The sequence below is a fragment of the Leeia oryzae DSM 17879 genome (assembly GCF_000376945.1).
Lineage (GTDB): Bacteria > Pseudomonadota > Gammaproteobacteria > Burkholderiales > Leeiaceae > Leeia > Leeia oryzae.
The window spans coordinates 860,436-964,035 of record NZ_AQXU01000025.1 but is presented as its reverse complement, the minus strand read 5'-3'; the positions used below and the strand labels follow the sequence as shown (position 1 = coordinate 964,035).

The window sequence follows — 103,600 nt, the reverse complement described above, 5'->3', positions numbered from 1 at the left end:
TTCAATCTTTAAAACTGGCTTACGTACACTCAAAAAAATTTCTTTTCTTGACTGTGTAAGCACTTATTTCTTTGCAGACCCGAAGGTCTTTGTCCGAAACAAGCACTCACACTTATCGGTTGTTCGTTTGTTAAAGAGCAGTTGCAACCAACTTCAAACTTTCGTAAACTCAGCGATTAATCGCTTCGTTTCGTCGTCTGCGTCAGCAGCAGAGGTACGAACTATACGCACTTCAGCCAGCATCGTCAACACCTCTCTGCAAGTTTTCTCTCCAACAACGCAGCCAAACCAACAAAAATACTGGCAAGTCTTTGTTTTTAAATAAAAACAGTGGTTTTGATAAAAATGCGACGATTCCGCATATTAGAATCCGCCACCCCAACACCATCCCGCCAGTCCTTTATTCCTATACCAATATGCGCGCATATTGTGTGACGTGCGTGAAGCATTACACCACCCAGAGAGGCTCCCCCGCTCGGAATTAGCGTTAGCCGACAAGGGAATCAGGGCCCAGCAATTGCAAAAGCCCCCCATCATAGCTTCCATAGCAATTTGAGACCCAACCCCGGACGCCATTGTCAGCAGGGATATTTATCGCCACCAAACAGCATTCGCCCAGCATTCCGAACTCACGCCGGCAATACTGACAACGCCAACCCAGAAATATACATATATATGGCAAACATCCCGTACTGCATTCAGGTCGACGCGGCGGGCCTCAAGCTTTTGCAATGACCGCCTCAGATAGATTTGGCCATATGAATACGGACGGCAATAGCAAAACATTCAGACGGGCATGGCATGATCACCACCCGTGAAGTCACACAGCAACAGCGGCGCATAGCAAAACAACAGCTTAGCTAGCACGCCGCCGTTCAGCGCACATCACCACAGCCAAACATGCAAACCACCATCCGTAGGGCATTGCGAATCCAAAATGCCGGGACATATAAGCAAAAAAAAGGAATAAGAGAACAACAAAACAGAAGGGGTAGAAACACGAAACCCCTTGTTGATTTTTCAATCAAACAAGGGGCTGTATGTGGTTGCGGGGACAGGATTTGAACCTGTGACCTTCGGGTTATGAGCCCGACGAGCTGCCAGACTGCTCCACCCCGCGTCAGAGAAAAGAGATTATATCTGGTTTGCAGAATTATGCAAGGGGTTTGGGTAATTATTTCACTTTAACTGACGACGCATGGTGATATGGGGAATGCCATCTTCTATATAAGCATCACCTTCAGCCACAAATCCGAGGGATGCATAGAATTTTTGCAGATACACCTGTGCACCGATTACGACGTCTGTTGACGGCCAAAAGGCATATAACTCTTCCAGGCCACGTTGCACGAGTTGCTGTGCAAGCCCTTGCCCCCGAAAGGCCGGATCGACCACAACGCGGCCGAGGCTGGGTTCGTCATAGGTACTACGGGGTGGAAGCACGCGTAGATAGCCGGCAAGCTGCCCGTTTTGCCAGGCGCACAGATGGCGGGTGTCTGGCAATCCGTCAAAATGATCCGGGTCTTGATAGATACACTGCTGTTCAATCACGAAGACTTTACTGCGCAGTTCCAGAATCTCCAGCATTTGCAAACCGTTGAGCTGCTGGATGGTACTGCAGGTGAATGTTGTTTCTGTTGTCATGCATGTATTCCGGTATATGGCCATGAACAAGAATCTGCCATTCACACATCTGCAATCTTTATATATATACATATATATACAGCGTGGGGAATGAAGGCAAACCCGTGCAAGGTTAACTGTCAGCTTTGCAAGGCCTTGTCGATTTCCTGGCGCAGGGCGGCAAAGTCTGGTGTGCCGACATAACTCTTGATGAGGCGTCCGTCTTTGCCGACCAGAAAGGTGGTTGGAACCGCAATGATGTCGCCAAACTTCTCGCCAAATGCTTTTGCCAGGCTGCCATCTTTGTCCATGGTCACGGTAAACGGCAGTTTGCGCGTGACGGCGAAGTTCTGGACATAGGCAGGCGGGTCATAGGCCATGGCGATGGCGACCATCTCATAGCCTCGGGCATGGAACTGTTCATAGGTTTTGGCCATTTGCCCCATTTCCTCGACACAACCGGTGCAGCTGGTGGCCCAGAAATCGACCAGTACCACTTTTCCTTGTAGCTGCTTCATGCCGGAAACTTCGTTCTTGAGCGTGGTAAATGAAACATCCGGTGCCTGGGGCTGGGTAGAACAACCCGCCAATGATGCGGCGACCAGCAGGAGCAATGCGCGAGCCCACTTCATGATTCACACCTTTTCTATCAAGTTGCTTGTTCAGTTGCGGGTCATTTTACCTGATTGCAGGATTTCCCCAACCATCCAAATCAAGTGGGACCGAAAATTCGTTTGCAAGTTCGCTATTTATTTGATCAAACCCATCGACAATACCCCCAGATCTGTCATGGGGATGCTACTATTAAATTAAGTATATTTACGGTCATTTATCTATTGAATGCCGTTGAATTACGGTTTCAAGCGCACTGGCCAGATCCCCTACTGGCTTTTCATGCACTCGTTATACAAAGGTCCCCCTATGATTGCCATCAAAGACTGGAGCTTGCGCAGCAAGGTACTGATTGCCGCAAGTGTTGCCATTGCAAGCGGCTTTGCCGTGACCTTGGTGCTGATTGGTAGCAATGTCTATCAATCCGCCAGAGAAACCGGGCTGCAGCGCGCCAAAGACCAGGCGGATGCTTATGCCCAGCAAGTGGAAGGTGTTCTGAAGAACGGCTTTCTGATCGCCCATGATCTGGTCAATACCGCCCAAGGCCTGCAAGCAAATAATGCGGCTGACCGTAAAACCATGGATCAGATCATTCTGCAGAAACTGAATGCGTTCCGCGACGGGATTGGTTTGTGGATGCTGTGGGAACCGAATGCGTTTGATGGCAAGGATGACGAGTTCCGTCTGGATTGGCCGATCTACGACCCGACCGGCCGGTATATGCCTTATATGACCCGAGCCGGTGAAACGGCCAAACAGGACACGATGAACGGCCCGGACCAGCAGGCCAAGTTTGAGGCTTTCCGGGATCACCCGCAGGATTATAAACCGCCTTATGAATTTGAACCGGGATGGGGTGACTTTTACATTGTGCCGAAAAAGCGCGGGAAAGACACGATTACCGATCCGTTCCCTTACGATGTTCAGGGGAAAACCGTGATCGAATCTTCCTTTGCCGTACCAATCCGTAACAAGGAAGGCAAGTTCCAGGGGGTTGGCGCCGTAGACATGTCTCTGGAACAGTTGCAAAAACTGGTAGGTTCTTACCACCCGATGGGTACCGGCTTTGTGACACTGGTGTCACAAGGTGGTTTTTATGCTGTCTCCCCGGATGCCAAGGAACTTGGGAAGGCAGTTGCCAAAGGTGCGTTGCCAGCCGGCACCATGGACGCGATAGCCAATAGTAAAGGGCTGGAAGCCGAAATCAACGACCAACTGCATGTGTGGCGCCCGGTCAGGGCAGGGGAAAGTGGTCAGAACTGGGCACTCGGGGTGCATATCCCGATGAGTACCATCCTGGAAAATGCACGCAGCACACGCAATCAGGCCATCCTGGTTGGCAGCCTGGCGGGCTTGGCCATTTTGGCTGTTCTGGCGGTGCTGCTCAGTCGGCTGACGCGTCCGCTAACGGTACTTGCCAATGCCATGGAAGGGTTGACCGAGGGGCATGGCGACCTGACGCGCCGGCTGAAGATTGAGTCTGGCGACGAAATTGGCCGCACGGCCAAAGCGTTCAACAAGCTGATGGACAGCCTGCATGGCATGTTTGTGGATGTGCGCCAGCAAAGCCAGTCGGTCGGCGAGGCCGCAGCCAGATTGCACCAGTCGGCCCAGATGGTGCGTTCTGCCTCGACCCATCAGGCAGAGGCCGCGACAGCTACCGCCGCCAGTGTCGAAGAAGTTACCGTCAGCATCCAGTACATTGCCGATACGGTCCGCGATTTTGAAGCCTCTGCGGCAGAAACCGGCAAGGCGACGTCCGCCGGGGAAGGTTTGGTGCGGGAGATGGCCCACGAAATCAGCCAGATCAACAACAGCATCAACGCCATGGCGGATACCATGAGCAAGCTGGGCGTGCAGTCGCAGCAGGTCGATACCATTGTGCAGGTGATCAAGGATATTGCCGAACAGACCAACCTGCTGGCACTGAATGCAGCCATTGAGGCGGCCAGGGCCGGCGAGATGGGACGCGGCTTTGCCGTGGTGGCCGATGAAGTGCGCAAGCTGGCCGCCCGGACGGCGCAGGCCACCATCGAGATCGGCACCATTGTGTCTGGCATTCGTACCGAAATCGAAGCCGCCAGCACCAGCATGGGCAATACCCGCCAGCAGGTCAATCAGGGGGTGACGCTCTCTGACAAGGCCGCAGATGCCATCAGTCAGGTGCACGGTGAAACCGGACGCCTGATCAGCGGGGTGTCGGACATTGCCAACGCCACCAAAGAGCAGGCGGCGGCCAGTACCGATATTGCACAAAATATCGAGCGCATCAGCAGCATGGTACAAAACAACAGTGCAACGGTAGACGATGTGGCCAACTCGGTAGAGCAACTGGAAGCGCTGTCGGCTTCGCTGCAAGCGATTATCGGACGCTTCAAGCTGTAATTTACTCTGCTAGGATGACGGGGCCATGCAGGGATGCATGGCCCCGTTTGCTTTTATCCTCGGGCATGCAGGAACTCTGTGGCAAAATACGACTTTGTCCTGTGCCGGAATCCGTATCATGAAAATTGCCACCTGGAACGTGAACTCGCTGAATGTTCGCCTGCCGCATGTCTTAAGCTGGCTGGAGACTGCCGCGCCTGACGTACTGTGCCTGCAGGAGCTGAAACTGGAGGACAGCAAGTTCCCGAAGGCCGAGATTGAGGCAGCGGGTTATCAGGTTGCCTACATGGGTCAAAAGACCTATAACGGGGTGGCCATCCTGTCCCGGCATCCGCTGGAAGACATTACGTATAATCTGCCGAATCTGGAAGATGAGCAAAAGCGCCTGATTGCAGCCACCATCAATGGCATTCGGATTATCTGTGGCTACTTTCCGAATGGCCAGAGTCTCGATTCGGAAAAATATCCGTACAAGTTGTCCTGGCTGGCCGCGCTGACGGAATGGCTAAAAGGTGAACTAGCCCGGCACGACAAGCTGGCCTTGCTGGGTGACTACAACATTGCCCCGACTGATGCTGATGTGCATGACCCGAAAGCCTGGGAAGGCCAGGTACTGGTCAGCCCGCCAGAACGCGAAGCGTTTTTCAACCTGATCGGCATGGGACTGACGGATGCATTTCGCAGCAAGCATCCGGATGCGGAAAAAGCCTTTAGCTGGTGGGATTACCGCATGCAGGGTTTCAGGCGAAATCTGGGGCTGCGCATTGACCACATCTTGCTGACCCAGCCGCTGGCTGCAGTACTGGAAGATTGCCAGATCGACAAGGAACCGCGCAAGTGGGAACGCCCGAGTGACCATGCCCCTGTATGGGCCATCGTGTAAACAGCCTTACTGAGCTGATTCTTTTAAACGCCCGGCAACCGGGCGTTTTCTTTTTGCAGGTAATCCGTCAGTGTTTTACCGGTTTCCAGCGGGTACTCGGCCTCCAGCACCTGCATCTGCTGGATCCGGTCGATGCGAAAATGCCGGAAGTCGCTTCGCTGTTCACACCAGGCCACCAGCGTCCAGCGGTCGCCCCAGAAAAACAGCCCCAGCGGCCAGACCAAGCGTTGCTGGCTGGCGTACCCGTCTTCGCGCACATAATCCATCTGCAGCTTGTGACGGGTCATGATAGCGTCGCGGAGCGGCCCCAGCAAATCGACCGGGTAGGGATGATGAGAGGGCACGTAGAGCGGTTGCTCTTGCAGCGTAGCCGCCACCGCAGGGGGCAGGGCGGCTTCAAGCTTGGTCAGGGCCGACTGTGCCGCTTGCCGGCTGCCGGCATCCGCCCAGGAAAAAACCATGCGCGCACCCAGCTGCAATGCCTGGACTTCAGCCTTGTTAAACAGCAACGGGGGTAATTCAAACCCTTTGCGCAGCCGATAGCCGACCCCCGCCTCGCCGTCAATGGGCGTTCCGGTTGCGATCAGGTCACGGATATCCCGATAAACCGTACGCTCGGACACTTCCAGCCATTCGGCCAGTTGGGTAGCAGTAGTACAGCGACGGCCCCGCAACAGCAGCATGATTTGCAGCAGTCGGTCTGCGCGTCTCATTTTGGCACCATCATGGGGAAAACCTGTATCGGGGTATATGCAAGGCCATGCATGAGGCGACTGACCCGTAAAGCACAAGACCGTATCGTGACACGATCTGGCACTGGAATAACGGCGGTATCGTGAGCACCCTGAAGGGACTCAGCCGAAGGAGAATGCCAGTACAACCGGACCTCTGTTGCACTGGCATCTGGGGTTACACAATGTCCAGATGATCCAGACCCGACATCATGTCGCGGTTTTGAGCATCCTGACCGTGCAGTTTGATACGCAAGCGCAAGTCGTTGACCGAATCGGCATTGCGCAGAGCATCTTCGTAAGTAATGTAACCGGCTTCAAACAGGTCAAACAGCGCCTGGTCAAACGTCTGCATGCCCAGTTCACGACTCTTGGACATCAGTTCCTTGATTTCATGTACTTCGCCCTTGAAGATCAGATCGGCGATCAGCGGAGAATTCAGCATCACTTCTACCGCCGGTACCCGGCCCTTGGCCCCCTTGATCGGCAGCAGACGCTGGGAGATGAAGGCCTTAAGGTTCAACGACAAATCCATCAGCAATTGCTGGCGGCGGTCTTCCGGGAAGAAGTTGATGATACGGTCCAGCGCCTGGTTGGACGAGTTGGCGTGCAGCGTGGCCATGCACAAGTGACCGGTTTCCGCAAAGGCAATTGCGTAATCCATGGTTTCCCGGTCGCGGATCTCACCAATCAGGATCACATCCGGCGCCTGGCGCAGGGTGTTCTTCAGCGCGGCCCCCCAGTCGAAGGTGTCCACCCCGACTTCCCGCTGGGTCACGATACAGTTGCGGTGCTCGTGCACGAATTCGATCGGGTCTTCGATGGTGATGATGTGTCCGTTGGAGTTTTCATTACGGAACCCCACCATGCCGGCCAAAGACGTCGACTTGCCCGAACCGGTACCGCCACAAAAAATCACCAGGCCGCGCTTGGTCAGCGCCACGTCCTTCAATACGGGCGGCAGGTTCAGTTCATCCATCGACGGGATTTTGGTAGTGATGGTCCGGAAAACCAGCCCTACTTTACTTTGTTGCACAAAGGCATTCACCCGGAAGCGGCCGATCTGCGGCGGGCTGATGGCGAAATTGCATTCGTTGGTCGCTTCGAACTGCTCTGCCTGCCGGTCGTTCATGACGGCACGCGCCAGTTCTTTGGTATGTTGCTGGCTCAGCACCTGGCTGGAAACCGGCATGACTTTACCGTCGATTTTCAGGGCAGGGGGGAATTCAGCCGTAATGAACAGGTCGGATGCATTTTTTGAAATCATCAATTTCAAAAGGTCATTCATAAACTTGGTTGCCTGGTCGCGTTCCATGCGCTTCTCCTGTTTCTTACAGGCTGCATGCCGGGGTTGGCCGGCATGCCCTGTTGCTTGCCACGGCCGGTCCGCAAGACCGGCGACTGCATGATGTTAATTGAACAGATCCTTGTTCATCGCACGTGATTTGGCCTCGTGCGGAGAAACAATGTTCCGGCGAACCAGATCCTGCAGGCACTGATCCAGTGTCTGCATGCCAAGGCCCTGACCGGTCTGGATGGCTGAATACATCTGCGCCACCTTGTTTTCACGGATCAGGTTACGGATCGCTGGGGTGCCGATCATGATTTCATGGGCAGCTACCCGGCTATTGCCATCCTTGGTTTTCAGCAGGGTTTGTGAAATGACCGCGCGCAGGGATTCTGACAACATCGAGCGCACCATGTCTTTTTCTGCTGCCGGGAACACGTCGACAATCCGGTCGATAGTTTTGGCGGCTGAACTGGTGTGCAGGGTACCGAAGACCAGGTGACCGGTTTCAGCGGCCGTCAGCGCCAGGCGGATGGTCTCCAGATCCCGCATCTCGCCGATCAGGATCACGTCCGGATCTTCCCGCAGGGCCGAGCGCAAAGCGTTATTGAAAGACAGGGTATGCGGGCCGACTTCGCGCTGGTTGATCAGGCATTTCTTGGATTCATGCACGAATTCGATTGGGTCTTCTACCGTCAGGATGTGACCGTATTCGCTTTCGTTCACGTGGTTGATCATGCCGGCCAGCGTGGTGGATTTGCCGGAGCCGGTAGGCCCGGTCACCAGCACGATACCGCGCGGCTGATCGGCAATCTCTTTGAAAATCTTGGGCGCGTTCAGTTCTTCCAGCGTCAGGACCTTGGACGGAATGGTACGGAATACTGCACCGGCACCGCGGTTTTGCACAAACGCGTTGACCCGGAAACGGGCCAGGTTGGGAATCTCGAACGAGAAGTCACACTCCAGGTGCTCTTCATAGACTTTGCGCTGGCCGTCATTCATGATGTCGTACACCATGTTGTGTACGTCTTTATGGTCCAGTGCGGGCAGGTTGATGCGGCGTACATCGCCGTGTACCCGGATCATGGGTGGCAGGCCAGCTGAAAGGTGTAAATCCGATGCCTTGTTTTTCACCGAAAACGCTAAGAGTTCAGCGATTTCCATTTATAATCTCCCTTACAAATCCGTATTTGTGATAAAACAAGGCTTCAAGCGCCTTACAAAGCGATATCTACCCATTATGAATGCAATCCGCGACGCCTTGCAAGGCGTAAGAAATCACATCATATCAGTTGCAGAAGCCTGCGGCAGAAACCCGGCCGAGATTCAGCTGCTGGCCGTGAGCAAAACCTTCCCGGCGGATGCCATTCGCGATGCCTGGGCCGCCGGGCAGCGTGCATTTGGCGAGAACTATGTCCAGGAGCTGGCCAGCAAATGCGAGACCCTGCAGGACCTACCTGTAGAATGGCACTTTATTGGCCCATTGCAAAGTAACAAAACACGAATTATTGCCGAACATGCGCACTGGATTCACAGCGTAGACCGGCTAAAAATTGCAGAGCGCCTGTCTGCACAGCGCCCGGACAACATGCCGCCGCTGAATGTCTGCCTACAGGTCAATATCAGCCAGGAAGACAGTAAGAGCGGCGTTAATGTGGCGGATGTTGCGCCGCTGGCGCATGCCATCGCCCGCCTGCCCAAGCTGACCTTGCGTGGCTTGATGTGCATACCAGCCCCCTGCAATGACCTCGCCCAGCAACGGGCACCGTTTGCCGCCCTCAAGCAATTGCTGCAACAGCTGCAGTCCGAAGGACTGGCAGTGGATACCTTGTCCATGGGGATGTCGTCGGACATGCCGGCAGCCATCCAGGAAGGCGCCACCATCGTGCGCGTCGGTACGGCCATTTTTGGCGCAAGACACTACCCGGGAGGTGCTGCATGAACACTACCGCAAGAACGACCCTGGCGCGCGGGGCAATCGTCCTGTGCATTGGCATGGTACTGTCCGGCTGCGGCATGCTCAAACAAGGCGGCAGCGGTGCACCGGTTGCGGGTAGCGGCACAGCCTCTTCTGGCCCCCTGAAACTGGATACCAGCAAGCCGCAGACGCTGTTTACTGGTACTCCGGTCAAAACCATTTTTGACCGGCTGGTTGAGGTACGCAGCAAAAAGAACATGAAAGTAAAAACCCGCAGTAAAAGCCAGCTGACCATGGCCCTGAAACTGCCAGCCCAGACAGGCAAGCCAGCCGAGGAAGTTCGCATCATCTACACGGCACAAACCAGTGGTCCGGAAACCCTGATCACGGCCAAAGCGGTCCGGGCCATCAACCCGGATACCTTTGAAGAAAAGCTGGTAGATATTACCCGGGACCTGGCGGACAAACTGCAGGGCGAGCTCAACGACGTACAATCAAACTTGCGGTAAAATCAATCCGGCCCTGGTGGGAGACGCTACTGCGTTACCCCTTAAATGGTGACACCATGCCGGTCGTGGTTGATTTTTTGGCGCACAACCCTCACCTTGGACTAACAGCCAGCTACCTCGGGTAACTGGCCCTCGGACGGTGCTTTCAATCCTTACAAAGGCAAACAGATGCGTATCACATTTATCGGTGGCGGCAACATGGCAAGTGCCATCATTGCGGGTCTTTCCACGCTGGGTCGTCAGGACCTGCAGCTGCACGTGGTTGACCGGAATCCGGACAAATGCGAACGCATGAAAGCTGCCTACGGCATTACATATAGCAATCAGCTATCCGCAGCAGATATCGATGCCGATGTGGTGGTACTGGCCATCAAGCCCCAGCAGCTCAAGGCGCTGGGCGAACAGATTCGTCCCTGGATGCGCCAGCAGCTGATTGTCTCGGTTGCGGCCGGCATCCGGACCGCTACCCTTGCCGAATGGCTGGGCGGTTACGCCCGTATCGTGCGCGTCATGCCCAATACCCCGGCCCAGGTGCAGCTCGGGGTTAGCGGGCTCTTTGCCACAGAGGCAGTCCGTGATGCCGAAAAGCAAACCGTCACCTCGATCTTCGAGGCGGTTGGCAAAACCGTCTGGCTGCAGCACGAGGCCGAGATCGACAAGATCACCGCCATCTCCGGCAGTGGTCCTGCGTACGTGTTTTACATGATCGAATCGCTGGCGTCTGCTGCCAGAACACTTGGCTTTGCGCCAGAGCTGGCTGACCTGCTGGCCAAGGAAACCTTCAAAGGGGCCATCGCCCTGCTGGATGCCAGCGGCGAGCCGCCAGCCACCCTGCGGGCCAACGTGACCTCGAAAAAAGGGACCACCGAGCAGGGCATCATGAGCCTGCAAGATGACGGACTGGAAGCCATCGTCACGCGTGCGGCACAGCGGGCAGAAGCCAGGTCCATCGAGCTGGGCGACCAGCTGTCTGCCGCGGAGTAAGCCTCATGTCCCATACTACCGACAATCTGTGGCAAGCCATCCGTGATGAAGTGACCACGGCGGCGGCCAGCGAACCGATGCTGGCCTCGTTCTTGCACATGACCGTACTGCGCCATAAATCCTTTGACGACGTACTGGCGTTCCACTTGTCCAGCAAGCTGGCCAGCGCGACCATGGATGCGCGTGCCCTGATGGAACTGATCAGCGAAGCGCTACAGGCTGATCCGCTGATTGCGGCTGCAGCCCGGGCCGACATCCAGGCCGTACGGGATCGCGACCCGGCCTGCAAGGCATTTTCTACTCCCTTGCTCTTCTTCAAGGGTTACCAGGCACTACAGTGCTACCGTGTGGCTCACTGGTTGTGGCGCGAAGGCCGGGAAGCACTGGCGCTGCACCTGCAAAACCGGATTTCCGAAGTCTTTGCGGTCGATATTCATCCGGCCGCCCGTATCGGCAAAGGGATTCTGCTCGACCACGGCACCGGGTTTGTGGTGGGCGAGACTGTCGTCATCGACGACAATGTTTCCATCCTGCAGGAAGTCACGCTGGGGGGGACAGGCAAGGAAAGCGGGGACCGTCACCCGAAAATCCGTACCGGGGTCCTGATTGGCGCAGGCGCCAAGATTCTGGGCAATATCGAAATTGGTACCGGCGCCAAGGTCGGGGCGGGCAGTGTGGTACTGGAACCCGTACCGCCGCATGTGACGGTGGTGGGCGTACCCGCACATATCGTGGGCAACTGTGATGAAGCCCAGCCAGCCCAGGCAATGGATCACCGGATCATTGAAGACCAGTAATGCTGGCAAACGGAGTTGACACCCATGGTTAGTGCCTTGAATTTCATTCTGGACAGCGTTGGCGGTTTTTTCCTGCTGGCCCTGCTGATGCGGTTTATCCTGCAGGTGGTGCGAGCCCCTTTCAGTAACCCGCTGGCCCAGTTTACCGTCAAGCTCACCAACTGGGCGGTATTGCCCGCCCGCAAGCTGATCCCCGGCTTCAAGGGATACGATGTGGCCACCCTGGTGCTGGTCTGGTTTGGCAGCTGGTTCATCAAGGCGCTGGAAATGTCGCTCAGCCTGCTGCTGTCGGGCAATATGGGCTGGTTTGGCGGGTTGATCCTGCCGATTTCCCTGCTGAACGGGCTGGTATTTGCGCTGCAGCTGTTGCTGTACCTGTGGATTGGCTGCACCTTCATGATTGCCATCCTGTCCTGGACCCAACCCGGCCATCCGCTGTCGTCGATCCTGTACGCGATCGTACGGCCACTGCTGGCACCGCTGCAGCGGCTGATCCCGCCGGTGAGCGGCTTTGATCTGTCGCCGCTGGTGCTGATCCTGATCCTGCAGGTAGTACTGTACTTCATGATTCCGTCGCTGGAAGCGGGGCTGCGGCACCTGTTGCTGCCTGGCTTGTGGTAACCGACTGGTGCCGGCCCCACCCGAAAGGCGGGGTGAGCCTGACGCTTTATATCCAGCCTGGCGCCAAAAAGTCCGGCATTGTGGGTCTGCACGGAGAAGCGCTCAAGATACGTCTGGCCGCCCCGCCGGTAGAAGGCAAGGCCAATCAGGCCCTGATTCAATTTTTGTCCAGCATACTGGACATCCCCAAACAGTCGGTCGAACTGGTGACCGGTGAAACCAACCGCAACAAGCGGGTGGTCATCCACACCCTCACCACACCGGACATTGCCGCCCGGCTGCTCGCTTGTGTAGACCAGTGATGTTGCAGATTACCGGGGTGGCAGACGCTCGCGGTTTTCATCTACCCGCTGGAATTCGCCATCCATCACGTGCGGGTCTTCCTGAGTCGAAAATGGTGAAGAGGCATCCGGAAACCCCATCGGTTTGGGCATCCAGCTGGCTGGCCATGGCAGCAACAGCAAGATGGCCAGCACATCGGTAAACAGGCCGGGAATCAGAAACAGCATGCCCGCAATGGCTTGCCTGGCCGTATAGAAGAGGGCGCCAATGGGTGAAGCGCCACTCTGGGCCGATTGCAGCATCCCCAGCATGACGGTAAGACGCAGGCTTTTCAGCAAGCCAATCCCGATCAGCGTCGTACACAGCAGGTACAGCCAGGTCCAGGCGCCAATCTGGTGAGCAAGCCAGAACAGGCTGGCCAGTTCTGCAACGGGGATCAACAACAGCAGCAACAAAAGGACTCTTAGCATGGCAAACTCATCGACCGTATTCATGGTATGGACCAACTGGCCCGAAGACCATGATCTTACCAGTGTCACCGATACCTTACTAAAAGAAAAACTGGTCGCCTGCATCAACCGGTTTCCGGTGGTGGTGTCATCGTATATCTGGAACGGCCAGCCAGAAACCTCGCGCGAAATCCCCGTGCTGCTTAAAACCACTGCCGACCGCTACCCAGCACTGGAACAGCGGTTAAAAGCGTTGCATCCGTATGAACTTCCGGAAATTATCGCGGTCAGTGTAGAACAAGGCTTGCCTGCTTATCTGCAGTGGGTAGAAAATGCGACTTCGGTTTGAAAACAAACTTAACCTGCTTCCACAAGAATTGACCATCATGCTGCAACGCTTTACACACTGGTGCTGGCTGGCTTGCCTGTTATGTCTGGGGCTGCTCGGCAACCCGGCACAGGCAGAGACCCTGATCCGGGCGCGCGAGGCATTCATCCCAGTGGCCAGGCTGGTTGCCCCCGGCAGCCTGATGGTGCACTACGAAGTCACGCCGGGTTATTACCTGTACAAAGAGCGCTTCCAGTTCTTGCTGGATGGCAAACCGCTGGCGTCCAGCGTTAGCCTGCCGCAAGGCGACCTCAAGAATGACCCGCAGTTTGGCAAGGTCACGGTCTACCACCAGTCGTTTGACTTTACGCTGCCGGTAGCATCCCCTGGCAAACCATCGTCGCTCACTATCCAGTCCCAGGGCTGCTCCGAGAAATTCCGGGTCTGCTTCCCGCCTGAACAGCACATTTTCCAGATCAAGGCCGATGGCAGCATCATCAATCCGCCGCCCCCTAAAGCCAGTGAACGCAAAGGCTGGCAAAGCCTGTTTTCCACCGATGACGCCGCCGGTTCCGCGGCGTTTTCAACTTCTGCAACGCACCTTGGCCTGACCCTGCTCGGTTTCTTTGGCGCAGGCCTGTTGATGGCCGGCACCATGTGCATGTACCCGCTGATTCCGATTGTCTCGGCGCTGATTGCAGGCGACCCAAAAGCCCAGCAAGGGCATCGGGGCCGCAGTTTCTGGCTGAGCATGAGTTATGTGCAAGGTCTGGCCCTCAGTTATACCGCCGCCGGGCTGATAGCAGCGTCGCTTGGCCTGCAATTGTCGCTCTGGCTGCAGAACCCCTGGGTGATCGGCGGATTTGCGGTGATGATGCTGCTGTTTGCGGCCTCGATGTTCGGCCTGTTCGAATTGCAACTGCCAAGCACGCTGCAAACCCGGTTTACGCAGCTGGCCAACCGCCTGCCGGGCGGACACTTCACCAGCGTATTTGTCATGGGCATGCTGTCTGCCCTGATCATCGGCCCTTGCGCCACACCGGCCCTGGCTGCGGCCCTGCTGTATATCGCCAAGACCGGCGACCAGTTGCAAGGAGGTCTGGCCCTGTATGCCATGGCGCTAGGTGTGGGCCTGCCCTTGCTGCTGATCGGTCTGGCCGGACAGCATATCCTGCCCAAAGCCGGCGCATGGATGACCCATGTGCGGCAGGTATTCGGTGTCGTTCTGGTGCTGGTCGCGTTGTGGATGGCGTCCCCCTTGTTGCTGATTGCAGTAAAAATGGGGCTACTGGGTGCGATTCTGGTGATCAGCGCCATTTATCTGTCGGCACTGGATGCCTTGCCCTCCCGCGCCAGTGGCTGGCAAAAACTCTGGAAGGGCTTGGGTGTCATCCTGCTGGTGACCGGCGCGGCGTTCCTGGCAGGCGCGTTTGCGGGTAGCAAAGATTTTAGCCGCCCGCTGGCTGGCCTGTCTGCACAGGCAGACACCCGCCCTGTCACCGCAGGCAGCACCCCACGCTTCCAGGTCATTCACTCGCCACAGGCGCTGGATCAGATCTTGGCCAGCGCGAACGGCAAACCGGTGTTGCTGGATTTTTATGCCGACTGGTGCGTGAGCTGTGTGGAAATGGAAAAAGACACCTTCTCGGTGCCGATGGTGCAACAGGCACTGTCCGGCATGATTCTGCTGCGGGCCGATGTCACCGCCAACCAGCCTGGCGACCGGGCGCTGTTAGCCCGCTTTAACCTGTTTGGCCCGCCGGGCATCATCCTGTTTGACGGACAGGGACGGGCCGTCGGGGAACCCATCATCGGGTTTATCGAGGCCAAACCGTTTACCGACCGCTTGCAGCAAGTGAACCGAACATGAAAACACCCGCCGCAAAATCACTGACCGGCATGTTCATCCTCATGCTGATCATGCTGGCGCTGTTCGCTGGTGTGTGGGTACGCCAGCATCGCGACAGCACACCGGAGAATCCGCAAGGCGTAGCCGCCGATATGCTCTGGAAAACCAGCCTGCCGGATTTGAAGCAACAGCCTCAGCCATTCTCGCAATGGCGTGGCAAGGTTGTGATCGTCAATTTTTGGGCCAGCTGGTGCCCGCCTTGCCGGGAAGAAACGCCAGAATTCGTCCAGTTGCAAAAGGAGTTTGGTGCCCAAGGGGTGCAGTTTGTCGGGATTGCACTGGATACGGCCGCCAACGCACAGGCTTTTGCTACCCAGGTCGGTATCAATTATCCGGTGTTGTTGGGCGAGTCTGCCGGTGATCAATTGATGGCGCAACTCGGAAATACCGCCAACGCGCTGCCATATACCCTGATTCTGGATCGAAACGGCATGATCCGGCATGTCCAGTTGGGGCAACTGTCCGCAAAACAGCTCCGCCCCTTGCTTCCGTCGCTGATCAAGTCCTGATAATGCGGGAAATTTATGCAATGCAACATGTCATGATCAAAGAAAATCTCAGAAATTTGGCTGAAAAACTGGACAATTTCGGTCATCTTGCGGCAAACTTGCGCCCATGCAAAACCTGAACCGTCCCGCAGATGGCAGCGAAACGCCTGCCAAGACCCGTAAAATACTGGTACTGCACGGCCCAAACCTCAATCTGCTAGGCACGCGTGAACCCGAACATTACGGGCGATTGACGCTGGCCGATATCAATGCACGTCTGCAGGAACATGCAGAGCAGCAAGGCGCCATTCTGGAAAACTGCCAGAGCAACGCCGAGCACGTGCTGATAGAACGCATTCATGCCGCCAGAACCGACGGCACAGGTTTCATCATCATCAATCCGGCTGCTTTTACCCATACCAGCGTCGCACTTCGCGATGCCCTATCAGCAGTCGACATCCCTTTTATTGAAGTTCATCTGTCCAACGTTCATGCCCGTGAACCGTTCCGCCACCATTCGTATTTCTCGGATAAGGCGGTCGGGGTCATTTGCGGACTGGGCGCGGATGGCTACCTTTACGCGCTGGAACACGCGCTGGCCAAACTGGCCGGATAATTCCTCGCACTCAAGGAGACCCACATGGATTTGCGCAAGCTAAAGAAGCTTATTGATTTGGTACAAGAGTCCGGCATTGCCGAACTGGAAGTGACTGAAGGCGAAGAAAAAGTACGTATCACCAGTACCGTAGCCCATACACATACCTACGCAGCGCCAATGCAGCACATGGTGCCAGCTGCCGCTGCGCCCGTTGCAGCCGCCCCGGTTGCCGCTGCCGAGCCAGCCGCTGAAGCCGGCTATGCCGATGCAAGCCTGGTCAAATCTCCGATGGTGGGTACTTTCTACCGTGCTGGCGCTCCGGGTGCCAAACCGTTTGTAGAAGTTGGTCAGAGCGTCAGCGTGGGCGATCGCCTGTGCATCATCGAAGCCATGAAGCTGATGAACGAAATCGAATCTGATCGCGCCGGTGTCGTTAAAGCCGTGCTGATCGAAAATGGCCAGCCAGTTGAATATGGCGAACCACTGTTTGTCATCGAGTAATTCCTGAGTAAGAGAAGGCGGGTAGCGACCAGCCCCGCCGCTGTTAGTCTTCTTCCTCACGGAGAACCGTACAATGTTTGAAAAAATCCTGATCGCCAATCGTGGCGAAATTGCCCTGCGGATTCAGCGTGCCTGCCGCGAAATGGGCATCAAAACCGTGGTCGTCCATTCCGAAGTCGATCGCGATGCCAAGTATGTGAAACTGGCCGATGAGTCTGTCTGTATTGGCCCGGCACCCAGCAACCTAAGTTACCTGAACGTGCCAGCCATCATTTCTGCCGCAGAAGTGACCGATGCACAGGCCATTCACCCTGGTTATGGTTTCCTTTCCGAGAACGCAGACTTTGCCGAACGTGTCGAGCAAAGCGGTTTTGTTTTTATTGGCCCGCGCCCTGACACCATCCGTCTGATGGGTGACAAGGTATCTGCCAAGCAAGCCATGATCGAAGCCGGTGTGCCTTGCGTCCCGGGTTCGGGTGGCGCATTGCCGGATGATCCGAAAGAAATCGCCAAGATTGCCAAAGAGATCGGCTATCCGGTCATCATCAAGGCAGCTGGCGGTGGTGGCGGCCGCGGGATGCGTGTCGTGCACTCCGAAGGCTCCCTGATCAACTCGGTGCAAATGACCCGTACCGAAGCCGGCGCAGCCTTTGGCAACCCGACCGTGTACATGGAAAAGTTCCTGGAAAACCCGCGCCATGTGGAAATCCAGGTACTGGCCGACGAATATGGCAATGCCGTGTATCTGGGCGAGCGCGATTGCTCGATGCAACGTCGTCACCAGAAGGTCATCGAAGAAGCGCCGGCCCCAGGCATTACGGCTGCCCAGCGCAAGCGGGTAGGCGAGGCCTGCGCGGCGGCATGTCGCCGTATTGGCTATCGCGGTGCCGGTACGTTTGAGTTCCTGTTCGAAAACGGCGAATTCTACTTTATTGAAATGAACACCCGCGTGCAGGTGGAGCATCCGGTCACCGAGATGATTACCGGTATCGATATCGTGCAGGAACAGATCCGCATTGCCGCGGGCGAGAAACTGCGCTTTAGCCAGAAAGACGTCACGCTGACAGGTCACGCCATCGAGTGCCGGATTAACGCGGAAGATCCTTTCACGTTTATCCCGTCACCGGGTCTGGTGACCACCTACCATGCACCTGGTGGCCCAGGCATCCGGGTTGACTCCCATATCTATCAGGGCTATCGCGTACCGTCCAATTATGACTCGATGGTGGCCAAGCTGATTTCCTATGGCAAGACACGGGAACAGGCCATGGCCAAGATGCGCATTGCACTGTCAGAAATGATGGTCGGCGGTATCAAAACCAACATCCAGCTGCATCAGGAACTGATGCTGGATGGCGCCTTCATCAAGGGCGGTACCAGCATCCATTATCTGGAACACCGTCTGGAGGCCTTGAAAAAAGGCGAATAAACCGCTTTTTTCTGCGCCTGCAAAAGCCAAAAACCTTCTCCGGTTTTTGGCTTTTTTGCTTTTGGGGCCCCCTATACAGAGGCCATGCAAAGCTAGGCAGGGCCTCAGGGCATCAGACAGAGGCAAATTGGCGGTTTTACTTGGGGTTTAACAGGGGATTCCGGCTTTTTCAATTGAACTGCCATGTTGCATGCGGCCGATAGCCGATAAAATGCTTGCTCGGCCTCTATTTTGCCCGCCTGAAACATGAGACACTGCTGAAAATGAATACAATCTCCAAACCTGCTGCTTCTGTCTTTACATTCCCGGTGATAGCCTGCCTGATCGGGGTTTACCTGATCTGGGGATCGACCTATCTGGGCATTTCATGGGCCATCCGCGGCATTCCGCCTTTTCTGATGGCAGGCACCCGCTTTGTGATTGCCAGCATGCTGATTGGCACATGGTGCCTGTACAAGAAGCATCCGCTACCCAGCAAAGCGCAATGGAAGAACGCGTGTATCATGGGCTTATTGATGATGGTGGGCGGCAACGGACTGGTCACGGTGGCCGAGCAATGGATGCCAACCGGGGTAGCCGCCGTGATGATTGCCACGGTGCCGCTGTTTGCGCTGGTGTTTAGTCACTTGCACCACCGTCAAAAGGCACATCCGCTGGAGTGGGCCGGCATACTGACCGGATTTGCCGGCATTGTACTGCTCAATAGCGATCATGCCTTGATGGCGAAACCGCTGGGCATCCTGATGCTGTTGGCGGCCGCCGCCAGCTGGGCATGGGGCTCGGTGTGGAGCAAGAATCAAGACCTGCTGAAAGGCATGATGGGCAGTGCCGCCCAGATGCTGGCGGGCGGCGTGATGATGCTGGTGTTGGGATTACTGCGCGGCGAACGGCTGACGAGCGTACCGGATCAGCATGCCTTGCTGGCGCTGGGCTATCTGGTGCTGTTCGGCTCGATTCTAGGCTATACCTCGTTTGTTTACCTGATGAACCATGTACGGCCGGCCCTGGCAACCAGTTATGCCTACGTGAACCCGGTTGTGGCCGTGTCTTTAGGCGTGTTGCTGAACAACGAGCAGGTGACCCTCAAGATCATGCTCGCCATGGGGGTGATCCTGTGTTCCATCTTTCTGGTGATGCTGGCCCAGAAACGCCAGCAGGCCACTGACACGCACTGATCAGGGCAGCAGGCAACGAAACGCCGCGCCACCCAGCCGGGTCGACGCGGTCAGCTGAACCTCCCCCCAACGGCCGGAGACATCATCATGATGGCTCCGGAGCAATTTGTCCGCCAGCTTGACCCCCAGACCGGTCGCCACCGGGCGGGCCAGTTTTTCTGGCGGCGCCTTGCCAAAATACAGCCCGTCATCTTCCACACTAATGCAGAGACGTTCGCCATCCAGACTGCAGATGACCTGGAGCTGGCTTTGGGCAAACTCAATGGCATTCTCGATGCCGTTCCGCAGAGCCAGCATGACGAGACCGGCATCAAATATCCAGTAGGCGGGCAGGCTGTCATCCATCAGCACCTGAACCGACAGCGCCCGTCCCCTGAGCATATCCACAGTTTCATCCAGCACTTCCTGCATGAAATCCTTCAGGGTTACCGTATTGTAATTCACCTTCAGCCCGTCACCGTCCTGCCCACGGTTATAGATGGCAAGCACCTCGAGCGAGCCGTCCACCAGCCGTTTGGCCAACCGGCGCAGGGCGATAATTTCATCTTGCAGTCCGGCAGCCTCGGGATGTTCTGCCAGCGCATCAATGGCCCCCAGCACCTCTTGCATGAGGTTTTTGTTCTCGTGCACGGCAGCGGCCAGGAGGGTATGCATCAGTTGCGCCATAATTGCCCTTGCTGCTTCAGGATCTGGTTCAGTTTGTGTTTGATGACCTGGACCTGCTGGCGGATTTCCGTGTCTTGTACGGTGGCCAGCCTGGCCAGAATTTCTTCTGCCTGGGCCGCATACTGGGCGGCAAAACCTTCCCGTTCCAGAGAGGCAATCAGGATCTTGCACAGGTTGACCCCCACCCGCATATTGCCTGGCATCCTGGAATACGCATCGGTCAGCAAGCCCACCGCCGTAATGAAATCTCCACGGCTGGCTGCCTGCACCCCGTTGTTGTTGATCTGGGTCACGGCCTTCAGCGCTTCTTCCGAGGCGCTGGCAAAGGCATGGGTTTTGCCATGACGGGCAAACAGGTTTTCGATGATGGCGCGCAGCGCATCGTCGCTATGCTGCTCCAGAATCATCTGCGCCAGGCTCATGGTTTGCGGGTGGTCGAGGATCAGGCAGGCCTTGATCACTTCAGGTGCCAGCTCGCTGCTGATGGACATGGTCTCGTTCTGGATTTGTTCCAGCGCCTGATCAAGCATCTTGCGCGCGTGTTCGTGGTTACCCTTCTCGGCATAAATCCGCGCCTCGACGACCGTCGCCGTCAACCCCATGCTGGCGCCGGGCATGGCCCGCTTGCCTTGCACCAGCACCGAGAGCGCTTCTTCATCCTTGCCCATTTCGGATTTGACCGACGCCAGATCCAGCACATGGGAGGGTTTGACGATTTCGGAAATACCGGCCCGGCTGAGCGCCTTGGTCAGCATGATTTCGGCCGTGACCAGGTCACCGTTCTGTTTGGCCAGTTCGCCGATTTCCAGTACCCGGGCAATGCTGTTGGAACGGTCGGCCGCTTTTTGCAGGGTTTGCTGGGCCTCGGTGAAATTGCCCTGTTCGCGCTGGACTTTGGCCAGGGAATCATAGGCCCGCAAGAACAGCGGGTTTTCGGCAATCAGCTCTTTCAGTTCGGCCTCTGCCTGTTCTAGCTGCTCGGTACTTTTCAATACCTGGGCCATGCCAAACCGGGCCCATGGCACAGCTTTGTGCTTGAGAATGTCTTCATAGATCATTTGCGCATCATCGTTGCGCTCTTGCTGCAAGAACACTTCGGCCTTGATGCGCAGGTAATCAACCACAAAACGCGGGTTCTGCTTCATGCCGCTGTCACATGCGCCGACCGCGGCATCCAGGTCTCGCTTGCCGATACACTTGTTGACCTCGGCCAGCGATTGCTTGCGCTCGATGGCACGCAGCAGACGCATGCGCAAGACATCAGGGGAAAAAGGCTTGATGATGTAGTCGTCCGGGCCATACTCGGCGGCGGCCACGACTTTTTCGTAGACGCGCTCGGCCGTCGTCATGATGAAGATGGTTTCTGGCGGGAGGACTTTGGTCAGACGGGCTTCTTCCAGCAACTCCTGGCCAGTCATGCCGTCCATGTCGAGCATGTAATCACACAGCACCAGATCAAACTGCCGGGTGGCAATTTTCTTGCGGGCTTCAGCCGCGCGCTGGGCAATCTCGATTTTGGTGATGCCAAAGCCGTTGAGCATGGCCTTGATGGTGCCGCGCATACCCATATTGTCCTCGACCATCAAGACAGACATGTTCTCGAAAGTCTGGACACTCGATGTAGGGGTCAGCGGCTGTAACGCCATGCAGTGCGCTCCGGTTATATCAACTACAGCGGAAAAAGACATCCGGCAATATCAAGTGCGCCGGACATCGTGTTTTGCTTGTAATGCCCAACAGATGCGTTCACTCCCATTCTACTATGTTGCCCTTAAATGAAAAGTTTATTTCATAAGACAAAGGCAAAGCGGGCGGTTAGAATCAAGCCCTTGAAAAAAAGCTGGGTTTTAGATCATGGACTGGATGTTTGCAGGGGTCGCCGCCTTTCTGGCGGGATTGATGGATGCAGCAGTAGGGGGTGGCGGCTTGATCCAGATCCCGGCCCTGTTTGGCCTGTTTCCGGCGGCGGCACCTGCCAGCCTGCTTGGCACCAACAAGCTGGCATCGGCGGTGGGGGTCAGCATGGCCTCTGCACGCTACGCCCGCAAGGTCACCATGCCGTGGGCCATTACCCTTACCGCCATGCTGGCGGCGTTTGTGTTTGCCATGGGCGGCGCGGCACTCGCCCAGTACCTGCCGGCCCACTACATGCGTCCGCTGGTAGTCACCCTGTTACTGGTCGTGGTGGTACAAACGCTGCTGCAACCCCAATTAGGGACACACCATGCCCCGCACCTGGAAACCCGGCAAGCCATCATCCGGGCCGCCATCACGGGGGCCGTCATCGGCGGCTACGATGGCTTTTTCGGGCCGGGCACTGGCACCTTCCTGATGTTTGCCTTTGTGCGCTTTTTCGGCTTTGACTTTCTGCATGCCTCCGCCAATGCCAAGATGGTGAATCTGGCCTCCAATGTTGCAGCGGTCCTCCTGTTTGGTTTCACCGGCCATATCCTGTGGGCCATTGCCATCCCGATGGCCGTCTGCAATCTGTGCGGCGCCTTTGTTGGCAGCCATCTGGCCATCCGGTATGGCAGCCGACTGATCCGTAAGCTGTTCCTGATCCTGGTGCTGGTACTGATTGGCAAACTGCTGTTCGACATGCTGCATTAGGTCCGGATTGCCCACCATATCGATTCTTGATGACGCCGTTTTGCATCTATTTGATTTTATGGAACAAATCAAATCTGCGTTTCACGTGAAACCAGGCCATATCACATAAATTTCACAGCGTTTATTCTGTTCCATCCGGGTGAAATGCCGTAAAATACAACGTTCGAATGAATTTTCCGGATGGTTCAGATGCTGTATCCAAAGCGCTTTGATGTGATTGTCGTCGGTGGTGGCCATGCTGGCACCGAGGCGGCGCTTGCGGCAGCCCGCATGGGTCGCCAGACCTTGCTGCTGACGCATAACATCGAGACCCTGGGGCAGATGTCCTGCAACCCGTCGATTGGCGGTATTGGCAAGGGCCATCTGGTCAAGGAAGTCGACGCACTGGGCGGTGCCATGGCGCTGGCCACCGACGAAGGCGGCATCCAGTTCCGTACCCTGAATTCGTCCAAAGGACCTGCCGTTCGCGCCACGCGCGCGCAGGCTGACCGGATTCTCTACAAAGCGGCCATCCGCCGCATGCTGGAAAACCAGCCCAACCTGACATTGTTCCAGCAAGCCGTCGACGATATCAGCATGCAAGGGGATCAAGTCACCGGGGTCATCACCCAGGTCGGTATCCGCTTTATGGCCGATACGGTAGTCCTGACCGCAGGCACGTTCCTGAACGGTCTGGTGCATGTGGGCATGTCCAATTATGTGGCCGGCCGGGCGGGGGACCCAGCGTCCATTACGCTTTCGCACAAGCTGCGCGAGCTGGAGCTGCCGGTAGGGCGACTGAAAACCGGCACCCCGCCGCGGATTGACGGCAAGACCATTGACTTCAGCCGCCTGCAAGAGCAGCCCGGCGATACCCCGGAACCCGTGTTTTCCTACATGGGCCATCAGGGCATGCACCCAAAGCAGCTGCCTTGCTGGATTACCCACACCAACACCAAGACGCACGACATCATCCGTGCCAACCTGGATCGCAGCCCGATGTATGCCGGCGTGATCGAGGGCATCGGGCCGCGCTATTGTCCATCCATCGAAGACAAGATTACCCGCTTTGCCGACAAGGACAGCCATCAGGTGTTTCTGGAGCCGGAAGGCCTGACCACACACGAAATCTACCCTAACGGGGTATCGACCAGCCTGCCGTTTGATGTGCAGCTGGCCATCATCCACAGCCTGCCCGGACTGGAAAAAGCGCATATCCTGCGTCCCGGCTATGCCATTGAATACGATTATTTCGACCCGCGCGGCCTGAAAGACACACTGGAAACCAAAGCGATTAACGGCCTGTTCTTTGCTGGCCAGATCAACGGCACCACCGGTTACGAAGAAGCCGCCGCGCAAGGGCTGCTGGCCGGCATCAATGCGGCCTTGATGTCGCAACAGCAAGACGGCTGGTGCCCGCGGCGTGACGAAGCGTACCTGGGCGTACTGGTGGACGACCTGATCACCCGCGGCGTGACAGAACCCTACCGCATGTTTACCAGCCGTGCCGAATTCCGCCTGCAATTGCGCGAAGACAACGCCGACATGCGTCTGACGGAAGCCGGTCGCAAGCTCGGGCTGGTCGACGATGCCCGCTGGGAAGCCTTTAGCCGCAAGCGGGATGCCGTGGCTGCCGATATCGAACGCCTGAAGAGCACCTGGGTTAACCCGCGCGTCCTGTCGGTCGAGGCCGCCACACCGGTGCTTGGCATGGGGATCGAACGCGAATACACGCTGGCGGACCTGCTGCGCCGTCCGAATGTCAGTTACGACACCTTGCACAGCTTGCAGGTGGACGGCTTGCCCTCGCTGGCTGACAGCGCGGTGACCGACCCGGTCGTGAAAGAGCAGATCGAGATCCAGATCAAGTACCAGGGCTATATCGAACGGCAGCAAGCCGATGTGGCGCGTGTCGAAGGCCTGGAAGCCGTGGCCCTGCCCACCGATCTGGACTACGTCGAGGTGCGAGGATTATCCAAAGAAGTACAACAGAAGCTGAACCAGCACAAACCCCAAACCCTGGGGCAGGCATCGCGGATTTCCGGCATTACCCCTGCCGCGATTTCGATCCTGCTGGTTCACCTGAAAAAACAAAACCAAAGCCGCAAAGCGAGCTAGCCGATGCCCGAGACCAACCGGTACCCTTGCGGGTAAGGGTTGATCCGGACATCATGAACAGGGTATCCCCCCTACATTGATACGGGCTGCGCCCGGGAAACTTGAAAACGCATGAATCAGGAAGAACTGAAAAACCAACTGGCCCGTGGCATCGACGCACTCGGCCTGTCTCTGGACAAAACCCGCCAGCTGCTGCTGCTGGAATACCTGCAACTGCTGGTCAAATGGAACAAAGTCCATAACCTGACCGCGGTACGCGACCCGGAACAAATGGTGACCCATCACCTGCTGGATGCGCTGAGCGTGTTGCCGCACCTGACCGAGACCAAACGCCTGCTGGACGTTGGCAGCGGTGGCGGCATTCCGGGCCTGCTGCTGGCCATTGCCCGTCCGGACTGGGAAGTACACCTGATCGACAGCAACCACAAGAAAACCGCATTCCTGCAGCAGGTGGCCATCGAGCTGCAACTGGCCAATGTCACCGTGCATACCGGCCGCATTGAAGCGCTACAGGATGTCCCGCCGTTTGATACCGTGATTTCACGCGCGTTCTCCGAGCTGGCGGACTTCGTTAAACTGGCCAAGAACATGGTGGCAGAAGGCGGTTACTTCCAGGCCATGAAAGGCGTATACCCGTTCGAAGAGATTGCCCACCTGCCCGCCGGTTTCAAGGTGGAAGAAGTCATCCCGCTGAACGTACCGGAACTGAACGCCGAGCGTCATCTGGTCAAGATCAGTAAAACCGCTGCCTAACCCGCTAAGGAACACGCCATGGCGTTGACGCTTGCAATTACCAACCAGAAGGGTGGGGTCGGAAAAACCACCACGGCCGTCAATCTGGCCGCCGGACTGGCCATGCGCGGCTTACGCGTACTGCTGGTCGATCTGGACCCGCAAGCCAACGCCACCATGGGCTGCGGGCTGGACAAGCAGCATCTGCCCAAGACCGTGTACCACCTGTTATTAGAAACCGCGACCCTGACCGACGTTAGACAAACGGCCGATGCCGGGTTTGATATCCTGCCCGCCAACCGGGATCTGGCAGGCGCCGAAGTCGAGATGGTGACCTTGCTGGCCCGTGAACAGCGGCTGAAAGGCGCGCTGGCAGACGTAGACGACGACTACGACGTCATCCTGCTGGATTGCCCGCCCGCCCTCAATTTGCTGACGCTCAACGGGCTGGTGGCTGCCGACGCGGTCCTCATCCCGATGCAGTGCGAATACTACGCACTGGAAGGGTTGTCTGATCTGGTCAATACCATCCGCATGGTGAAAAAGCACCTGAATAACCGCATCGATATCCTGGGCCTGCTGCGCACCATGGTGGATAACCGCAGCACGCTTAGCCAGCAAGTGGCCGAGCAGCTGCAAAAGCACTTTGGCAACAAAGTGTTTGATACGGTCATTCCGCGCAATGTGCGTCTGGCAGAAGCGCCCAGCCATGGCATCCCCGGCTTGCTGTACGACAAGACCTCCCGCGGCGCCCAGGCCTATGCGGCCTTTACCGATGAACTGATCGAACGCTGCAAGTTGCCGGTGGTCGATGACAGCGCAGTACCCGCTTAACCTTATCTTACGGAATCCCGATGGCAAAACTCAAAGGATTGGGCCGCGGCCTGGACGCCTTGCTGGCAGATAGCCTGGGCAGCCCTCAAGACACCTTATCCATGGTGCCGGTCAGCTTTTTGCAACCCGGCAAATACCAGCCTCGCAGTCACATGGACAGCGAAGCCCTGGCGGAACTGGCGGATTCGATCAAGGCTCAGGGCCTGATCCAGCCGATTCTGGTGCGTCCGCTGGAAGACAATGGCGAGCGTTACGAAATCATCGCCGGCGAACGTCGCTGGCGTGCCGCCCAGCTGGCCGGCCTGACCGAAGTCCCGGTACTGATCCGTGAAGTGGCAGACGAAGCCGCCCTGGCCATTGCCCTGATCGAAAACATCCAGCGCCAGGAACTGAACGCACTGGAAGAAGCACAAGGGTTGCAGCGCCTGATCGACGAATTCGGCATGACCCATGACTCGGCCGCAGGGGCCGTCGGCCGTTCTCGCAGTGCCGTCAGCAACTTGCTGCGTTTGCTCCAATTGCCCAAGCCGGTTCAGCAGATGCTCAACAACCGGGAACTGGACATGGGCCACGCCAGGGCACTGCTGTCGCTACCGGCGCTACAGCAGGTAACCGCAGCGCAAGCCGTGCAAAGCAAACAGCTGTCTGTCCGGCAAACCGAGGCACTGGTCAAAGCCTGGCTCAATCCCAAACCACTCGCCACGCCCAAGCCGGTCAATCCGGATGTGGCACGCCTGTCAGAGAGCCTGTCTGACCGACTGGGCGCCAAGGTAGAAATCAAGGGAAACAATAAGGGAAAAGGCAAGATCGTGATCGATTACGACAGCCTGGACCAGCTGGAAGGTTTGCTGCGAATTTTTGAAGCATAACGTTTGGCTGGCTGATAAGTCCTCATCAGCCAGCTTAGTCATTTCACTACATTATTTGCCGTCACCGGACTTACTGTCCGTATTAGCAATCGGTGGTTCAACACCAAATGCAAGTTTGCGGTCTGCCACGTAATCGTCGTGGTTATGAGATTCCCGCTGATGCGGAGCTGGTGCGCAAGCACAACCTGCGATGGTTTCTGGAAGCGGTAGGGGTAATGTGTCAGCACCAGAGGTAAATGAATACCCGAGAGCAATGACAGATAGTACTAAAAAAAGTTTGGTTGTCATGATTTTCTCTTTCTCTGGCTCAGTTTGCCAGCCCTTTCAAGACTAGGGTGAATGTACTACCTTGGCAAGTGCATTTGACATTTCTTCATCATGTCACGGCTATCGTTTCCGGCACCAAAACCTCTGTGCATTCTTTGAACGATTGAAAGTATCCGCCTGCATCAGAAGCACGTAGGGCTTTACTACAACTAACGCATGCCTCCCAGCTACCCATCTTGGGTCATACAAAAAGCCACACCACCATGACCCCTGAGGAGAGCAGGGAACATGGTGGTGTGGCTTGTGTCCAACCCGATCCGTCTGGTGACGTATCAGGCAATACGATGATCAGCGACCAAACGCCTGGATATGGTCACGAACGTAGTCATCGTGGTTGTGGTTTTCTGCAGAAGCCGTCCCGGCTGCGGCCAGGGTCATCAGGGCAACAAATGAAGCGATCAGGGTTTTCATGGTCAGTCCTTTATCAATACGTTTAAATGATGTTTGCAGTCTTAGCGGCCAAATGCCTGGATGTGGTCACGCACATAATCATCGTGGTTGTGATTTTCGGCAGAAGCCGTACCGGCAGCAGCCAGCGTCATCAGGGCAACGAGGGAAGCAATCAAAGTTTTCATGGTTCGGTCTTTCGTATGAGTTGAAATAGCGCAGCAGTTAGTACCGCTGTGAATCGTTAGCAGACTTTTATTTAGTGCACTAACGGTATGGATGCATTATTCCATCCATTGAAGTGATAAAAAAGCGTAAAATACTGGTCAATTTAATCCAAAAAGTTGATCAATCATGCCGTTAAGACTTCCCAAAACCAGTGCAGAGCAATGGCGTGTCTTGCAAGCCGTGGTAGAAACCGGTGGCTTTGCCCAGGCGGCTGAACATTTGCACCGCAGTCAGTCCGCCATCAGTTACACCATCGCCAAGCTGCAGGAGCAGATCGGTGTCCCTTTGCTGGCACAGGAAGGGCGGCGGATGATGCTCACGGAAACCGGGGCCACCTTGCTACGGCATGCCAAGCCGCTGGTGGACGGGCTGGCCAGGCTGGAACAACATGCTGCCTTGCTGGCACAGGGTTGGGAGGCCGAATTGCATATAGCGGTGGAGGCGTTGTTCCCGAGCACGATTCTGTTTTCTGCGTTGTCCAATTTTGCCCGCGAATGTCCGAACACTTTGTTGCAAGTGCATGAAGTGGTGATGTCCGGGGCGGATGAAGCCATTACCACCGGTCAGGCCGATATCGTGATTGCTACCAATATCCCCACCGGCTATCTGGGAGAAAAACTGCTGGATGCCACTTTGGTAGCCTCCGCAGCGCCAGCACACCCCTTGCATCATCTGGGACGAGCCCTCACCAGCGATGACCTGCTGGAACATACCCAGTCCGTGGTGCGGGATTCTGGTACGCAAAATCCCCGCGACTCTGGCTGGCTGGGAGCCAAGCAGCGCTGGACGGTCAGTTACCCGCAAACCTCCATCGACATGGTAAAGGCTGGGCTGGCGTTTGCCTGGCTGCCCAAACATCTGATCGTTGAAGACTTTTTGCAGGGTAGGCTCAAGCCGCTGCCGCTACGGCATGGTCGTGAACGCACCATTTCGCTGTACCTGATTGCCTCTGCCAAGCAGGCCACTGGCCCCGCAGCCCGTATGCTGAGCAAACTGCTTATTGACGATGCCAGAAACTGGAAGGACTTTGACTGCAGCGGACTTTGCGATGTCCAATATTAGACAATAACTGCATATATATACATAAAATAGACACTTATTCATATAATTTATTAAATTACATTTGAATTAATGTCTAATATTGATTAGGATTTGCACACACCCACCAAAACAATGGACCAAAAGTCCAAAAAGGAGTTGTGATGCACGATCCAGCATTCAAATATCAGCCTGCCCAGCCCATTCCCATGTCCGACCGGCAATGGCCGGGCAGGACCATCACCCACTCACCCCTCTGGTGCAGCACCGATCTGCGGGATGGCAACCAGGCATTGGCCAACCCGATGGATATCCCCACCAAACGGGCCTTTTTCGAGCTATTGGTTAAAACCGGGTTCAAGCAGATCGAAGTCGCCTTCCCCAGCGCCTCACAAACCGATTTTGACTTTGTACGCCAGCTGATCACCGGCCAGGCCATCCCGGAAGACGTCACCATTGAAGTCATCACCCAGGCGCGCGAGCACCTGATTCGCCGTACCTTTGAAGCACTGCAGGGTGCCAGGCGGGCGATTATCCATCTGTATAACCCGACAGCCCCAGTCTGGCGGGCATTGGTGTATCAGAAATCCCGCGCGGAAATGATCCGCATGGCGGTCGAAGCAACCCGTCTGTGCCGGGCCTGCGCGCAGCAACAACCCGAAACCGAATGGGTCTTCCAGTATTCGCCGGAGACATTCTCTGCGACCGAGCTGGATTTCTCGCTGGATATCTGCCACGCCGTGATGGAAGCCTGGCAACCGACACCCGGCCAGCAGATGATTCTCAACCTGCCGGCCACGGTTGAGCTCAGCACGCCCAACCGCTATGCCGACCAGATTGAATGGATGCACCGCCACTTGAGAGAGCGCGAGTCCATCATCCTCTCTGTGCACCCGCACAACGATCGTGGTACCGGTGTCGCCGCAGCTGAACTCGCCTTGCTGGCCGGGGCTGAGCGGGTCGAAGGCTGTCTGTTTGGCAACGGCGAACGTACCGGCAATGTGGATCTGGTCACCCTGGCGCTCAACCTGTACACCCAGGGCATTGCACCGGGACTGGATTTTTCAGACATCGACCGCGTGCGCGATGCGGTCGAACGCTTTACCCGGCTGCCGGTGCATCCCCGCCATCCCTACGCGGGTGAACTGGTCTATACCGCGTTTTCCGGTTCGCATCAGGACGCCATCAAAAAGGGCTTTGCCGCACAGACTGCCGATACGTTCTGGCAGGTGCCCTATTTGCCGCTGGATCCAAAAGACGTGGGTCGCTCCTACGAGGCCGTGATTGTCGTCAACAGCCAGTCCGGCAAAGGGGGCATCGCCTGGGTACTGGAACAGCAATACGGCTATCAGTTACCACGTGATCTACAAATGGATTTTGCCGGCAAGGTACAAACCGTGACCGATGACACCGGCCAAGCCCAAACGGCGGACGAGATCCTCCGACTGTTCGAGTCGAGTTATCTGTCAGCACACCCGGATATGACGCTGGCTGAAGGGGCGCCAAGCTGGTTTGAATCTGGCGAGTTACGCATTTGCCTGCAGATTGCCGGGCAGCCGCAGCAGCTGACCGGGCAGGGCGATGGTCCGTTGCATGCACTCATGGATGCGCTCAATCGCCACTTTGGCACGCAGGTACATATCCGCAATTATCATGAGCATGCGCTGACCACCGGCGAAGATGCAGAAGCCGTGGCGTATATCACCGTCAGCGGCAATTGCCAGCGACCCAGCTTTGGCGTGGGACGACATCGCGATATCGTAACCGCCTCATGGCAGGCTGTCCTGAAGGCATTTGCCGGTCTGGTACTGCCAAAAATGATCGAAACCATCTAAATTAGACATTTAGGGGAATGTATGTCGCCATACGTTGGTTGTTTTTGTGAGTTCATCGCTAAAATTATTTGACGTGATGTCTAATTTCCCCTACTATCTGTCTAACGATTCAACAAGGAACCTCCATGCAATTGGACATCGAACGTCTAATCCGTGACTTCGGCGGCCCTAGTGCCCTCGCGGAAGCCTTTATCAAAGCCTTCCCGGATGATCCCGTCACGCGTTCCGCCATCTACAAATGGCGTGAACGTGGCAGCATACCTTTGGCGCATGTCAACAAACTTGGCATGCTGGCGACCAGCATGGGCAGAGCCTTTAATATTCATCACTATTTCATTAGTGCGACATCAGAGACCAGCGACACCCAACAGAAAGTCCAGACCATGAGCAACCGTTTGTATATCTTCGATACCACCTTGCGTGACGGCGAACAAAGCCCAGGCGCTTCCATGACCAAAGAAGAGAAGATCCGCATTGCGCGTCAGCTGGAAAAACTGGGCGTCGACATTATTGAAGCCGGTTTTGCCGCAGCCAGCCCGGGTGACTTTGAGTCCATCAAGGCGATTGCCGAAACCGTGAAAAACTCGACAGTCTGCTCGCTGGCCCGTGCCAATGAGCGCGATGTACGCACCGCCGGCGAGGCCATCAAGCCAGCCGCCAGAGGCCGTATCCATACCTTCATTGCGACCAGCCCGATCCATATGGAGAAAAAGCTGCGCATGACGCCGGAACAGGTCGTGGAAGCCGCCGTCAAGGCCGTGAAGATTGCCCGCGAATATACCGATGATGTCGAATTCTCGGCGGAAGATGCCTTGCGTTCTGACATTGATTTTCTGGCCCACGTGTTTGGTGCCGTGATCGAAGCTGGCGCCACCACCCTGAACGTACCGGACACTGTCGGCTACGCCGTGCCGCAGAAAACCGAGGCGTTTTTCCGTGAGCTGATCGCCAAAACCAAAGGCGGCGACAAGGTGATCTGGTCTGCCCACTGCCATAACGATCTGGGCATGGCCGTGGCCAACTCCCTGTCTGCCGTGCTGGGTGGTGCCCGTCAGGTGGAATGTACCATCAACGGTCTGGGAGAACGTGCCGGTAACGCCAGTCTGGAAGAAATCGTCATGGCCGTCCGCACCCGTCACGACATTTTTGCGGTAGAGACCCAGGTGGATGCTACCCAGATTGTGCCAACCTCCAAGCTGGTGTCTACCATTACCGGTTACCCGGTACAGCCGAACAAAGCCATTGTCGGTGCCAATGCCTTTGCGCACGAATCCGGCATCCACCAGGATGGCGTACTGAAGCACCGCGAGACCTATGAAATCATGTCTGCCGAGTCCGTCGGCTGGTCTGCCAACCGCTTGACCCTGGGCAAATTGTCCGGTCGCAATGCCTTTAAGACCAAACTGCACGACCTCGGCATTGTGCTGGAGAGTGAAGAAGCCCTGAATACTGCCTTTGCCCGCTTCAAAGAGCTGGCCGACAAAAAACGGGAAATCTTCGACGAAGACTTGCACGCCCTGATGTCTAACGAAGCGCACCATCAGGAACCCGACACCTACAAACTGGTGTCCTTGAGCGTGCATTCCGAAACCGGCGAAATCCCGCATGCCAGCGTGGTCATCAGCAGCCCGGCAGGCGAGCAGCGCTCCGAGAGCCATGGCTCCGGCCCTGTCGATGCCTCCTTCAAGGCCATCGAAGCCATCGTTCAGTCTGGCAGTGAACTGCAACTGTACTCGGTCAACGCCATTACCAGCGGCACAGACAGCCAAGGGGAAGTGACCGTACGCCTGAACAAGGAAGGCCGCGTGGTCAACGGGCAGGGCGCAGATACCGATATTGTGGTTGCCAGTGCCAAGGCGTATTTGGCTGCGTTGTCCCGCCTGAGCCAGTCCAGCAAGATCAATGCACAAACGGCAGAGATCTAATCCTTTTTCGCGAACCGTCGGCTGGCCATAAGCCAGTTGCGGCCCTGGGCCACCGGTTATCCCCGGTGGCCCAACTTCAAGCAAGATCTCCTCTCCCTGCAAGTCCTCCATACTCACCTCAACGGCGAATACGTTTCACGTGAAACATCACCAATTTTTCTGACCATCCGCCAAAAATCGACCCGTCAAAACACGCTATATTGCATTTTTTCTGCAACACCAAGACCGAGATACCAAAAAAGTCAAAAATGCCTTGTGTGCGCTTTTAAGTGCATTCACGGACATGTCGTGAAATCAGCATCCAAAAGAATACTATCCATCACATGCACAGCAGGTAGCGCAAACGAACCATTGCACAGTCACTTACTTTGCTAGGCATGCCATGACGTCACCGGCGCAACCAGTACATCCCTTAATTTGTCATTCTGAAAACATTCAGCATGATCCGCCAGCAGCCGTTACAAACGCTGACAGTGTGAACACCTAAAAATCTGGAAAAACTTCATTGCGTAAAGAAGAGGGATGACCGAAGAAAATTGACTTCAGGCGACCGCAAAGGCGATTGAGGTCACATTAACGGGAACATCATCAGGCAGGGTGGCTACCTGAGAGGGTGGAGAAGCAGTGAATACCCCCGTAATATGTGGAGCAAATTCATCGGCACCCAGTGGGCGGGCGGCGATATTTAGTTAGCGTGCATGCCCATCGCGCCAATGACGCACAGGCAGAAACCAATGGCTCACCACCTGTGCGCAAAGAAGGGCTTATTTTCCAATACAGAAACGGCTGAAGATTTCACCCAGCAGATCATCCGCGGTGAACTCGCCGGTGATGCTGGATAAATGCTGTTGTGCCAGTCGCAGCTCTTCGGCCAAAAACTCGATCTGATGTCCGGCCTGGCTAGCCAGCTGCAAATGCAAGGCTGCTTCCTTGATGGCCAGCAGATGCCGCTCCCGTGCCATGAAGACGCCTTCGTTTGCCTGCCAGCCAGCCATGTGCAGCAAGCGCTGCTTCAGCAAGTTAATGCCTTCCCCTTGCTTGGCAGACAGCTTCACATGCCAGTCATCCCCAATCCGGGTTTCACCTGCCGATTCACCGCACAGGTCGATCTTGTTGTGAACCGTCAGCTTGGGGACTGCAGGCAGACGGTGCAGAATGGCGTCGTCGTCGGCCGTCATACCGGTTCTGGCATCGACCAGCAGCAGGATCAGATCTGCCTTATTAACCGCCGCCCAGGTACGTTCAATGCCGATTTTCTCCACCGTATCGACGGTATCACGCAAGCCGGCGGTATCAATCAGGTGCAGCGGAATGCCATCCAGGTGGATCAGCTCGCGCAGGGTATCGCGGGTGGTACCAGCCACGTCGGTCACGATGGCAATTTCATCACCTGCCAGCTGGTTCATCAGGCTGGATTTGCCCACGTTGGGCTGGCCGACCAGCACCACATTCATGCCATCGCGTAGCAGTTTACCCTGGCCTGCCGCCTGCTGCAGTTGCAGCAGTTGCTGTTGCAGGGTTCGCAATTTGCCGGCCGCATCTGCCGCTTCCAGAAAATCGATGTCTTCTTCGGGGAAGTCCAGCGTCGCTTCAACCAGCATGCGCAGATTGATCAGGCCTTCCACCAGGCCATTCACCTGACTGGAGAATGCCCCGGACAGCGAGCGCATGGCGCTGCGTGCCGCTTCTTCCGAGCTGGCCTCAATCAGGTCCGCCACGCTTTCTGCCTGCGCCAGATCCAGCTTTTCGTTCAGGAATGCACGTTTGGTAAATTCTCCCGGCTCCGCCAGACGTGCACCCAGCTCAACACAACGCTTGAGCAAGCGCTGTAGCACTGCCGGACCACCATGGCCTTGCAATTCGATGACATCTTCGCCAGTGAAAGAATGCGGCCCGGGGAAGTACAGCACCAGACCGCTGTCGATCAATTCGCCTTGTGCATCCTTGAAACCGGCCAGCGTGGCCAGCCGCGGAGCGGGCTGTTTGCCGCAAATGTGCTGGGCAAACGCCAATAATCCGTGCCCGGAAATGCGGATAACACCAACCCCGCCACGCCCCGGGGCTGTCGCAATGGCAGCAATTGTATCGGTCTGCACCATGCAAACTCCATCTCTACTCGTCATGACCCGTAGCATTCGGCAACAGGCCGTTCATCAATTATCAATCCGGCTCGCCCATGCCCAGCCAATTTGCATGGGGATTCATCTCATCACCGGCTCTGCATCCCCGCTGTGCACAATGCGCTTTTAGTGCATGATGGCAGCGGTGACAGGTGGCAACGGCTGCTACCAAACTCCATCATGTACACGGCGACTGGCATGCCTTCACCACAGTCGGCAGACTGCATCCTGCAATTTACATGCAGGCATCTTAGCATGTTCTAGTCACCACCCGGTCAGGCAAGCTGCGGACGATGCATAACAAAACGGCCACTTGCGTGGCCGTTTTGAGGGAACACCTACCGGGCTTACTTCTTGCCGATGGTCTTGTAAATGACTTTCTGTTGAATGATCGACAGAATGTTGTTCACCAGCCAGTACACAACCAAACCGCTTGGCGAGAAGAAGAAGAACACACTGAACATCAGCGGCATGATCTTCATCATTTTCGCCTGCATCGGGTCAGCCGGTGCAGGGTTCAGGGTAGTCTGATACCACATGGACACAGCCATGATCAGCGGCAGAATGTAGAACGGATCCGGATGGGACAAGTCATGAATCCAGAACATCCATGGTGCCTGGCGCAGTTCTACTGCGCCCAGCAAACACCAGTACAAGCCCATGAACACCGGGATCTGGATCAGCATCGGCAGACAACCACCCAGCGGATTGATCTTCTCGGTCTTGTACAGTTCCATCATGGCCTGATGCTGCTTCTGACGGTCATCACCAAACTTCTCTTTGATGCTCTGCAGACGCGGGGCAATTTCACGCATTTTGGCCATGGACCGGTAGCTGGCCGCAGACGGGTAATAGAACACCGACTTGATCAGTACCGTCAGCAAGATGATGGCCCAGCCCCAGTTACCGACCAGCGCATGCAGTTTCACCAGCAGCCAGAACAGTGGCGCAGCGACGATGGTAAAAATACCATAGTCTTTGGTCAGGCTCAGGCTCGGTGCCACTTTTTCCATGGCCGAGGTATCTTCCGGGCCGCTATACAGCGGTACGGTGTAAGACAAGCTAGCGCCTGGCGCAACGGCTGGCAAGGTGACCAGCGTCCCCATGGAGAACAGGCCGTTAGACTGCTTCTTCAGTTCGAAAGTACGGTTGGCATTCTTGTCGCAATCTTCCGGATTGGCGCCATTGGCAGCAGGCGGCAACCACACGCTGATGAAGTAATGCTGCACCATGCCGACCCAGCCGTTGCTGCAACGGGTGACATAGTTGTCTTTGTTCTTCTCGATGTCCGCGAAGGTTACCTTCTGGTATTTCTTCTGCTCGGTGTAAACAGCAGCACCGTGGAAAGTCGAGGAGAACTTGGTTTGCGAAGCCGGGTCAGACCCGTCGCGCAGAATGCGGTAGTAGGCATTTGGCGTGAAGACTTTGCCTGAACCGTTCTTGATCTGGTAGGTCACGTCTACCACGTAGCTGTTGCGATGGAAGGTCAGCAGCTTGCTGATTTCCACGCCATCTACAGCTGGCGCATCCAGTTTCACCACCAGTTGCTCTTGGCCATCGGCCAGTTTCAGGTCTGCAGCAGGCGCATTGAAACGGGTTTTGTGGGTTGGCAAGCCTGGGTTGGTGAACCCGGTTTGCGCCACATAGGTATGGTCTTTGTCAGACTGCAACAGCACAAACGGACGCTTGCTGCCGTCATCTGCCAGATGCTTGAAAAGCTCCAGATGGCGGATATCGCCACCCACGGTGTCAATCTCGGCCGCGAACAGGTCAGTCTTGACCTTGATGCGGTTACCGGATTCCAGCGCAGCAGCTTCATTGACACTGGCTGAAGCGGTAGTGGCCGGTGCAGCTGCTTTGTCTGCGACTGTTGCAGAAGCCGCAGACGCGGTTTTCTCGGTCAGCAGTTCCGGATGACGGGATACCTGCCACTGCTGCCAAAGGAACAGCGTAGCAAACGAAATGGCGATAAAAATGATTAGACGGCGAAATTCCATGGTCGAACCTATAAGTGGGCTGACAGATCAAGGGACAGGGTCGTGCCCCCCGGCAGAAAATGGGTGGCAACGAAGGATACGTTTGATGGCTAGCCAGCTGCCTTTGAACGCACCATACCGGCGCAACGCCTGTTGTGCGTATGATGAACAACTGGGGTAGAAACGACAAGTTGCCGGCCGCCATGAGCTGACCAGCAACTGATATGCACGAATCAAAAGCAACAGCAAACGCGTCATACTGGGTTTAACCTTCGCGACAAGTTCATAAGTTCTTGTCTGGCTTTCGTACCATCGGCACGTTCAAGCTGCCGTTTGACACGTATGATCACATCAAAACCTGCGAAATGTGACCGGTGCAGTCTGAAGAACTCCCGGCACACCCGCTTGGCATAATTTCTTTTGTTCGCCGCTTTGGAAATTTTCTTGCTGACCACCACACCCAGTCTTGGCTCTGCAAGCGTCGACTGTTTATAGAGTAGCTGAAAATAATGACCGTGGTGTGAACGCCGCAAACCAAAAACGGATGAAAATTCATCCGTTTTGGTTAGTCGGTAGCACCGCGGAAAGCGGTTGTGCAAGCCGTCAGGCTTATACACCTAGGCGGCTGCGACCTTTAGAGCGACGTGCAGCAATCACGGCACGACCACCCTTGGTACGCATGCGAACCAAGAAACCGTGCGTACGCTTGCGACGAATAACCGACGGTTGGTAGGTACGTTTCATTACGGTATTCCTTATATTTCTAAACTAAGCAAATATTCAATACTGCACCCTAAGCACCTGTTTTGTCAAGGTCTATTTTTAGAACAAACGGTGGATAAGGATACCCAAACGGGCTACAATGCCGTGTTGCACTACCCTATCCATAACCTGTTTCATAACCTTGTGTAGAACCGTCTGCTGATCATACATGTCTGATGCCGCTGTTTTCTGGTCTTCTTGTCTGGCTGTTTTCGAGTCAGAGCTGACAGCCCAACAATTTAATACATGGATCAAGCCGCTCTCGATTGAAGAAGCGGAGGATGGCCTGCGCCTGCTGGTGCCTAACAAGTTTGTGATGCAATGGGTAAAGGACAAGTTCCTGAGCCGGATTCACCTGCTGGCCGAAGAATACTTCGAAGAAGTGCGTGAAATCCAGCTGGTCGTCGCAGCGGCCAAAAAAACCGCGGCTAAAACAGCGGAACCCAAACCTGAAAAAACCGGCGCCAAGGCGCCCGCAGATGCGCCGGTACTGGAGCCGGCCGTGGCACCAAGCAGCCCTGGCAAGGGCCGGTCGATGGTGGATGAATATTCACGGCTGAACCCCAATTTTACCTTTGACACCTTTGTGAACGGTAAGGCCAACCAGCTGGCACGCGCTGCCGCGATGCAGGTGGCCGAGAACCCGGGGGTGGCATACAACCCGCTGTTTGTGTACGGTGGCGTGGGTCTGGGTAAGACTCACCTGGTGCAAGCCATTGGCAACCATGTGCACCAGCACAACAAACAGGCCAAGATTCGCTACATCCACGCCGAAAAGTACGTGGGTGACGTAGTAAAAGCTTATCAGCACAAGGCGTTTGACGAATTCAAGCGCTATTACCATTCGCTGGACGTGCTGCTGATTGACGATATCCAGTTTTTCTCTGGCAAGAACCGCACCCAGGAAGAATTCTTTTACGCGTTTAACGCGCTGATCGAAGCGCACAAGCAGGTGATCATTACCTGCGATACCTTCCCGCGTGAAATCGAAAACATGGAAGACCGGCTGATCTCCCGCTTTGGCTGGGGTCTGACGGTGGCGATCGAACCGCCAGAGCTGGAAATGCGCGTGGCGATTCTGCTGAAAAAGGCAGAGAGCGAGCGGGTACTGCTGGACGAGAACACCGCGTTCTTCATTGCCAAGCATATCCGCTCTAACGTCCGCGAGCTGGAAGGCGCCTTGAAGCGGGTACTGGCGTATTCACGCTTTACCGGGCAGAAAGTGTCGCTGGAACTGGCCAAGGAAGCGTTGAAAGACCTGCTGGCGGTACAGAACCGCCAGATCAGCATCGACAACATCCAGAAGACGGTGGCCGACTTCTACAAAATTAAAGTGGCGGACATGCATTCCAGCCGGCGCACGCGTAACGTCGCGCGTCCGCGGCAGATTGCCATGGCACTGGCCAAGGAACTGACGCAGCTGTCTTTGCCGGATATTGGCGAAGCGTTTGGCGGCAGGGACCATACCACGGTATTGCATGCATGCCGCAAGATTACCGAGCTGCGTGGCAGCGAAGCGGATATTGCGCACGAGTTTAACGTGCTGCTGCAGATACTGAAGAATTGAAGGTAAGGCTGGCAGCTGGTCTGGCACCGGCTACCGGCAGCAATTGCATGACCAGACTTTGCGGAAGCACCCCGCCGCAGGAAACCAGAGGGTGAGTCGTTGTACACAGTGACTGTAAACCTTGGGTGATTGACTGCCGACAAGCAGATGAACTTGCCGGAAAGCAGAAAACCAAGGCGCCAGATAGCGATTATCAGGTGTAAAAACAGGCGCAAACAACGATTGGCGAGCGTGTATAAATTGCGGCACAGTTTGTGCATAACCCGAGGATAAACGGGAAGTGAAAAAACGGTCACAAATTATCCACAGGTTGGAAACATAGCCCAGGCAAAGTTTGAAGTACTGATAAGTGTTTGAAATATAAAGTTTAAAATGGGTTATCCACAGACAGGCTCTACCCTTATTAATCATTATCAAATCTTTTAAAGAAGGTTATTTGATATGGCAATTATCGAGGCAAGCAAAGACGCACTGATCAAACCGTTAGCAACCGTTACCGGTATTGTAGAAAAACGGCATACCATGCCGATTCTTTCTAACGTCTTGATCGAGAAGCAAGGTAGCAATTTACGCATGCTGGGAACGGATCTGGAAATCCAGATTCAGACCACCGACACCCTGGACAACCAGAGTGACGATGTACGCTTTACCACCAGCGCCAAAAAGCTACTGGACATCTTGCGTGCATTGCCTGATAGCCAACCGGTAAAACTGGAAACCGACAACAACAAGCTGACCATTCGCAGTGGCAAAAGCCGTTTTAACCTGCACACCTTGCCGGCAGAAGATTTGCCACAAGTGCAGATGAACAGCGACGTGCTGACGACACTGGAAATTGCCCAAAGCACGCTGAAAAGCCTGCTGCAAAAAGTGCAATACGCCATGGCCAACCAGGATATCCGTTACTACCTGAATGGTTTGTATCTGGTCAGCGAAAGCGGCATGATCAAACTGGTAGCCACAGACGGACACCGTCTGGCGTTTGTAGAAGCTGAAACCGGTAACCAGAGCCCACGCTCTGAAGCCATCATTCCACGTAAAACCGTACTGGAACTGGTGAAACAGCTGAACGACGTGGATGACCCGGTCAAGATTGAAATTTGTTCTAACCAGATCCGTTTCAGCTTTGGCAAGATCGAACTGCTGTCGAAAGTGATTGAAGGCAAGTTCCCGGATTACAACCGCGTGATTCCGCTACACAACAACAAGATCTTCCGTATTGAACGGCTGGTCTTGCTGCAAGCGCTGCAGCGGGTAGCGATTCTGTCTAACGAGAAGTTCCGTGGCGTACGGGTGATGCTGTCTGACAACACCCTGCGCATCCAGTCTGCCAACAACGAGCAGGAAGAAGCCCAGGAAGAACTGGACATCGAATACGGTTATGACGCTCTGGATATTGGTTTTAACATCAACTACCTGCTGGATGCACTAAACCACAGCAGCAGTGACGTGATGCAACTGGCGCTGGCGGACAGCAACGGCAGTGCACTGGTGACCGAACCGGAAAACCAGAACTTCCGTTATGTGGTAATGCCAATGCGCATCTAGTGAGGTCTTGAAGTGGGTTTGTTGGAATTACTCACTTCAAAACTACGCTAAGTATTTGTATTTTAAAGCTTTTGTTTTAAAAACAGGCTGAAAACGATTAATTTGCACTAACATTGGTTTCACGTGAAACCGGAATCGAAAACTGCCCCATGAGTGATCAGAATCTGCAACAAGACAACAGTGGTTATGACGAAGACAGCATCCAGCAGCTAGAAGGCCTGGAAGCAGTACGTAAACGCCCCGGCATGTACATTGGTGACACCTCTGACGGAAGTGGCCTGCACCACATGGTGTTTGAAGTCGTGGATAACGCGATTGACGAAGCCCTGGCTGGCCATTGCGATGACATCAAGGTCATCATTCATCCGGATAACTCGATTTCTGTTTCTGATAACGGCCGTGGTATTCCGACCGGTATCAAATTTGACGACAAACACGAGCCTAAGCGTTCTGCTGCCGAAATCGTGATGACGGTATTGCACGCAGGCGGCAAGTTCAACCAGAACAGCTACAAAGTCTCTGGTGGCCTGCACGGCGTGGGTGTGTCTTGCGTGAACGCGCTATCGAAGTGGCTAAAACTGATCATCCGCCGTGACGGCAAGAAATACCTTCTGGAATTCAACCGCGGGCATGTACCCAACCGGGAACTGGAAATCGTCAATGGCGTGGAAGTATCGCCACTGAAAGTTATCGGTGAAACCCAGAACCGCGGTACGGAAGTGCATTTTCTGGCCGACGAAGAAATCTTTGGCAAGGTGGAATTCCACTACGAAGTGCTGGCCAAACGTCTGCGTGAACTGTCTTTCCTGAACAACGGCGTCAAGGTTGAGCTGATTGACAAACGGGATGGCCGCAGCGAGAACTTTGCCCACTCTGGTGGTGTAAAAGGCTTTGTGGAGTACATGAACCGCTCCAAATCAGTATTGCACCCACGGATTTTCCATTCTTCTGGCGAGAAGGACGGCATTACCGTTGAAGTGGCGATGCAATGGAACGACAGCTACAGCGAACTGGTACAGTGTTTTACCAACAACATCCCGCAGCGGGATGGTGGTACTCACCTGACCGGCTTGCGCACCGCCATGACGCGGATTCTGAACAAGTACATCGAAGAAAACGAGATTGCCAAGAAAGCCAAGGTAGAAACCTCTGGCGACGACATGCGCGAAGGTTTGTGCTGCGTGCTGTCTGTGAAAGTGCCGGAGCCCAAGTTCTCTAGCCAGACCAAAGACAAGCTGGTATCCAGCGAAGTGCAGCCAGTGGTGCAAGAAGTGGTCGCCGCCAAGCTGGCCGAATACCTGCTGGAAAACCCGATTGATGCCAAGACCATTACCGGCAAGATTGTGGAAGCTGCCCGCGCACGCGATGCCGCACGTAAAGCCCGCGAACTGACCCGCCGTAAAGGCGTGCTGGACGGCGTAGGCCTGCCCGGCAAGCTGGCGGACTGCCAGGAGAAAGACCCGGCGCTGTGCGAACTGTACCTGGTGGAGGGTGACTCTGCCGGCGGGTCTGCCAAGCAAGGCCGTGACCGCAAGTTCCAGGCTATTTTGCCGCTGAAGGGTAAAATCCTGAACGTGGAAAAAGCGCGTTTTGACAAGCTGATTGCCTCGCAAGAAATTGCTACGCTGATTACTGCACTCGGCTGCGGCATTGGCAAGGACGAATACAACCCGGAAAAACTGCGCTACCACCGCATCATCATCATGACCGATGCCGACGTGGACGGTGCGCACATCCGTACCCTCCTGCTGACGCTGTTCTACCGCCAGATGCCGGAGCTGGTAGAACGTGGCCACATCTACATTGCCCAGCCACCGCTGTACAAGGTGAAGCAAGGCAAGGAAGAGCGTTACCTGAAAGACGAACAAGAGCGTAAACGCTTCTTGCTGGCCAACTGCCTGAAAGAAGCCCGCCTGTATACCAGCCGTGATGCCGACCCGATTACCGGCGAAGCCCTGGAAAGCATTGCCAACGACTACCTGCTGGCCGAAGCGGTAATTGACCGCCAGAGCCGCGTGATTGACCAGACCGTGCTGCACAACCTGCTGCACAACATCGAGCTGAAGCTGGATAACGAAGCCAATTGCCATGCTACCGCTGCAGAGCTGGAAGCGCTGGTGAACGACAAGGAAATCAAGATCGAGGCTGAGCTGGACGCGGTAGACAACAACTGGTACCTGAAGATTACCCGCCACGTACACGGCAACTACAACATCACCTACCTGGGTCAGGATTTTGTGGACAGTGGCGATTACCAGCAACTGCGCAAAACCAGCCTGGTGCTGGCCGGTCTGCTGAAAGAAGATGCGGTAATCAAGCGTGGCGACAACGAGAAGAAAATCGCCACCTTTGCCGACGCACTGGAATGGCTGCAAGCAGAAGCCAGCAAGGGCATGAGCTTCCAGCGTTACAAAGGCTTGGGCGAGATGAACCCGGAACAGCTGTGGGAAACCACCATGGACATCACCGTGCGCCGCCTGCTGCGCGTGCAGATTGAAGACGCCATGGGTGCGGACGAAATCTTCACCAAGCTGATGGGCGATGATGTCGAGCCACGCCGTGCATTCATCGAAAATAACGCCCTAAGGGCCGGGAACATTGATATTTGATGATGTAGGATCTCGTCTAACTCTAGATTTTTCTCACTTTCTAGATTTTTGAGATTCTACCGTCAGTAGTTCGAGTAGCAAATAGCCTCCATAATTGGAGGCTATTTTATTTGCGAGATAAAAAAACCTTCTTTTTAGCCAGAGCGGATAGGCGCTGGAAAGTGTCTAAGTCTGATCTTTTACCCTTTAGATATTCTAAAAATTGGTTAGTGATGAGATGTAAAGCCTGATCTAGGCGCCCAACAGACCAAGATGTTTTAACATGATCATATCTTTAGAAAATATCGACGATTATTCATCCTGCTTGGTATATGTTTGTACCTCAGTAAATAACTGATTAATCATGTCGCATACAATTTCAAAGGTGAACAATACAGTCGGATCCAGTGTGCTTGAGCCATGTGCATAGCCGTTACGAATTTTTGGGATCAACGCTATAAGATGATTCAGCCAATCAAATTCGAGTTCCTCGGGAGTCAAGATTACCTCTTCCTCCGGATAAGAAATGAAATCCAGACCTGAACTAATCATTTGATCGATTTTCTGATGTGTTATACGTCCTTTGGCTCGCGTCAGCGCCCATTGTCGCCGGTGGGTGAAGCTTTCATTACGGATCAACTGACGGGAGGCAGCTTCTTTCAACAAATCAGAAAGTCCTCTTGTGGCTTTTTTGCCATTCTCGACATGGAGAAGCATTAGACGTTCTTTTAAGGCAAACTCCAGTGACACTAAGGCATGATGTTCAGCAATGGGATGAAAGCGATACACAAACCAGGCATATAGATACAGGTTTTTCGCGGTTTCGAAATGCACACGAATATCGAGAGGAACGGCATTATCAAGTTTGAAACCAGCAACGGTCTGTTGACGAACAGCCAATGAAACATACTTATGCTTCGGTCTACTTGAAGCAAAAAATGCATTTCTCTCATCGGGCTCCCAGACGGAATCTGCACTCCGCAGCGCATCACACGCATCGATCTCAGAATCATCAAAAGACTCGCTCATCTAGTCATCTTCCACCAAGTGCTACGAAATATTAAATATCTACCCAGCATACTACAATCCTGTAATCTGTAGAGTGCAACCACGGAAGGAAGCCGCGACATAAATGAAGACTTATCACAAAGGCTTGTACCACCCCGCCAATACGCTTTGAAAACAGCCAATCCTGGTTATTAATCTTGATACGACTTCAATACTCGCCAGCCCTACACCTTGGAGTGCAATGAATCTTGCCCGACCAAGGTTATTTGATATTGCTCCACCCTACCTCCTGAATCACCGGTGCCCGCTGACCAAGTTATTTTGAAGACTGCTGCTGACAGGCTTGCAGTTCACTCACCACTTGCTGTATAAACTGTTCGAAAATAATCCAGTTGCGATATCTACCCTCCCAGTGTCCCCTGCCCCGGCAAATCGGTTCGACAACTTTTCTCACATCTTCATTAAAGCGATGTTTCACTTTGTAGTTATAAGGGAGTTTATCGACCCAAACGCTTGCGCCGCAAATCGTAAAAGTCAAAGGCTGCCAAGCGGGTGCTGTGATTTGGGGCGTGGGTACTGATGGCTCCGCTTCCTGTTCAACCCAATATCGGCGATTCACGTCCATTAAAACGGCCTCTTCGAGATCTGACCAAGTCCAGGGAAGGCTCACCATATCTTTCAGATCAATTTCGAGAGTTCGGATACTTAAATGCTTTAGTTTGTCTGTTTTGATTTCATCAACCTTGTGATGAACAGCAATTTCTATGGCAATAGGCTCACCCTCTGCGATGGCAAAGCAGTCAACGATTACTTCCCCGAGGACAGAGGTCATCCGATGTTCCAGTATTACCTTTGAGAAGTGCATGTTGCCGGTTGGCTGCTGATGTGTACTATCTTCAGGAGCAGCTAACCACTTGTAATCTTGCACGACTTGTTTTGCAGCCTGATGCAGTGCTGTTTCTGCACACTTTTCAGCGTGTGATCCCGTTTCATGCGCAAAATGATGGGCTTTTTCTCGCCCGGCATTCTTTGCGATCAATCTGTGTTTACAGCCAGGGCAAACACACCTGCAATCAATACCCGTTGGCACATCTTCCACGTGCACCATTCTTCCATCTTCGGCTAATGCAAAAGTAATCATTGGGTTACTGATGTCCATGTCACAACTCCTCTTGGGTTAACTTAGGAGTTAGCGTATGCATGAATATGCGATTAGAATAGTCCGAAACCCTCATACAACTGTTCGAGACTGATATGCAAGATATTGATCTTATTATGGAAAATGATAAAAACCAGGAAAACAGCATGGGCAACGGATATCTTGAAGGTCTCGAAACCTTGCTGGAATTTGTAGACTATCTAGGACTTCCAACTAAACCTTATCAGGTACTTCAACAGTGGTTACGGGTGGAAATCCAGCGGATTAAGGACGGGAAAGCACAATCCAGATATGAAGCCGAACAATTACAGTTGTATGCAGATGGAAAAGTGTCGGGGAAAGAACCTTCTCGCTGGATGAGTCCGATCTGGGATAAGTTAAAAGACTTTGAAAATCAGCATGCAGAAGGCATGCAGAAAAGGGCACGGGGTCAAGGACGGAAGTGGTACTGCCTTCCAAGAAAGCAAACCAGTCCAGGCGGCCAAGGGCATACGTCAAAGTATTACTTTGAATGTTTCGAGGTGAATCAACAGGGTGCTGAGGATACGGCAAGCCATCAGCGAACGAAAGATGAGATCGTCTATATCCTAGATACTCAGGTGATCCCGGCTTGGTGGGCCAGAAAATTATTCAAGACCAGTTACAAACTTGCCGGCTGGCGGAAGTGGCTGTTCCTAGGGTATTACTTCTTAAATTTGATCATCATTGCACTTACCTTGGCATCTGCTTATTTCAGTTCAATGTATCTGAGCCATAACGCGCTTGAAATTATCAAATGGCTACTTCCCACCTCTGTCATTGCATTTTTTGGGTGGTGGACGATCAAACCGATCATTCAGTTGGCTGATTGGCGAATCATCATGGCACCAAGTACCTTTTTTGCGCTTAAAGAAGATAACGCCCAGTTAGAACTCGCTACAGCGTCAGATCATCACAGTTCTGCAAAAAAAGAAATTCGTCTTGTCCGTTATAGCGCACAATGCCCCAAGTGTACTGGTAAAATTCTACTCCGTGATGGAGGGAAACAGTTTCCAAATCGCTTGGTGGGTCGTTGCGAAGAAAGTCCGTCAGAGCATGTATATAGCTTTGATCGAATCTTGCAAAGAGGGAAAGCTTTAGTCTGAATAAACATCGAGTGACGCACATGATGACCCCCATTTATGAGTGACACTTTGCGTTCGAGTCTGAAGTTTTTTCGTTTGTCTTTGCACGACTTTTACAGCTTAGCGGGTAATAGCAATGCAAAGATTTTCAAGTGCTTCTGTTTCATCCATTGCAGTGAGACACTGGTTGGTGATGTTGTCCACACGCACTAAATCAAATTTCTCTGCCAGTCGGTTGATAATGGCAAACACGTGATCCCCATCATCAATTCCCTGTGGATAGTCCTCACATAGGGTGGTATCTGTCAGCATCAATCCATAGTGGGTTTTGAGCAGGTATGCGGCCAACAGCTGGAATTGTTGCGCTTGCATGACTTGGCTTTCACATATCGTAAACGATGAGTTTAGCCTGGTTCATTAAGCAGATAGCGTCAAGGTGATTAAGATAGCGTCAAGGTGATTATTCACTTTGCCGAAACACATGTTCTTGGTGATAGGCCAAGAAATCCCGATGGGGTGCGAACTTGCTCGGCATGGTGATTTTTTGACCATGCAAACCCAGTAGGTAATCTTTGGCGATACCGTTTTGGGCTTGGCTGCGTAAGGCTGGTGATACTTGGATGAGATAGTCTGGGGTGACGGTGATTAAGCCGATATCAAAGGCTTTGTCGTGCAGGGCGGATAGGCAGAGGCCATTGGCGGGGTTGAGGCGCTGTTTAGGGTTGTCTTTCCATGGGACGATGTGGCTGGCGATGAGTAAGCGGGGTTCGGAAATACCGGTCATGCAGCATTGGTTGTTGTAGCTGCTGAGAATACTTTTGCGGAAAAAGGATTGCCGCACCCGAACTTGCACGGTGGTGCTGATGGTGTCTGCGCTGTAGTCGGTGGTGTGTTCGTCTTCTGTTGCTACTTCGGTGATGTCGCTGCTCTGCCCTGTGAGTTGATCTACCAGTAGTTGACTTTCATAGCCGATGGCGTCTGGGTTTGCTATGAATTCTTCCCAAGTGGTTTTGTCGAGTTTGGAGGCACCTTCTAGCCCTTTGCGGCCAGTGCTGGTGATGACGGGGTCTAGGCTGGCGAGGTTACAGAGTTTCATGGCCAATGAAGACGGGGTTCTGCCCAGTAGCGGTGCGATTTTCTTGATGGTGCTGTTGCCTTGGGTGAATTGCCCAAAGGGGAGTTGGCAGTACAGGTTAATGGCGATGAGAACTTCTGCTCTGGTCCATGGTTTGTTGGCCATACATGATCTTAGCGTACATTGAGATGTGCTTACTTTAAGCGTCCTGCTGGCGAATGACAAATAAATGCATTAAACATGAATGACATTCAGTTTGAACTTTGCCGCTTTGCTGGTGCTTTGGTAGGCGAACCAACGCGTGAATCACCAAGCCACGGCCAGCCATGCTAAACCGGCAGGCTGTGGTTGGATGGATGAACACACCGGTGCACATATCTGTTTGGACATACAGACGCGGCGGTGGTTAGGCTATTGCCATACGGCTGTGTGCTCCGAAACAAAGGCCTGGAAGCTGCGGGCTGGCTGCTGAATCAGCCGGGATAGATCGTCACTCACGGCGGCGGCGTAGCCTGCGGTGATAATCTGGTTCAGGCTGGTCATGATCTCGATGCTCCATGTATCCATGCCTATGTCGCGCATCGCGCTTTCGGCTGCATTGTCCGAGACGGCCACATACTGGATGGACTTACCGGTTGCGGCACCCACTTGCGCTGCAACTTCTGTGTTCGTGAGCGCTTGTGCGCCGGTGAGCGTGTAGTGCTTACCAGCATGACTGGCGGGATCGAGCAAGATTGCTGCGTTTGCGGCGGCGATGTCCCGGGCGTCAATCAGTGAGATGGCGCCATCACCCTGAGCAAGATACAGCGCGCCACTGCGTAACATGCCACCGTAAAAATTCACATAGTTTTGCATAAAATTGTTGGGGCGCGTCAGCGTGTATGCGATGCCTGAGTTGATGACCAATTGGTCGATCTCGCCTTGCACCTTTGCAATAGCAAATGGGCTGGATGGGTCGGCCCCTGCGCCAGACGAGCGGACGATATGCCGCACACCTGCAGCCTTGGCGGCAGTCACCGCGTTCCGCGCGAGTTCCAGCATGTTGGACTGCAACGGCAAGAGTAAAAACAGGGTATCAATGCCCTGGAAGGCTTGTATCAAACCGTCTGGATCGCTGAAATCGGTCCGGCGAGTCTCGAGCCCCGCGACGGTTTTTCCTGATGATGAGCCGATCACCAGTTGGACATGTCTGGCTTTGAGGACGGTTGTCAGTTCGCGGCCAATGGTACCGCTGGCACCGGTAATGAGAATGGTATTGGACATGTTGTTCTCCTAAGGGTAGATGCTGATTACAGTGAGCTTAGCCGGGCATGGTAAGCCGTTAACACGTGATCGATTCCTGCCGGGTCAAGCTGTCTTACGCCACTTGCGGAAAAAATGGGTAGATAGTTCATGCCGGCGAGATTGGCGGTTGCCTGCAGCGGTCTTAACAGTTCGCTTAAGGTAAATTGGTTGTAACCGCCTGCCTGATAGGCATCGGCGGGTCCACCGGTTGTCGTGGCGATCATCAGGCGCTTGCCACGCAGTTTGTCCCCGCCTGAGCCATAGGCAAAGCCGTAGCTCAATACGGCATCCAGCCATTCTTTGAGAATGGCCGGTGTGCTGTACCAATAAAATGGAAACTGCAGCACGATGACATCGTGGTTCAGCAGTAACTGCTGTTCTTGGGCTACGTCGATTTGATAGTCCGGGTAACGCGACATCAGATCATGCACGGTTACGTTACTCAGTTGATTGGCCACCCCAAGCAGCGCTTTGTTGATGACCGAGGATGCTGGATGGCGGTGTGCATACACGAGCAGAATTCGATTTGGGTTCACGACAGTTTCCAGAAAAGTGTTGATATGGCTACCATTCTAGGTACTTTTATTCGATCTGATTAGTCTGTAATCTGGTGAATATATTTCAACGAATTGGAATGAATTTCATGAACGATCTGCGCAGCCTGGAAAGTTTTCTCAAGACAGTGGAAATGGGGAGTTTCTCGTCTGCGGCGAATTTGCTGGGACTAACGCCTGCTGCTGTCAGCAAGCATGTGGCCAAGCTCGAGCGAGATCTGGGGACGAGGCTGTTTCAGCGCAGTACGCGCCATCTGACGCTGACGGAGGCTGGCGAGCGTTTGTATATGGAAACCTCTGCCCCGGCCCGTCAGTTGGCACAGGCGCTGGTGTCGCTCACAGAACGGGATGCTCAGCCCGCCGGCACGTTGCGAGTGAGTGTTGCGCCAGGTTTTGCACGCCAGTATATCTTGCCGTTACTACCGGCGTTTTTAGCGCGCTATCCAAGTATCCGGCTGGACTGGAGCTTTGAGAACCGCTACGTAGACCTAGTGCGGGAAAATTATGATGCCGCGATTGGGGCTGGTGTCACGGAGGACGCCAATGTGGTCGCGCGGCAATTGGTGCCCCTCAAACTGCTGACCGTCGCGGCGCCGTCGTATTTGGCGCGACATGGCCAGCCAGAGACGATAGAAGATTTGGCACGGCATGATTGCATTCGCTTGCGATCAGCCACTACAGGACGCTTAAGAAGCTGGGATTTTCGTGTAGGCGGGGAAACCGTGACGGCGCCAGTCGATGGCCGCTTGATATTGTCTGACCTCGATGCCGTTCTGGATGCAGCACTTGCTGGCATGGGGCTGGCCAGGCTAGGCGCGCATCATGTCCTGCCGCATCTGGATGCGGGCCGGTTGGTGCAGGTGCTACCCGACTTGCCTAGCCCGGTAGGCGCCATTCATGTTTACTATGCACACACAAGACTGACCCCGCCCAAAGTGCGTGCGTTTGTCGATTTTCTCACGGAGGCACTCCGTCAAACTGAATGGCAGGAAAGAATCAGGAAGCTGCCTTAGGTGGCATCACCGTATCTTGACCACGATCCTTGTGTAAAACCAAAAAACTGCCAGTCGGGTTAAAGCAACTGGCAGCGGATAATGGTGCAGACTCGCCGGGATTAAACAGCCGGCCGGGCATGCTTATTCTGCGGTGATCGGGTCAATAATGGTGGTGACTTTTGAGATCTTGTTGACGGGGAAGCCGCCCATTTCGGCGTGCTTCCTCACGGCTTCTTCATCTGGCGCAATGTAGACGCAGTAGACTTTGTCATCAGTCACGTAGCTGTGCTGCCACTGGATTTGCGGGCCCATGCTGCTGAGGACGCCGCAGGATTTTTGCGAGATGCCTTTGAGGTCTGCGGCGGAGAGTTTGCCGGCCCCGGGGATGTCGCGTTCGATAACGTATTTGGGCATTTGTGATCCTCCTTGTCTGTCGTTTGGGGTGACGCCATGAGGTGGTCATGCACGTGGTGAGTCAGGCGTCTGTGGTGAAACAGCGGGCAGACACGGTGCAACGCCGGATGTGGTCATGCGGTGGCCGGGCTGGTGGGGGACGGTCGCGGATGGCGGGTGATCCGGCAATGGCAGGTGCTGCCGCTTGCCGAGCATTTTTAATGATGCGCCTGATAGTGAATGATTACCATATCCATTTGTCGGTTATGGCGGGGTGGGCCGGCGGGTACCGGCCGTGAGCCTGCTTTGAGCCTGCTCTGAGCTGAAATGGCTAAGCGTTATCGTTGGTGCCAAAGACGGTTCTGCCGGCAAACCACGCCAAGGCGATGTTGCTAAAGGCGGTGGTGATGGCGGTTTCGGGCCGGGTGCCATCGCGCGAGAGCAAGATGCGCTGCATGGGGATGGGGTCGGCAATGGGGCGGATTGCGACGCGGCTGCCGTCGTAGCAGTGGTCGCCCACCGGGCGGGTGTAGGCAATGGCCACGCCAAGGCCGTTGGCGACCATGCCGCGTTGCAGCTCGAAGGAGTGGGTGCGGTAGAGCTGCTGCGGTTGCAGCTGGTAGAAGCGGAACAGGTCCAGCACGTGTTGCCAGCTGTAGCTCTGGTTGGTGAGGATGAGCGGGTGGGCGGCGAGCTCTGCCAGCGATACGGCGGGCTGATGGGTCAGCGGGTGGTCTGGCGGCAGCATGGCGTAGGCGGGCAGCTCGCAGCAGATGGTGTTGTGCATGCCGGGTGGCAGGCCCAGGTCGTAACTGAGGGCCAGGTCCATGCCGCCGTTGGCCAGCTGGCGGGCGATATCGTCAAAGCCGGCTTCCTGGATGATGACGCGGATATGCGGGTGGCTGACGTGCAGACGCTTGAGCAGCTGCGGCAGGCAGTAGGGGGCCAGGTCTACAAAGCAGCCGAGTACCAGTTCGCCTTGCAGGTGGGTGACATCGTTGCCGAGGTTTTCCAGCTCGTTGGCGTCTCGCAGTATCTGGCTGGCCTTTTGCATGACGCGCTTGCCAAACGGGGTGAGCGTCATGCCGGTACCGCGCTGGCGGATGAACAGCGCCTGGCCGTACAGGGCTTCTAGCTCGTTGATGGCGGTGGAGATGGCCGGTTGCGAGACAAACAGGCTGTCTGCGGCCTGGGTCATGTTGCCGAGCCGGGCGGTGGCCAGTGCGTAGCGGAGTTGTCGCAGGTGTATCTTCATCAGAAAATCCGGTGAGCCATATCGGTTCTTATTATTTAATCTTTTGAAGTGCCGATGCAATAATTGATTTGTCACCGGCCCGTTGACGGGTGCCGGTCTAATCAAGCACTGAACCAGTGGGGGATGTATGGCAGCGTGGATGACGGAAGAAGAGATAGCGGCTTTTCAGCGTGATGGTGCCGTGTGCTTGCGCGGGGTGTTCAAGGACTGGGTAGAGACCATGACGGCGGGCATTGAGCGGAACTTGCGCGAACGCGGGCCGTATGCGGCGGATAACTTGTTGTCTGACGAGCCGGGGCGGTTTTTTGATGATTACTGCAACTGGGAGCGCATCCCCGAGTTCCGCAAGGTGATTTTTGAATCGCCCGCGGCGGAGATTGCGGCAACGGCGATGCAGTCGCAAAAGGCGCAGTTCTTCCACGACCATGTGCTGGTGAAAGAGCCTGGCACACAGCGGCCCACGCCGTGGCATCAGGATATTCCGTATTACTTTACCGAGGGCCAGCAGACGGTGAGTTTCTGGATACCGGTAGACCCGGTGAAGGAAGCGACGCTGCGGATGATTGCCGGCTCCCACCGCTGGGAGAAAATGGTGCTGCCGGTACGCTGGAAGGATAACTCGGACTTTTTTGCCACCGCAGACCAGTATCTGCCGGTGCCGGACCCGGACAACGACCCGAGCATGCAGGTGCTGGAGTGGGCGATGGAACCGGGCGACGCGGTGCTGTTTAATTTTGCGACTGTGCACGGTGCGCGCGGCAACCCGACCGCAGCCAGACGCCGGGCGCTGTCTTTACGCTGGGTGGGGGATGACGTGCGTTATGTGGAGCGCCCGGGCAGAACCTCGCCGCCATACCCGGGGCACAATATGCAACCGGGGGATGTCTTGCGCGAGGACTGGTTTCCGGTGGTGCGGGAGGGGTAAGCGGTGCGCTCCGCCCGTGCGTGCTGCGCGGGCGGGTAATATGGGTTGGCCGGTAGACAGCTGGTGTGTCGCCGGCCTAATCTGGATCAAAGAAACCCCGCGCACGGGGTGGTAGCATTACGTTACCGGCTGGCAGACCGCAGGCACCTTTGCCTGTCTGCCCAGCTTCCCTGTCTGTTGATGATGGCGGAACGACGATCATGGCCAAAAAATTCCCGATTCACCCTGCGCACCCGGAGCGTATCTGCTGGGGGTGCGACAAGTATTGCCCGGTGGATGCGTTAGCCTGCGGCAACGGTTCTACCCGGACCCAGCACCCGATGGAGATTTTCGGGGACGACTGGTATGAATGGGGGCTGGAAGCCCAGACCCCGGAGGCAACACCCGAGGGCGAGACGCCGCCTGCCCCGCCCAAGTTTGCCAACCGCAGCTGAACTGATCCCCTTTCTGTTGTAACCCCAAATCTGCCCGTGCTGTGGTACCGCCTGATCTCAGGCGTTGCTGCCAGCCAGCCGGGTCAGCTTGAAGTGCCCCACCTGTTTCAACAACTCTGACGACGCACACTGGATGGTCTCGGACCGGCCTTTCATCTCGCGGATGGTACTCATGTTGTCGTCGATGCCCGACAGGATGCTGCCGATATGCTGCATGACGTCGGTGGTGGCGTCGTGCTGGTCTTTGGTGGCCAGCGCGATGTCGTTTGACAGCCGGGTGACCTCGTTGACGTGCTCGGACACCGTGGTAAGGGTACTTTGCCCCTGGGCCATGGCCTGATCGGTACTGGTGACGTGGCTGCCGGCCTGCGCCATCTCGTGGGTGACAATCTGGGTAATGCGCTGGATTTCCTGAATGGTGTCGGTGATGACACGGGTCTGGGTGGCGGAGTTTTCGGCCAGTTTGCGCACTTCGTCTGCCACCACGGAAAAGCCGCGTCCGGCTTCACCCGCGCGGGCGGCCTCGATGGCCGCGTTCAGCGCCAGCAGGTTGGTTTGCTCCGACATGCCCTTAATAGAATCGGTGAGGGTGCCGATGGCCTGGATGGACTCGAACAGGCTGGCCATGCTGGTGCTGGCCTGGGTCACGGTGGTGACCACCTGGCGGGAGGCATCGCGGCTGAGATCCATCTGCCGGTTGGCGTGCGTGACGTGGGCGCGGGTATTGGAGACGGTATTGGCGGTGAGGTGCGCGCCGTCGGCCACATCGGCAATGGTGGACTTGATGCGGTCGATGTCCTGCGCGATTTTGGCGACCGAAGCGGATTGCTCGGACGACGACAGGTGGGTTTTGTGCGAGCAGGCCACCAGTTCTTCGCTGCTCTGGGTGAGCGAGGCCACGGCGCCGGCGATATTGGAGATCAGGATCTTCAGGTGGGTCTGCATGGTGACCAGGGCATCCAGCTGCTGGCCCAGTTCGTCGTGCCGGTTGAGCGGGATGGTATCGGTCAGGTTACCGGTGGCGATGTTGTTCAGCAGCCGGGTGATGAAGCGGGTATTGCGGAAGATGCTGCGCTTGAGCAGGATCAGGCCGGCGGCGGACAAGATACCCAGACCGGAGCAGAACAGGTTGATCAGGTAGAAGTGGCGGGCGATCCAGGCGATTTCCGGCAGGAACCGTTCCGGAAACGCAGCACCGACCAACGCGAGGCTGATGGTGATCAGCAGCAGGTTGAACCAGGTATTGAGCGGGACGCGATGCAGCAGCGGGATGCCCGGCAGGCGGGCCTGTTTGGCGTTGATTGCGCGGTAGAGGGCATCGGCCGCTGCTACTTGCGCTTCCGTCGGTTGCTGCCGTACCGACATGTAGCCGGTGACCTGATCGCCTTCCAGAATCGGGACCACCAGCGCATCGACCCAGTAGTAGTCGCCATTGGCGCAGCGGTTTTTGACCACGCCGTGCCACGGTTTGCCTTGCTTGAGGGTGTCCCACAGATCCTGGAACGCTGCCGGCGGCATGTCCGGGTGGCGGATGAGGTTATGGTTTTTGCCAATCAGTTCTGCTTCGGTAAAACCGCACACCTGCATGAATTCATCGTTCACCGAGGTGATGATGCCTTTGAGGTTGGTGGTGGATACCAGGTATTTACCTTCCGGCACGGGCCGGCGGATGTCTGTAACGGGCAGATTCTTCTTCATGGTCGCTTCATGGTCGGGTAAGGGTTGAGGGGCAAGGTGCCATGCCCCCTGACGGTGTGTAAAAGCATGTCAGCGTTAAATATAAATCGCGTTAAGAGCCTGATCTGAAACTGAAAACAGGGCTCACCCGGTTGCGAATTGCAACAGATGAGACACAATACATGTTCTGGTGAACACCTGTGCAATTCTTTGACCTAGGTCAAATTTTTTAAGACATTGGGATGGAAAACGTGATTTTGATCAAAAATGGCCGTGTTTAGCTGACTGGGCAGATGGCAGACACGCAGTCCCTGTAAACGGCAGACAAAAAAAGCCCCGCCCGGGTTGCGGACGGGGCTGAATCTCCTTGAGGGAGAGAGCCACCAAAGTCGCCCGGCTGTACAAGACAGCCGGACGAAAGGGTTAGAAGCGCAGGGACATGCAGGTCAGACCGCCGTCCATCTTGCGGATTTCGCTGGTATCGGTTTCGATGATGGGCAGGCCGAGGGTTTTCAGTTTAGCCAGCGTGTCCGGATAGCCACTCGGGGTGATCAGGGTATCGTTAATCCACAGGGTATTGCCGGCGTATTCTTCTTCCTTGGCCAGAATCAGCTGGTTATAGCCATCAAAAGCCGGGTGACCGGCGTAGTCTTGCGACAGGATCAGGGTGTTTTTGCCGACATAGTTGACGATGGATTTCAGGTGCAGGCCATCGGTAACCTCGACCACGGTCAGCTTGTAGCCGTGAGGGCGGATGGCCGCAGCAAATTCATCGACGCCGGCCTGATTGGTACGGCTGGTGAGGCCGACAAAGAAGTGCTTGTCGATCATCAGTACGTCGCCACCGTCCATGTTGGCGCTGGCCGACATGGTGACAATGGGGCGGAAGCGTGACACCAGCGGGGCGATGGTATCGACCTCGCCCTGGCGGGACGGGGCGCCCGGATGGGTGATGACGGCCAGTTCCGGCATCATCACCGCGGTATCTTCGACAAAGTGGGCATCCGGGTAGGCCGGTGCCGGTGGCAGGGTGGTAACGGTCAGACCCAGGCGGTGCAGGATGTCGACATAGTCGCGGAATTGCGCGCGGGTTTTTTGCGGGTCTGGCTGGCCGATGTTGGCGGTGGTCAGGCCGCTGGCCACCGTGTCGGCCGGAATGCGGGTAATGGCATGGGTAAAATGCATGATGCGTAGCCTCGTCTGGGTGAAAACAACAATCGTGCTGCGATGGTCGGGACGCGGCGGGTGCTGCGGGTGGCCGCGTCCGGTTGCGGGTTAGTCGATGATTTCCAGCAGCACCGGGTGGCCGCTGGCCATCAGGGTGTCCAGCTGGTGCTGTAGTGGCACCGTCGGGTCGCGCTTGTCGGCCGTCCAGCCGTAGGCGCGGGCGATGCCGACAAAGTCTGGCGTGTGCAGGTCGACCCCGACGGGCGGGACGTCTGCCGCCTGCATGGCCGACTTGATCTCGCCGTAGCCGTGGTTGTTCAGCAGCAGTACCACCAGCCGGGCACCGGTTTCGACCGCCGTGCCGAGTTCGGCCAGCGTGAACTGGAAGCCGCCATCGCCGGCCAGGCAGATAACCGGCCGTTCTGCCAGCGCAATGCCGGCACCGATGGCGGCCGGCAAGCCGTAGCCCAGCGCACCAAAGCCGACAGAGGCGTTAAACCAGCTGGCCGGGGCAAAGGCAGAAAAACCGAGGTTGCCGGCGTACACCATGCGGGTGGAATCCCCCACCCACACGGCGTTGGGAATGCAGTCGCGTACCTGGTTGAGAAAGGCGAGGTCGGTCCGGGTTTGCGCGTCCAGCTCGCCTCGGCAGATTTCGCTGGCGGCTGCCGCGCGTTCTGCCCCCTGGCCTGGCTGGGGGTGTTCACCGCGTTGTTGGCCAAGTTGCCGCTGCAGCTGCTGCACGGTTTCTACCGCGTCGCCCAACAGCGGTACATCGGCTGCCCGGTTGCGGAACAGCTGTTCCGGATCGATGTCGATGCGGATCAGCGTCCCTGGCAGGTTAAACTGGCCGTCCACGTACATGTCGTAATCGGTAGGGCCGATTTCGGTGCCGATGGCCAGTACCACGTCGCTGTCTGCCACCAGCTGGCGGATGGCCGGCAAGGAGGCACTGTAGGAGACGCCCAGCGGGTGATGGTCCGGCAGCATGCCGCGGGCGTTGATGGTCATCACCGTAGGGGCGTCCAGGGTTTCGGCCAGCTGCTCGATGTGCTGGGCGGCCGGAATGGCTCCCCCGCCCGCCAGGATCAGCGGTTTTTTGGCCTGCACCAGCAGGCTGGCGGCGTGCTCGATCAGCGACTGGTTGGCGGCGCCTTTCCGGATCCGGACCGGCTGCGTCGGAATCGCCGGCAGGCTATCAGCCGGGGCCGACATCAGGTCCATGGGGATTTCGATATGTACCGGTCTTGGCCGTGCGCCGTCAAAGATGGCAAAAGCACGGGCCAGTACTTGCGGCAGCTCGGCCGGGTGGGTAATGCTATGGCTGAAGGCAGAGACTTCTTTGGCCAGCGCATGCTGGTCTGGCAGCTCGTGCAGGCAACCGTTGCCGGAGCCCAGTTTGCCGCGGGCGTTGACGCCCGAGATGACCAACATCGGGATGGAGTCTGCATACGCCTGCCCCATGGCGGTGGCGATATTGGTGAGACCCGGGCCGGTAATCACAAAACACACCCCGGGCTTGCCGCTGACGCGGGCGTAACCGTCGGCCATGAAGCCAAGGCTTTGTTCGTGGCGCGCCGTGACATGGCGGATCTTGCTGTCGGCCAGGCTGCGGTACAGTTCGATGGTGTGCACCCCGGGGATGCCGAACACGGTATCGACGTCATAAGCGGCCAGGTATTCGGTCAGGTACATGCCCAGGGTTTTCATACAGGGGCTTCCTCTGGTGTGCGTTGGCTGACGTGCAGGCCCAGGCTATCAACGTAGCGGGCAATCCGGCGGCAGGCATCCGCCAGTCGCGCTTCGCTGACCACAAAGCCAAGGCGCAGGAAGCCGGCGGCCGACGGGCCGAAGGCTTGTGCATCCAGCACCGAGACGCCGGTCTGGCGGAACAGGCCCCAGGCAAATTCGTCGGCGGTCAGCCCGGTCTGGCGGATGTCGATCATCATGAACATGCCGGCTTCCGGTAGGCTGCAGCGCAGCCCGGGGATATCTTTGAGCAAACTGTGGGTGATATCGCGGCGGCGGCGGTAGGTGTCCTTCATTTGCCCGGCAAACTCGGCATAGCGGGCCACGGCCACCCGGGCGGCTTGCTGGATGAAACCGGGCAGGCCGTACAGCGTGCACAGGGCCAGGTTGCCCATGTGGGTCATCAGGGCCGCCGGGCCTACCACCCAGCCCAGCCGCCAGCCGGCCATGGCGTGGGATTTGGACAGGCTGTTAATCGTCACGGTGCGTTCTGCCATGCCGGGCAAGGCGCCAATGCTGACGTGGGCAGATTCAAAGGTAATGCCGCTATAGACTTCGTCCGACACCACCCACAGGTCGTGCTGGCGTGCCAGCCGGGCGATGCTGTCCAGCTCGTCACGGGTCATGACCGTGCCGGTCGGGTTGCAGGGTGTAGCCAGAAAGATGGCCTTGGTGCGCGGGGTGATGGCGGCGCTGAGGCGGCCCAGATCCAGATGGAAGCCGTTGTCCACGTCGACCGGTACCGGCACCAGCGTAGCGCCGCTGGCACGGATACTGGCTTCATAGGTCAGGTACATCGGCTCTGGCACCAGCACTTCATCCCCCGGCTGGCACAGGCACATGGCGACCGAGAACAGGCCGTTTTGTGCGCCGGCCACGATCACCACGTTATCGCCGGTGACGGCTTGCCCGCTCTGGGCGGTGTGCAGGGCGGCGATTTCCTGCCGCAGGTCCTTGCGGCCGATGACGGCGCTGTAATGGGTGTCGCCATCTTGCAAGGCTTGTACGGCGGCCTCGGTAATCTCGGCGGGGGTGGCAAAATCCGGATCGCCCACGCTCAGGATAATGACATCTTCACCCCGGTCTGCGGCTTCCAGCGCGGCAGAATGGATTTTCCAGGCATCGACCCGCTCACCGGCAATGCGATCAACCAGATTTGAAAACTGCATGCTAATTCTCCAGAGGGTCAAATGGCACTTCGGACAGGGATGCGACGTTCCAGCTTGCGGAACACGCGTTCGATCAACCAGGCCAGTACCAGATAGATCAGGGCGACCGACAACAAGGGTTCGTAGGTGCGCAGGGTTTGCGCCCGCACCAGATTGGCAGCACCCAGTACGTCCATGACGGCCACGGTGGATGCCAGCGCGGTGGATTTCAGCAGCAGCACCGATTCACCGGCCAACGACGGCAGCAGAATCTGGATGGCGCGCGGCAGCCAGATGCGGCGTACGGTCATGAAGGGCGGCATGCCCAGGGCACGTGCGGCTTCCAGCTCGCCTTTGGGGACGGCACGCAGCCCGCCCTTGATGACTTCGCCCACGTAGCCGCCGACGCTGAGCGCCAGCGCCACCACCACGTACCAGAAGCCGTCACGCAGGTAGGGCCACAGAAAACTGTCCCGCACCGCCGGGAAGCTGACAAACAGGCTGCCGACGCCGTAATACAGCACGTAAATCTGTACCAGCAGCGGCGTGCCGCGGATCAGGTTGGTAAACGACAGGCTCAGCCAGGCAATGAAGGGCTGGCGGGACAGGCGGCCGAAACCGACCGCCAGGGCCAGCAGGAAGCCCAGCACGCCGGAACACAGCAATAGTTCCAGGGTGATGGTCAGGCCGTCGATAAAAAACTGGCCGTAGGAGCTCATCCATTCAAAACGCATTTTTGTCTCTCCTCGGTCAGTGGGCCGGCATCCAGCGACGGAAGCTGCGTTCGAAGCGGACAAATACCGCGTTCGACAGCAGGGTCACCAGCAGGTAAATGGCGGCGACCGCCATGTAGAACAGCAGGTACTGGCGGGTAGAGCCGGCGGCCTGCTTGGTGGTAAACAGCAGTTCGTTGTAGCCCACCACGCTGATCAGCGCGCTGTCCTTGATCAGCACCATCCACAGGTTGGCCAGACCGGCCAGGGCATAGGGCATCATTTCCGGCAGGATCACCCGCCGCAGCGTCAGCCAGCGGCCGCAGCCAAAGGCTTTGGAGGCTTCGATATGGCCATAGGGAATGGCCTGCACCGCGCCGCGGATGATCTCGGCGGCGTAGGCACCCTGTACCACGCCCAGCACGGTCACGGCGGCGACAAAGCCGTTCAGGTCTACCGGGGCCATGTCGAACAGGCGCAGCACGGCATTGATGGCATCGCTGCCGGCGTAATACAGCAGCAGGATCAGCAGCAGCTCCGGCACGGCGCGGCAGACGGTGGTATAGGCATTGGCCAGTTTCTTCACCGGGGCATTGCCGCTCAGTTTGGCCATTGCCACCACCAACCCGATCAGCAGGCCGACCACAAAGGCGCCGAACGAAATCTGGATGGTGACCAGCGCGCCGCGCAGCAAGGCCCAGCCCCACTCGTTGACCACCATTTCGAATGCATGTTGAATCCAAGCTAACATAGGGATTTCCGTCTCTCTGTTGTCCTGCGGACTGTCTTTACGTGTCTTGCGGCCATGAGGGCGTGGCCCCCATGGCGTTGCCGACCAGTGACTTATTTAGGTGTCAGGTCAATGGAGAAGTATTTCTTCTGGATCTTTTTGAAGTCGCCGGACACCTGCATCTTCTTGATGGCGGCATCAAACTGCTTTTTCAGCGCCACGTCGGACTTGCGCAGGCCGGCGCCAATGCCTTCACCCAGCAACGGGTCTTTCGGGGCCATGCCCTTGGCTTCCAGGGCGGCGCCATCTTTGCTCTGCAAGAAGTCCACGGCCGGTACGGCGTCCATCAGCATCACGTCTACCCGGCCGGCGGCCATGTCGGCGTTCAGTTCATCCTGGGTGTTGTAGTACTTGATCGTGGCGGTGCTGCTGTAATTCTTTTTCAGGAAGTCGGCGTTAGAGGTAGAACCCTGCACACCGATGATCTTGCCTTTCAGGCCGGCCGGGGTGGTGGTCAGCTTGCTGCCTTTGGGGCCAACGTACATGGACGGGGTGTAATAGTAGGGTGCGCTGAAAGCGATGGTTTTTTCACGCTCGGCAGTGATGGACATGGAGTTGAAAATCACGTCGATCTTGTTGCTGGTGAGTGCCGGGATGATGCCGTCCCAGGCCACTTCGTTGATCTCGCACTGGGCCTTGATTTCTTTGCAGATGTAGTTCACCAGGTCGATCTCGAAACCGCTCCACTGGCCGGAGCTTTGCTTGACGGAAAACGGCGGGTACGGTTCTGCCGCAATGCCGATCTTCAGCTTGCTGGCCATGGCCGGCGCTGCCAGCAGGGTGGTGGAGACCAGACAGCTGATCAGGGTCGCTTTCAGGGTTTTATTCATGGTTTACCTCGTGTGAGTGGTAATGAAAATGAAAATAAAATCAAAAGGAGGTGTTACGACTTCCACTGCTGAGCATTCACAAACTGCCGGCACCGTTCGCTGACCGGTGCCGTAAACACGGCTTCCGGTGTACCGGATTCTTCGATTCTGCCTTTGTGCAGGAACAGCACCTTGCTGGAGACCTCCCGCGCAAACGACATTTCGTGGGTGACCAGAAGCATGGTGCAGCCTTCTTTGGCCAGATCACGAATTACTTTCAGGACTTCGCCCACCAGCTCCGGGTCCAGCGCCGAGGTGGGTTCGTCAAACAGCATCACCGCCGGGCGGGTGGCCAGTGCGCGGGCAATGGCGACGCGCTGTTGCTGCCCGCCGGACAAAAAGCCGGGGTAGGCATCGCGTTTGGCCGACATACCGACTTTTTCCAGCAATGCTTCGGCGTAGGCGATGGCCTCGGCCTTGGGTTGCTTCAATATCCGGACGGGCACTTCGATGATGTTCTCCAGCACGGTCATGTGCGGCCAGAGGTTGAAGTTCTGGAACACCATCCCCAGCCGGGTGCGGATTTTGTCCACTTGCCGGGGGTTGGCGGGCACGGTCTGGCCGTGGCGGTTGGTTTTGAGCAGGATTTCTTCGCCAGAAATGCACACCTTGCCCCGGTGCGGAATCTCCAGCATGTTCAGGCAGCGCAGCAGGGTGCTTTTGCCGGAGCCGCTGGCGCCGATCAGTGACACGACATCGCCGGTGTGGGCGGTCAGCGAGACACCATCCAATACGGTGTGCGGCCCAAACTGCTTGTGCAGGTCCGTGACTTCGATGATCGGACCTTGCTGTAAATTCCCATTCTCTTTAACGGCTGACACTGTTGTCCCCTGTCATGTTCGGAAAAGCGGATTGGCCGACGTCGGGTCTGGCCCTTACGTAAAACTACGGACAAACAGGGAGCAACTATCGTGCCATGGCAAGGAAAAATCGTAAGTGGTTGATTGGAAAGGAAATGAGAGATTTGCTTTATTGATCAAAATCAAGCAATACTACGAAAATTCGTGATAGTGCCAGTTTTTCGGCATCTCAACCCCGGTGTTGCACCGGTATGGCAGGGATCAGCATGGACACACAACTTGCGGCAGCACTGGGCATTTTCTCTGAGTTTCTGGACGCCATCGGCCAGCCGATTGCCATTGTGGATGGCGAAGGGCGCTACGTGTACTACAACAAGGAATGCTCGGAAATGGACGAGTACACGTCCGAGCAGGCGCTGGGCCAGTACATGCTGGCGCTGTATCCGGACCTGAACCTGGCCGACAGTACCATGCACGAGGCGCTGCAGAAGGGCAAGCGCTACCACAACAAATACCAGCTGTACTTCAACCCGCGCGGCAAGCCGGTGCATCAGGTGCATACCACGTTGCCGCTGACGGACCCGAACGGCAAGATTCTGGGCGCCATCGAGGTATCACGCAACCTGACCATGATCGGCAAGCTGCACGAGCAGTTTGTCGATTTGCAGCAGCGCGTCGGCAGCGAGGCCGACCCGCACGAGATCGGCATCATTACCAACGACGCCGAGATGCAGCGGCTGATTCACCGTGCCCACCGTATTGCGCAAACCGATGTGCAGGTGCTGATTTACGGCGAGACTGGCACCGGCAAGGAGCTGTTTGCCCGCCTGCTGCACAAGGAAAGCCCGCGCAGCGACAAGCCGTTCATGGTGCTTAACTGTGCCGCCTTGCCGGAGCCACTGTTCGAGAGCGCCCTGTTCGGCACCGTGAAAGGAGCATTTACCGGCGCAGAAGACCGCCAGGGGGTGCTGGAGTCTGCCAATGGCGGCACGCTGTTTCTGGACGAGCTGAACTCCATGCCGCTGTCGATCCAGGGCAAGCTGCTGCGGGCCTTGCAGGAAAAGACCTTTTCGCGGGTGGGCTCCAACCGCGAGGTGCAGGTGGACGTGCGCATCATTGCCGCGACCAACGAATCACCCCAGGACATGCTGGACCAGAAGAAAATCCGTTCTGACCTGCTCTACCGCCTGTACGTGGGCTACTTGCCGATTCCGCCCTTGCGTGACCGCCTCAACGACATTCCGCTGCTGGCGCAGGCGTTCCTGAAAAAGCACGGTAAAATCACCGGCAACCGGGTGACCCGCGTCAGCGATGCGGTGATGGAGCGCATGCTCAAGCATCACTGGCCGGGCAACGTGCGCATGCTGGAGAACATTCTGCTGCGCAGCCTGATTTTGTGCGAAACCGGCGACGAGCTCGATTTTATCCTGCTGGAAGACGACGAACGCCCGCGGGGGGCCTTGGCTGCCGTGGCCAGTCAGCCAGCAGGCCACGAGCCTGCGATGGCGTCCATGGACGACATGGCCAGCCTGCCGTCCGATGACGGCGTATCACTGGACGAGCAGGTGGCGGCGTTCGAACGCCAGCGCCTGCTGCAATACCTGAACCGTTATCCCAACCTCTCTGAAGTGGCCCGCCGTTGCGGCATTCCCCGCGCCACCCTGCAATACAAACTCAAAAAGCACGGCATCCAGCTCTCCAAAACTGTGGTCGCCAACTAGGGCCGGTTCGCACTCCAGAAAATGGTGTGCACAGGCCCTCACCCGGCTAGTCGGCGTATTTCGGCCCCTGACGATCTTCGCGCGGGCTGCAGGCAAAGTGCTTGCGGTAGGCGCGCGAGAAGTAAGACGGGGATTCGAAGCCGCAGGCAATGCTGATCTCGACGATGCTGAGGTCGGTTTGCTGCAGCAGGTGCCGGCTGCGTTCCAGCCTTAGCCGCAGGTAAAAGCTGGCCGGCGAACGCTGCAGGTAGCTGCTGAACAGCCGCTCCAGCTGGCGCCGGGTCAGCCCGACATCGGCCGCCAGGGCTTCGGTGGTCAGCGGCGTTTCCAGATGAGACTCCATGACCTTGATCGCCGACACCAGTTTCTTGTGATGCACGTTGTAGCGGCGCGTGATCTGCATGCGCTGGTGTTCGGCGGGTTCGCGGATGCGCCCCTGCACCAGCTGGTCGGAGACCGTCAGCGCCAGATCGTGCCCGTGCCGCTGGGCGATCAGCTCCAGCACCATGTCTACGCAGGCAACCGCGCCCGCCGAGGTCAGGCGTTTGGGGGTGAGCTTGAACAGTTCCTGGCTGACCTTTACCTGCGGGTAGCGCTCCATGAACGCCGGGATGGCTTCCCAGTGCAGGGTGACGGTAGCACCGTTCAGCAGACCGGCTTCGGCCAGGATGTAACAGCCGGTATCGATGGCGCCCAGTACCGTGCCCTGGCGGTCCAGCTTGCGCAGCCAGGCGCCCAGCGCCGGGGTGTAATGGTCGAGCGGGTTGAAGCTGGTGATCACGAACAGGCAGTCGCAGTGGTCGACATCGGTGATGGCGCCGTCAGTCATGATGGCGATGCCGTTACTGGCGGTGACCGGCCCGCCGTCTTCCGACAGGATGCGCCAGCGGCTGGCTCCCGGACGGAAGCGGTTGGCAATGCGGAGCGGCTCCATCAGCGCGGCAAAGCCGATGAACGAGAACTCCGGCAGCAGCAGAAAGTGGTAATCGTACGACGGATGCGGGTCCATGTTTCCCCCTCTGACGCGGTCATGGTGGGGCAGATTACCACCCGGATGTTGCCCGTCGTCAAGAAATATCGTCGCAGAATGAAAATTAACTGTCGCAAAAGTCCTCTCTGTGGTGCCGGTGGGCGCGTTTAATGCCAATCATTCCCGTTACGGTTTGCTCCCTGACCCGCCCGCATCCGGCGGCAGGGATGGGGTGATTACCCCGGAAAACCGCCCCGTAACGCGCTTGCCAACCCGCCAGGAGACACAACCATGTACAAGGCTTTTACCGCTGATCTGGACGACAACTTTTGTGCCGACATCGACAATGCTCACACCCTGCCAGCCCGCTATTACACCGCGGAAGAGGTGTTTGCGCATGAAAAAGAGCACATCTTTGCCCGGTCTTGGTTGTGCCTGGGGCACGGCAGCGAAGTGGCCCAGCCGAACGATTATTTCACTCGCAAGGTGATCGGCGAGAACATTGCCGTGGTCCGTGGCAAGGACGGTGTGTTGCGCGCCTTTTACAACGTGTGCCCGCACCGCGGCCACGAGCTGCTGAAAGACAGCGGCAAGGCGCGCAACATGATTACCTGTCCGTACCATGCCTGGACCTTCAAGCTCGATGGCGAGCTGGCGGTAGCGCGCAACTGCGAGAACGTGGCCAACTTCGACAAGTCGGCCAACGGCCTGACCCCGCTGAAAGTGGCCGAATACTGCGGCTTTGTGTTTGTGAACATGGACCCGGATGCCAAGCCGATCGAAACCGAGCTGGCCGGCCTGCAGGAACACTTCATGCAGGTGTGCCCGGACATTGCCGACCTGAAAGTGGCCAAGCGGGTGGTGACCGAAACCCCGGCTAACTGGAAGGTGATTGTGGATAACTACATGGAGTGCTACCACTGCGCACCGGCACACCCTAGCTTCTCCCAGTCGGTTGGCACCGCCAACTACACCCATACTTTCCACGGTAACTGGACCCTGCAGCGCGGCGAGGCCAGCTCGTCGGACGACAGCTATGCGTTTGACGACGCGGCCAATAACCGCCATTTCAACGGCTACTGGATCTGGCCGTGCGTGATGTTCAACGTGGTGCCGGGCGACGGCGCCATGACGGTGATTTACGAATTTCCGGTGTCTGCCGGGGTCACCGTGCAGTATTACGAGGTGATGTTCCGCAATACCGATCTGTCGGAAGACCAGCAGAAGTTTGTCGACTGGGCCACCAAGGAGTTCCGCCCGGAAGACCTGGGGCTGGTAGAAAGCGTACAGCGCGGCTTGCAGTCCCGCGGGTACCGCAAGCAGGGACGCATCATGGCAGACCAGGCCCGCAGCGGCATCAGCGAGCACGGCATTGCCTATTTCCACCGCATGGTGGCGCAGACCTACAAGGCCTGATCCACCGCCGTACCGGCGGGCGACCTGTGCGCCAGCCGGTCATTGAAGACCCGTTGTATCCGTTTTGCAAGGTAATGCCATGGCAGCCCCACAGACTATCCTGACCACCGTGACGGCGGTCGACACCTTAAGCGACGAGATCAAGGCGTTTACGCTGGCGCCGGTGGACGGCGAGCTGCCGGGGTTTACCTCGGGCAGTCATGTGATCGTGCAGATGCCGGACGGCGAGACCACCCATGCCAACGCCTATTCGCTGGTCAACCTGCCGGGGCAGAACATCTTTTGCATTGCGGTGAAACGCGAGCCGCAGTCCCGCGGCGGATCACGTTACATGCATGAACAGGTGCAGGTGGGCAGTACCTTGGCGGTCAGTCCGCCGGCCAACCTGTTTGCATTGGCCACATGCGACGGGCCGCATATCCTGATTGCCGGCGGCATCGGCATCACGCCGTTCATGTCGCATATCGCGGCGCTGGATCAGGCCGGTGCGGCGTTTGAACTGCACTACAGTTATCGCGACGCCAGCGTGGCGGCCTATGTGGACGTGCTGCGGCAGTACCAGGGCAGCGGCCGGGTGGTGCTGTACGATAACAGCCAGGGTCAGAAACTGGATTTGCCCGCGCTGATGGGGCGGCTGGATGCGCACAGCCACGTGTATGCCTGCGGCCCGCAGGTGCTGATGGACGCAGTGGTGGCGGAAGCCGGCAAGGTGCTGCCGGCGGAGCATGTGCATCTGGAACAGTTCGGCAAGCAGGCCGTCAAGGACGCGCACACGTTTACGGTTACGCTGGCGCGTAGCGGCAAGGAAGTGGAGGTTGGTCCAGACGAATCGATCCTGCACGCCATCGAGCGCAAGGCCAAGGTGAAAGTGGAATGCCTGTGCCGCGAAGGCTACTGCGGCACTTGCGAGACCGTGCTGCTGGGCGGGCAGGCGCTGCATCTGGACCAGTATCTGGACGATACCGAGAAAGCGGCGCAAAACAAGATCATGATTTGCGTCTCGCGCGCCCATCAAGGGCCGCTGGTGCTGGACCTGTAACCGTCACTCGCTACTGGACTGACGGGCCGGCTGGCCGGGATTACGCCGGCCGGTGAACCTGCGCCCAGTTGTAAGTGGCGCCGAGCAGGCCGGCATGGTTGCCGGCAGACGCCAGCACGCAGGGCGTCATGCGGAAGAAATCCGGCCGCAGGATGGTTTGCAGGTAAGACCGCAGTTCGGTTTCGAAGCGTTCACCGCGGCCGCTGATGCCGCCTCCCAGAATCACGCCTTCCGGGTTGAAGGCGTAGATCAGGTTGCCAAGCCCGGTGGCCAGATACTGGTACCAGCGGTGAATGACCTGTGCGGCGGTGGCGTTGCCGTTGTCACTGGCTTCAAACACGCGCCGGGCGGTCCAGGTTTCGCCGGGCATCTGCTGGCTGGCCAGCGTGGCCAGACCGCGTAGCGACGCCACGTCTTCCCAGATCTGCCCTTCGATGATCATATAACCCCATTCACCCGCCGCTTGCCGGTAGCCGCGGTACAGGTGCTTGTCGATGACAATGCCGCCGCCGATGCCGGTGCCCAGTGTCAGCGCAATAAAACTGTTCATGTCTTTGCCTGCCCCCAGCCAGCCTTCGGCCAGTGCCACGCAATTGACGTCGTTCTCTACCGTGACCGGCAGTCCGAACGGCTCGAAACACAACTTGATGATCTGGCCCTGATAGTCGCGGATGGCCTCGGCCGCGCCGTGGATTTCGCCATTGTCGGGGTCGATGATGCCAAGCGTGGAAATGGCGATGCCGACCGGCTGCTGTGCCAGTAACGGACGGATGGCGTCGTGCAGGCGCTGCATCATCTGGCCCGCGCCCTGCGGGCCGAGGGTGTCGATGGCGCCGGTTTCCTTGACGCTGCCGTCCAGCGCCACCAGTCCGTACTTGACCCGGGTGCCGCCCACGTCAATGGCGATCACCAGTTCATCGGGGCGTGCCTTGAAACGGGTGGGATCTACAGCGCTCATGGCCGGGGTCCTTGTGAAAAACAGATGGCAGTCAGGATTGCGCGCATGATGTCGGGCTCAATGGGTTTTGGTCACTTTGATCAGGTGGCTGGGCTGATCCGGGTTCAGGCCGCGGGCAGCGGCCAACCCTGCGGCCATGACGTAGAACGCCTGTACCGCCATGACCGGGTCCAGCTCGGGCACTGGCGCGGCCGGGATGGTCAGGGTACGGGACGGCACGTCGGCAGGGGCGGCCAGGATCACGTTGGCGCCTTTCTGGCGCATGTCGTCGGCCAGCTGCACCAGCCCGGCCATTTCCGGGCCGCGGGTAGCAATGATCAGTAACGGGTAGCCGGATTCGATCAGCGCCATCGGGCCGTGCACGATCTCGGCACCGGTAAAGGCTTCGGCCTGCAGTGCGGAGGTTTCCTTGCATTTGAGGGCGGCTTCCAGCGCAATCGAGAACCCCAGTCCGCGGCCGACGATCATGGCACGGCCGGCAGGGGCCAGCTGCTCGACGGCGGCAGACCAGTCATCGCCGCCTGCGGCGGTCATGGCGTCTGGCAGGGCGGCCAGACCGTCCAGCAGACGGGTATCGTTCTGCCAGTGGGCGACCAGGCTGGCAGAGGCGGTCAGGCTGGTGATGAAACTCTTGGTGGCGGCCACGCTTTGTTCCGGGCCGGCGCTCAGGTCAATGGCGGTGCCGACCAGCTTGGCCAGTGGCGAGCCGATGGTATTCACGAACGCTACCGTATTGGCGCCGTTGTTTTGAAAATGCTGCATGGTGGCAATCACGTCCGGCCCCTGACCGGATTGGGAAATGGCAATCGACAGCGTGTTTTTGGCTTCCAGCGGCGCATGCTGCAGCGTCACCAGCGACATCGGTACCGACGTCACCAGCTTGCCGGTGCGAGACATGATCAGGTAGGCCAGATAGTTGGCGGCGTGGTCGGAACTGCCGCGGGCGACGGTCGCTATGGCGGCCGGCGGTTGTGCCTGCAGGCGGGCGGCCAGACCGGCAAACTGGTCACGGGTAGCGGTTTGCTGGCGTGCAACCGCCTCTGCGGCGGCGAGAGCCTCGCGCTGCATGAATGAAATGGTCATGTCGGATTCCTTTGTATCAGTATTCGGTGCGGTTTAACCTTTGGTGCCACCAGCCGCCAGGCCGGAAACCAGAGAACGCTGTAAAAAGAGGGCGGCGACCAGCGGCGGCAGCGCGGCCAGCATGCCGACGGCGGAGATCAGCCCGTAGTCGGTGGCGCGGCCGGCAGCAAAGTCGCCAATGGCCACCGGCAGGGTCTTGGCCCGCAGGTCATTGGTGTAAATCAGGGCGTAGAAGAACTCGTCCCACGCCATCAGCAGCGCAAACAGGAGCGCCGCCCCCAGTGCCGGCTTGATCAGCGGCAGGGCAATATGCCAGATCACCTGCAGCTGGCTGGCGCCGTCGATGATGGCCGCCTGTTCGATCTCGTACGGCAGCAGGTCGAAGTTGTTTTTCAGCAGCCAGGTGGCAAACGGCAGCAGCATGGTGCAGTAGACGATGATCAGCGCCCAGCTGCTGTTGAGCAGGCCCAGGTGGCTGAAGGTCAGGTACAGCGGCAGCACAAAGGCAACCGGCGGCATCATGTACACCGCCAGCGTGCCGTACAGCAGGCCCTGGCGACCGGGAAAGCGCGAGAAACTGTACGCGGCCGGAATGGCAGCCAGCACCGAAATCAGGGTGGCGGACACGGCCACCACGGTACTGTTGCGCAGGGCGTACAGGAAGGTTTCACCGGTCGAGCCTTCTTCCAGCGTCAGCAAGCGCTTGTACTGGTCGAGGTTGATGGTCTCCGGAAACCACTTCAGCGGCAGGGTGGTGAGGTCGGTCGGCTGGCTGATGCTCATGATGAACAGCCAGGCAATCGGCAACACAATGCTCAGCGCCAGCAACACCACCGCGGCGTAGAGCAAAAAGGTCAACAGCGGATGTCTTTTCATCGCGAGGCTCCGTTCTGTCGGCGCAGCAGGAAGATATAGGCACCGATCAACAGGCTGCTAAAACCAACCACGGCAATGGCGTACGCCGCGCCGGTACCGGCATGCAGATAGCTGAACGATTCCTGGTACACGTAGAAGCTCACCGTGCGGGTACTGTCGGCCGGGCCGCCGCGGGTCATCACGTAAATGATGTCGAACACGCGGAAGGCTTCGATGGTCCGCAACACCAGCGCCACGATCAGCGGGCCGGCAATGGATGGCAGGGTGATGTGCCAGAAACGGTGCCAGGCGTTGGCACCATCCAGGCGCGCGGCTTCATACAGTTCCGTAGGGACGGTCTGTAGCGCCGCCAGCGCAATCAGGGCAATGATCGGGTAGTTTTTCCAGACGTCGGCCAGAATCACCATGTTCATGGCGGTTTCCGGGTCGCCCAGCCAGCTGCGGTATTCGGACAGAATGCCCAGCTGGGTCAGCAGCGCGTTCAGGCTGCCGTACTCCGGGTTGTAAATCAGCCGCCACATCATGGCGTTGACAATGGTAGGGAGCGCCCAGGGCAACACCAGCAGGGCCCGCATCAGGAAACGGCCGCGGAATTTCTGGTTGAGCAGCAGGGCCACCAGAATGCCGATCAGCAGTTCCAGACCGACGGACACCAGCGTGAAGTACAGTGTCCGGCCAAACCCGGTACGGAAATCTGCATCAGAGAGGGCGCGGGCAAAGTTTTCCAGCCCGACCCACTGGCCACCGCTGTCGCCAATGCCCATGCCGGTGTCAGTAAAACTTAACCAGACCGTTCTGAGCAGCGGCCACGCCGTGACCGCCGCCATGATGCCCAGCATGGGTACCAGCAGTACCCAGGCTGTCCGGCGTTGTTGTAGGGCGCTCGACATGATTAGCGGATCCCGGCAATCTCGGTAGACGCGGCCTTCATGGCGTCAGCCACTGGCGTCTGGCCCAGCAATGCCTTTTGCAGGTGCTTTTGCAGAATGGTCGACAACTGGGTGTACGCCGGGGTTTCCGGACGGCCCGCCATCACGGCCATGGACTGCTTGGCAGCGGCAATCAGCTCTTCCTGGCCTTTGGTCACAGCCGCATCGTCATAAGACGCTTTCCAGATCGGCAGGCTCAGCTTGGCGTACTTGTTCTGTACCGGGGCCGAGGTCATGTAGCTGATGTATTTCCAGGCATCGTCTGCGTGCTTGCTGCCGGACGGAATGCCCAGGCCCATCGAACCGTTAACGGCAGAGGCGACGGATTTACCCGCCACGCCCGGTGCCGGCAGGATGCCGACCTTACCGGCCACCTTGCTCTGTTTCGGATCATTGGCCATGTTGTACATGTAGGTCCAGTTCAGTGCAAAGGCTGCTTCGCCGTTAGAGAACACCTTGCGAACGTCTTCTTCCAGGTATTCGCGCGAGTTCGGGTTGGTCAGGCCGGAGGCCAGAGAGGCTTGCATCAGCTTGGCGGCATCCAGCACGCCACCCTTGTCAAAGGCCGGTTTGCCCTTGTCGAAGAACTGGCCTTTGTGGGCCAGCGCCAGGGTGGTGAAGTCACAGATCATGGCTTCGGACTGAGACCAGCTCCACACCAGTGGATATTTCACCAGCCCCTTGTCCTTGATGATCTTGGCCTGTTGCAGCACTTCAGCCCAGGTTTTTGGCGGATTGGCGATGCCGGCTTTTTTCAGCATGTCCTTGTTGTAGTACAGGTATTTGGTGTCCAGAATCCACGGCATGCCCAGCTTGTGGCCGTTGTTGTTGACCGTAGTCCATGCACCGTCGAATACCTTGCCGACCTGATCGGCCGGAATGCGCTTGGTCACGTCGACCAGCATCTTGTTCTTGGCAAATTCGGCGGGCCAGATCACGTCGAACAGTACCACGTCGTAACCGGAACCACCGGCACCGTTGGCCGCCACGATCTTGTCGTGCAGGGCTTCGTAAGGGACAAACTCCAGTTTCACCTTGATGCCTGGGTTGGCCTTGGTGAAATCGGCACTCATGGCTTTGATGTCGGCTTCGCTGTAAGCGGCCTGAGACATGAACAGGGCGTTAAGGGTGGTTTCTGCCGATGCGCCAATGGCACAGCCGGTCATCATCACTGCCACGGCAACTTGATTCAAACGTTTCATGAACACTCTCTCCTTCGGTTAAGGATGTCTGGCGACAACCCGAAAAACTGCACAACATGCGCACAAGCCGTTACCGGCTCATGATTTCCATTGAATGCTGGCATTGTCTGCATCAAACAGATGGCAATGCCGGGTATCGATGTCGAGATGCACCGGGTCACCGGCTTTTAGCTCGGCGTGCGAGCCATCCAGCTTGACCGACAGCACCTCTTTCAGCCCGGGTACGGAGACATACATCACCACCGAATCGCCCAGATGTTCCACCAGGTCGATATGCCCCTGGATGCCGGATGGCGCCTGGCTGATGCGCAGGTGCTCCGGACGGATGCCCAGCGTGAGCGAATCCGGCAAGGCAGCGGTCACTGGCAGGCGGGTCTGGCATTGTTCCCCGGCAAACAGGGTGACACCGTCCGCCGTGCGGCTGACGGTACACGGGATGAAATTCATCGAGGGTGAGCCAAGGAAGCCGGCCACAAAGCGGTTGGCCGGGGCATGGTAAAGCTCTAATGGGGTGCCGACCTGCTCGATATGCCCGCCATTGAAGACCACGATCCGGTCGCCCAGGGTCATGGCTTCGACCTGGTCATGGGTCACGTAAATCATGGTAATGCCCAGTTCCTGATGCAGCCGGGACAGCTCGATACGCATCTGTACCCGCAGCGAGGCGTCCAGGTTAGACAGCGGCTCGTCAAACAGGAACACGCCGGGCTTGCGCACAATGGCACGGCCAATGGCCACACGCTGACGCTGGCCGCCGCTCAGTTCCTTGGGTTTGCGGTCCAGCAAATGGGTGATCTGCAAAATCTCGGCGGCTTTGGTGACGGTCTGGTGAATCTCGGTCTTGGGCGTGCCGGCCATTTTCAGGCCGAAGGCCATGTTGTCGTACACGGATTTGTGCGGGTAAAGCGCATAGCTCTGGAACACCATGGCGGTGCCTCGCTTGGCTGGGGCAATGTCGTTGGCGCGCTTGTCGCCAATCAGCAGATCACCGCTGCTGATGTCTTCCAGCCCGGCAATCATGCGCAGCAGGGTGGATTTGCCGCAGCCGCTAGGCCCGACAAACACCACAAACTCGCCGTCATGAATATCCAGATCAATGCCCTTGATGGTCGGGACATTGTTACCGTAGGTTTTCTGGATGTTGCGTAATTTCAGATTCGCCATGTGTCTTCCGGTCTGATCGGGTGTCTGCCGTCGCCCGGGCTACCATCGTGGTCAGTCGGGAGGGGCAGGCACCGGCATGCGATGAAAAAGGGTATCCGGCAATTTGTTCGGTAAGCAGATTAAACCACAAGAAAATTATTAAATCAACTTGATTGATTTAATAGGGAAACGGGATACTTATGCCATGAAAAAACCGAGCCTACATGATCAGCCCACGCCTGCCGGCACCAACCTGGAACACGCCAAATACCACAACCGGCGGGTGGTCATCGAGACGGTCCGCCTGCACGGCACCCTGACCCGGGCCGAGATTGCCCGCCTTACCGCGCTGACGGCGCAAACCGTTTCCAACATCGTTAGCGAGCTGCAAGCCAGCGGCATGATCACGGCGCACGGCCCGGTCAAGGTCGGTCGCGGCCAGCCGGCCACCCCGCTCACCATCAACCCGGATGGCGCCTACTCCATCGGTATCGAGCTGGACCACCAGTCGCTGATCGGCGTGCTGGTCGATCTGGCCGGCAAGTTGCGCGGCCGCATTGCCATGCCGGTCAGCCGCCCTACCCCTGCGGTGGCCATGCCGATGATTGTGGAGGTGGTGCAGCAACTGCGGCAGCAGGTCGATATCGACTGGGAACGCATGCTGGGCATCGGTCTGGTGATGCCGGGGCCGTTTGGCGTGGAAAACATGTCGTCCAAAGGGCCGACCACGCTGCCGGGCTGGGACAACTTTGATGTGGAAACCGAACTGCAACAGCTCACCAGCTTGCCCGTGCTACTGGAAAACGACGCCAACGCCGCTGCGATTGGCGAGCGGCTGTACGGCGTGGCCAAGTCGCTCAACAATTTTGCCTATGTCTTCATCGGCACCGGTCTGGGCGCCGGCCTGTTTCTGAACGGCAGCCTTTACCGCGGCCAGGCCAAAAACGCTGGCGAAATCGGCCACATGGTGGTGATGCCGGAGGGGCGCGCCTGCTACTGTGGCAACAAGGGCTGTCTGGAGCGTTATGTGTCGCTGGATGCCGCCTATGAAATCCTGCAGATACCGGAATCCGAGCAGCATTCGCCCGACATTCTGCTGCAAAACCCGCAAGCTTTCGACGAATGGCTGAAGATAGCCGTACCTGCCCTGCGCCAGGGCATCAACATCATCGAATCCATGCTGGATATCGAATCAATCGTGCTGGGCGGTTTTTTGCCGGCCCCGCTGCTGGAACGCCTGATTGCCGCGCTGGACCCGTTACCGGTCTCGATCCGCTCCGACTACGCCGCCAGCAACCGGCTGCGGGTCGGCGTGACCGGCACCGATACCGCTGCACTGGGCGCCGCTGCCCTGCCCATCTTTGATGAATTCAATCCACGTTACGACGTGCTGCTGAAAGCCAACTGAGCCGCTGCGTTCCCAGTCGACGAACGCGCGGTGTCGGCATAAAATCAGCGTATCCTCCCGCTACCCGCGGGTACCCACGTCCACGCATGAGGTGTCACCATGAAAGTTCTGGTCGTCGATTATCAAGACCCGGATGCGCCAGCGCAATTTACCGAATCCCTGCGGACCACCGGCTTTGGTGTGCTCAAGAACCACCCCATTCCCCAGGGCATGGTGGAATCCATCTACCGCGAATGGCTGGCCTTTTTTGACGGCGAGGCCAAGCACGCCTACGCTTTTGACCGGGACAAGCAGGACGGTTTTTTCTCGACCGAGATTTCCGAAACCGCCAAAGGCCATAGCAAGAAAGACATCAAGGAGTATTACCACTACTACCCTTGGGGCCGTTATCCGACGGAGGTACCCGACACCGCCAGCCGTTACTACGGCATCGCCAACCAGCTGGCCCAGGAGCTGCTGGGCTGGGTAGAACAAAACACGCCCGCTGACGTCAAGGCGCGTTTCTCCATGCCGCTGCCACAGATGATCCAGGACAGCCGCAAGACCCTGCTGCGCGTTTTGCGCTACCCGCCGCTGACCGGGCAGGAAGACCCCGGCGCCATCCGCGCCGCCGCCCATGAAGACATCAACCTGCTCACCGTGCTGCCGGCCGCCAACGAACCCGGCCTGCAGGTGAAAGGCACCGATGGCCAGTGGTACGACGTGCCCTGCGATTTCGGCACGCTGGTCATCAACATTGGCGACATGCTGCAGGAAGCCTCCGGCGGCTACTACCCGTCCACCACCCACCGGGTGATTAACCCGACCGGTGAAGGCCGCTTCAAATCCCGCATCTCGCTGCCGCTGTTCCTGCATCCGCGCGACGAAGTGGTGTTATCAGACCGCTATACCGCCCTGGCGTACCTGGAAGAACGCCTGCGCGAGCTGGGCGTGAAGATGTAAGGACTGCCGGGCTGCGGTGAGTGGCTAGGTCGCCATTTGCTTCAGAATGTCGATAAAGCCCAGCACCGCGCGTGACGGAGAAGCCCCTTGCCGCTGTATCACATGAAATACCAGCCGGGTATAAAACCGGCTGGCATCCAGCCGCCGCAGCAACCCCAGGTCTTGCCATTTCTGTGCATACGGCGGGGGTAAAAAGCCGATGTAATTGCCGGAGAGGATCAGCAAGGCGCGGCCTTCTACCGTATCTACAGATGCCGCCGGGCGGGAAATGCCCAGCAAGGTATGTTCCAGGTGCCCCAGATAGGCGCGTGCCACAAACCGGGCATGGCGAATATCGTCTACCTGAAGCATGGGGTCGGGGATGTCGAACAGCGCGTGTGTGGATGCACAGTACAGCCCTTGCTCTTCGGTATACAGGGGCTCGTAAACCAGCCCGGGTACTTTGCCGGGAAAGGGGCCAACGGCCAGATGCAGGCGCCCGTCCAGGACTTTTTGTTCCAGACCAGAGGGCGTGTCAATTTCGACTTCCAGATCTACGTTTGGTGCCATGCGGCCGAATGCCCGCACTGCGGGTAACAAGGGCGCATGTTCATCAAACAGGGTGGCCTCCACCATGCCAAACCGCAGCTGCCCTTGCAGCTGTTGCCTGAGATCCATCGCTTCCATGTGAAAACTGTCCACCGCCCCGAGCAGGCGTTGGGATGCCGCATGCAGCTTGGCCCCTTCGTCCGTCAGCCGAAAGCCTGACCGGCCCCGCTCGCACAACCGGACACCCAGTCGCGATTCCAGCTGCGATACATATTCGCTAATGCTGGAAGCGCCCAGATTCAAGGCGGACTGGGCTGCCGCAAATCCGCCGCTTTTGACGATGGTGTCAAAAATCCGTAGCAACTTCAAATCGGCATCTTGAACCTGCATGCTGAAGCCTCCGGTTTATTCGGAAAATTCCGAAATGAACTTCATTTCATTCCTGTTTTATTGAAGTTAATTATTGCTGAAAATGGGTTCACTGCCAAGACAGTGTGTTACCCGCAGACAGGCGATTCGCGGGAGGCATTGTCCGCCTGGTCATCATGAAAAGGAAATCATCATGTCTGCTAACAGCTATGAAACCGGCCGCTTGAATTTGCCATTTGTCGGTATCTGTACATTCGGGAAATCCCCTGTCTGTCTGGACTGGGACAACATCCAGGCCGATGTGGCCATCATGGGGGCGCCATTTGACTGTGGTACCCAGTGGCGTGCAGGGGCCAGGTTCGGTCCACGCGGCATACGCGAAGCGTCTACCCTGTTTTCTTTTGGTCATGGCGGCGCCTACGATTTTGAGGACGACGAAATTTATCTGCCGGCCAACGAGGTGCGCATGGTGGATATCGGGGATGCCGATATCGTGCATACCAATACCGAAAAAAGCCATGCCAACATCGAGTATGGCGTGCGCAAGATCCTGGCTGCCGGGGCGCTGCCGGTGGTCCTGGGCGGCGATCATTCCATCAATATTCCCTGTATCAATGCCTTTAGCGACCAGGCTCCCTTTCACGTGGTGCATATCGATGCGCATCTGGACTTTGTGGATGAGCGGCATGGGGTCCGGCACGGGCACGGCAACCCGTTGCGGCGTGCGGCCGAGAAGGAGGTAGTGACCGGCATGACGCAGATCGGCATTCGCAATGTGTCGTCGACAGCACGTGAAGGCTATGCCCAGGCCCGCGAAATGGGGTCTGACATCATTTCTGTGCGGCAGCTCCGCAAGCTGGGTATCGAAGGCGTGCTGAGCCGCATTCCCAAAAACGTCCGCTATTACCTGACCATTGATATCGATGGTTTTGACCCGTCGATTGCGCCGGGCACCGGTACCCCCAGTCACGGCGGGCTGACCTATTACGAAGGCCTGGAGCTGTTTGCGGGACTGGCGGCACAAGGGGATATCGTGGGCATTGACCTGGTAGAAGTTGCACCCGACTACGATCACTCAGGGTCGACCTCCATTCTGGCCGCCCAGCTGTTACTCAACACCATCGGACGCGTCATGCACCAGCGCAAGCTCAAACAGACACGCTGAGGCCGGATTGGCATTGACTGTCGGTTCATGCGGGAGCCCGTGAATCGGCAGGTGTGGCAAATCTGGCTCCCGCATCATCATCTGGTTGCGAGGCATTCACCGATTTAACCGTCTTGCCATTGGGCATTGCCCAAGCATTATTCTTTGAGGAGAGTCATGATGTGGAAAAACAATACCGTACGTCATTTGCTGCCTGCGGGCCTGATACTGGCCATGTTGCCAATGCTGGCGCGGGCAACTGACGAACAAGTCGTCAAGATTGGTCTGACCGGCCCGTTGTCCGGGCAGCAGGCGGCACTGGGCAAGGATGATGAATACGGCTTCAAACTGGCGCTGGAGCGTTTGAATGCCTCGGGGGTGATGGTGGCTGGCAAACGCATCCGTTTTGAACTGGTGTCCGAAGACGATGCGGCCGATGCCCGAACCGGCATGACGGTGGCCCAGCGTCTGATTGACAGCAAAGTCAAAGCCGTACTGGGGCCTTACAACTCGGGGGTGGCGCTGCCGATATCCCGACTGTTTAACGAGGCCGGGATCGTGATGGCGACCGTGGCCTCCAATCCGAAGATTACCCAGCAGGGGTTCCCGTACATTTTCCGCATTTCTGCCAGCGACACCCAGCTGGGTACAAAAATGGGCACCTTTGCTGCCAGGAGCCTGAAGCTCAAGCAGTTTGCCGTCATTGATGACCGCACGGCCTATGGCCAAGGGGTGGCCGACGAGTTTGAGAAAGCCGCCAAAGCCAACGGAATCAAGATTATTGCCCGCGAGTTTACCACGGACAAAGCGACCGATTTCAGTGCCATTCTGAGCCGGATCAAGGCCTCGAAGCCGGACGGGATTTTCTACGGCGGGTACTACACCCAGGCGGGACCCATGCGGGCGCAAATGAAACAACTGGGCATGGATGCCTATTTGCTGGGCGGCGATGCCATTTGCAATGAAGAGCTGGCGAAGCTGGGCGGTGCCTCTGTCGATGGTCACGTGTATTGTCCGCAAGGCGGGCCGGTGCTGGAGCAGAGCAAAGCGGGCCGGGCATTTCAGGCCGATTTCAAGAAGAAATTCGGCATTGAACCGCTCACCTACAGTGCCTCAATGTTTGATGGCCTGAACCTGATTGCCAAAGCCATGCAGAAAGCCAATTCGGTCGAGCCGGAACATTATCGTGATGCCTTGGCGTTCCTGTCTCATCAGGGGGTGGCCGGTGATTATCAGTTTGATAACAAACGGGATTTAAAGAACTCACCGATTACGGTGTATACGTTCAAAAACGGCCAGATTGTGGCCTTGCCAGAGGGCAAGTAGGGATGCAGCGATCATTTTGATGTAACAGGATGGGGCCCTTCATTCAGCTGAATAAATGAAGGATTTTTTAGCCGGTTTTATCACTGATAAAGCCGGCTTTTCTTATTGGGTTAAAGAATACTGAAAAGATGTCGATAAATGCAGGAATAGGCGTATTACGTGCTGCGTAAAAGCGGGGAATTACTCTTAATGGTCAGTGGATATGTACATCATATTTATAGTACATATCAATATAACAAAGGCATATATTGGTAATTGAAGCATGTGATAGTGTTGTTAAAAAACCAATAAAATTCATCCGGTTGCCAGATACTTTGAATGTAATGTATAAGAAATGTGCAACACGTATGTTTATGCTGTCTATAATGAAGCCAATATACGCCATAAATAAATGGCTGAATAAACAGCTGCTTACAGGATTATTGTATTGGCGGTAGATGCATTGGCCAGGTAAATAAACCATTTCCGGAATTGGCGGAGCGCCATTTGCCGGACAAGCGGTACTGGTGCAATGCTGAATTGCGGCAGATACTCATGCGCAATATTGAAGCACATATGGCCGCATAGTAGTATGCAGTGCGCTGCCGGGCCGCGGACGAATGAGCCGGCTGGCAGGCAGTGCTTACAGGCAAGAGGTGACAGGCGATGTTGGACAGGACGTCAGGATACATGAGCGGATGCGTTAGCCGGGCAAAGCCTGGCGGCGTGCATTGGCCATGGGCGCCACAGACGGCCTGCCATGACGTGGTGTGCCGCCTGCCGGAGAACGGCCATGTATAAATTGCCCGAAGCCATCGAGCATATCATCGAGGCCGGCAAGGTACCGTCGCCGCCGCAGGTGCTGATCAAGCTGATGCAGATGGTCGATAACGAACAGATCACCATGGATGAGCTGGCGGCACTGGTCGGACAGGACGCCGGTCTGGTCACACGGGTCCTGACGGCGGCCAACTCCCCTGCGCTGCGGCGCGGCACAGAGCTGCAAAGCCTGGAGAGCTGCCTGACCAGCCTCGGTACGCGGATGATCCGCTCGATCGCGACCTGCCTGTCGGTACAAAGCCTGTTTGAGCGTCAGGACGGGGTGCAGTCCAAAGACCTGGTGCTTTTCTGGGCGCATTCGCTGCTGGTGGCTGAACTATCGCGCCAGCTGGCGGAAGTGGTGGGTTATCGTCGTCCGGACGAGGCCTATCTGGCCGGATTGATGCACGATGTGGGCGAACTGATCCTGTTGTCTGCCCTGGGAGCACCATACGCCCAGCTGGTGTCGACCTGCCCGTATGAAAGCCTGCTGACCGCCGAAGAGACGGCCGGGTTTGGCGTGCATCACGGCGAGGCCGGTGCCTGGATGGTCGACAAATGGCAGCTGGATGCCGGCATGGCCGACGCCATCCTGTTCCATCATGCCTTGCCGGAAGACATCGAGACCGCCGGCATGCTGCCGCGGCTGGTGTGGTTTGCCCATGCCCTGAGTTTTGATGATGAAACCTCGCCGCAATTGCTGGCACAGTACCAGCAACTGTTTGGCGAGACCAGCGCAGAGGCGCTGACCCATCTGCGCGAGCAAGCGGTGGCCAGAACCCACAAGCTCGGTGAAGCGCTGGGCCTGCCGCTGCCGGACGTACTGTACAAATTACGCGCCTGGGCCAAACTGGACGTGGCGGCCTTTCCGGACCATACGCCGTCGGCCGAAACGGCACAGGAAGCTCTCTCGGCCATGGTGGCTGGCAAAGCGGTCATGCAGCCGCTGCAGCAAGACATGCTGGAACTGCATTCGGATACGGAAGTGATGCTGGCCATTCGCGAATCGGCCCGCATCCTGTTTGATATCGGCAAGCTGGCGTTCTTGCGCTGCAAAACACCTGGCGGTCCATTGTCCGGCCAAGGTGTGGAAGGACAACCCGCAGTATTCCAGCAGATCGAGATTCCGCAGGAAGCCCGGCGCTCCCTGATGGCCGCCGCGGCGGTCTCGCGGCAGATCTATAGCTCGTTTGATGCGCCGGAATCCGGCAAATCGCTGCTGGACGTGCAGTTTGCACGTGCGCTGGGCAGCGAGGGGCTGCTGGTGATCCCGATGCTGGCGCGTGACCAGGTGCAAGGGGTGATGGTGTGCGGCCTTAACCAGGCGCATTATCAGCGCCTGCAGCGACAGCAAGGCTGGTTGAGCAATTTCGGCAAGATTGCCGGGGCCAGTCTGGCGGCGTTCCAGCAGGTGCAGGATTTCCGCCATGAGGTGGATGAAGAAGTCACCGGGCGCTTTAGCCGTCAGGCCAGACGCATTGTGCATGAAGCGGGCAACCCGCTGGGCATCATCAAGAGTTACCTGAAAATCCTCGACCGCAAGTTGCCGGAAGAGAGCGAAGTCCGCAACGAGCTGGGCATCCTGAATGAAGAAATCAGCCGGGTATCCAGCATTGTCAGCCGTATGAGCGAAATCCCGGCGGGCGAGGCCCCTACCGGCGGCGTGGACATGACCGGGCTGGTGCGCGAGCTGCTGGCGCTCTACAGCGAGGCGCTGTTCAAGGAAAAATCGATCCAGATCGACACGGTCTTGCCGGCCACGCCGCTACCAGTGAAGTGCGAGCGCAACAGCCTGAAGCAGATTCTGGTGAACCTGTGGAAAAACACCTCCGAGGCACTCAGCGCCGGGCAGAAAATCAAGATTACCCTGATTGATCAGGTCAACTATAACGGGCAGGACTATGCCCAGATCAGCATGGAAGATACCGGGCCGGGCATGCCGGAAGCCGCCATCCGCTCGATTCACCGGCCGCTGGAAGCCGCCGGGGCTGGCGCGCGCGGCATGGGGTTGTCGATTGTCGGCGAACTGTCACGCCGCCAGGGTATCCAGATCAGTTGCCATAGCCAGGCTGGCAAAGGTACGACCATCCAGTTGTTGATTCCGAGATTCATTCCCGCATTAGCCACTACAGCCAGCCCGCGAGGCGATCTTGCCCCGTTGCCGGTCACGAAATCAGGGTCGGAGGAATAAATGAATGCCATCCCGAGCTTTCATACATTAGCGACGATTGTAGATTACCCGGACGTCCAGCGCATTTTGCTGGTGGATGACGAACCGCGCTTTCGCAGTGCCTACCGCGAGCTGCTGGCCGGCGAGGGGCGGCAGATTGATGAAGCGGCCACTGGCCAGGAGGCGCTGCAATTCCTCGGTACGCGTGAAATCGACGTGGTGGTGCTGGACCTGAAGCTGCCGGACATTACCGGTATGGAGGTCATGGACTGGCTGGTGGCCAACCATATTTCCACCTCTGTGATCGTCTTCAGTGCCGACGAGTCGATCGACTCGGCCATTCATGCACTGCGCCAGGGGGCCTTCGAATTTATTCGCAAGCACGGCGATCCGGACCAGATGATCCGCACCGTCGACAAGGCCTTGCGGCACCGCCGGCTGGAAAAAGAACACGCACTGATGACCGCCCGGCTGGAGCAGTCCGAGCGGCTGCACCGCTTTCTGGTGGACCAGTCGCCCGACCTGATCTACACGCTCGACAAAGAAGGCAACTTCATTTTTGTGAACCGGCGCTTTGAAACGCTGCTGGGGTATGACCCGAATGAACTGATCGGGCTGCATTACTCGACAGTGCTGTACGACGAAGATCGCGAACGGGTGCAATACGCCTTTAACGAGCGGCGTGTCGGCGAGCGGGCCACCAGCAATTTTGAAGTGCGGCTCAAAGGCAAGCAGCAGGACGTGCGGCACTTTGACAACCGCATGATCGTGACCATCCTGAGTTCACAAGGCGTGTACTCGGAACAGGACCATCACGCGCCCCACTATGTCGGTACCTCCGGCGTGGCGCGCGACATTACCGAACGCAAGCGCGCCGAAGAAATGATCATCTTCCAGGCGTTTCATGACCTGCTGACCTCGCTGCCCAACCGCACGCTGTTCATGGACCGGCTCGGGCTGGCGATTACCCAGGCCAAGCGGCGGGACGAGCAGCTGGGGGTGATGTTCCTGGACATTGATCGCTTCAAGCTGATCAACGACAGCTATGGCCATCAGGAAGGCGACCGGTTCCTGAAAGAGTTTGCCGAGCGGGTACTGGGTTGCCTGCGCTCTGGCGATACGCTGGCGCGCCAGGGCGGCGACGAATTTACCATTCTGCTGCCGGACGTGTCCTGCCAGGGCGACGTGGCGGTGATTGCCCAGAAGGTGCTGGCGGAACTGCGACGCCCGTTCAAGGTAGCCGGCTGCGATTTTCTGGCCACGGCCAGTATCGGCATTGCGATGTTCCCGGAAGACGGCGATACGCCGGAAGCGCTGATCCGTAGCGCCGACATTGCCATGTACCAGACCAAGTCGCAGGGCAAAAACGGCTATGTGCAATACCTGCCGTCCATGAATACAGCGCACGCCGAGCGGATTTCACTGGAGAACGACCTGCACCAGGCCATCCAGGAAGGCAACCAGTTCGAGCTGCACTACCAGCCGCAGGTCAGCCTGTCGCAGCGGCGTGTGATTGGCATCGAGGCGCTGATTCGCTGGCGTCATCCCAAGCACGGCATGATCAGCCCGGATGCGTTTATTCCGATGGCCGAAGAAAGCGGCCTGATTGTCGGCATCAGCGACTGGGTGATGCAGGAAGGCCTCGGCCAGTTGCAGCGCTTGCGCCGCAAGGGCTTTACCAGCCTGAAGCTGGGCATCAACCTGTCGCCACGCGAATTCGAGCGCAGCGACCTGTTTGACCGGGTAATGAACCCGCTGGCGCAGTTTGACATTCCCAAGGATGCGGTCGAGATCGAGATTACCGAAAACCTGCTGATGAAGGATGCGGAAAGCATCATCACCAAGGTTCGCCAGCTGCGCCGCGCCGGCATCCAGATTTCCATTGATGATTTTGGTACCCGCTATTCGTCGCTGAACTACCTGCGCCGCTTCTCGATCAGCAGCATCAAGATCGACCAGTCGTTTGTGCGTGACCTGACCGGGGGCAGCCAGGATTCCACCGCCATCATTCTGGCGATCATGGGCATTGCCCGCAGCTTTGACTTGCGGGTGCTGGTAGAAGGTATCGAGAACGCCGAACAGCTGGAAACCCTGATCAAGCTCGGGTGTGACGAAATGCAGGGCTTCTATTTCAGCCGGCCGCTAACGGCGGACAAGCTGGAAACCTTCCTCAGCGAGTTCTCCAGCCTGTTTACCTTTAGCGAGGCCATGTACAGCGCCGCCTGAGGCCGGTCAACGTGCAAGCCAGCGAGCGATGGCATCAGGTGTTGGTGCGGTCGCTGCTGGGGCTGGTGCCAAAGCGGTGACGGTAGGCCCGGGCAAAATAGGTGGCCGATTCAAACCCGCAGGCGACGCAAACTTCCATCACCCCGAGCCCGGTTTGCCGCAGCAACTGACGGGCGCGTTCCAGTCGCAGGTTGAGGTAAAACAGGCTGGGCGTGGTCTTTAGCAGTGACTTGAACAGCCGTTCCAGCTGCCGCCGGGTCACACAGGCCAGGTCAGCCAGTTCGTCTACCGTGAGCGGTGCCTCCAGGTTGCGCTCCATGGCGCTGATCACCTGAATCAGTTTCTTGTTGTGAATCTCATAACGGGCCGCCACCTGCATGCGCTGGTGGTCGCTCTTGTCGCGTATCCGTCCCAATACAAACTGTTCTGATACCTGCATCGCCAGCGCATCGCCGTGCTGGCGGCGGATCAGCTCCAGCATCATGTCGATCGAGGCGGTGCCGCCTGCCGAACTCATGCGGCATTCGTCAATCTCATACAATTCTTGTGTCGGGGTTAGCGCCGGGTAGCGTTCTTCGAAGGCGGAGATGGCTTCCCAGTGCAGGGTAAAGCGGTGTCCGTCCAGCAGGCCGGCGTCGGCAAGGAGAAAACAGCCGGTATCAATGCCGCCCAGCAACGCCTGCTGCTTGTGCAGGGTCTTTAGCGCATGTTTCAGGGGGTCGCTGCTGGTTGCGAGCGGATTAAACCCGGCCACCACAAACAACATGTCGGCGTTGGCTGCCTGCTGCAAGTCGCCATCGACGGCAATCGACATGCCGTTGCTGGCAGTGACGGAGTCGCCGTTCTGGCTCAGCAGGTGCCAGTGATAACTCTCCGGCCGGAAACGGTTGGCCACCCGTAGCGGTTCGATGGCGGACAACAGGCCCATCATCGAAAACTCGGGTAGCAGCAAGAAATGGATCGCCTGTTGCGCCATGGCACTCACAGCCGTGTAGGGATGATCCACCGATTATGCCATTGAAAGCGCCGCAATGTGCCGGAAGCAAGCCAGTGCCTCCGGGTTGGCGAGCGCCTCGGTGTTTTTTACCTCTTGCGCATGTACCACCGCCTTGACGGCGCCTTCGACGATCTTGCCGCTCAGCGTGCGCGGAATGTCGTGCACCTGGATGATCTTGGCCGGCACATGGCGCGGTGTGGTTTCTTGCCGGATGCGCTGCTTGATGCGGGTGATCAGGTCCTCGTCGAGCGTGAGTCCGTCGCGCAGCCGGACAAACAGGATGATGCGCTCGTCTTCAAACCAGGCCTGGCCGATGCACACCGATTCCAGAACTTCCGGAATGGTTTCGACCTGGCGGTAGATTTCGGCCGTGCCGATGCGCACCCCGCCCGGGTTGAGCACGGTATCCGACCGGCCGTAGATGATGAGCCCGCCTCTGGGCGTGACTTCGGCGTAATCGCCATGGGTCCAGATGTTGGGGAAACGCCCAAAGTAGGCCTGGAAATATTTGTTGCGGTCGGGGTCGTTCCAGAAACCGAGCGGCATGTTGGGAAACGGCCGGGTACAGACCAGTTCGCCTTTTTCACCAACGACTGCTTGCCCCGCTTCGTTCCAGACCTCGACACTCAGCCCCAGCCCGCGCACCTGCAGTTCGCCCTTGTACACCGTCCGGTTGGCGGACCCCAGCGCAAAGCAGGAGACAATGTCCGTACCGCCGGAAATGGAGGACAGGGTCAGGTCCGGTTTGATGTGCCGGTACACGTAATCGTAACTTTCCGGCAGCAGCGGTGAGCCGGTCGAGTACAGCGTGGTTAGCGCCGTGAGCGGCCAGCGCTGGCCCGGCTGCAGGCCGAGTTTTTCGATGGCGCTCAGGTATTTGGCACTGGTGCCAAAGTGGGTGACCTGCTGCTCGGAGACCAGCCGCCACAGGATGTCGGGTTCACCGGGCAGCAAGGGCGAGCCGTCGTACAGTACCAGCGTCGCGCCGGTGGCCAGCGCGGAGACCATCCAGTTCCACATCATCCAGCCGCAGGTGGTGAAGTAGCACAGCCGGTCATGTTCGCCCAGGTTGCCGTGCAACCGGTGTTCTTTCAGGTGCTGCAGCAGCGTGCCGCCGGCCCCGTGAACGATGCACTTGGGTTTGCCAGTGGTGCCGGACGAATACAGGATGTACAGCGGGGCATCGAACGGCAACTGCGCAAAGTCGATGTCCTGGATTGCAAACGGTGCCACAAAATCAGCCAGCGCGGTGAAGCCATCCGTGGCGGCATCCAGCCCGCGCTGTGCATCATACGGCCACAGTACCACTGGCGGCTGATGGGCCAGCTGGCTGGCGACGGCGGTGATTTTGTCGGTGACCGGGCAGAACTTGCCGTTGTAGTAATAACTGTCTGTGCCAAAGATCAGTTTAGGTTCGATTTGGCCAAGCCGGTCGAGCAGACCCTGCACGCCGAAGTCGGGTGAGCAACTGCTCCAGATGGCGCCCACCGCGGCGGTGGCCAGCATGGCGGCGATGGTTTCCGGCATGTTGGGGACGATGCCCGCCACCCGGTCGCCGGGGCGGATGCCCGCGTGCCGGAGTGCCTGGCTAAGCCTTGATACCATGGCGTACAGGTCCTGCCAGCGCCACTGGCTACTGACGCGGGATTCGCCGGTAAAGGTAATGGCGATGGTTTCGTCCCGCCGGGCCAGCAGGTTTTCTGCAAAGTTAAGACGGGCGCCCGTAAACCAGCGGGTATCCATCATGTGCTCTGCCGGCTGGCAGATGGTGGTTGGCCGGGCGCTGGCCTTGATGCCGAAAAAGTGCCAGGCCGCTTCCCAGAAAGTGTCCGGATGGGCAATGGACCAGGCATACACGTCGTCAAAGTCGCCAGCGGACACCCCGTAATGGTCGGAGAGGTACACCCGGAAGTGGTCCAGCTGGGTGGTTTGGCCGGCGGGCGGCGTCCAGACTGGCAGTGGCTGGGTCGTGGTGTGCAAGGTATCCATGAACGTATCCGGTCTTATTTTCTGGGAATGCGAATCTGGTGGCCAAGCCAGTCGGCACTGTTAAGCGCATCCCGGTTGGCCAGCGCCCGCGCCAGTTGCGCGTGGGTGTCCGGCAGGAACGGCGCGGTTTTGCCGGCGGCGGTGTCGATATGAGCCAGCATCTGTTCCGAGACCGCGACCAGCGTCTGGTCGTCCCGGTAGAGCTCCATGCACAGGTGCACCCGCTTGTGGTCCAGGTCCAGCACGTGTACCTGCACGGTCAGCTGGCTATTCACCTTGACCTCCTGCAAGAACAACAGGTGCGATTCCAGCGTGTACAGCGACACGTGATGCGCCTCGCGGCTGGCGGCGTCCAGTCCGGTCTGGTCCATCAGGGCGTCGGTTGCCAAGCTGCAGGCCAGGCCATAGTAGGCATCGCGCATGTGGCCGTTATAGTCGGTCCACTCCACTGGGACGGTGCACTGGAACACGCAAACGGGGGTGGTCATGGCGTCAGGCTCCTGCCAGTCCGTGCTGCTGCTTGGTTTTTTCGATGGCATCCAGCACGTTGATGATGCAATCGTTGCGGTAGCGCTCCATGGCCTTGATACTGTGGCCGTTCATTTGTTCGCTGGTACCGGCAACCACTTTTTCGATCAGCTCGTCGGTCAGTTCCGGCGCTTCCAGCTTGGTCCACGGCAACTTCAGGGCCGGGCCGAACTGGTGCATGAAGTGGCGCATGCCAGCGTCTCCACCCGCCAGGGTATAGATCTGGAACGTGCCCATGAAGGCCCAGCGGATACCGGCGCCATAACGGATGGCGTCATCGATCTCGCCGGTGGTGGCGACACCATCGTTGACCAGATGCAGTGCCTCGCGCCACAGGGCTTCCAGCAGCCGGTCGGCAATAAAGCCGGGGACTTCCTTGCGCACCCGCAGCGGCTTCATGCCCAACTGCGTGTAAATGTGCATCGCCGTCTCGATGGCCTCCGGGCTGGTCTCTTGACCGCCCAAAACTTCTACCAGCGGCAGCAGGTATACCGGGTTGAATGGGTGGCCCACCACGCAGCGCTGCGGATGGGTGGCCGAGGCGTAGAACTCGGACGGCAGCAGGCCGGAGGTGGACGAGGCAATGATGGCCTCCGGTTTGGCCGCCGCACTGATGCTGGCGTGCAGGGCCAGTTTCAGCTCCAGCCGTTCCGGTGCGCTTTCCTGGATAAAATCGGCATCTGCCACGCAGGCCTCGATGGTGTCCATGAAGCGCAGCCGGTCTTGCGAAGCACCCGGTGCCAATCCGACCCGTTCCAGTGCTGGCCAGGCGTTGGCCACACTGGCGCGCAGCTGCGCTTCGGCCCCGGGGGCCGGGTCCCAGGCGTTGACATCCAGCCCGTGTGCCAGTGCGCGGGCAATCCAGCCCGCCCCGATCACGCCGACCCCGAGGGCGGCAAATGTTTTTACTTCTTTGATCAAAGCCATGATGTATTCCTGTGACGTAAAGGGTGGATCAGCCGCGTTTTTTCAGGCCCAGTTTCTTGCGCCCTTCTTCCGGCGTCAGGGTACGGGCACCCAGGTTCTGGATCAGGTTGTTGGCACGCTCGACCAGCGCACCATTGCTGGCAAACACGCCCTTGTCCAGATACAGGTTGTCTTCCAGCCCGACGCGCACGTTGCCGCCCAGCAGGATGGCCTGCGCCACCATCGGCATCTGCATGCGGCCAATGCCAAACCCGGCCCACATCGCACCCTCCGGCAGGTTGTCGACCATGGCTTTCATGGTGGTGGTGTCGGCCGGTGCGCCCCACGGAATACCCAGACACAGCTGAAACAGCGGCGCGTCGTCCAGCAGGCCTTCTTTCAGCAACTGCTTGGCAAACCACAGGTGGCCGGTATCAAATACTTCCAGCTCCGGCTTGACGCCCAGCTCCTGGATACGCTTGGCACCCGCCCGCAGCTGGGCCGGGGTGGAGACATAGATAAAGTCGCCGTCGCCAAAGTTGAGCGTGCCGCAGTCCAGCGTGCAGATTTCCGGCAGCAGTTCTTCCACATGGATCAGGCGTTCCAGCCCGCCGACCAGATCGGTACCGGGGCCAAACTGCATCGGTTTGTCGCCGGCGCCGATTTCCAGGTCTCCGCCCATGCCGGCGGTCAGGTTCAGGATCATGTCGACGCCGGACGAGCGGATACGGTCGACCAGCTCGCGGTACAGCGCCGGGTTGCGGCTGCCCTTGCCGGTTTCCGGGTCACGCACGTGGCAGTGCACCACGGTGGCCCCAGCTTTGGCGGCCTCGACAGCGGCTTCGGCAATCTGCTTGGGGGTGACAGGGATGGATGGATGTTTGCCAACGGTGTCACCGGCGCCGGTGACGGCGCAGGTCACAATCACATCGTGATTCATGATTCGGACTCGCTTTCAGATACGGAATGTCTTTGGGGGTGAGTGGCCCGCCCCGTGCAAGCGCACGCACGGGCCGGGACAGCTTAGTTCTTCAGGTAGGCTTTGACCGCAGCCAGACCCGGCTTGCCGTCGATGGTAGTGACACCGGCCAGCCACTGATCAAGCACCTGCGGGTTCTTTTGCAGGTAAGTCTTGGCCGCAATTTTCGGGTCGATCTTTTTCATGATCGGGTCCATGACATGGCTTTCCATGCCGGGGGTGAACTTGAGGTTGGCCACCAGTTTATTGGCGTTCGGGCACTGGGTCGGGAAGTCGTTGTTGACCACGGTATACACCTTGGAGCCGCCATAGTCAGGCCCGAACTGCTTGTCCCCGCCAGACAGGTAGGTGAGTTTCATCATCAGGTTCATCGGGTGCGGGTCCCAGGCCAGGAAGGCGACAAAGCGGTGCTGGCGGAATGCCTTGTTGGCTTCAATCAGCATGCCGGCCTCGCTGGACTCGATCAGCTTGAAGCCACCCAGCCCGAACTCGTTGTTGTCGATCATTTTCTTGATCTGGGCGTTGCCCTGGCTGCCCGGTTCAATGCCGTATATCTTGCCATCCAGCTCCTTGCGGAACTTGGCCAGATCGGCAAACGATTTCAGCCCTTTCTCAGCGGCGTATGCGGGCACTGCCAGCGTGTATTTGGCACCTTCCAGGTTAGGCGTCGGCAGTACGGTCAGCGATTTGGATTCAATGAACGGCGTGATGGCCGGGGTCTGGGACGGGTTCCAGTAACCGAGGTAGACATCCAGCTGTTTGGATTTCAGGCCGGAGAACACGATCGGCTCAGACGCGATGGTGGTGGTCGGGTTGTAGCCCAGACCTTTCAGTACCACGGACGCCATACCCGTGGTGGCGGCAATGTCGGTCCAGCCGACATCGGCAAAGCGCACGGTTTTACAGCTGTCGGCATCGGATGCCAGAACGGGGAGACCCAGTGCCAGAGATAACGCGAATGCCAACGGTTTTACACATGCTTTCATGCCCTGCTCCTCAAAAGTAAACTGCATTCAGATGTCGCCCGGGGACAGCCCGGGCCTTGAACCTGACTTAACCTGCCCACAATCAAACAAGGTAACAACGGTGTACTGTGCCGGGCGTGTTGCGGTGGCATTGCCCGGGTTCGTGATGACACTTTAAGGGAGCGGCCCGTTGCCACAGCAACTTGCAGCGACCAGCATGCAACCTGTAGCGACGTTTTGCAGAAACCGCTAAACAAGGGAGGGGGGAAGCCGGGGGAGGGTCAGTAATTAAAGCCGATCACCCCGTGGCGCCAGGCCTCGGTCTGGCGAATGATCTGCTTGTCGCGCAGATAGCGGACCACCGTCTGCACCACTTTCTGGCGGGCGGTATCCGGATGCAGGATCAGCAGGAAAGGGCGCTGCAGGTGCACCGGCAGGGCTTCGGTGGCCACGCCTGGCGGGGTGGGAAAGGCCGCCAGCCGCGGGAGGATGCTATAGCCGAGCCCCTGGCGCACCAGCGCCAGAATGCTGCTGTCGCTGGTCATCTGCCGGCTGGCCACAATGGGGTAACCTGCCTGGTGGCATTGCGCCAGCACCCGTTGCGAGGCGGCGGTATCTGCCTGAATGTAAGTGAGCGGCGCCAGCTGTGCCCAGGTGACCGGGGTGGTATAGCGTAGCGCCGTCGGCAAGATCAGCGAGAAGATGTCGTAGATATACGGTTTGCTGATCAGACCGTCCGGGATGTCGTAGCTGCTGATGCCGATATCTGCACGGCCACTGGTCATGCGCTGGTTGACGTCGCGCGAGTCATTGCTGCTGTCGTCGATCTCGATCTGGATGCCGGGGTGGTCGATGGCCAGCGCCTCCAGCACATACGGCAGCAGATGGGTGCCGATGCTGCGATAACAGGCGATACGGACAATGCCGGAGAGCCGGGCGTCAGCCTGGACCGACGGCACGATGCCGGCGGCAATGCGCAGGATCTGCCGCGCCTTCAGCAACACCTGCTGGCCGGCATCGGTTGGCGTGCAGCCGCTGCGGGTCCGCTGCAGCAGGCGGGTACCCACTACCTGTTCCAGTTCGTGGATGGCATGGCTGATGCGCGACTGGGTGCAGCCAAGCTCTATGGCGGCGGCGCTGAAACTGCCGCTATCAATGACGGCCACCAGCAGCTCCAGCTGGTTGAGCGTGAGTCTGGGCATTACCTACCTCCCGGTTAGCCATCGAAAATTTTCATGGATGTTCGCCAACTATAACAGAAATCGGTGATCCGTCAGGCCGCGGGTGCGGCACAATGCCGCTATGGGAAACAAGGAGCACGCATCATGGCAGAGATGGCATTTTTAGGCACGGTAGCCGGTTTGTATTTCCCGCTGGTGGTCAGCCCGGGGCCGAATTTTCTGGTGGTCACCCGCGCCGCCATGGGCGAATCCCGTCGCCACGGCGTGGTGACCGCCGCCGGTATTTCCAGCGGTTCGGTGATCTGGGCAACGCTGGCCGCCACCGGCATCGGCCTCTTGATGACCCATTTCAGCGGCACCCTGCGCGGCTTGCAGGGGCTGGGTGGCCTGTACCTGCTGTACATGGGGCTGATGATCTGGCGCCATGCGCGCCGGGAAGTACAGGTCGGGAGCGCCAGCCAGTCTTCCCGTACCCTGCTGCAATCCTACTGGTGCGGCCTCAGCACCTGCCTGACCAACCCGCAGGCGCTGGTGTTCTTCAGCAGCATGTTTGCCTCCGTCTTCACCCCGGATATCCCGACCTGGGCGCGGGTGGCCAGTGTGCTGACGGTGGGGACGATTTCGGTCTCGGTATACATGTCGCAAGCCACATTATTCTCCAACGCGCGCATGCGCCAGGGTTACCAGCGAGCCAAACGCTGGATTGATCTGCTCTGCGGTGGCCTGTTTGTGGCGGTGGGTATCAAGCTGGTGCGGATGGCGCTGGGGTTTTGATGGCGCAGTGGCAAGAGTGTGCTAATGGAGGGAACTCGGCTATGCATTTTGGGTAGCAATTCATGACAAAGTGCTATACTGATGGCTGGCATTAAGGTTAAACCCACGCCATAAGAGGAACGCCCTTGACCTCCGAAGTTAGAGTACTCGGTGTGAAACGCTAAACGCAAAAATGAAAGAGAGAATAATGCATTTCTTGACGAGGCTCGGACTAGTTGCAGTTACTGCGCTCATTTCACTTGGTGCAATTGCTGCACTTCTGCCGCCGCATGTAGTTGCGGCTGTCGCCCATACTCTTGAGAGCGAGGACGTTAACTTGGATGGAAGTGAGGAAGCGCAATTCGTCCGCTATGACGTCGCGGGCAAGCTGGAGTCTTTCCAGTGTCCGTCCATGACAACGTTCACTTTCTATCTCTTCCATTCAAGTACCGGCGGTATCACTGTAGGCCTATGCCCAAAAGGAGCTTTGCTTAACGAGAACATGGGCCATCAACAGGAGCAAGGATTTGAAGCCGCCGTTACGGCGGTTGGCGGCAACATAGACTATTTACGCAAATCACTGGGAGATTCTATTAGACTGCAAGTCATTCGCGAAAACGGCTATGTTTTTGTCCATCTCGCCCAATGGTTGATGTCTGGTGTAGGAGGTGTGGGCGGGCATGGTGCTGGTTTAATTGAAACACTCCTTATGATTCCCCCTAACGGCAGGACGGTCGTTTTGGTGCAAGGCGCATTGCCTCAGCATGGTTGTCCAACTGCGACCAGTCAGTCCACCCTCCCAAAGTTGCCACTTTGCGCGGATTTCCGCGGGGTAATGCGTGAGGTATCACGGCAAGCCTATGCTGCTCAGAAAAATCCACCACCACCGCCCGCATTTACACTTGAACCCTTGCGCCCAGGACAACCAACGATCTGTGACTCCATTGCTTGGGCCGTCGGAGAAGCACTCGAACAAAGCGACACAAAGAAACTTCCGGTCACTGAAACCGTTCGCTATAAGCAGTACGGAGATCAGCCAGAGGTTCAAAGCGGTATGCGTCAGGCTGCTGATGATCATGCTAAAGGGGTGAGCATCTCTACTACTGCGACCAGCGTGGGGAAAAGGTGCTATGCGAAGTACTTCTCAAAGCAGTAGTAGCATCGACGAATTCGCTTAGCCAAATTATTTGAACCAGAATATGCAGTAATAAAAAGCGCCGGTATTTCTCCCGGCGCTTAAAGTTTGCATACATCGCCATTACGTCAAAAGTGGCGGGTGTTTTTCACGATCTCACGCTACTTACTTCAGCAACGCCACATTCGCCTGAACGGCTTCGTCGGCGCACTGGGCATCCAGATGGCCGCCAGGAGCGCCGCCAATACCGATGGCGCCAATGGTCTCGTTACCTACTTTCAATGGTACACCACCACCCAGCAGCAGAAAGCCGGGGATGTCGGTCAGGTTGGCGGCACCGGGGTTCTTCTGCGCGTTTTCCATCATTGCCAGCGTTGGGGCTTTGGCAGAGACGGAGGTAAAGGCTTTGGCCTGGGCCGCGGCGATGGTGTGCGGGCCGGCGTTATCGGCACGTACAAACGCTTTCAAGAGGCCGGCGCGGTCGACCACGGCCACGCTCACTGCGTAACCTTTGGCCTGGCAGGCGGCCAGTGCGCTATCGGCAAACTGTCTGGCATCAGTTACGCTCAGGTTCTTTTCGGTCAGTACAGCGGCCTGGGTGGTAGCTGCCAATACGGTCAGGGCAAGGGCGGTCAAAAGATGCTTTTTCATGTGGGTCTCCTGTCAAATTCAGCGGGATGGAACAGTTGACAGGATAGCGGGCCGGGCCGGTTTGCGTTATACGCCCGGTCACGGTAACGGCCTCCGTAGCGATACGGTAGTGGTTGTGATTGTTTGGCCCCGCTCAGTCCAGCAGGGGCAGATATTCGCGGATCAGCTGTACCAGCGAATCGACTTCGAGCTTGATAAACACGTTGGCGCGGTAGGTTTCGACCGTGCGTGGAGACAGATTCAGCTCGCGGGCAATCACCTTGTTGGTCATCCCCTCGGCAATGCGCACCAGCACTTCCTGTTCTCGGCCGGACAGTCGGGCCAGCCGCTGGCGGGCGGCCTGAGAACCGGCATTCTGGCTGCGGGTGCGGATGTGCTGGCGCACGGCTTTCTGTACGCTCTCCAGAAAGAGGTCGTCGTCGACCGGTTTTTGCAGAAACTCCACTGCGCCGCTGATGAACGCCCGGCGGCACAGGTCGACGTTGGCATGGCCGGTGAGCATGATCACCGGCAAATCGTGTTTGGCGATCAGCTGTTCCAGCACGTCCAGCCCGCTGACGCCCGGCATGCGGATATCCAGCACCACACAACCGATGGCTTCCGGGTCGTACTGCGCCAGGAACTGGAGCGGGTCGGCAAAGCCGGCAGAGCGCAAGCCGACGCTTCTCAGCAGCAGTGCCAGAGCATCGCGGATGGCGTCATCGTCGTCGACCAGATAAATCAGCGGGGATTGGTGTTCAGTCATGACGGGTCTCCCGGGATAACGGTAACAGCAGGCTAAAGCAGGCGCCACCCGCCAGTTGGTTGGCGGCTTGCAGCTGACCGCCCATGCCTTGCGCCAGCGTATCGCACAGGCTCAGTCCCAGCCCCATGCCGCCCTGGCGGGTGGTGAAAAACGGCTGGAACAACAAGGCCAGATGCGCCGGGTCAATGCCCGGGCCGCTGTCTTGTACCTCCAGCCGATACATGCCTTGCTGCACACGGGTGACGATACGGATCTCGCCCGGCTGCTGGTGCAGGGCTTCTGCGGCATTCTGTACCAGATTATGCAGGATCTGTTCGATGGCGACGCTATCGCCCTGCGGCGTGCTGTCTGCCGCCATTTGCTGCCAGGTCAGGCGGATGCCGGCCTGTGCCAGCTCGTCTTGTCGCAGCGCCAGCAGGCGGTGGATGAGCGTGGGCACATCCACGGCGTGATGCTGTTGCCGCGGCAGGTTGCCCACGGTGTCGCGCAGGCGGCTGATGATGCCGGCTGCCCGCTTGGCCTGGGTGGCGCTGGTTTGCAGGGCATGGCGGACATGTTCGCGTTCTTCTTCATCGTCCAGCAGCCGCTCCGCTGCCTGTACATTGGTGAGGATGGCGGTCAGCGGCTGGTTCAGTTCGTGGGCAATGCCGGCGGCCATTTCGCCCAGCCGGCCCAGCTGGTGCAGGGCGGCCAGCCGGTTGCGTTCCGCCGTCTGGCGTTGCTGCTGGCGAAATACAAAGCGGCTGCGCCACCAGGCCAGCCCCAGCGCCAAGGCCAGGCTGACCATCAGCGCGGTCAGCCACGGTCCTTGCACCAGCGACATCCGGTAGGCGCTCTGAAAGCCAAAGCTCTGCCCGCCCACCTGTAGATGCTTGTCCAGCTGCATGCCCCAGCCCAGCGTATCCGGACGACGCTGCAACAGGGTCACGCTGCCGCCGGGCAGGGTCACGCGTACCGTATCCAGCCGGGCCGGCCATTCCGTGGCGGCCAGCCAGCGGCGGGCATCCAGCAGCAGACACCAGCCGGAGGCATCCACCAGCCAGTAACGATAGGCATCTACGGCCAGCGTGACCGCCTGCTGCCGGTGACGTGCCTGTGTCAGCGCCGGCAACAGCCCGGCCGGTGCTGGCACGGTACCCTGCCATTGCTGCGGACCCCGAAAACCCAGCCCGGCCAGCTGTGGCATGGCGGGTTGCAGACCGGTGAGGAGGGGCTGTGGCGGCGTGGTTGGACGGATCAGGGCCAGGGTGGCCAGCACGGCTTCCTGTTGCGCCAGTTTCTGGCTCAGCAGGCGATAACCGATACTGCTGTCCTGGCTGAACAGCCCGCGCTGGTTGCCATAATCCAGCAGATACAGGCCGCTGCCGGCGAGCAGACTGGCCAGCAGCCACGCGGCCAGCCAGCGGAAGGGTGGGATGGGTTTCATCAATCCATTATGGCACAGCGGCCGGATGCGTTTCGCTTCCGTATGGCTACGGAGGCTGCTACCTGCGTGTTACCGGTAAATCAGCACATAGCTCTTGCGCACGGTTTCCTGGATGTCCCACACGCCGGTGCTGTTGGCGGGGAGCAACAAGGCATCGCCGCCCTGAATCTGGATGGGTTCGCCGCCATCCGGGGTAAAGGTACAGCGGCCGCTGATGAAGTGGCAGAACTCCTGTTCCTTGATCTGGCGTACCCAGCGGCCGGGGGTGCACTCCCAGATGCCGGTTTCGACGCCGTCCTGGCGCTCGACCGCGTGCACCGAGGTGACCGACACGGGCGTGCCCAGCGGCACAGCGACCGGAGCGCTGTCGGTGAGGGAGAAACGGGCGGTGTCAGTAAAGCGGGTAATGTTCAAGGGATGTCCTTTCAGGTGAACGAGTGATGGTGTGCCGGCTCAGCACATCAGGCTTTCCATGCGTCTGGCCAGCGCCATCGCCATTTTCCGGCGCCAGGCCGGGGTGTGCGGGTTGGCCAGTGTCTGGTCTTCGTGCACAAAGCTGCGGATGATGCTGTTGTAACCCAGCCAGCGCAGCGGTTCGGGTTCCCATTTGGCCAGCGACCGGACGGGTTTGTCGCCCAGCACCCACGGCTGGCGGGTCAGGCGGGTATCGTTGCCCAGAATCAGGTCGGCCAGGGTCCGGCCACCCAGGTTGGTGGCGGCCACGCCTTCGCCGCCATAGCCGCCGGATAGCGCAATGCGTTGCTGGCGGTCGCACAGCATGTGTGGCTGGAAGCGGCGGGCCATGCCCAGATTGCCGCCCCAGCGATGGGTGATTGTGACGTTTTTCAGGATCGGGAACATCTCGCCCATCAGGTAACGGCGCAGGCCGACTTCGTCTTCGCTCAGGTTGAAATCGGTACGCAGCTGGCCGCCAAAACGGTAACCGCCACGGGCGCCAAAAATCATCCGGTCGTCGTTGGAACGCTGGCCGTAAGTCACCTGACGGCTGCTTTCGCCAAAGGCCTGCCCGCGATCGAGCCCGATCTCTGCCCAGACGCTGGCGGGCAGGGGCTCGGTGGCGATCATCAGGCTTTGTACCGGCAACTGGTACTTGCCCAGCGGTGGCAGCGAGGCGGCGTAGCCTTCTACCGCCGGGATGACCCACTCGGCGCGGACGGTGGCCGCTGCCGTGGTGACCTGCCCGGTTTGCCAGCCGGTGACCCGGGTTTGTTCAAAAATCTGCACGCCGAGCTTTTCCAGCGTGCGGGCGAGGCCGCGCGCCAGGCTGGCCGGCTGGATGGTGGCCACATGGGGCGAGAACAGGGCCCCGAAGGCGCGGTCCACCCGCAATTGCGCTGCCAGCTCGCTGGGGTTGAGCCAGTGGTAGTCGGCCTCGGTGTAACCCAGGCTGTGCAGGGTTTTTAGCCACTGGCGCATGCGGGCTTCCTGCTCCGGGTAGCGGGCTGCACAATACAGCACGCCGCCTTTGCGGAAGTCGCAGGCAATCTCTTCTTTTGCTACGACCCGGCCGATTTCATCGGGAATGTCTTGCAGCACGGCATGCATGTCGTGGCGCTCTGCTTCCGGCAGTCTGGCCAGCATGCGCTCTTCACCCAGAAGGCCGCCGATCACCCAGCCGCCATTGCGGCCAGAGGCGCCAAAGCCGGCCATTTCCGCTTCCAGAATGGCAATCCGCAGCGACGGTTGCTGCTGCTTCAGGTAGTAGGCGCTCCACATGCCGGTATACCCGGCGCCGATGATGGCAATGTCCACGTCCAGGTCGTGTTGCAGGGCGGGTCTCGGGGTCAGCGGTTCGTCCTGCTGGGTCATCCAGAAGCTGATATTGCGCCAGTCGGTCATGGGTCACTCCGTTCGGGTTGCGGGGGCGAGGGCGGTTGTCCGTCTGCCAGCACACCGGATGTGCCGCGCAGACGGGTAAGTGTGTGCTGATGTTAAGCGGGTGTGGCAGGTTTGTCTTCCGTGCGTGTCCGCTCGGAAAGTGACTTGAGGTAAGCCTTGGGCGATTGCCCGGTATGGGCACGGAAACAGCTGTAAAACACCGATAAGGAATTAAAGCCGGCCTGAAACGCCAGTGTATCGACCGGCTGGCCGGGTTGCTCGGCCAGCATGCGCAGCAGGTATTGCAGGCGGGCCTGGTTCATGAAGCGGTAAAAGGTTTGCCCGAACACCTGGTTCAGCAGGTAGGAAATCTGGTTGCGGGTAAAGCCGGTGGCGTCCGCCACTTGCTGCAGGTTCAGGTCCGGTTGCAGAAACGGCTGCTGGCGGTTGACGTAATCCTGCAGCGTCTGGGCCATGAACCCCAGTTGCCGGGCAGACAGGCCCAGCCGTTGCAGTGCGGGGCGCAGATCGCTGTGGGGCCGGCTGCTTTGCAGGTCGCTGACCAGCGTGGCGTATTCCTTCACGCGCCAGATCTTGCCGTCCCGCACGACAATGGATTCGCTGCTGTGGTAGGAAAACAGTCCTTTGGCACTGCGGATGGTGATCTGGTACTGAATGAAGGCGGTATCACCATCTGCGCGGATGCGGTCGGTATGCTCCAGTGACTCTTGCGGTCCGCGCGGCAGGCAACTGCTGACATACGCCCGCAGGTCTTGCAGATGCATGACCCGGTTCTGGAAAAAGTTGAAGTACTCGATGTCCGGATGATACAAGGCCATGATGGCCTCCAGGTCGCGCTGCTTCCAGGCCAGATGGGACTGCAGCGCCACCGCACGGGTGGCTTCCGTCAGGGCGGCATCAACGGGCAGCTGGTTTACGGACATGGGCAGAATCCATCGGGACAGAACACCCTACTATGCCCGCATGCCGCAACTGCGGTCAATGGGGATGCGGCATCAGGTCTGGCTCAGCTGTTCGTACACGGTATTGCAAATGCGGGACAGATCGGCACGGTCCAGATTGCCGGACAGCGCATAGCCAAACGGCCCGTCTATCCAGTAAAACACGCTGACCTTGCCCTCCTTGAGGAAGCGGAACCCGGTGTCCCGGTTGGCACTTTGGCCCTTGGTTACGTACAGGGTCAGCCGCTGGCCGCTGCTGTCCTGATACATGAACTGCGCCACCGGGCCAGTTTCTCCGGGCAGCAGCCGGCCGCCCATCAGGTCAAAACCGTGCGCCGACAGGCGCGGGGCGTGGATCGGGCTGCCGATGCGTTTGGACAGCCACTTTACCAGCTGAGCTTCCTGATCTGCGCTGACTTCGACCGGGTGCTTGACCTCCGGGGTAAACACCGCGTGAGCCAGCACTGCCTGGTGCACGAACCCGCTGGCGTCGCCAGCGTCGGACAATAATGCCGGTTGGGTCAGCGCCTGCCCGTGCAAGAACCATCCCAGGCTGCCGCTGACCACGGCAATGGCCAGCCCGGCCGCCAGTTGCAAGAACCAGCGCGGCCTGGCATCACGGCTCACAGGGGCAGCGACGACATCAGGAGCCGGCCGCCGGCGCAGGTGTTCTGGTACCGGCTCATGAATGACCGGGTCGAACAGCGTCTGGATTTGCTGTTTGTGCTGCCGATAGGCGTCCAGCCGGGCCTGTTCCTCCGGATGCCCGGCGAGGTAGGCGGCAACCTCGGCCTGATCCTCGACAGGCAGCTGGCCATCCAGCCAGGCATGCAGATCGGTTTCCGGAATCCGTTGGGTACTCATTTCACCACCTTCAACGCAGGGGCGCCCGGCTGACCTTCCAGCAAGGCATGCAGGCGCGCGCGTGCCCTGGACAACCGGGACATCACGGTGCCGACCGGAATGTGCAGGGCCTCTGCTACCTGTTCGTAGCGCATGTTTTCCAGCGCCACCAGCAGCAACACTTCGCGCTGGTCCACCGGCAGCAGCATCAGGGCAGTTTCCATGTCTCGCATTTCCAGTCCGGCAGACGGGTTGTTGACCGCCGCATTCATCAGGGTATCTTCATCCAGTGCATCGCACGCTGGCGGCTGGCGGCGCAACCGGTCTACATGCAGGTTATGCATGATGCCAAACAGCCAGGCCCGCATGTCGGTACCGGCCTGCCAGCTGGCGAGCCGGTCCCAGGCGCGCTCCATGGTGTCCTGCACCAGATCGTCGGCGTCCTCGCGCCGCCCCACCAGCGCGCGCGCATAGCGGCGCAGGCGGGGGATGCAGGCCAGCAGGCGTTCGTGGGTATCGTGCATGGTGACCCCGGGTTACACACTACACCGGTGTGCGGGCGGACTGGACTGCATGGCGGACCTTTGCAGGTTAACGGTTAACAAAACGGCAATGCATCACTGACAGCGGGTCAGGTTTAGTAGCCGCTTTCAGAGATGACGTGCCAGACGCCCTTCATGTTGTCGCCGGTACGGTCACCGGGTTTGCTGTCGCCGACAAACAGGTACATGGGCTTGCCTTCGTAGGCAACCTGTTTGCTGCCATCCTTGCGGATGACCACAGAATACGGGTCAGACACTTTCCACATACCCACCATGACCGGAGGCCAGTTCATGGCGCACTGGTCATAACAGTTGCTCTGGTCTTTGCCATCCTTATCAAAAGTATAGAGGGTCATGCCGGCATCGTTGACCAGAATGCCATTCATTTTTTTCGGCATGCCATCGGCCATAGTCAGACTGGAGATCAGTAGCATCCCTGCCACGGCAGATTTCATCAGAAGCGAGGCGTTCATTGCAGACTCCTTGGTGCGAAACACATTATTCGGGTTGACCTGTCAGCCGTGCGCGCGGCGCGCCAACACGGGCTTGTACATGGGTAAACGCAAACAATGGCTCGTTTATTCCCGTGCTGACAAAATAAATCTGCATATTTTCTGCGGTGGTCGTGACGTTCTATGCAAAACGGGCATGCCAGTGCTCACTGGCATGCCCGTCAGGCAGTGTTAGCGGATACCGCTTACGGCAACGGTTTGTAGGCCATCACTTCGATTTCCACCTTGCAATCCACCATCATGTCGGCGCGCACGCAAGAACGGGTAGGCGGGTTTTCCGGAAAGTATTCCTGATACACGCGGTTAAAGCTCCAGAAGTCGCGCGTATCGTCCAGCCACACGGTGGCTTTCACTACGTCCGCCAGCGTGCAGCCGGCCATGGCCAGAACCCGCTCGATGTTCTTGAAGGTCTGCCGCGTTTGCGCCTCGATGCCGCCTTGCTCAATCTCGCCACGTTCGTTCATGGCCACCTGGCCGGAGACAAACACAAAATCGCCGGCACGGATGGCGGGTGAAAACGGCAAACGCTGGCCGCCCGCCCCGGACGGGACGGCCCCATAAATGATTTTTTCCTGACTCATGTTGTCCTCTTCAAACGGTTTGCTGCAACAGGGGGTCTCACCAGGGCGTTACTTCACGGCACCCAGCGCCAGACCCTTGACCAAAAAGCGCTGCAACCAGGCAAACAGGATGGACACCGGCAGGGTAGCTGCCAGCGTGGCTGCCATCACCAGATGCCATTCCACCGTGTAACGCCCGGCGACCAGATCGGTAATCTGTACCGTCAGGGTCTTGTTTTCTTCGGAACGGATCAGCGTGTACACCACCGCAAATTCGTTCCAGGCGTTGATGAAGGTAAAGATGGCCGTGACCACCATGGCTGGCACCGCCAGCGGCAAGAACACCTTGAACACGGCGCGGATCTTGCCGCAGCCTTCCAGCCAGGCAGACTCTTCCAGGTCACGCGGGATGGTGGCAAAGTAAGACGACATCATCCACACCGCAAAGGCGATGTTAAACGCCGCATAGGCCACAATCACGCCGATATGCGAATCCACCAGGTTCCCGTCACCGTACGGGATCATCGACGCCAGCCGGAACAGGCCCAGTACCAGCAGGATCGGCGACAGCATCTGGGTCACCAGCAGGAACTGGCGGTAAAAACCCTTGCCGCGGAACGGAAAGCGCGCCAGCGCGTAGGCCGCCGGAATACTCACCGCAATCGCCAGCAGGGTGGAGCTCAGGCTGACGATCAGGCTGTTTTTCAGCGCCACGCCAAATTTGGCCGCCTGCCACATGTCGGCAAAGTTTGCCCAGCGGAAGTGGCTGGGCCACCAGCGGGCCGGGTAGGTAAACACTTCTTCGGGTGGTTTCACCGCGGTAAAGAACATCACCGCAAACGGGAAGATGATCACCAGCAACAAGGGAGACAACGCTACCCAGCAAATCAGACTGCGACGCAGTTTGGTTTTATCCAGCACCATCACGCTTCTCCACTTTCTTTCGGTTGCATCCGGATATACAGGCCGGTAAAGATCATCAGCATTGACAACATCACCAGCGAAATGGCGGCGGCTTCGCCGGGACGTCCCAGCCGGAAGCCCAGTTCGTACAGATAGGTCACCAGAATGTGGGTCGAGTTGCTGGGGCCGCCCTGGGTCATGACCCAGATGATCGGGAAC

The 103,600-nt window shown here is 57.7% G+C and carries 101 protein-coding genes and 1 tRNA gene (1 of these 102 running past the window's edge); 42 read left to right on the top strand and 60 right to left on the bottom strand.

Features of this window, described 5'->3' with window-relative positions:
* Positions 1 to 325 (top strand): hypothetical protein (locus tag F552_RS20740; protein WP_211208311.1); only part of this gene is annotated, 325 nt, incomplete at its 5' end.
* A 718-nt stretch (positions 326 to 1,043) separates the two neighbouring features.
* Here the strand turns inward: F552_RS20740 and F552_RS0118045 are convergent.
* The 3 genes from F552_RS0118045 to F552_RS0118035 form a co-directional block, all read right to left on the bottom strand.
* A tRNA-Met gene (locus F552_RS0118045) sits at positions 1,044 to 1,120 on the bottom strand.
* A gap of 59 nt (positions 1,121 to 1,179) precedes the next feature.
* Positions 1,180 to 1,644, bottom strand: a complete 465-nt coding sequence (locus F552_RS0118040; RefSeq protein WP_018153183.1) for a GNAT family N-acetyltransferase — start codon at positions 1,642 to 1,644, stop codon at positions 1,180 to 1,182.
* Positions 1,645 to 1,763: 119 nt separating this feature from the next.
* The gene (locus F552_RS0118035) at positions 1,764 to 2,255 is read right to left on the bottom strand and encodes a peroxiredoxin family protein (RefSeq protein ID WP_018153182.1); all 492 of its coding nucleotides are present in this window, start codon (positions 2,253 to 2,255) and stop codon (positions 1,764 to 1,766) included.
* 289 nt (positions 2,256 to 2,544) lie between these two features.
* Between F552_RS0118035 and F552_RS0118025 the strand changes: the two genes are divergently transcribed.
* The gene (locus tag F552_RS0118025) at positions 2,545 to 4,620 is read left to right on the top strand and encodes a methyl-accepting chemotaxis protein (protein ID WP_018153180.1); all 2,076 of its coding nucleotides are present in this window, start codon (positions 2,545 to 2,547) and stop codon (positions 4,618 to 4,620) included.
* 118 nt (positions 4,621 to 4,738) lie between these two features.
* On the top strand, positions 4,739 to 5,503 hold the full coding sequence (gene xth, locus F552_RS0118020; RefSeq protein WP_018153179.1) for an exodeoxyribonuclease III: 765 nt from the start codon (positions 4,739 to 4,741) through the stop codon (positions 5,501 to 5,503).
* Positions 5,504 to 5,526: 23 nt separating this feature from the next.
* On the opposite strand, the gene F552_RS0118015 is transcribed toward xth, so the two are convergent.
* The 3 genes from F552_RS0118015 to F552_RS0118005 all read right to left on the bottom strand — a co-directional run bounded on the left by F552_RS0118015 (position 5,527) and on the right by F552_RS0118005 (position 8,686).
* The gene (locus tag F552_RS0118015) at positions 5,527 to 6,216 is read right to left on the bottom strand and encodes a helix-turn-helix transcriptional regulator (RefSeq protein ID WP_018153178.1); all 690 of its coding nucleotides are present in this window, start codon (positions 6,214 to 6,216) and stop codon (positions 5,527 to 5,529) included.
* A gap of 196 nt (positions 6,217 to 6,412) precedes the next feature.
* A complete protein-coding gene (locus F552_RS0118010) occupies positions 6,413 to 7,549 on the bottom strand; it encodes a PilT/PilU family type 4a pilus ATPase (protein ID WP_018153177.1) in 1,137 nt (378 codons plus the stop codon).
* Positions 7,550 to 7,645: 96 nt separating this feature from the next.
* Complete coding sequence (locus tag F552_RS0118005; protein WP_018153176.1) at positions 7,646 to 8,686, bottom strand: type IV pilus twitching motility protein PilT; 1,041 nt, start codon at positions 8,684 to 8,686, stop codon at positions 7,646 to 7,648.
* Between the two features lie 76 nt (positions 8,687 to 8,762).
* Between F552_RS0118005 and F552_RS0118000 the strand changes: the two genes are divergently transcribed.
* The 6 genes from F552_RS0118000 to F552_RS0117975 all read left to right on the top strand — a co-directional run bounded on the left by F552_RS0118000 (position 8,763) and on the right by F552_RS0117975 (position 12,653).
* Positions 8,763 to 9,464 (top strand): YggS family pyridoxal phosphate-dependent enzyme, encoded by a 702-nt coding sequence (locus F552_RS0118000; RefSeq protein WP_018153175.1) that lies wholly within the window; start codon positions 8,763 to 8,765, stop codon positions 9,462 to 9,464.
* Positions 9,461 to 9,949, top strand: coding sequence for a hypothetical protein (locus tag F552_RS0117995; RefSeq protein ID WP_018153174.1), 489 nt, complete (start codon positions 9,461 to 9,463; stop codon positions 9,947 to 9,949). Before F552_RS0118000 ends, F552_RS0117995 begins: the two co-directional genes overlap by 4 nt.
* A 168-nt stretch (positions 9,950 to 10,117) precedes the next feature.
* On the top strand, positions 10,118 to 10,933 hold the full coding sequence (proC, locus tag F552_RS0117990) for a pyrroline-5-carboxylate reductase (protein ID WP_018153173.1): 816 nt from the start codon (positions 10,118 to 10,120) through the stop codon (positions 10,931 to 10,933).
* Between the two features lie 5 nt (positions 10,934 to 10,938).
* Positions 10,939 to 11,730, top strand: a complete 792-nt coding sequence (gene cysE, locus F552_RS0117985; protein WP_018153172.1) for a serine O-acetyltransferase — start codon at positions 10,939 to 10,941, stop codon at positions 11,728 to 11,730.
* 24 nt (positions 11,731 to 11,754) lie between these two features.
* A complete protein-coding gene (locus F552_RS0117980) occupies positions 11,755 to 12,351 on the top strand; it encodes a YggT family protein (RefSeq protein WP_018153171.1) in 597 nt (198 codons plus the stop codon).
* Positions 12,345 to 12,653 carry a DUF167 family protein gene (locus tag F552_RS0117975; protein ID WP_018153170.1) on the top strand — a complete coding sequence of 103 codons (309 nt, stop codon included), beginning with the start codon at positions 12,345 to 12,347 and terminating at the stop codon, positions 12,651 to 12,653. The genes F552_RS0117980 and F552_RS0117975 overlap by 7 nt, the downstream gene beginning before the upstream one ends.
* A 9-nt stretch (positions 12,654 to 12,662) precedes the next feature.
* Here F552_RS0117975 and F552_RS0117970 read toward each other — a convergent pair whose 3' ends face one another.
* On the bottom strand, positions 12,663 to 13,103 hold the full coding sequence (locus F552_RS0117970) for an FxsA family protein (RefSeq protein WP_026182875.1): 441 nt from the start codon (positions 13,101 to 13,103) through the stop codon (positions 12,663 to 12,665).
* On the opposite strand from F552_RS0117970, the gene cutA reads away from it, so the two are divergent.
* The 7 genes from cutA to yedA all read left to right on the top strand — a co-directional run bounded on the left by cutA (position 13,102) and on the right by yedA (position 19,510).
* On the top strand, positions 13,102 to 13,431 hold the full coding sequence (gene cutA / locus F552_RS0117965; RefSeq protein WP_026182874.1) for a divalent-cation tolerance protein CutA: 330 nt from the start codon (positions 13,102 to 13,104) through the stop codon (positions 13,429 to 13,431). The two genes, F552_RS0117970 and cutA, sit on opposite strands and share 2 nt — an antisense overlap.
* Positions 13,415 to 15,280, top strand: a complete 1,866-nt coding sequence (gene dsbD / locus F552_RS19790; RefSeq protein ID WP_018153167.1) for a protein-disulfide reductase DsbD — start codon at positions 13,415 to 13,417, stop codon at positions 15,278 to 15,280. The genes cutA and dsbD overlap by 17 nt, the downstream gene beginning before the upstream one ends.
* Positions 15,277 to 15,828: a TlpA disulfide reductase family protein gene (locus F552_RS0117955; protein WP_018153166.1), complete on the top strand. Its 552-nt coding sequence runs from the start codon at positions 15,277 to 15,279 to the stop codon at positions 15,826 to 15,828. The genes dsbD and F552_RS0117955 overlap by 4 nt, the downstream gene beginning before the upstream one ends.
* A 106-nt stretch (positions 15,829 to 15,934) precedes the next feature.
* The gene (gene aroQ / locus F552_RS0117945) at positions 15,935 to 16,423 is read left to right on the top strand and encodes a type II 3-dehydroquinate dehydratase (protein ID WP_018153164.1); all 489 of its coding nucleotides are present in this window, start codon (positions 15,935 to 15,937) and stop codon (positions 16,421 to 16,423) included.
* Positions 16,424 to 16,447: 24 nt separating this feature from the next.
* The gene (accB, locus tag F552_RS0117940) at positions 16,448 to 16,906 is read left to right on the top strand and encodes an acetyl-CoA carboxylase biotin carboxyl carrier protein (protein WP_018153163.1); all 459 of its coding nucleotides are present in this window, start codon (positions 16,448 to 16,450) and stop codon (positions 16,904 to 16,906) included.
* 73 nt (positions 16,907 to 16,979) lie between these two features.
* A complete protein-coding gene (gene accC, locus F552_RS0117935) occupies positions 16,980 to 18,335 on the top strand; it encodes an acetyl-CoA carboxylase biotin carboxylase subunit (RefSeq protein ID WP_018153162.1) in 1,356 nt (451 codons plus the stop codon).
* 263 nt (positions 18,336 to 18,598) lie between these two features.
* On the top strand, positions 18,599 to 19,510 hold the full coding sequence (gene yedA, locus F552_RS0117930; protein ID WP_033376011.1) for a drug/metabolite exporter YedA: 912 nt from the start codon (positions 18,599 to 18,601) through the stop codon (positions 19,508 to 19,510).
* Here yedA and F552_RS0117925 read toward each other — a convergent pair whose 3' ends face one another.
* Together F552_RS0117925 and F552_RS0117920 are read right to left on the bottom strand one after the other, a co-directional pair.
* Positions 19,511 to 20,164 (bottom strand): sensor histidine kinase, encoded by a 654-nt coding sequence (locus tag F552_RS0117925; protein WP_156802364.1) that lies wholly within the window; start codon positions 20,162 to 20,164, stop codon positions 19,511 to 19,513.
* Entirely contained in the window at positions 20,164 to 21,822 is a 1,659-nt protein-coding gene (locus F552_RS0117920; protein WP_018153159.1) for a response regulator, read from the bottom strand. Before F552_RS0117920 ends, F552_RS0117925 begins: the two co-directional genes overlap by 1 nt.
* Before the next feature lie 208 nt (positions 21,823 to 22,030).
* On the opposite strand from F552_RS0117920, the gene F552_RS0117915 reads away from it, so the two are divergent.
* The 5 genes from F552_RS0117915 (at position 22,031) to F552_RS0117895 (ending at position 27,318) form a co-directional block, all read left to right on the top strand.
* Entirely contained in the window at positions 22,031 to 22,786 is a 756-nt protein-coding gene (locus F552_RS0117915) for a TSUP family transporter (RefSeq protein ID WP_018153158.1), read from the top strand.
* A gap of 180 nt (positions 22,787 to 22,966) precedes the next feature.
* Positions 22,967 to 24,883, top strand: coding sequence for a tRNA uridine-5-carboxymethylaminomethyl(34) synthesis enzyme MnmG (gene mnmG, locus F552_RS0117910; RefSeq protein ID WP_018153157.1), 1,917 nt, complete (start codon positions 22,967 to 22,969; stop codon positions 24,881 to 24,883).
* A 111-nt stretch (positions 24,884 to 24,994) separates the two neighbouring features.
* Complete coding sequence (gene rsmG, locus F552_RS0117905; protein WP_018153156.1) at positions 24,995 to 25,636, top strand: 16S rRNA (guanine(527)-N(7))-methyltransferase RsmG; 642 nt, start codon at positions 24,995 to 24,997, stop codon at positions 25,634 to 25,636.
* A gap of 18 nt (positions 25,637 to 25,654) precedes the next feature.
* Positions 25,655 to 26,449: a ParA family protein gene (locus tag F552_RS0117900; RefSeq protein ID WP_018153155.1), complete on the top strand. Its 795-nt coding sequence runs from the start codon at positions 25,655 to 25,657 to the stop codon at positions 26,447 to 26,449.
* Positions 26,450 to 26,469: 20 nt separating this feature from the next.
* A complete protein-coding gene (locus tag F552_RS0117895) occupies positions 26,470 to 27,318 on the top strand; it encodes a ParB/RepB/Spo0J family partition protein (protein WP_018153154.1) in 849 nt (282 codons plus the stop codon).
* A gap of 51 nt (positions 27,319 to 27,369) precedes the next feature.
* Here the strand turns inward: F552_RS0117895 and F552_RS20610 are convergent, their stop codons facing one another.
* The 3 genes from F552_RS20610 to F552_RS21020 form a co-directional block, all read right to left on the bottom strand.
* On the bottom strand, positions 27,370 to 27,606 hold the full coding sequence (locus F552_RS20610) for a hypothetical protein (protein WP_156802363.1): 237 nt from the start codon (positions 27,604 to 27,606) through the stop codon (positions 27,370 to 27,372).
* A 327-nt stretch (positions 27,607 to 27,933) separates the two neighbouring features.
* Entirely contained in the window at positions 27,934 to 28,056 is a 123-nt protein-coding gene (locus F552_RS21025) for a hypothetical protein (RefSeq protein ID WP_018153153.1), read from the bottom strand.
* 41 nt (positions 28,057 to 28,097) lie between these two features.
* Positions 28,098 to 28,220, bottom strand: coding sequence for a hypothetical protein (locus tag F552_RS21020; RefSeq protein ID WP_018153152.1), 123 nt, complete (start codon positions 28,218 to 28,220; stop codon positions 28,098 to 28,100).
* A 166-nt stretch (positions 28,221 to 28,386) separates the two neighbouring features.
* On the opposite strand from F552_RS21020, the gene F552_RS0117880 reads away from it, so the two are divergent.
* The 3 genes from F552_RS0117880 (at position 28,387) to F552_RS0117870 (ending at position 33,058) form a co-directional block, all read left to right on the top strand.
* Complete coding sequence (locus F552_RS0117880; RefSeq protein ID WP_018153151.1) at positions 28,387 to 29,322, top strand: LysR family transcriptional regulator; 936 nt, start codon at positions 28,387 to 28,389, stop codon at positions 29,320 to 29,322.
* Positions 29,323 to 29,462: 140 nt separating this feature from the next.
* Complete coding sequence (gene leuA / locus F552_RS0117875; RefSeq protein ID WP_018153150.1) at positions 29,463 to 31,133, top strand: 2-isopropylmalate synthase; 1,671 nt, start codon at positions 29,463 to 29,465, stop codon at positions 31,131 to 31,133.
* Positions 31,134 to 31,258: 125 nt separating this feature from the next.
* Positions 31,259 to 33,058, top strand: a complete 1,800-nt coding sequence (locus F552_RS0117870) for a 2-isopropylmalate synthase (protein ID WP_018153149.1) — start codon at positions 31,259 to 31,261, stop codon at positions 33,056 to 33,058.
* A gap of 764 nt (positions 33,059 to 33,822) precedes the next feature.
* Here the strand turns inward: F552_RS0117870 and mnmE are convergent.
* The 5 genes from mnmE to rpmH all read right to left on the bottom strand — a co-directional run bounded on the left by mnmE (position 33,823) and on the right by rpmH (position 37,898).
* Entirely contained in the window at positions 33,823 to 35,157 is a 1,335-nt protein-coding gene (gene mnmE, locus F552_RS0117865) for a tRNA uridine-5-carboxymethylaminomethyl(34) synthesis GTPase MnmE (RefSeq protein WP_018153148.1), read from the bottom strand.
* A gap of 368 nt (positions 35,158 to 35,525) precedes the next feature.
* Positions 35,526 to 37,175: a membrane protein insertase YidC gene (yidC, locus tag F552_RS0117860; RefSeq protein WP_018153147.1), complete on the bottom strand. Its 1,650-nt coding sequence runs from the start codon at positions 37,173 to 37,175 to the stop codon at positions 35,526 to 35,528.
* Between the two features lie 27 nt (positions 37,176 to 37,202).
* Positions 37,203 to 37,412 carry a membrane protein insertion efficiency factor YidD gene (gene yidD, locus F552_RS20425; protein ID WP_083917547.1) on the bottom strand — a complete coding sequence of 70 codons (210 nt, stop codon included), beginning with the start codon at positions 37,410 to 37,412 and terminating at the stop codon, positions 37,203 to 37,205.
* Complete coding sequence (gene rnpA, locus F552_RS21130; RefSeq protein ID WP_018153146.1) at positions 37,409 to 37,771, bottom strand: ribonuclease P protein component; 363 nt, start codon at positions 37,769 to 37,771, stop codon at positions 37,409 to 37,411. The genes yidD and rnpA overlap by 4 nt, the downstream gene beginning before the upstream one ends.
* Entirely contained in the window at positions 37,764 to 37,898 is a 135-nt protein-coding gene (rpmH, locus tag F552_RS0117855; protein WP_018153145.1) for a 50S ribosomal protein L34, read from the bottom strand. Before rpmH ends, rnpA begins: the two co-directional genes overlap by 8 nt.
* A gap of 187 nt (positions 37,899 to 38,085) precedes the next feature.
* Here rpmH and dnaA point away from each other — a divergent pair, with 187 nt between their 5' ends.
* The 3 genes from dnaA to gyrB all read left to right on the top strand — a co-directional run bounded on the left by dnaA (position 38,086) and on the right by gyrB (position 43,640).
* Positions 38,086 to 39,483 carry a chromosomal replication initiator protein DnaA gene (gene dnaA, locus F552_RS0117845; RefSeq protein ID WP_018153143.1) on the top strand — a complete coding sequence of 466 codons (1,398 nt, stop codon included), beginning with the start codon at positions 38,086 to 38,088 and terminating at the stop codon, positions 39,481 to 39,483.
* 441 nt (positions 39,484 to 39,924) lie between these two features.
* A complete protein-coding gene (gene dnaN / locus F552_RS0117840; protein ID WP_018153142.1) occupies positions 39,925 to 41,031 on the top strand; it encodes a DNA polymerase III subunit beta in 1,107 nt (368 codons plus the stop codon).
* A gap of 149 nt (positions 41,032 to 41,180) precedes the next feature.
* On the top strand, positions 41,181 to 43,640 hold the full coding sequence (gene gyrB / locus F552_RS0117835) for a DNA topoisomerase (ATP-hydrolyzing) subunit B (protein ID WP_018153141.1): 2,460 nt from the start codon (positions 41,181 to 41,183) through the stop codon (positions 43,638 to 43,640).
* Positions 43,641 to 43,931: 291 nt separating this feature from the next.
* Here gyrB and F552_RS0117830 read toward each other — a convergent pair whose 3' ends face one another.
* Together F552_RS0117830 and F552_RS0117825 are read right to left on the bottom strand one after the other, a co-directional pair.
* The gene (locus F552_RS0117830; protein ID WP_018153140.1) at positions 43,932 to 44,648 is read right to left on the bottom strand and encodes a hypothetical protein; all 717 of its coding nucleotides are present in this window, start codon (positions 44,646 to 44,648) and stop codon (positions 43,932 to 43,934) included.
* Between the two features lie 295 nt (positions 44,649 to 44,943).
* The gene (locus F552_RS0117825; protein ID WP_018153139.1) at positions 44,944 to 45,786 is read right to left on the bottom strand and encodes a competence protein CoiA family protein; all 843 of its coding nucleotides are present in this window, start codon (positions 45,784 to 45,786) and stop codon (positions 44,944 to 44,946) included.
* A 95-nt stretch (positions 45,787 to 45,881) separates the two neighbouring features.
* Here F552_RS0117825 and F552_RS20225 point away from each other — a divergent pair, with 95 nt between their 5' ends.
* Positions 45,882 to 46,910: a hypothetical protein gene (locus tag F552_RS20225; RefSeq protein ID WP_018153138.1), complete on the top strand. Its 1,029-nt coding sequence runs from the start codon at positions 45,882 to 45,884 to the stop codon at positions 46,908 to 46,910.
* A gap of 99 nt (positions 46,911 to 47,009) precedes the next feature.
* Here F552_RS20225 and F552_RS19780 read toward each other — a convergent pair whose 3' ends face one another.
* The 4 genes from F552_RS19780 to F552_RS0117800 all read right to left on the bottom strand — a co-directional run bounded on the left by F552_RS19780 (position 47,010) and on the right by F552_RS0117800 (position 49,784).
* Positions 47,010 to 47,261, bottom strand: a complete 252-nt coding sequence (locus F552_RS19780; protein ID WP_018153137.1) for a TA system toxin CbtA family protein — start codon at positions 47,259 to 47,261, stop codon at positions 47,010 to 47,012.
* 88 nt (positions 47,262 to 47,349) lie between these two features.
* Positions 47,350 to 48,129 (bottom strand): HNH endonuclease, encoded by a 780-nt coding sequence (locus F552_RS0117810; RefSeq protein WP_018153136.1) that lies wholly within the window; start codon positions 48,127 to 48,129, stop codon positions 47,350 to 47,352.
* Between the two features lie 246 nt (positions 48,130 to 48,375).
* Entirely contained in the window at positions 48,376 to 49,227 is an 852-nt protein-coding gene (locus F552_RS0117805) for an NmrA family NAD(P)-binding protein (RefSeq protein ID WP_018153135.1), read from the bottom strand.
* A gap of 26 nt (positions 49,228 to 49,253) precedes the next feature.
* Positions 49,254 to 49,784 (bottom strand): NAD(P)H-dependent oxidoreductase, encoded by a 531-nt coding sequence (locus F552_RS0117800; protein WP_026182870.1) that lies wholly within the window; start codon positions 49,782 to 49,784, stop codon positions 49,254 to 49,256.
* Positions 49,785 to 49,891: 107 nt separating this feature from the next.
* Here F552_RS0117800 and F552_RS0117795 point away from each other — a divergent pair, with 107 nt between their 5' ends.
* Positions 49,892 to 50,815 carry a LysR family transcriptional regulator gene (locus tag F552_RS0117795; RefSeq protein WP_018153133.1) on the top strand — a complete coding sequence of 308 codons (924 nt, stop codon included), beginning with the start codon at positions 49,892 to 49,894 and terminating at the stop codon, positions 50,813 to 50,815.
* A gap of 123 nt (positions 50,816 to 50,938) precedes the next feature.
* Here the strand turns inward: F552_RS0117795 and F552_RS0117790 are convergent, their stop codons facing one another.
* Complete coding sequence (locus F552_RS0117790) at positions 50,939 to 51,211, bottom strand: DUF4242 domain-containing protein (protein ID WP_018153132.1); 273 nt, start codon at positions 51,209 to 51,211, stop codon at positions 50,939 to 50,941.
* A 310-nt stretch (positions 51,212 to 51,521) separates the two neighbouring features.
* A complete protein-coding gene (locus F552_RS0117785; protein ID WP_018153131.1) occupies positions 51,522 to 52,445 on the bottom strand; it encodes a LysR family transcriptional regulator in 924 nt (307 codons plus the stop codon).
* 127 nt (positions 52,446 to 52,572) lie between these two features.
* Between F552_RS0117785 and F552_RS0117780 the strand changes: the two genes are divergently transcribed.
* Positions 52,573 to 53,370 carry a phytanoyl-CoA dioxygenase family protein gene (locus F552_RS0117780; protein WP_026182869.1) on the top strand — a complete coding sequence of 266 codons (798 nt, stop codon included), beginning with the start codon at positions 52,573 to 52,575 and terminating at the stop codon, positions 53,368 to 53,370.
* Positions 53,371 to 53,570: 200 nt separating this feature from the next.
* On the top strand, positions 53,571 to 53,804 hold the full coding sequence (locus tag F552_RS0117775) for a DUF3079 domain-containing protein (RefSeq protein WP_018153129.1): 234 nt from the start codon (positions 53,571 to 53,573) through the stop codon (positions 53,802 to 53,804).
* 57 nt (positions 53,805 to 53,861) lie between these two features.
* Here F552_RS0117775 and F552_RS0117770 read toward each other — a convergent pair whose 3' ends face one another.
* From F552_RS0117770 to F552_RS0117735, 8 genes are all read right to left on the bottom strand, one after another.
* Positions 53,862 to 55,502: a methyl-accepting chemotaxis protein gene (locus tag F552_RS0117770; RefSeq protein ID WP_018153128.1), complete on the bottom strand. Its 1,641-nt coding sequence runs from the start codon at positions 55,500 to 55,502 to the stop codon at positions 53,862 to 53,864.
* A gap of 402 nt (positions 55,503 to 55,904) precedes the next feature.
* A complete protein-coding gene (locus F552_RS0117765) occupies positions 55,905 to 56,666 on the bottom strand; it encodes a dimethylarginine dimethylaminohydrolase family protein (RefSeq protein ID WP_018153127.1) in 762 nt (253 codons plus the stop codon).
* A gap of 90 nt (positions 56,667 to 56,756) precedes the next feature.
* The gene (locus F552_RS0117760; RefSeq protein ID WP_018153126.1) at positions 56,757 to 58,358 is read right to left on the bottom strand and encodes a 5-guanidino-2-oxopentanoate decarboxylase; all 1,602 of its coding nucleotides are present in this window, start codon (positions 58,356 to 58,358) and stop codon (positions 56,757 to 56,759) included.
* Complete coding sequence (locus F552_RS19775; RefSeq protein ID WP_018153125.1) at positions 58,355 to 59,566, bottom strand: pyridoxal phosphate-dependent aminotransferase; 1,212 nt, start codon at positions 59,564 to 59,566, stop codon at positions 58,355 to 58,357. The genes F552_RS0117760 and F552_RS19775 overlap by 4 nt, the downstream gene beginning before the upstream one ends.
* Positions 59,567 to 59,583: 17 nt before the next feature.
* The gene (locus F552_RS0117750) at positions 59,584 to 60,279 is read right to left on the bottom strand and encodes an ABC transporter permease (protein ID WP_018153124.1); all 696 of its coding nucleotides are present in this window, start codon (positions 60,277 to 60,279) and stop codon (positions 59,584 to 59,586) included.
* Between the two features lie 16 nt (positions 60,280 to 60,295).
* Positions 60,296 to 61,009, bottom strand: a complete 714-nt coding sequence (locus F552_RS0117745; RefSeq protein WP_018153123.1) for an ABC transporter permease — start codon at positions 61,007 to 61,009, stop codon at positions 60,296 to 60,298.
* Positions 61,010 to 61,101: 92 nt separating this feature from the next.
* Positions 61,102 to 61,878 carry a transporter substrate-binding domain-containing protein gene (locus F552_RS0117740; protein ID WP_018153122.1) on the bottom strand — a complete coding sequence of 259 codons (777 nt, stop codon included), beginning with the start codon at positions 61,876 to 61,878 and terminating at the stop codon, positions 61,102 to 61,104.
* 53 nt (positions 61,879 to 61,931) lie between these two features.
* Positions 61,932 to 62,738 carry an ABC transporter ATP-binding protein gene (locus F552_RS0117735; RefSeq protein WP_018153121.1) on the bottom strand — a complete coding sequence of 269 codons (807 nt, stop codon included), beginning with the start codon at positions 62,736 to 62,738 and terminating at the stop codon, positions 61,932 to 61,934.
* Positions 62,739 to 62,983: 245 nt separating this feature from the next.
* Between F552_RS0117735 and F552_RS0117730 the strand changes: the two genes are divergently transcribed.
* Positions 62,984 to 64,438, top strand: a complete 1,455-nt coding sequence (locus F552_RS0117730) for a sigma-54 interaction domain-containing protein (RefSeq protein WP_018153120.1) — start codon at positions 62,984 to 62,986, stop codon at positions 64,436 to 64,438.
* Positions 64,439 to 64,484: 46 nt separating this feature from the next.
* On the opposite strand, the gene F552_RS0117725 is transcribed toward F552_RS0117730, so the two are convergent.
* Complete coding sequence (locus F552_RS0117725) at positions 64,485 to 65,447, bottom strand: GlxA family transcriptional regulator (RefSeq protein WP_018153119.1); 963 nt, start codon at positions 65,445 to 65,447, stop codon at positions 64,485 to 64,487.
* A 252-nt stretch (positions 65,448 to 65,699) separates the two neighbouring features.
* On the opposite strand from F552_RS0117725, the gene F552_RS0117720 reads away from it, so the two are divergent.
* Together F552_RS0117720 and F552_RS0117715 are read left to right on the top strand one after the other, a co-directional pair.
* Positions 65,700 to 66,824 carry an aromatic ring-hydroxylating oxygenase subunit alpha gene (locus tag F552_RS0117720; RefSeq protein WP_018153118.1) on the top strand — a complete coding sequence of 375 codons (1,125 nt, stop codon included), beginning with the start codon at positions 65,700 to 65,702 and terminating at the stop codon, positions 66,822 to 66,824.
* A 79-nt stretch (positions 66,825 to 66,903) separates the two neighbouring features.
* Positions 66,904 to 67,863 (top strand): PDR/VanB family oxidoreductase, encoded by a 960-nt coding sequence (locus F552_RS0117715; RefSeq protein WP_018153117.1) that lies wholly within the window; start codon positions 66,904 to 66,906, stop codon positions 67,861 to 67,863.
* A gap of 40 nt (positions 67,864 to 67,903) precedes the next feature.
* Here F552_RS0117715 and F552_RS0117710 read toward each other — a convergent pair whose 3' ends face one another.
* From F552_RS0117710 to F552_RS0117685, 6 genes are all read right to left on the bottom strand, one after another.
* Positions 67,904 to 68,821, bottom strand: a complete 918-nt coding sequence (locus tag F552_RS0117710; RefSeq protein WP_018153116.1) for an ROK family protein — start codon at positions 68,819 to 68,821, stop codon at positions 67,904 to 67,906.
* Between the two features lie 57 nt (positions 68,822 to 68,878).
* A complete protein-coding gene (locus tag F552_RS0117705; RefSeq protein WP_018153115.1) occupies positions 68,879 to 69,904 on the bottom strand; it encodes an SIS domain-containing protein in 1,026 nt (341 codons plus the stop codon).
* A gap of 33 nt (positions 69,905 to 69,937) precedes the next feature.
* Positions 69,938 to 70,780 carry a carbohydrate ABC transporter permease gene (locus F552_RS0117700; protein WP_018153114.1) on the bottom strand — a complete coding sequence of 281 codons (843 nt, stop codon included), beginning with the start codon at positions 70,778 to 70,780 and terminating at the stop codon, positions 69,938 to 69,940.
* A complete protein-coding gene (locus F552_RS0117695) occupies positions 70,777 to 71,670 on the bottom strand; it encodes a carbohydrate ABC transporter permease (protein WP_018153113.1) in 894 nt (297 codons plus the stop codon). The genes F552_RS0117700 and F552_RS0117695 overlap by 4 nt, the downstream gene beginning before the upstream one ends.
* 2 nt (positions 71,671 to 71,672) lie before the next feature.
* On the bottom strand, positions 71,673 to 72,911 hold the full coding sequence (locus tag F552_RS0117690; RefSeq protein WP_018153112.1) for an extracellular solute-binding protein: 1,239 nt from the start codon (positions 72,909 to 72,911) through the stop codon (positions 71,673 to 71,675).
* A 78-nt stretch (positions 72,912 to 72,989) separates the two neighbouring features.
* Entirely contained in the window at positions 72,990 to 74,075 is a 1,086-nt protein-coding gene (locus tag F552_RS0117685; RefSeq protein WP_018153111.1) for an ABC transporter ATP-binding protein, read from the bottom strand.
* Between the two features lie 184 nt (positions 74,076 to 74,259).
* On the opposite strand from F552_RS0117685, the gene F552_RS0117680 reads away from it, so the two are divergent.
* Both F552_RS0117680 and F552_RS0117675 read left to right on the top strand, forming a co-directional pair.
* Positions 74,260 to 75,462 carry an ROK family transcriptional regulator gene (locus tag F552_RS0117680; RefSeq protein WP_018153110.1) on the top strand — a complete coding sequence of 401 codons (1,203 nt, stop codon included), beginning with the start codon at positions 74,260 to 74,262 and terminating at the stop codon, positions 75,460 to 75,462.
* Positions 75,463 to 75,561: 99 nt separating this feature from the next.
* Complete coding sequence (locus F552_RS0117675; protein WP_018153109.1) at positions 75,562 to 76,404, top strand: 2OG-Fe(II) oxygenase family protein; 843 nt, start codon at positions 75,562 to 75,564, stop codon at positions 76,402 to 76,404.
* 24 nt (positions 76,405 to 76,428) lie between these two features.
* Here the strand turns inward: F552_RS0117675 and F552_RS0117670 are convergent, their stop codons facing one another.
* Positions 76,429 to 77,322: a LysR family transcriptional regulator gene (locus F552_RS0117670; protein ID WP_018153108.1), complete on the bottom strand. Its 894-nt coding sequence runs from the start codon at positions 77,320 to 77,322 to the stop codon at positions 76,429 to 76,431.
* 172 nt (positions 77,323 to 77,494) lie between these two features.
* Here F552_RS0117670 and speB point away from each other — a divergent pair, with 172 nt between their 5' ends.
* The 4 genes from speB to F552_RS0117645 all read left to right on the top strand — a co-directional run bounded on the left by speB (position 77,495) and on the right by F552_RS0117645 (position 84,965).
* The gene (speB, locus tag F552_RS0117665) at positions 77,495 to 78,466 is read left to right on the top strand and encodes an agmatinase (RefSeq protein ID WP_018153107.1); all 972 of its coding nucleotides are present in this window, start codon (positions 77,495 to 77,497) and stop codon (positions 78,464 to 78,466) included.
* A gap of 156 nt (positions 78,467 to 78,622) precedes the next feature.
* Positions 78,623 to 79,771 (top strand): branched-chain amino acid ABC transporter substrate-binding protein, encoded by a 1,149-nt coding sequence (locus F552_RS0117660; RefSeq protein WP_211208310.1) that lies wholly within the window; start codon positions 78,623 to 78,625, stop codon positions 79,769 to 79,771.
* Positions 79,772 to 80,543: 772 nt separating this feature from the next.
* Complete coding sequence (locus tag F552_RS0117650) at positions 80,544 to 82,760, top strand: HDOD domain-containing protein (protein WP_018153104.1); 2,217 nt, start codon at positions 80,544 to 80,546, stop codon at positions 82,758 to 82,760.
* A complete protein-coding gene (locus tag F552_RS0117645; protein WP_018153103.1) occupies positions 82,761 to 84,965 on the top strand; it encodes a putative bifunctional diguanylate cyclase/phosphodiesterase in 2,205 nt (734 codons plus the stop codon).
* Between the two features lie 34 nt (positions 84,966 to 84,999).
* Here the strand turns inward: F552_RS0117645 and F552_RS0117640 are convergent, their stop codons facing one another.
* From F552_RS0117640 to F552_RS0117610, 7 genes are all read right to left on the bottom strand, one after another.
* Entirely contained in the window at positions 85,000 to 85,971 is a 972-nt protein-coding gene (locus F552_RS0117640; protein WP_281168697.1) for a GlxA family transcriptional regulator, read from the bottom strand.
* A 3-nt stretch (positions 85,972 to 85,974) separates the two neighbouring features.
* The gene (locus F552_RS0117635) at positions 85,975 to 87,951 is read right to left on the bottom strand and encodes an acetoacetate--CoA ligase (RefSeq protein ID WP_018153101.1); all 1,977 of its coding nucleotides are present in this window, start codon (positions 87,949 to 87,951) and stop codon (positions 85,975 to 85,977) included.
* 14 nt (positions 87,952 to 87,965) lie between these two features.
* The gene (locus tag F552_RS0117630) at positions 87,966 to 88,439 is read right to left on the bottom strand and encodes a thioesterase family protein (protein ID WP_018153100.1); all 474 of its coding nucleotides are present in this window, start codon (positions 88,437 to 88,439) and stop codon (positions 87,966 to 87,968) included.
* A 4-nt stretch (positions 88,440 to 88,443) separates the two neighbouring features.
* On the bottom strand, positions 88,444 to 89,406 hold the full coding sequence (locus F552_RS0117625; RefSeq protein ID WP_018153099.1) for an L-carnitine dehydrogenase: 963 nt from the start codon (positions 89,404 to 89,406) through the stop codon (positions 88,444 to 88,446).
* A gap of 28 nt (positions 89,407 to 89,434) precedes the next feature.
* Positions 89,435 to 90,325 (bottom strand): 3-dehydrocarnitine:acetyl-CoA trimethylamine transferase CdhC, encoded by an 891-nt coding sequence (cdhC, locus tag F552_RS0117620; protein WP_018153098.1) that lies wholly within the window; start codon positions 90,323 to 90,325, stop codon positions 89,435 to 89,437.
* Positions 90,326 to 90,408: 83 nt separating this feature from the next.
* The gene (locus F552_RS0117615; protein ID WP_026182861.1) at positions 90,409 to 91,350 is read right to left on the bottom strand and encodes a choline ABC transporter substrate-binding protein; all 942 of its coding nucleotides are present in this window, start codon (positions 91,348 to 91,350) and stop codon (positions 90,409 to 90,411) included.
* A gap of 260 nt (positions 91,351 to 91,610) precedes the next feature.
* Positions 91,611 to 92,531 carry a LysR family transcriptional regulator gene (locus F552_RS0117610; protein WP_018153096.1) on the bottom strand — a complete coding sequence of 307 codons (921 nt, stop codon included), beginning with the start codon at positions 92,529 to 92,531 and terminating at the stop codon, positions 91,611 to 91,613.
* Positions 92,532 to 92,654: 123 nt separating this feature from the next.
* Between F552_RS0117610 and F552_RS0117605 the strand changes: the two genes are divergently transcribed.
* Together F552_RS0117605 and F552_RS0117600 are read left to right on the top strand one after the other, a co-directional pair.
* The gene (locus F552_RS0117605; RefSeq protein WP_018153095.1) at positions 92,655 to 93,284 is read left to right on the top strand and encodes a LysE family translocator; all 630 of its coding nucleotides are present in this window, start codon (positions 92,655 to 92,657) and stop codon (positions 93,282 to 93,284) included.
* Positions 93,285 to 93,471: 187 nt separating this feature from the next.
* Positions 93,472 to 94,419, top strand: coding sequence for a hypothetical protein (locus tag F552_RS0117600; protein ID WP_018153094.1), 948 nt, complete (start codon positions 93,472 to 93,474; stop codon positions 94,417 to 94,419).
* Between the two features lie 144 nt (positions 94,420 to 94,563).
* Here the strand turns inward: F552_RS0117600 and F552_RS0117595 are convergent, their stop codons facing one another.
* The 12 genes from F552_RS0117595 to F552_RS0117540 form a co-directional block, all read right to left on the bottom strand.
* The gene (locus tag F552_RS0117595) at positions 94,564 to 95,049 is read right to left on the bottom strand and encodes a GlcG/HbpS family heme-binding protein (protein WP_018153093.1); all 486 of its coding nucleotides are present in this window, start codon (positions 95,047 to 95,049) and stop codon (positions 94,564 to 94,566) included.
* 133 nt (positions 95,050 to 95,182) lie between these two features.
* Complete coding sequence (locus F552_RS0117590; RefSeq protein ID WP_018153092.1) at positions 95,183 to 95,794, bottom strand: response regulator transcription factor; 612 nt, start codon at positions 95,792 to 95,794, stop codon at positions 95,183 to 95,185.
* Complete coding sequence (locus F552_RS0117585) at positions 95,787 to 97,220, bottom strand: sensor histidine kinase (protein WP_018153091.1); 1,434 nt, start codon at positions 97,218 to 97,220, stop codon at positions 95,787 to 95,789. The genes F552_RS0117590 and F552_RS0117585 overlap by 8 nt, the downstream gene beginning before the upstream one ends.
* 69 nt (positions 97,221 to 97,289) lie before the next feature.
* Positions 97,290 to 97,634, bottom strand: coding sequence for a cupin domain-containing protein (locus F552_RS0117580; RefSeq protein WP_018153090.1), 345 nt, complete (start codon positions 97,632 to 97,634; stop codon positions 97,290 to 97,292).
* A gap of 39 nt (positions 97,635 to 97,673) precedes the next feature.
* On the bottom strand, positions 97,674 to 99,080 hold the full coding sequence (locus tag F552_RS0117575; protein ID WP_018153089.1) for an NAD(P)/FAD-dependent oxidoreductase: 1,407 nt from the start codon (positions 99,078 to 99,080) through the stop codon (positions 97,674 to 97,676).
* 92 nt (positions 99,081 to 99,172) lie between these two features.
* On the bottom strand, positions 99,173 to 100,003 hold the full coding sequence (locus F552_RS0117570; protein WP_018153088.1) for an AraC family transcriptional regulator: 831 nt from the start codon (positions 100,001 to 100,003) through the stop codon (positions 99,173 to 99,175).
* 72 nt (positions 100,004 to 100,075) lie between these two features.
* Entirely contained in the window at positions 100,076 to 100,885 is an 810-nt protein-coding gene (locus tag F552_RS0117565) for an anti-sigma factor family protein (protein WP_018153087.1), read from the bottom strand.
* Positions 100,882 to 101,388: an RNA polymerase sigma factor gene (locus F552_RS0117560; protein ID WP_018153086.1), complete on the bottom strand. Its 507-nt coding sequence runs from the start codon at positions 101,386 to 101,388 to the stop codon at positions 100,882 to 100,884. Before F552_RS0117560 ends, F552_RS0117565 begins: the two co-directional genes overlap by 4 nt.
* A gap of 113 nt (positions 101,389 to 101,501) precedes the next feature.
* Positions 101,502 to 101,879: a COG4315 family predicted lipoprotein gene (locus F552_RS0117555; RefSeq protein WP_018153085.1), complete on the bottom strand. Its 378-nt coding sequence runs from the start codon at positions 101,877 to 101,879 to the stop codon at positions 101,502 to 101,504.
* Between the two features lie 224 nt (positions 101,880 to 102,103).
* Entirely contained in the window at positions 102,104 to 102,499 is a 396-nt protein-coding gene (locus F552_RS0117550) for a RidA family protein (protein WP_018153084.1), read from the bottom strand.
* Between the two features lie 48 nt (positions 102,500 to 102,547).
* Positions 102,548 to 103,402 (bottom strand): carbohydrate ABC transporter permease, encoded by an 855-nt coding sequence (locus F552_RS0117545; RefSeq protein WP_018153083.1) that lies wholly within the window; start codon positions 103,400 to 103,402, stop codon positions 102,548 to 102,550.
* A protein-coding gene (locus F552_RS0117540) for a carbohydrate ABC transporter permease (RefSeq protein WP_018153082.1) crosses the window boundary here: on the bottom strand, positions 103,402 to 103,600 show its end. It continues 689 nt past the right edge of the window; 199 of the gene's 888 nt are visible here — the last part of the coding sequence; its start codon lies off the right edge, out of view; its stop codon occupies positions 103,402 to 103,404. Before F552_RS0117540 ends, F552_RS0117545 begins: the two co-directional genes overlap by 1 nt.

What these genes read in the sequence shown, in the direction of transcription:
- F552_RS0118040 (WP_018153183.1), bottom strand. Translation starts at nt 1,644, where the DNA reads ATGACAACAGAAACAACATTCACCTGCAGTACCATCCAGCAGCTCAAC.
- F552_RS0118035 (WP_018153182.1), bottom strand. Translation starts at nt 2,255, where the DNA reads ATGAAGTGGGCTCGCGCATTGCTCCTGCTGGTCGCCGCATCATTGGCG.
- F552_RS0118025 (WP_018153180.1), top strand. Translation starts at nt 2,545, where the DNA reads ATGATTGCCATCAAAGACTGGAGCTTGCGCAGCAAGGTACTGATTGCC.
- xth (WP_018153179.1), top strand. Translation starts at nt 4,739, where the DNA reads ATGAAAATTGCCACCTGGAACGTGAACTCGCTGAATGTTCGCCTGCCG.
- F552_RS0118015 (WP_018153178.1), bottom strand. Translation starts at nt 6,216, where the DNA reads ATGAGACGCGCAGACCGACTGCTGCAAATCATGCTGCTGTTGCGGGGC.
- F552_RS0118010 (WP_018153177.1), bottom strand. Translation starts at nt 7,549, where the DNA reads ATGGAACGCGACCAGGCAACCAAGTTTATGAATGACCTTTTGAAATTG.
- F552_RS0118005 (WP_018153176.1), bottom strand. Translation starts at nt 8,686, where the DNA reads ATGGAAATCGCTGAACTCTTAGCGTTTTCGGTGAAAAACAAGGCATCG.
- F552_RS0118000 (WP_018153175.1), top strand. Translation starts at nt 8,763, where the DNA reads ATGAATGCAATCCGCGACGCCTTGCAAGGCGTAAGAAATCACATCATA.
- F552_RS0117995 (WP_018153174.1), top strand. Translation starts at nt 9,461, where the DNA reads ATGAACACTACCGCAAGAACGACCCTGGCGCGCGGGGCAATCGTCCTG.
- proC (WP_018153173.1), top strand. Translation starts at nt 10,118, where the DNA reads ATGCGTATCACATTTATCGGTGGCGGCAACATGGCAAGTGCCATCATT.
- cysE (WP_018153172.1), top strand. Translation starts at nt 10,939, where the DNA reads ATGTCCCATACTACCGACAATCTGTGGCAAGCCATCCGTGATGAAGTG.
- F552_RS0117980 (WP_018153171.1), top strand. Translation starts at nt 11,755, where the DNA reads ATGGTTAGTGCCTTGAATTTCATTCTGGACAGCGTTGGCGGTTTTTTC.
- cutA (WP_026182874.1), top strand. Translation starts at nt 13,102, where the DNA reads ATGGCAAACTCATCGACCGTATTCATGGTATGGACCAACTGGCCCGAA.
- F552_RS0117970 (WP_026182875.1), bottom strand. Translation starts at nt 13,103, where the DNA reads ATGCTAAGAGTCCTTTTGTTGCTGCTGTTGTTGATCCCCGTTGCAGAA.
- dsbD (WP_018153167.1), top strand. Translation starts at nt 13,415, where the DNA reads ATGCGACTTCGGTTTGAAAACAAACTTAACCTGCTTCCACAAGAATTG.
- F552_RS0117955 (WP_018153166.1), top strand. Translation starts at nt 15,277, where the DNA reads ATGAAAACACCCGCCGCAAAATCACTGACCGGCATGTTCATCCTCATG.
- aroQ (WP_018153164.1), top strand. Translation starts at nt 15,935, where the DNA reads ATGCAAAACCTGAACCGTCCCGCAGATGGCAGCGAAACGCCTGCCAAG.
- accB (WP_018153163.1), top strand. Translation starts at nt 16,448, where the DNA reads ATGGATTTGCGCAAGCTAAAGAAGCTTATTGATTTGGTACAAGAGTCC.
- accC (WP_018153162.1), top strand. Translation starts at nt 16,980, where the DNA reads ATGTTTGAAAAAATCCTGATCGCCAATCGTGGCGAAATTGCCCTGCGG.
- yedA (WP_033376011.1), top strand. Translation starts at nt 18,599, where the DNA reads ATGAATACAATCTCCAAACCTGCTGCTTCTGTCTTTACATTCCCGGTG.
- F552_RS0117925 (WP_156802364.1), bottom strand. Translation starts at nt 20,164, where the DNA reads ATGCATACCCTCCTGGCCGCTGCCGTGCACGAGAACAAAAACCTCATG.
- F552_RS0117920 (WP_018153159.1), bottom strand. Translation starts at nt 21,822, where the DNA reads ATGGCGTTACAGCCGCTGACCCCTACATCGAGTGTCCAGACTTTCGAG.
- F552_RS0117915 (WP_018153158.1), top strand. Translation starts at nt 22,031, where the DNA reads ATGGACTGGATGTTTGCAGGGGTCGCCGCCTTTCTGGCGGGATTGATG.
- mnmG (WP_018153157.1), top strand. Translation starts at nt 22,967, where the DNA reads ATGGTTCAGATGCTGTATCCAAAGCGCTTTGATGTGATTGTCGTCGGT.
- rsmG (WP_018153156.1), top strand. Translation starts at nt 24,995, where the DNA reads ATGAATCAGGAAGAACTGAAAAACCAACTGGCCCGTGGCATCGACGCA.
- F552_RS0117900 (WP_018153155.1), top strand. Translation starts at nt 25,655, where the DNA reads ATGGCGTTGACGCTTGCAATTACCAACCAGAAGGGTGGGGTCGGAAAA.
- F552_RS0117895 (WP_018153154.1), top strand. Translation starts at nt 26,470, where the DNA reads ATGGCAAAACTCAAAGGATTGGGCCGCGGCCTGGACGCCTTGCTGGCA.
- F552_RS20610 (WP_156802363.1), bottom strand. Translation starts at nt 27,606, where the DNA reads ATGACAACCAAACTTTTTTTAGTACTATCTGTCATTGCTCTCGGGTAT.
- F552_RS21025 (WP_018153153.1), bottom strand. Translation starts at nt 28,056, where the DNA reads ATGAAAACCCTGATCGCTTCATTTGTTGCCCTGATGACCCTGGCCGCA.
- F552_RS21020 (WP_018153152.1), bottom strand. Translation starts at nt 28,220, where the DNA reads ATGAAAACTTTGATTGCTTCCCTCGTTGCCCTGATGACGCTGGCTGCT.
- F552_RS0117880 (WP_018153151.1), top strand. Translation starts at nt 28,387, where the DNA reads ATGCCGTTAAGACTTCCCAAAACCAGTGCAGAGCAATGGCGTGTCTTG.
- leuA (WP_018153150.1), top strand. Translation starts at nt 29,463, where the DNA reads ATGCACGATCCAGCATTCAAATATCAGCCTGCCCAGCCCATTCCCATG.
- F552_RS0117870 (WP_018153149.1), top strand. Translation starts at nt 31,259, where the DNA reads ATGCAATTGGACATCGAACGTCTAATCCGTGACTTCGGCGGCCCTAGT.
- mnmE (WP_018153148.1), bottom strand. Translation starts at nt 35,157, where the DNA reads ATGGTGCAGACCGATACAATTGCTGCCATTGCGACAGCCCCGGGGCGT.
- yidC (WP_018153147.1), bottom strand. Translation starts at nt 37,175, where the DNA reads ATGGAATTTCGCCGTCTAATCATTTTTATCGCCATTTCGTTTGCTACG.
- yidD (WP_083917547.1), bottom strand. Translation starts at nt 37,412, where the DNA reads ATGACGCGTTTGCTGTTGCTTTTGATTCGTGCATATCAGTTGCTGGTC.
- rpmH (WP_018153145.1), bottom strand. Translation starts at nt 37,898, where the DNA reads ATGAAACGTACCTACCAACCGTCGGTTATTCGTCGCAAGCGTACGCAC.
- dnaA (WP_018153143.1), top strand. Translation starts at nt 38,086, where the DNA reads ATGTCTGATGCCGCTGTTTTCTGGTCTTCTTGTCTGGCTGTTTTCGAG.
- dnaN (WP_018153142.1), top strand. Translation starts at nt 39,925, where the DNA reads ATGGCAATTATCGAGGCAAGCAAAGACGCACTGATCAAACCGTTAGCA.
- gyrB (WP_018153141.1), top strand. Translation starts at nt 41,181, where the DNA reads ATGAGTGATCAGAATCTGCAACAAGACAACAGTGGTTATGACGAAGAC.
- F552_RS0117830 (WP_018153140.1), bottom strand. Translation starts at nt 44,648, where the DNA reads ATGAGCGAGTCTTTTGATGATTCTGAGATCGATGCGTGTGATGCGCTG.
- F552_RS0117825 (WP_018153139.1), bottom strand. Translation starts at nt 45,786, where the DNA reads ATGGACATCAGTAACCCAATGATTACTTTTGCATTAGCCGAAGATGGA.
- F552_RS20225 (WP_018153138.1), top strand. Translation starts at nt 45,882, where the DNA reads ATGCAAGATATTGATCTTATTATGGAAAATGATAAAAACCAGGAAAAC.
- F552_RS19780 (WP_018153137.1), bottom strand. Translation starts at nt 47,261, where the DNA reads ATGCAAGCGCAACAATTCCAGCTGTTGGCCGCATACCTGCTCAAAACC.
- F552_RS0117810 (WP_018153136.1), bottom strand. Translation starts at nt 48,129, where the DNA reads ATGGCCAACAAACCATGGACCAGAGCAGAAGTTCTCATCGCCATTAAC.
- F552_RS0117805 (WP_018153135.1), bottom strand. Translation starts at nt 49,227, where the DNA reads ATGTCCAATACCATTCTCATTACCGGTGCCAGCGGTACCATTGGCCGC.
- F552_RS0117795 (WP_018153133.1), top strand. Translation starts at nt 49,892, where the DNA reads ATGAACGATCTGCGCAGCCTGGAAAGTTTTCTCAAGACAGTGGAAATG.
- F552_RS0117790 (WP_018153132.1), bottom strand. Translation starts at nt 51,211, where the DNA reads ATGCCCAAATACGTTATCGAACGCGACATCCCCGGGGCCGGCAAACTC.
- F552_RS0117785 (WP_018153131.1), bottom strand. Translation starts at nt 52,445, where the DNA reads ATGAAGATACACCTGCGACAACTCCGCTACGCACTGGCCACCGCCCGG.
- F552_RS0117780 (WP_026182869.1), top strand. Translation starts at nt 52,573, where the DNA reads ATGGCAGCGTGGATGACGGAAGAAGAGATAGCGGCTTTTCAGCGTGAT.
- F552_RS0117775 (WP_018153129.1), top strand. Translation starts at nt 53,571, where the DNA reads ATGGCCAAAAAATTCCCGATTCACCCTGCGCACCCGGAGCGTATCTGC.
- F552_RS0117770 (WP_018153128.1), bottom strand. Translation starts at nt 55,502, where the DNA reads ATGAAGAAGAATCTGCCCGTTACAGACATCCGCCGGCCCGTGCCGGAA.
- F552_RS0117765 (WP_018153127.1), bottom strand. Translation starts at nt 56,666, where the DNA reads ATGCATTTTACCCATGCCATTACCCGCATTCCGGCCGACACGGTGGCC.
- F552_RS0117760 (WP_018153126.1), bottom strand. Translation starts at nt 58,358, where the DNA reads ATGAAAACCCTGGGCATGTACCTGACCGAATACCTGGCCGCTTATGAC.
- F552_RS19775 (WP_018153125.1), bottom strand. Translation starts at nt 59,566, where the DNA reads ATGCAGTTTTCAAATCTGGTTGATCGCATTGCCGGTGAGCGGGTCGAT.
- F552_RS0117750 (WP_018153124.1), bottom strand. Translation starts at nt 60,279, where the DNA reads ATGCGTTTTGAATGGATGAGCTCCTACGGCCAGTTTTTTATCGACGGC.
- F552_RS0117745 (WP_018153123.1), bottom strand. Translation starts at nt 61,009, where the DNA reads ATGTTAGCTTGGATTCAACATGCATTCGAAATGGTGGTCAACGAGTGG.
- F552_RS0117740 (WP_018153122.1), bottom strand. Translation starts at nt 61,878, where the DNA reads ATGAATAAAACCCTGAAAGCGACCCTGATCAGCTGTCTGGTCTCCACC.
- F552_RS0117730 (WP_018153120.1), top strand. Translation starts at nt 62,984, where the DNA reads ATGGACACACAACTTGCGGCAGCACTGGGCATTTTCTCTGAGTTTCTG.
- F552_RS0117725 (WP_018153119.1), bottom strand. Translation starts at nt 65,447, where the DNA reads ATGGACCCGCATCCGTCGTACGATTACCACTTTCTGCTGCTGCCGGAG.
- F552_RS0117720 (WP_018153118.1), top strand. Translation starts at nt 65,700, where the DNA reads ATGTACAAGGCTTTTACCGCTGATCTGGACGACAACTTTTGTGCCGAC.
- F552_RS0117715 (WP_018153117.1), top strand. Translation starts at nt 66,904, where the DNA reads ATGGCAGCCCCACAGACTATCCTGACCACCGTGACGGCGGTCGACACC.
- F552_RS0117710 (WP_018153116.1), bottom strand. Translation starts at nt 68,821, where the DNA reads ATGAGCGCTGTAGATCCCACCCGTTTCAAGGCACGCCCCGATGAACTG.
- F552_RS0117705 (WP_018153115.1), bottom strand. Translation starts at nt 69,904, where the DNA reads ATGACCATTTCATTCATGCAGCGCGAGGCTCTCGCCGCCGCAGAGGCG.
- F552_RS0117700 (WP_018153114.1), bottom strand. Translation starts at nt 70,780, where the DNA reads ATGAAAAGACATCCGCTGTTGACCTTTTTGCTCTACGCCGCGGTGGTG.
- F552_RS0117695 (WP_018153113.1), bottom strand. Translation starts at nt 71,670, where the DNA reads ATGTCGAGCGCCCTACAACAACGCCGGACAGCCTGGGTACTGCTGGTA.
- F552_RS0117690 (WP_018153112.1), bottom strand. Translation starts at nt 72,911, where the DNA reads ATGAAACGTTTGAATCAAGTTGCCGTGGCAGTGATGATGACCGGCTGT.
- F552_RS0117685 (WP_018153111.1), bottom strand. Translation starts at nt 74,075, where the DNA reads ATGGCGAATCTGAAATTACGCAACATCCAGAAAACCTACGGTAACAAT.
- F552_RS0117680 (WP_018153110.1), top strand. Translation starts at nt 74,260, where the DNA reads ATGAAAAAACCGAGCCTACATGATCAGCCCACGCCTGCCGGCACCAAC.
- F552_RS0117675 (WP_018153109.1), top strand. Translation starts at nt 75,562, where the DNA reads ATGAAAGTTCTGGTCGTCGATTATCAAGACCCGGATGCGCCAGCGCAA.
- F552_RS0117670 (WP_018153108.1), bottom strand. Translation starts at nt 77,322, where the DNA reads ATGCAGGTTCAAGATGCCGATTTGAAGTTGCTACGGATTTTTGACACC.
- speB (WP_018153107.1), top strand. Translation starts at nt 77,495, where the DNA reads ATGTCTGCTAACAGCTATGAAACCGGCCGCTTGAATTTGCCATTTGTC.
- F552_RS0117660 (WP_211208310.1), top strand. Translation starts at nt 78,623, where the DNA reads ATGATGTGGAAAAACAATACCGTACGTCATTTGCTGCCTGCGGGCCTG.
- F552_RS0117650 (WP_018153104.1), top strand. Translation starts at nt 80,544, where the DNA reads ATGTATAAATTGCCCGAAGCCATCGAGCATATCATCGAGGCCGGCAAG.
- F552_RS0117645 (WP_018153103.1), top strand. Translation starts at nt 82,761, where the DNA reads ATGAATGCCATCCCGAGCTTTCATACATTAGCGACGATTGTAGATTAC.
- F552_RS0117635 (WP_018153101.1), bottom strand. Translation starts at nt 87,951, where the DNA reads ATGGATACCTTGCACACCACGACCCAGCCACTGCCAGTCTGGACGCCG.
- F552_RS0117630 (WP_018153100.1), bottom strand. Translation starts at nt 88,439, where the DNA reads ATGACCACCCCCGTTTGCGTGTTCCAGTGCACCGTCCCAGTGGAGTGG.
- F552_RS0117625 (WP_018153099.1), bottom strand. Translation starts at nt 89,406, where the DNA reads ATGGCTTTGATCAAAGAAGTAAAAACATTTGCCGCCCTCGGGGTCGGC.
- cdhC (WP_018153098.1), bottom strand. Translation starts at nt 90,325, where the DNA reads ATGAATCACGATGTGATTGTGACCTGCGCCGTCACCGGCGCCGGTGAC.
- F552_RS0117615 (WP_026182861.1), bottom strand. Translation starts at nt 91,350, where the DNA reads ATGAAAGCATGTGTAAAACCGTTGGCATTCGCGTTATCTCTGGCACTG.
- F552_RS0117610 (WP_018153096.1), bottom strand. Translation starts at nt 92,531, where the DNA reads ATGCCCAGACTCACGCTCAACCAGCTGGAGCTGCTGGTGGCCGTCATT.
- F552_RS0117605 (WP_018153095.1), top strand. Translation starts at nt 92,655, where the DNA reads ATGGCAGAGATGGCATTTTTAGGCACGGTAGCCGGTTTGTATTTCCCG.
- F552_RS0117600 (WP_018153094.1), top strand. Translation starts at nt 93,472, where the DNA reads ATGCATTTCTTGACGAGGCTCGGACTAGTTGCAGTTACTGCGCTCATT.
- F552_RS0117595 (WP_018153093.1), bottom strand. Translation starts at nt 95,049, where the DNA reads ATGAAAAAGCATCTTTTGACCGCCCTTGCCCTGACCGTATTGGCAGCT.
- F552_RS0117590 (WP_018153092.1), bottom strand. Translation starts at nt 95,794, where the DNA reads ATGACTGAACACCAATCCCCGCTGATTTATCTGGTCGACGACGATGAC.
- F552_RS0117585 (WP_018153091.1), bottom strand. Translation starts at nt 97,220, where the DNA reads ATGAAACCCATCCCACCCTTCCGCTGGCTGGCCGCGTGGCTGCTGGCC.
- F552_RS0117575 (WP_018153089.1), bottom strand. Translation starts at nt 99,080, where the DNA reads ATGACCGACTGGCGCAATATCAGCTTCTGGATGACCCAGCAGGACGAA.
- F552_RS0117570 (WP_018153088.1), bottom strand. Translation starts at nt 100,003, where the DNA reads ATGTCCGTAAACCAGCTGCCCGTTGATGCCGCCCTGACGGAAGCCACC.
- F552_RS0117565 (WP_018153087.1), bottom strand. Translation starts at nt 100,885, where the DNA reads ATGAGTACCCAACGGATTCCGGAAACCGATCTGCATGCCTGGCTGGAT.
- F552_RS0117560 (WP_018153086.1), bottom strand. Translation starts at nt 101,388, where the DNA reads ATGCACGATACCCACGAACGCCTGCTGGCCTGCATCCCCCGCCTGCGC.
- F552_RS0117555 (WP_018153085.1), bottom strand. Translation starts at nt 101,879, where the DNA reads ATGAACGCCTCGCTTCTGATGAAATCTGCCGTGGCAGGGATGCTACTG.
- F552_RS0117550 (WP_018153084.1), bottom strand. Translation starts at nt 102,499, where the DNA reads ATGAGTCAGGAAAAAATCATTTATGGGGCCGTCCCGTCCGGGGCGGGC.
- F552_RS0117545 (WP_018153083.1), bottom strand. Translation starts at nt 103,402, where the DNA reads ATGGTGCTGGATAAAACCAAACTGCGTCGCAGTCTGATTTGCTGGGTA.